Source organism: Bartonella pachyuromydis, assembly GCF_039543065.1.
GTDB lineage: Bacteria > Pseudomonadota > Alphaproteobacteria > Rhizobiales > Rhizobiaceae > Bartonella > Bartonella pachyuromydis.
In genome coordinates this window covers 83,800-199,142 of sequence record NZ_BAABJA010000001.1, presented here as the reverse complement: position 1 = coordinate 199,142, position 115,343 = coordinate 83,800, and the positions used below count along the sequence as shown (strand labels likewise).

General features: G+C 38.9%; 92 protein-coding genes, 1 tRNA gene and 6 pseudogenes (2 of these 99 only partly in view). 54 read left to right on the top strand and 45 right to left on the bottom strand.

What is annotated here, in order from left to right; translation table 11 throughout:
• The 3 genes from ABD917_RS00900 to ABD917_RS00890 all read left to right on the top strand — a co-directional run.
• Positions 1 to 216, top strand: partial view of a site-specific tyrosine recombinase XerD gene (locus ABD917_RS00900; protein WP_345118206.1) — the end only. The gene continues 720 nt to the left of window position 1, outside the view; 216 of the gene's 936 nt are visible here — the last part of the coding sequence; its start codon lies off the left edge, out of view; its stop codon occupies positions 214 to 216.
• A 74-nt stretch (positions 217 to 290) separates the two neighbouring features.
• Positions 291 to 1,247 (top strand): acetyl-CoA carboxylase carboxyltransferase subunit alpha, encoded by a 957-nt coding sequence (locus tag ABD917_RS00895; RefSeq protein ID WP_345118205.1) that lies wholly within the window; start codon positions 291 to 293, stop codon positions 1,245 to 1,247.
• 36 nt (positions 1,248 to 1,283) lie between these two features.
• A complete protein-coding gene (locus tag ABD917_RS00890) occupies positions 1,284 to 2,033 on the top strand; it encodes a L,D-transpeptidase family protein (RefSeq protein ID WP_345118204.1) in 750 nt (249 codons plus the stop codon).
• Between the two features lie 891 nt (positions 2,034 to 2,924).
• Here ABD917_RS00890 and ABD917_RS00885 read toward each other — a convergent pair.
• The 3 genes from ABD917_RS00885 to ABD917_RS00875 all read right to left on the bottom strand — a co-directional run bounded on the left by ABD917_RS00885 (position 2,925) and on the right by ABD917_RS00875 (position 6,513).
• A complete protein-coding gene (locus ABD917_RS00885) occupies positions 2,925 to 3,986 on the bottom strand; it encodes a CobW family GTP-binding protein (RefSeq protein ID WP_345118203.1) in 1,062 nt (353 codons plus the stop codon).
• Between the two features lie 5 nt (positions 3,987 to 3,991).
• Complete coding sequence (locus ABD917_RS00880; protein WP_345118202.1) at positions 3,992 to 5,098, bottom strand: D-alanyl-D-alanine carboxypeptidase family protein; 1,107 nt, start codon at positions 5,096 to 5,098, stop codon at positions 3,992 to 3,994.
• A gap of 614 nt (positions 5,099 to 5,712) precedes the next feature.
• Complete coding sequence (locus ABD917_RS00875; RefSeq protein WP_345118201.1) at positions 5,713 to 6,513, bottom strand: lysophospholipid acyltransferase family protein; 801 nt, start codon at positions 6,511 to 6,513, stop codon at positions 5,713 to 5,715.
• 142 nt (positions 6,514 to 6,655) lie between these two features.
• Between ABD917_RS00875 and thiD the strand changes: the two genes are divergently transcribed.
• Entirely contained in the window at positions 6,656 to 7,519 is an 864-nt protein-coding gene (gene thiD, locus ABD917_RS00870) for a bifunctional hydroxymethylpyrimidine kinase/phosphomethylpyrimidine kinase (protein ID WP_345118200.1), read from the top strand.
• A 781-nt stretch (positions 7,520 to 8,300) separates the two neighbouring features.
• On the opposite strand, the gene ABD917_RS00865 is transcribed toward thiD, so the two are convergent.
• Positions 8,301 to 8,375: transfer RNA gene (locus ABD917_RS00865), tRNA-Gly, on the bottom strand.
• 194 nt (positions 8,376 to 8,569) lie between these two features.
• On the opposite strand from ABD917_RS00865, the pseudogene ABD917_RS00860 reads away from it, so the two are divergent.
• The 7 genes and pseudogenes from ABD917_RS00860 to ABD917_RS00830 all read left to right on the top strand — a co-directional run bounded on the left by ABD917_RS00860 (position 8,570) and on the right by ABD917_RS00830 (position 16,934).
• Positions 8,570 to 9,548, top strand: a pseudogene (locus ABD917_RS00860) (ABC transporter substrate-binding protein).
• Positions 9,549 to 9,612: 64 nt separating this feature from the next.
• Positions 9,613 to 10,509: an ABC transporter permease gene (locus tag ABD917_RS00855; protein ID WP_345118199.1), complete on the top strand. Its 897-nt coding sequence runs from the start codon at positions 9,613 to 9,615 to the stop codon at positions 10,507 to 10,509.
• A complete protein-coding gene (locus ABD917_RS00850) occupies positions 10,502 to 11,296 on the top strand; it encodes an ABC transporter ATP-binding protein (RefSeq protein ID WP_345118198.1) in 795 nt (264 codons plus the stop codon). The genes ABD917_RS00855 and ABD917_RS00850 overlap by 8 nt, the downstream gene beginning before the upstream one ends.
• A gap of 4 nt (positions 11,297 to 11,300) precedes the next feature.
• On the top strand, positions 11,301 to 12,341 hold the full coding sequence (gene holA / locus ABD917_RS00845) for a DNA polymerase III subunit delta (RefSeq protein ID WP_345118197.1): 1,041 nt from the start codon (positions 11,301 to 11,303) through the stop codon (positions 12,339 to 12,341).
• A gap of 1,440 nt (positions 12,342 to 13,781) precedes the next feature.
• Positions 13,782 to 14,714 carry a prephenate/arogenate dehydrogenase family protein gene (locus ABD917_RS00840; protein ID WP_345118196.1) on the top strand — a complete coding sequence of 311 codons (933 nt, stop codon included), beginning with the start codon at positions 13,782 to 13,784 and terminating at the stop codon, positions 14,712 to 14,714.
• Positions 14,715 to 15,570: 856 nt separating this feature from the next.
• Complete coding sequence (locus ABD917_RS00835) at positions 15,571 to 16,425, top strand: YihY/virulence factor BrkB family protein (protein ID WP_345118195.1); 855 nt, start codon at positions 15,571 to 15,573, stop codon at positions 16,423 to 16,425.
• Positions 16,422 to 16,934 carry a YaiI/YqxD family protein gene (locus ABD917_RS00830; protein WP_345118194.1) on the top strand — a complete coding sequence of 171 codons (513 nt, stop codon included), beginning with the start codon at positions 16,422 to 16,424 and terminating at the stop codon, positions 16,932 to 16,934. Before ABD917_RS00835 ends, ABD917_RS00830 begins: the two co-directional genes overlap by 4 nt.
• Position 16,935: 1 nt before the next feature.
• Here ABD917_RS00830 and ABD917_RS00825 read toward each other — a convergent pair whose 3' ends face one another.
• Complete coding sequence (locus tag ABD917_RS00825; RefSeq protein WP_345118193.1) at positions 16,936 to 17,619, bottom strand: TlpA disulfide reductase family protein; 684 nt, start codon at positions 17,617 to 17,619, stop codon at positions 16,936 to 16,938.
• 33 nt (positions 17,620 to 17,652) lie between these two features.
• Here ABD917_RS00825 and argH point away from each other — a divergent pair, with 33 nt between their 5' ends.
• The 5 genes from argH to ABD917_RS00800 all read left to right on the top strand — a co-directional run bounded on the left by argH (position 17,653) and on the right by ABD917_RS00800 (position 24,444).
• Positions 17,653 to 19,053, top strand: coding sequence for an argininosuccinate lyase (gene argH / locus ABD917_RS00820; protein WP_345118192.1), 1,401 nt, complete (start codon positions 17,653 to 17,655; stop codon positions 19,051 to 19,053).
• Positions 19,054 to 19,130: 77 nt separating this feature from the next.
• Entirely contained in the window at positions 19,131 to 19,310 is a 180-nt protein-coding gene (gene lptM, locus ABD917_RS00815) for an LPS translocon maturation chaperone LptM (protein ID WP_345118191.1), read from the top strand.
• 9 nt (positions 19,311 to 19,319) lie between these two features.
• The gene (gene lysA, locus ABD917_RS00810; protein WP_345118190.1) at positions 19,320 to 20,594 is read left to right on the top strand and encodes a diaminopimelate decarboxylase; all 1,275 of its coding nucleotides are present in this window, start codon (positions 19,320 to 19,322) and stop codon (positions 20,592 to 20,594) included.
• A 390-nt stretch (positions 20,595 to 20,984) separates the two neighbouring features.
• Positions 20,985 to 23,420, top strand: a complete 2,436-nt coding sequence (locus ABD917_RS00805) for a TIGR02302 family protein (RefSeq protein WP_345118189.1) — start codon at positions 20,985 to 20,987, stop codon at positions 23,418 to 23,420.
• A 259-nt stretch (positions 23,421 to 23,679) separates the two neighbouring features.
• Entirely contained in the window at positions 23,680 to 24,444 is a 765-nt protein-coding gene (locus tag ABD917_RS00800; protein ID WP_345118188.1) for a methyltransferase domain-containing protein, read from the top strand.
• Between the two features lie 398 nt (positions 24,445 to 24,842).
• Here ABD917_RS00800 and ABD917_RS00795 read toward each other — a convergent pair whose 3' ends face one another.
• The 3 genes from ABD917_RS00795 to tsaD all read right to left on the bottom strand — a co-directional run bounded on the left by ABD917_RS00795 (position 24,843) and on the right by tsaD (position 28,054).
• The gene (locus ABD917_RS00795) at positions 24,843 to 25,526 is read right to left on the bottom strand and encodes a response regulator transcription factor (protein ID WP_345118187.1); all 684 of its coding nucleotides are present in this window, start codon (positions 25,524 to 25,526) and stop codon (positions 24,843 to 24,845) included.
• 531 nt (positions 25,527 to 26,057) lie between these two features.
• Positions 26,058 to 26,492, bottom strand: coding sequence for an EVE domain-containing protein (locus ABD917_RS00790; protein WP_345118186.1), 435 nt, complete (start codon positions 26,490 to 26,492; stop codon positions 26,058 to 26,060).
• 467 nt (positions 26,493 to 26,959) lie between these two features.
• Positions 26,960 to 28,054: a tRNA (adenosine(37)-N6)-threonylcarbamoyltransferase complex transferase subunit TsaD gene (tsaD, locus tag ABD917_RS00785; RefSeq protein WP_345118185.1), complete on the bottom strand. Its 1,095-nt coding sequence runs from the start codon at positions 28,052 to 28,054 to the stop codon at positions 26,960 to 26,962.
• A gap of 382 nt (positions 28,055 to 28,436) precedes the next feature.
• On the opposite strand from tsaD, the gene ABD917_RS00780 reads away from it, so the two are divergent.
• The 4 genes from ABD917_RS00780 to ABD917_RS00765 all read left to right on the top strand — a co-directional run bounded on the left by ABD917_RS00780 (position 28,437) and on the right by ABD917_RS00765 (position 33,240).
• Entirely contained in the window at positions 28,437 to 29,624 is a 1,188-nt protein-coding gene (locus ABD917_RS00780) for a COG4223 family protein (RefSeq protein ID WP_345118184.1), read from the top strand.
• A gap of 11 nt (positions 29,625 to 29,635) precedes the next feature.
• The gene (locus ABD917_RS00775; RefSeq protein WP_345118183.1) at positions 29,636 to 31,198 is read left to right on the top strand and encodes a heme biosynthesis protein HemY; all 1,563 of its coding nucleotides are present in this window, start codon (positions 29,636 to 29,638) and stop codon (positions 31,196 to 31,198) included.
• 92 nt (positions 31,199 to 31,290) lie between these two features.
• Complete coding sequence (locus ABD917_RS00770) at positions 31,291 to 32,043, top strand: glutamine amidotransferase (RefSeq protein WP_345118182.1); 753 nt, start codon at positions 31,291 to 31,293, stop codon at positions 32,041 to 32,043.
• 210 nt (positions 32,044 to 32,253) lie between these two features.
• Positions 32,254 to 33,240 carry a DUF2125 domain-containing protein gene (locus ABD917_RS00765; protein ID WP_345118181.1) on the top strand — a complete coding sequence of 329 codons (987 nt, stop codon included), beginning with the start codon at positions 32,254 to 32,256 and terminating at the stop codon, positions 33,238 to 33,240.
• Between the two features lie 176 nt (positions 33,241 to 33,416).
• On the opposite strand, the gene ABD917_RS00760 is transcribed toward ABD917_RS00765, so the two are convergent.
• Entirely contained in the window at positions 33,417 to 38,126 is a 4,710-nt protein-coding gene (locus ABD917_RS00760; protein ID WP_345118180.1) for an NAD-glutamate dehydrogenase, read from the bottom strand.
• Positions 38,127 to 38,391: 265 nt separating this feature from the next.
• On the opposite strand from ABD917_RS00760, the gene ABD917_RS00755 reads away from it, so the two are divergent.
• The 4 genes from ABD917_RS00755 (at position 38,392) to rpsP (ending at position 41,578) form a co-directional block, all read left to right on the top strand.
• Positions 38,392 to 39,042, top strand: coding sequence for a carbonic anhydrase (locus ABD917_RS00755; protein ID WP_345118179.1), 651 nt, complete (start codon positions 38,392 to 38,394; stop codon positions 39,040 to 39,042).
• Between the two features lie 223 nt (positions 39,043 to 39,265).
• Complete coding sequence (ffh, locus tag ABD917_RS00750) at positions 39,266 to 40,834, top strand: signal recognition particle protein (protein ID WP_345118178.1); 1,569 nt, start codon at positions 39,266 to 39,268, stop codon at positions 40,832 to 40,834.
• 24 nt (positions 40,835 to 40,858) lie between these two features.
• Positions 40,859 to 41,158 carry a chorismate mutase gene (locus ABD917_RS00745; protein ID WP_345118381.1) on the top strand — a complete coding sequence of 100 codons (300 nt, stop codon included), beginning with the start codon at positions 40,859 to 40,861 and terminating at the stop codon, positions 41,156 to 41,158.
• A 45-nt stretch (positions 41,159 to 41,203) separates the two neighbouring features.
• A complete protein-coding gene (gene rpsP / locus ABD917_RS00740; RefSeq protein ID WP_345118177.1) occupies positions 41,204 to 41,578 on the top strand; it encodes a 30S ribosomal protein S16 in 375 nt (124 codons plus the stop codon).
• Between the two features lie 545 nt (positions 41,579 to 42,123).
• On the opposite strand, the gene ABD917_RS00735 is transcribed toward rpsP, so the two are convergent.
• Positions 42,124 to 42,339 carry a DUF1674 domain-containing protein gene (locus ABD917_RS00735; RefSeq protein ID WP_345118176.1) on the bottom strand — a complete coding sequence of 72 codons (216 nt, stop codon included), beginning with the start codon at positions 42,337 to 42,339 and terminating at the stop codon, positions 42,124 to 42,126.
• 83 nt (positions 42,340 to 42,422) lie between these two features.
• Between ABD917_RS00735 and htpX the strand changes: the two genes are divergently transcribed.
• The 5 genes from htpX to ABD917_RS00710 all read left to right on the top strand — a co-directional run bounded on the left by htpX (position 42,423) and on the right by ABD917_RS00710 (position 48,902).
• Positions 42,423 to 43,460, top strand: a complete 1,038-nt coding sequence (gene htpX / locus ABD917_RS00730) for a zinc metalloprotease HtpX (RefSeq protein ID WP_345118175.1) — start codon at positions 42,423 to 42,425, stop codon at positions 43,458 to 43,460.
• Between the two features lie 34 nt (positions 43,461 to 43,494).
• Positions 43,495 to 44,862: an RsmB/NOP family class I SAM-dependent RNA methyltransferase gene (locus ABD917_RS00725; protein WP_345118173.1), complete on the top strand. Its 1,368-nt coding sequence runs from the start codon at positions 43,495 to 43,497 to the stop codon at positions 44,860 to 44,862.
• A 64-nt stretch (positions 44,863 to 44,926) separates the two neighbouring features.
• Complete coding sequence (locus tag ABD917_RS00720; protein ID WP_345118172.1) at positions 44,927 to 46,624, top strand: heparinase II/III family protein; 1,698 nt, start codon at positions 44,927 to 44,929, stop codon at positions 46,622 to 46,624.
• Positions 46,625 to 46,792: 168 nt separating this feature from the next.
• Entirely contained in the window at positions 46,793 to 48,409 is a 1,617-nt protein-coding gene (gene purH, locus ABD917_RS00715; protein WP_345118171.1) for a bifunctional phosphoribosylaminoimidazolecarboxamide formyltransferase/IMP cyclohydrolase, read from the top strand.
• A gap of 340 nt (positions 48,410 to 48,749) precedes the next feature.
• Positions 48,750 to 48,902, top strand: a complete 153-nt coding sequence (locus tag ABD917_RS00710; RefSeq protein WP_345118169.1) for a DUF1127 domain-containing protein — start codon at positions 48,750 to 48,752, stop codon at positions 48,900 to 48,902.
• Positions 48,903 to 49,138: 236 nt separating this feature from the next.
• On the opposite strand, the gene ABD917_RS00705 is transcribed toward ABD917_RS00710, so the two are convergent.
• The gene (locus tag ABD917_RS00705) at positions 49,139 to 49,939 is read right to left on the bottom strand and encodes an SURF1 family protein (RefSeq protein WP_345118167.1); all 801 of its coding nucleotides are present in this window, start codon (positions 49,937 to 49,939) and stop codon (positions 49,139 to 49,141) included.
• A gap of 277 nt (positions 49,940 to 50,216) precedes the next feature.
• On the opposite strand from ABD917_RS00705, the gene rpmB reads away from it, so the two are divergent.
• Entirely contained in the window at positions 50,217 to 50,510 is a 294-nt protein-coding gene (gene rpmB / locus ABD917_RS00700; RefSeq protein WP_345118166.1) for a 50S ribosomal protein L28, read from the top strand.
• A gap of 105 nt (positions 50,511 to 50,615) precedes the next feature.
• Positions 50,616 to 51,303: pseudogene (locus ABD917_RS00695) on the top strand (VUT family protein).
• Positions 51,304 to 51,677: 374 nt separating this feature from the next.
• On the opposite strand, the gene cobT reads toward ABD917_RS00695, so the two are convergent.
• The 3 genes from cobT to ABD917_RS00680 form a co-directional block, all read right to left on the bottom strand.
• Positions 51,678 to 53,576, bottom strand: a complete 1,899-nt coding sequence (gene cobT, locus ABD917_RS00690; protein ID WP_345118165.1) for a cobaltochelatase subunit CobT — start codon at positions 53,574 to 53,576, stop codon at positions 51,678 to 51,680.
• Between the two features lie 14 nt (positions 53,577 to 53,590).
• Positions 53,591 to 54,577 (bottom strand): cobaltochelatase subunit CobS, encoded by a 987-nt coding sequence (gene cobS, locus ABD917_RS00685; RefSeq protein ID WP_345118164.1) that lies wholly within the window; start codon positions 54,575 to 54,577, stop codon positions 53,591 to 53,593.
• Between the two features lie 344 nt (positions 54,578 to 54,921).
• The gene (locus tag ABD917_RS00680) at positions 54,922 to 55,542 is read right to left on the bottom strand and encodes a J domain-containing protein (protein WP_345118163.1); all 621 of its coding nucleotides are present in this window, start codon (positions 55,540 to 55,542) and stop codon (positions 54,922 to 54,924) included.
• A 119-nt stretch (positions 55,543 to 55,661) separates the two neighbouring features.
• Here ABD917_RS00680 and ABD917_RS00675 point away from each other — a divergent pair, with 119 nt between their 5' ends.
• Complete coding sequence (locus ABD917_RS00675; RefSeq protein ID WP_345118162.1) at positions 55,662 to 55,940, top strand: BolA family protein; 279 nt, start codon at positions 55,662 to 55,664, stop codon at positions 55,938 to 55,940.
• 177 nt (positions 55,941 to 56,117) lie between these two features.
• Here ABD917_RS00675 and ABD917_RS00670 read toward each other — a convergent pair whose 3' ends face one another.
• Together ABD917_RS00670 and ABD917_RS00665 are read right to left on the bottom strand one after the other, a co-directional pair.
• Positions 56,118 to 57,086, bottom strand: coding sequence for a tyrosine recombinase XerC (locus ABD917_RS00670; protein WP_345118161.1), 969 nt, complete (start codon positions 57,084 to 57,086; stop codon positions 56,118 to 56,120).
• 3 nt (positions 57,087 to 57,089) lie between these two features.
• A complete protein-coding gene (locus ABD917_RS00665) occupies positions 57,090 to 57,899 on the bottom strand; it encodes a SapC family protein (RefSeq protein ID WP_345118160.1) in 810 nt (269 codons plus the stop codon).
• Positions 57,900 to 58,042: 143 nt separating this feature from the next.
• Between ABD917_RS00665 and rimM the strand changes: the two genes are divergently transcribed.
• From rimM to ABD917_RS00625, 8 genes and pseudogenes are all read left to right on the top strand, one after another.
• A complete protein-coding gene (rimM, locus tag ABD917_RS00660; RefSeq protein ID WP_345118159.1) occupies positions 58,043 to 58,573 on the top strand; it encodes a ribosome maturation factor RimM in 531 nt (176 codons plus the stop codon).
• Between the two features lie 286 nt (positions 58,574 to 58,859).
• A complete protein-coding gene (gene trmD / locus ABD917_RS00655) occupies positions 58,860 to 59,558 on the top strand; it encodes a tRNA (guanosine(37)-N1)-methyltransferase TrmD (protein WP_345118158.1) in 699 nt (232 codons plus the stop codon).
• Between the two features lie 215 nt (positions 59,559 to 59,773).
• Positions 59,774 to 60,202, top strand: coding sequence for a 50S ribosomal protein L19 (rplS, locus tag ABD917_RS00650; protein WP_345118157.1), 429 nt, complete (start codon positions 59,774 to 59,776; stop codon positions 60,200 to 60,202).
• A 495-nt stretch (positions 60,203 to 60,697) separates the two neighbouring features.
• A complete protein-coding gene (gene sdhC, locus ABD917_RS00645; protein ID WP_345118156.1) occupies positions 60,698 to 61,099 on the top strand; it encodes a succinate dehydrogenase, cytochrome b556 subunit in 402 nt (133 codons plus the stop codon).
• Positions 61,100 to 61,117: 18 nt separating this feature from the next.
• Positions 61,118 to 61,504 carry a succinate dehydrogenase, hydrophobic membrane anchor protein gene (gene sdhD / locus ABD917_RS00640; RefSeq protein ID WP_345118155.1) on the top strand — a complete coding sequence of 129 codons (387 nt, stop codon included), beginning with the start codon at positions 61,118 to 61,120 and terminating at the stop codon, positions 61,502 to 61,504.
• A gap of 5 nt (positions 61,505 to 61,509) precedes the next feature.
• Complete coding sequence (sdhA, locus tag ABD917_RS00635) at positions 61,510 to 63,354, top strand: succinate dehydrogenase flavoprotein subunit (protein WP_345118154.1); 1,845 nt, start codon at positions 61,510 to 61,512, stop codon at positions 63,352 to 63,354.
• 14 nt (positions 63,355 to 63,368) lie between these two features.
• On the top strand, positions 63,369 to 64,148 hold the full coding sequence (locus tag ABD917_RS00630; RefSeq protein ID WP_345118153.1) for a succinate dehydrogenase iron-sulfur subunit: 780 nt from the start codon (positions 63,369 to 63,371) through the stop codon (positions 64,146 to 64,148).
• Positions 64,149 to 64,211: 63 nt separating this feature from the next.
• Positions 64,212 to 64,432: pseudogene (locus ABD917_RS00625) on the top strand (succinate dehydrogenase iron-sulfur subunit); the annotation flags it as partial.
• A 1,103-nt stretch (positions 64,433 to 65,535) separates the two neighbouring features.
• Here the strand turns inward: ABD917_RS00625 and virB11 are convergent.
• The 21 genes and pseudogenes from virB11 to ABD917_RS00520 all read right to left on the bottom strand — a co-directional run bounded on the left by virB11 (position 65,536) and on the right by ABD917_RS00520 (position 80,783).
• Positions 65,536 to 66,600: a P-type DNA transfer ATPase VirB11 gene (gene virB11, locus ABD917_RS00620; RefSeq protein ID WP_345118152.1), complete on the bottom strand. Its 1,065-nt coding sequence runs from the start codon at positions 66,598 to 66,600 to the stop codon at positions 65,536 to 65,538.
• Complete coding sequence (gene virB10 / locus ABD917_RS00615) at positions 66,572 to 67,750, bottom strand: type IV secretion system protein VirB10 (protein WP_345118151.1); 1,179 nt, start codon at positions 67,748 to 67,750, stop codon at positions 66,572 to 66,574. The genes virB11 and virB10 overlap by 29 nt, the downstream gene beginning before the upstream one ends.
• Complete coding sequence (gene virB9, locus ABD917_RS00610) at positions 67,750 to 68,556, bottom strand: P-type conjugative transfer protein VirB9 (RefSeq protein WP_345118150.1); 807 nt, start codon at positions 68,554 to 68,556, stop codon at positions 67,750 to 67,752. The genes virB10 and virB9 overlap by 1 nt, the downstream gene beginning before the upstream one ends.
• Positions 68,557 to 68,569: 13 nt before the next feature.
• Positions 68,570 to 69,265: a VirB8 family type IV secretion system protein gene (locus tag ABD917_RS00605; protein WP_345118149.1), complete on the bottom strand. Its 696-nt coding sequence runs from the start codon at positions 69,263 to 69,265 to the stop codon at positions 68,570 to 68,572.
• Entirely contained in the window at positions 69,262 to 69,405 is a 144-nt protein-coding gene (locus ABD917_RS00600) for a membrane lipoprotein lipid attachment site-containing protein (protein ID WP_345118147.1), read from the bottom strand. The genes ABD917_RS00605 and ABD917_RS00600 overlap by 4 nt, the downstream gene beginning before the upstream one ends.
• 215 nt (positions 69,406 to 69,620) lie before the next feature.
• Positions 69,621 to 70,457, bottom strand: coding sequence for a TrbL/VirB6 family protein (locus ABD917_RS00595; RefSeq protein ID WP_345118146.1), 837 nt, complete (start codon positions 70,455 to 70,457; stop codon positions 69,621 to 69,623).
• Positions 70,458 to 70,678: 221 nt separating this feature from the next.
• Positions 70,679 to 71,377, bottom strand: a complete 699-nt coding sequence (locus ABD917_RS00590; protein WP_345118148.1) for a TrbJ/VirB5 family protein — start codon at positions 71,375 to 71,377, stop codon at positions 70,679 to 70,681.
• A 49-nt stretch (positions 71,378 to 71,426) separates the two neighbouring features.
• Positions 71,427 to 71,540: pseudogene (locus ABD917_RS00585) on the bottom strand (TrwG protein); the annotation flags it as partial.
• Positions 71,537 to 71,680, bottom strand: coding sequence for a membrane lipoprotein lipid attachment site-containing protein (locus ABD917_RS00580; protein ID WP_345118147.1), 144 nt, complete (start codon positions 71,678 to 71,680; stop codon positions 71,537 to 71,539). The gene ABD917_RS00580 and the pseudogene ABD917_RS00585, both read right to left, overlap by 4 nt.
• 215 nt (positions 71,681 to 71,895) lie before the next feature.
• Positions 71,896 to 72,732: a TrbL/VirB6 family protein gene (locus ABD917_RS00575; RefSeq protein ID WP_345118146.1), complete on the bottom strand. Its 837-nt coding sequence runs from the start codon at positions 72,730 to 72,732 to the stop codon at positions 71,896 to 71,898.
• A 221-nt stretch (positions 72,733 to 72,953) separates the two neighbouring features.
• Positions 72,954 to 73,781 (bottom strand): TrbJ/VirB5 family protein, encoded by an 828-nt coding sequence (locus ABD917_RS00570; protein WP_345118145.1) that lies wholly within the window; start codon positions 73,779 to 73,781, stop codon positions 72,954 to 72,956.
• A 469-nt stretch (positions 73,782 to 74,250) separates the two neighbouring features.
• Complete coding sequence (locus tag ABD917_RS00565) at positions 74,251 to 74,958, bottom strand: TrbJ/VirB5 family protein (protein ID WP_345118144.1); 708 nt, start codon at positions 74,956 to 74,958, stop codon at positions 74,251 to 74,253.
• Positions 74,955 to 77,426, bottom strand: a complete 2,472-nt coding sequence (locus tag ABD917_RS00560) for a VirB4 family type IV secretion/conjugal transfer ATPase (protein ID WP_345118380.1) — start codon at positions 77,424 to 77,426, stop codon at positions 74,955 to 74,957. The genes ABD917_RS00565 and ABD917_RS00560 overlap by 4 nt, the downstream gene beginning before the upstream one ends.
• Positions 77,427 to 77,735, bottom strand: coding sequence for a VirB3 family type IV secretion system protein (locus tag ABD917_RS00555; RefSeq protein ID WP_345118143.1), 309 nt, complete (start codon positions 77,733 to 77,735; stop codon positions 77,427 to 77,429).
• A gap of 12 nt (positions 77,736 to 77,747) precedes the next feature.
• On the bottom strand, positions 77,748 to 78,059 hold the full coding sequence (locus tag ABD917_RS00550; protein WP_345118142.1) for a conjugal transfer protein: 312 nt from the start codon (positions 78,057 to 78,059) through the stop codon (positions 77,748 to 77,750).
• A gap of 152 nt (positions 78,060 to 78,211) precedes the next feature.
• Positions 78,212 to 78,514 (bottom strand): VirB2 family type IV secretion system major pilin TrwL, encoded by a 303-nt coding sequence (gene trwL / locus ABD917_RS00545; RefSeq protein WP_345118141.1) that lies wholly within the window; start codon positions 78,512 to 78,514, stop codon positions 78,212 to 78,214.
• Between the two features lie 112 nt (positions 78,515 to 78,626).
• Complete coding sequence (trwL, locus tag ABD917_RS00540; RefSeq protein WP_345118140.1) at positions 78,627 to 78,938, bottom strand: VirB2 family type IV secretion system major pilin TrwL; 312 nt, start codon at positions 78,936 to 78,938, stop codon at positions 78,627 to 78,629.
• Between the two features lie 88 nt (positions 78,939 to 79,026).
• Positions 79,027 to 79,338 (bottom strand): VirB2 family type IV secretion system major pilin TrwL, encoded by a 312-nt coding sequence (trwL, locus tag ABD917_RS00535; RefSeq protein WP_345118139.1) that lies wholly within the window; start codon positions 79,336 to 79,338, stop codon positions 79,027 to 79,029.
• Positions 79,339 to 79,458: 120 nt separating this feature from the next.
• The gene (gene trwL, locus ABD917_RS00530) at positions 79,459 to 79,776 is read right to left on the bottom strand and encodes a VirB2 family type IV secretion system major pilin TrwL (protein WP_345118138.1); all 318 of its coding nucleotides are present in this window, start codon (positions 79,774 to 79,776) and stop codon (positions 79,459 to 79,461) included.
• On the bottom strand, positions 79,739 to 80,038 hold the full coding sequence (gene korA, locus ABD917_RS00525) for a KorA family transcriptional regulator (protein WP_345118137.1): 300 nt from the start codon (positions 80,036 to 80,038) through the stop codon (positions 79,739 to 79,741). The genes trwL (ABD917_RS00530) and korA overlap by 38 nt, the downstream gene beginning before the upstream one ends.
• A 124-nt stretch (positions 80,039 to 80,162) precedes the next feature.
• A complete protein-coding gene (locus ABD917_RS00520) occupies positions 80,163 to 80,783 on the bottom strand; it encodes a lysozyme family protein (protein ID WP_345118136.1) in 621 nt (206 codons plus the stop codon).
• A gap of 751 nt (positions 80,784 to 81,534) precedes the next feature.
• Between ABD917_RS00520 and ABD917_RS00515 the strand changes: the two genes are divergently transcribed.
• Positions 81,535 to 81,822: an H-NS histone family protein gene (locus tag ABD917_RS00515; RefSeq protein ID WP_345118135.1), complete on the top strand. Its 288-nt coding sequence runs from the start codon at positions 81,535 to 81,537 to the stop codon at positions 81,820 to 81,822.
• A gap of 1,185 nt (positions 81,823 to 83,007) precedes the next feature.
• Here the strand turns inward: ABD917_RS00515 and ABD917_RS00510 are convergent.
• Complete coding sequence (locus ABD917_RS00510) at positions 83,008 to 84,288, bottom strand: ubiquinone biosynthesis hydroxylase (RefSeq protein ID WP_345118379.1); 1,281 nt, start codon at positions 84,286 to 84,288, stop codon at positions 83,008 to 83,010.
• A gap of 473 nt (positions 84,289 to 84,761) precedes the next feature.
• Between ABD917_RS00510 and ABD917_RS00505 the strand changes: the two genes are divergently transcribed.
• The 9 genes and pseudogenes from ABD917_RS00505 (at position 84,762) to ABD917_RS00465 (ending at position 100,024) form a co-directional block, all read left to right on the top strand.
• The gene (locus tag ABD917_RS00505; protein ID WP_345118134.1) at positions 84,762 to 87,203 is read left to right on the top strand and encodes an FtsK/SpoIIIE family DNA translocase; all 2,442 of its coding nucleotides are present in this window, start codon (positions 84,762 to 84,764) and stop codon (positions 87,201 to 87,203) included.
• Between the two features lie 345 nt (positions 87,204 to 87,548).
• Positions 87,549 to 87,762 (top strand): annotated as a pseudogene (locus ABD917_RS00500) (DNA translocase FtsK); the annotation flags it as partial.
• A 59-nt stretch (positions 87,763 to 87,821) separates the two neighbouring features.
• A pseudogene (locus ABD917_RS00495) lies at positions 87,822 to 88,049 on the top strand (DNA translocase FtsK); the annotation flags it as partial.
• A 106-nt stretch (positions 88,050 to 88,155) separates the two neighbouring features.
• A complete protein-coding gene (locus ABD917_RS00490; RefSeq protein WP_345118132.1) occupies positions 88,156 to 88,779 on the top strand; it encodes a LolA family protein in 624 nt (207 codons plus the stop codon).
• Positions 88,780 to 88,808: 29 nt separating this feature from the next.
• Positions 88,809 to 89,624 (top strand): exodeoxyribonuclease III, encoded by an 816-nt coding sequence (locus tag ABD917_RS00485; RefSeq protein WP_345118131.1) that lies wholly within the window; start codon positions 88,809 to 88,811, stop codon positions 89,622 to 89,624.
• Between the two features lie 61 nt (positions 89,625 to 89,685).
• On the top strand, positions 89,686 to 91,182 hold the full coding sequence (locus ABD917_RS00480) for an efflux transporter outer membrane subunit (RefSeq protein ID WP_345118130.1): 1,497 nt from the start codon (positions 89,686 to 89,688) through the stop codon (positions 91,180 to 91,182).
• Complete coding sequence (locus ABD917_RS00475) at positions 91,179 to 92,402, top strand: efflux RND transporter periplasmic adaptor subunit (RefSeq protein ID WP_345118129.1); 1,224 nt, start codon at positions 91,179 to 91,181, stop codon at positions 92,400 to 92,402. Before ABD917_RS00480 ends, ABD917_RS00475 begins: the two co-directional genes overlap by 4 nt.
• 3 nt (positions 92,403 to 92,405) lie before the next feature.
• Entirely contained in the window at positions 92,406 to 94,391 is a 1,986-nt protein-coding gene (locus tag ABD917_RS00470) for a MacB family efflux pump subunit (RefSeq protein WP_345118128.1), read from the top strand.
• 683 nt (positions 94,392 to 95,074) lie between these two features.
• A complete protein-coding gene (locus ABD917_RS00465; RefSeq protein WP_345118127.1) occupies positions 95,075 to 100,024 on the top strand; it encodes a DEAD/DEAH box helicase in 4,950 nt (1,649 codons plus the stop codon).
• 856 nt (positions 100,025 to 100,880) lie between these two features.
• On the opposite strand, the gene ABD917_RS00460 is transcribed toward ABD917_RS00465, so the two are convergent.
• The 5 genes from ABD917_RS00460 to ABD917_RS00440 all read right to left on the bottom strand — a co-directional run bounded on the left by ABD917_RS00460 (position 100,881) and on the right by ABD917_RS00440 (position 106,685).
• Positions 100,881 to 101,549, bottom strand: a complete 669-nt coding sequence (locus tag ABD917_RS00460) for a YdcF family protein (RefSeq protein ID WP_345118126.1) — start codon at positions 101,547 to 101,549, stop codon at positions 100,881 to 100,883.
• 4 nt (positions 101,550 to 101,553) lie between these two features.
• Positions 101,554 to 102,507, bottom strand: coding sequence for a cell division protein FtsX (locus ABD917_RS00455; protein WP_345118125.1), 954 nt, complete (start codon positions 102,505 to 102,507; stop codon positions 101,554 to 101,556).
• Positions 102,500 to 103,159: a cell division ATP-binding protein FtsE gene (gene ftsE / locus ABD917_RS00450; RefSeq protein WP_273759201.1), complete on the bottom strand. Its 660-nt coding sequence runs from the start codon at positions 103,157 to 103,159 to the stop codon at positions 102,500 to 102,502. Before ftsE ends, ABD917_RS00455 begins: the two co-directional genes overlap by 8 nt.
• A 719-nt stretch (positions 103,160 to 103,878) precedes the next feature.
• Positions 103,879 to 105,837, bottom strand: a complete 1,959-nt coding sequence (gene acs, locus ABD917_RS00445) for an acetate--CoA ligase (protein WP_345118124.1) — start codon at positions 105,835 to 105,837, stop codon at positions 103,879 to 103,881.
• Positions 105,838 to 106,544: 707 nt separating this feature from the next.
• A complete protein-coding gene (locus ABD917_RS00440; RefSeq protein ID WP_345118123.1) occupies positions 106,545 to 106,685 on the bottom strand; it encodes a hypothetical protein in 141 nt (46 codons plus the stop codon).
• A 573-nt stretch (positions 106,686 to 107,258) separates the two neighbouring features.
• Here ABD917_RS00440 and ABD917_RS00435 point away from each other — a divergent pair.
• Positions 107,259 to 107,522: a hypothetical protein gene (locus ABD917_RS00435; RefSeq protein WP_345118122.1), complete on the top strand. Its 264-nt coding sequence runs from the start codon at positions 107,259 to 107,261 to the stop codon at positions 107,520 to 107,522.
• 364 nt (positions 107,523 to 107,886) lie between these two features.
• Here ABD917_RS00435 and ABD917_RS00425 read toward each other — a convergent pair whose 3' ends face one another.
• Positions 107,887 to 108,576 (bottom strand): YggS family pyridoxal phosphate-dependent enzyme, encoded by a 690-nt coding sequence (locus tag ABD917_RS00425; protein WP_345118121.1) that lies wholly within the window; start codon positions 108,574 to 108,576, stop codon positions 107,887 to 107,889.
• Between the two features lie 162 nt (positions 108,577 to 108,738).
• Between ABD917_RS00425 and leuS the strand changes: the two genes are divergently transcribed.
• Positions 108,739 to 111,381, top strand: a complete 2,643-nt coding sequence (leuS, locus tag ABD917_RS00420) for a leucine--tRNA ligase (RefSeq protein ID WP_345118120.1) — start codon at positions 108,739 to 108,741, stop codon at positions 111,379 to 111,381.
• On the top strand, positions 111,368 to 111,958 hold the full coding sequence (gene lptE / locus ABD917_RS00415) for an LPS assembly lipoprotein LptE (protein WP_345118119.1): 591 nt from the start codon (positions 111,368 to 111,370) through the stop codon (positions 111,956 to 111,958). The genes leuS and lptE overlap by 14 nt, the downstream gene beginning before the upstream one ends.
• A gap of 526 nt (positions 111,959 to 112,484) precedes the next feature.
• On the opposite strand, the gene fsa is transcribed toward lptE, so the two are convergent.
• Entirely contained in the window at positions 112,485 to 113,138 is a 654-nt protein-coding gene (gene fsa, locus ABD917_RS00410) for a fructose-6-phosphate aldolase (RefSeq protein WP_345118118.1), read from the bottom strand.
• Positions 113,139 to 113,861: 723 nt separating this feature from the next.
• On the opposite strand from fsa, the gene ABD917_RS00405 reads away from it, so the two are divergent.
• On the top strand, positions 113,862 to 115,343 hold the 5' portion of the coding sequence (locus ABD917_RS00405; RefSeq protein WP_345118117.1) for a primosomal protein N'. Its footprint extends 711 nt past the window's final position; only the first 1,482 of its 2,193 coding nucleotides appear in the window; the start codon lies at positions 113,862 to 113,864; its stop codon lies beyond the right edge, outside the window.

Here is a 115,343-nt window from a genome sequence, read left to right as displayed (position 1 = left end):
AGAGCAGGAATAAAAAGTGACGGCTTTTCTCCCCATGTATTACGCCATGCTTTTGCTAGTCATCTCTTGCAAAATGGTGCTGATTTGCGTGCTGTTCAACATTTGTTAGGTCATTCTGATATTGCGACCACCCAGATTTATACCCATGTATTGGAAGCAGGGCTTTATCGTCTCGTTAATGAACATCATCCTCTTGCCGATGAGAAGAAGGCTTAGTAAAGAAAAAGTAATGTTTTTGAAAAATACTTTATAAAACGGATTATAAGTGACACCAAATAAGTTGAGTACCAATGTATAATTATCTTGATTTTGAAAAACCAGTTGCTGATCTTGATGGGAAAATTCTTGAATTAAAACAGATTTCTCAAGAAGAGGGCAGCCTTGATATGAGTGATGAGATTGCACGCCTTGAAGTGCGTTCTCAAACAGCATTACGCGATATTTATAACAAATTATCGCCATGGCAAAAAACACAAGTGGCTCGCCATCCTGATCGTCCCCATTTTATGGATTATTCTGCGCGTTTGCTAAGTGATGTGACACCTTTGGCAGGAGATCGAAAATTTGCTGAAGATGAAGCTATCCAAGCCGGATTTGCACGCTTTAGGGGAGAAGCTGTTGCTTACATAGGTCAAGAGAAAGGTCATGATACGCAAACACGTTTGCGCTATAATTTTGGTTCCGCTCGTCCGGAAGGTTATCGTAAAGCCGTACGTATTATGGAAATGGCTGACCGTTTTGGTTTGCCACTTCTTACTTTTGTTGATACCGCAGGCGCTTATCCTGGGGTGAGCGCTGAAGAACGCGGTCAAGCAGAAGCAATTGCTCAATCAACAGCAGCAACGTTGCGTCTAAAAGTTCCAGTTGTTTCGGTCGTTATTGGAGAAGGTGGTTCAGGGGGAGCGATAGCAATTGCTGCTGCTAACAAAGTTTATATGTTAGAACATGCGATTTATTCTGTTATTTCTCCAGAAGGAGCAGCTTCTATTTTATGGCGCGATCCAGCTCGTGCAAAAGATGCTGCAATGAATATGCGTATTACTGCTCAAGATTTATATCGGTTTAAAATTATTGATGGCATTGTTCCTGAGCCTTTAGGAGGAGCACATCGAGGTAAAGAGATTGTGATTGATGAAACAGGCGAAGTTATTGCAGAGGCTTTAAAGGATATGGCTGGAAAAGATGGCGAAACTCTTAAACAAGAGCGTTGGGAAAAATATCTTCAGATTGGTCGATCTTTAACATAAGTCGTTTTTATAAGGGATGGATTGGAGTTTTATTCGATGATATGCAACAGATTCATCGCAATGTGTGTGTTGTTTGCAATGGGGATACTGACAGCATGTGAGGGGAGATTGCCAGCTTCTATTCGCTCTAAAGTTGAACAGCCTCTTCCCCAAGAAATTCAAAATAGAATGGTTTTATATGATATTGATCCTTATGCGCCAATTATGATGCGGTTTTTTAAGCAAGAAAATATTGCCGAAATTTGGAAGCAATCCCGTTCAGGGCCTTTTGTGCTGATGGCGCGTTATGGCATTTGCAAGTGGTCTGGTCAACTTGGACCTAAATATAAAGAAGGGGATCTTCAAACACCGGAGGGTTTTTACACCATTAGTGCAAACCAAATGAATCCTTATTCGAAATATTATCTTTCTTTTAATATAGGATTTCCTAACCTCTATGATCAAGCCCATGGACGAACAGGAAGTAATCTTATGGTACATGGTTCTTGTTTTTCCGCTGGTTGTTATTCCATGAGTGATAAGAATATGGCACAGATTTATGCTTTTGCACGTGATGCTTTTAGAGGTGGACAAAGAGAATTTCAGTTGCAGGCTTTTCCTTTCCGTATGACCGATGCTAATATGGATCGCCATAAATCTGATCCTCATTATCAGTTTTGGGTTATGCTGAAGGAAGGGTATGATCTTTTTGAAGAAAATCGTATACCCCCAACAATTGAGGTTTATGAAAAACGTTACGTTTTTAATCGTGGTCTTAATAAAACTTCGAGCGCTCTAACGCCCTGACTATCATTTTCTCGTAAAATGGAGATCTTTCCCATAGAAGTAAAAAGAACTCTTTACTTCTTTTGGGATACTTTATTTTGTGTATTACTCATGCTGTAAAATAGTGTTTTTCAGTACGGTGATATGAGGTGTGTTCACGTATATTAAAAATACCATGTCATGGATGAGTTTTTTTGCATAAACTAAATGAAAAACTATATGGTTTAAGCGGAATATTTGGGCAAGGATTTTCCGCTAACTCTATAAAGTGAATCACATAAGTGATTGACAGGTAGAATTTATTCAAGATAAAGAGGCTGATTTATCATATTTTATTGTTTTGCAACCTAGATGAGAGATTCTCATACTGTAAGCTTCTTTTATTTCAGATTTCTCTCATGTTAAATCACTCACAATGATTTTCTCAACGATCACAAGTGAGATTGGCGTGTGGATAAAACATTTGAAGATAGGAAATAAAATTCTTGTTATGAACGCGTCTCAAATGCAAGGGTTATTATAGTATAGCATTGTGGGCTGAAATAATATGGTGCTACAAGCTTGTACCTTTATGCATGTAAAGATGGTGGTGTACAATGGATTTACTATTATACCATCTATGGATTTTGTTATGAAATGGGTTTAGGTGTCTTGAGGAATGTTCTTTGAAAAAACTGTGTGAATTGGAAACATAATGGTGTTTTTGGGCACTCTCTTTTTCGTGAGGAGCATGTTTCCATAAAAGAGGAATCAATTTGATTATAGATTGGTGAGGAGCAAGAATTTTCAACTTTTATGAGAAAAGAGATCAAATAATATGTTAGCGCTTTTGGTGTAATATAATAAAGCCTTTTTGAAAGGTATTTCTGTTGTTCATTAAAGATTTTTTTTCTTAAAAAATGGGAGTGAAGATTAGAATTTCATGCCTGGGATAATCAGAGGGTTATCCATTATAGCGGTTTTATCTGCGGTATCTATTGCTGGCTTGTTAAAAAAGGCATTGAAAAGTTTTTCTATTGCTTCTTTTTCAACATCATCGACCATGATGACAAACTGTGTTTGTGTTGTTCCCTTTGGCCATGCTGAAAGCCTTATTGGTGGATGAAAAAATGTCTGTATACCGTGTAAAACAAGTGGGCGGTGTGGGTCATCACGCAAGGCGATAATTGCTTTAATACGTAATATTTTTGCGCCATAAGAGTCGTTTAGGAGATCCAAAAAATTGTGAAGAGTAGTATAATCTATAGGTTCTTTACAGTCTAATGAAAAAGCTTGGACAGTTGAGTGATGTGTATGATTATGGGAAGCAAAAGAGCGTCTTTGTTGGGGTTGTGTATTTTCTGCTTTTTCATCCCATAATGTTTTGCTTATTAATGCATTTGAATAGCAATGGTCAGAGTGGACATCGATAATTTGTGCCATAGGGTTTATTGTTTTGAGTGTCTTAAGCAGTGTATTTGAAAGCACTTTAGGATTGGTAAGGTCTGTTTTGGTGAGAATAATTTTGTCAGCAAGTGCTAATTGTTTGTGTATTTCAGGATAGCGTTCGAGTATGGAAAGTGTATTTAAGGTATCAAATGTTGCAAGAACAGTTTCAATCGATAATGTTTGCATTAACAATGGGTGGCTTAAAAGAGCTTGTAAAATAGGCGCTGGATCAGCTATCCCTGTTGTTTCAATGATGATACGATTGAGTTGCTTGAGATTGCCCGTTTGAGCGCGATTCACTAAATCAGTTAATGTATCGATAAGATCACTGCGTAAATTGCAGCATAAGCAGCCATTAGCAAGTTCAATAATTCCTTCTGTCGTTTTTTCAACGAGAAGATGATCAATACTTACTTCACCGAATTCATTGATGATTACAGCACAATCAGCCAAAAGAGGATCGCGTAGCATTTTGTTGAGCAAAGTTGTTTTGCCAGAACCTAAAAAGCCGGTAATAAGCGTGAGGGGAATGCGCTTTATTTTCATGTTTATCATCGACCGTAGTTTGCGGCCTTTTTTATAGAGCTGTTTGTTGGTTTTTTATGCGGAATGTAAAGTTTTTTTAGAGATTTTACTGCGATTGTGGGTTCCTGTGGTGCACTAATGAGTCGTACTTGTAAAGGAAGTATGAAGAGGGGGGGATCCGTAATAAAAGGTGAAGTAAAAATAACCTTTCCTTGATCGTCATAAGAATTTGCATGCATCTTTATGGCTTCAGGAGTGCACATTTGCTGTTTCATATCGTTGACTTGCGTTCTGTTTGTACCATAAGGTTTTAATGTTGCCAGTGTTAATTGGGGTGTTCCTTTATATAAAAAACCTGTTTCGAGTAGTTGTGCGGCATTTTCTTCTCTTTCACTTACATTGTTTGCTCCTAAAATGACAGCAATAATTGTGCGTTTATTGCGGGTGGCAGAGGCGACAAGATTAAAACCAGAGGCACAAATAAAGCCTGTTTTCATACCATCTATGCCATTAAAACGACCAATGAGATTGTTTGAATTGGATTGAACTTTTCGTTTGTTTCCAAAATCAATAGCAGGAATAGAGAAATAATGGGCATATTGAGGAAATTCACGACGAATGTGAATTGCTAAAAGAGCAATATCGCGTGCTGTGGAATAATTTTGTTGGTCTGGCAATCCACTTGCATTGGCAAAATGCGTACCAATCATTCCTAAACGTTGGGCCTCAGCATTCATTTTTTGTACAAAAGCTTCTTGTGAACCGGCAACCGCTTCACTCATAGCGATAGCAAGGTCATTGGTCGAAGTTGTCAAAGTAATGGTTAAGGCTGTATCAAGGGTGAGGACAGAACCGGCTTTATAGCCTGAACGGTGTGGTGGAGCTTTTGCGGCATATTGGCTAAGAGTAATCTGTTTGTTAGCCGAAATTTCCCCTGTACTCATGGCGCGGAAAATGACATAAGCGGTCATTAATTTTGTTAAGGAGGCTGGATACCAGCGCTCAAAAGCTTGATTGTGTGCTAAAATACGACCCGTTGTAACATCAACAGATATAAAGGGCGCAGACAAAGCAAAAGTGCTGGTCAAGCTCAAAATGAAAGACAAAAAAAGATTTGTAAAGAGTCGTTGCATTAAGTTTAAATCCAATATCTTCTTATCAATGATTGAGAACTGTTTTAATTGAGTCCAAAAAGCTTTTAAGTCTATGATAGAGAGGGCAGATGGTTCATACTGTATGCGTTTTTCTGCTGAGATAGAAATATTATCATTCTTTATTTTCCCCTTTGTATTCAACTTTATGGTTTGCAGCTTCCCAGCAATATCTTTTCAATAATGGACATTGCGCAATGCTTGACCTTGTGTTGATCATGTTCTTCATGGCAGAAGAGCATGCTATTGTACTGTTTATTTACGCATTTCCTTTAAAGAGATTTTTCATTTTATCCTCCACCCCATCTTTTAATACGGCTTGTAAATATATAATATATAGTCCACCATTTTTATGTTTATAGATGTACAGACTGTCGTTATATTCTATTTAGTAACTTCCAATATTGCAACGGTTCTTGTATTGAGACAGTTTATGGTAAATGTATTTAATTTTTATTTACAATCTTTTGTTCAGAAATTGCTTTCTCTTAAAATAAGCTGCAAGCAAATTTTTTGATGTTTCCTTATAGGAGAGTAAGATGGAAAATACACCTGTCTTTGGTACTTTGAACTTTATATAAAAAGTGATTATTGTTTTATAAATCAATATCTTGATTATAATCTTTGAGCTTTTGAAGCTTTTTAATAGCACAAGCTGGTAGTGGAGGAGGACTAGGGTCTTCAGCTGCTAATAAAAGCAGTTCATCACAGGCTTTTTCTGTTTTTTGAACGAGTTGGTTTAGAAAATCACGTTTGCTTAAACCAGCCTCTATGGAGGGAAGGATGCGAACGCGAATTGTTCCAGGATAACGGCGAAAATTGCCTCGTGGCCAATATAAACCAGCATTGTGGGCAATGGGAACAACTGGAAGTTCGAGTTCATTGTAGAGAGCAACAATTCCTGATTTGTAATCTGGTTCTTGGCCTGGCTGTCGGCGTGTCCCTTCGGGAAAGATGAGGATTTGGCGCCCTTGTTTTGCTTTTTCTTTGGCTTTTTGTAGGATGGTTTTTAGGGCTTTGATAGGTGTTGTTCGGTTAATGGGGATAATTTGTGTTTTTGCCATGTACCAGCCAAAAAGTGGAATCCATGTCAGTTCACGTTTTAGAATAAGAGCAGGGTCATCCAAGTGAGGGACAAGACCAAAAGTTTCCCATGCAGATTGATGTTTTGGAGCGATGATATAGGCTCCTTTGGGGAGATTTTCTAAACCTTCAATTTCATAGGTTGTACCAGCGATGTATTTTTGCAAAAAAAGAGTAACACGCGCCCATGTTTTTGGAACAATCCAAGCTTTTTTGCGTGGCATTAAAAAATAAACAGGCGCATAAAGAATCATTTGTACAAAAGTTGTTGTATAAAAAGCGAAGGTAAAAAGAAGAGAACGAAGGATGAGCACTATACTTTCCCATTTTATATTTATAAGAAGATTGGATATATAACGTAATTTATACGAGAAAACATCTTTCTTTCTATTTTTTCAAAAGGCTATTTTCGGAAACCTATTTTCCGATCTTTAATAACATAAGGAAAAAAGGTTGATGGAACGACAAGAAAATCAAAATAAGCTTTTTATTCCACGGATTTTATCTATTGCTGGGAGTGATCCTTCGGGTGGCGCTGGAATGCACGCGGATTTAAAAGTTTTTTCAGCCATGAAAACTTACGGTATGAGTGTGGTTACAGCTGTCGTTGCGCAAAATACGCAAGGCGTGCGTGCTTTTCAAGCCTTGGATGCTTCTTTTGTTGCTGATCAAATTGATGCAGTTTTTGAGGATATTCATGTTGATGCTGTTAAAATTGGTATGGTGGCGAATGCTCAGATTGCTGAGGTTATTGCAGAGCGCCTTGCTTATCATAAAGCGCGCTTCATTGTTTTTGATCCCGTTATGGTCGCAAAAAGTGGTGATGTTCTTTTACAGCCTGATACCATTGAAATCATGCGTGATATTCTTGTTCCCATGGCAACTTTGATCACGCCCAATTTACCGGAGGCAGCTCTATTGTTGGGATGTGGGGTGCAATGGTCGTTAGACGCTATGTACCAATATACTCCACAACTTTTGGCACTTGGTTGTAATGCTGTACTGTTGAAGGGGGGACATTTGAGTACCCTAGCCCAAAAAACTATGGACAATCATGATTGTTCTAGTCCAGATCTGTATTGTGATGGTGAGGAGCTTGTTATGCTTGAAGCTGTACGGCTTATGACTACTCATGATCACGGTACGGGTTGTACTATTTCTGCTGCAATTGCAGCTTTATTGCCAACACAACCTTTGCTCTGTGCAGTTAGACAAGCAAAAGACTATTTGCATGGGGCTTTATCTGCGGCAACGGCTTTGCAAGTAGGAAAAGGACGAGGCCCCTTGCACCATTTCTATGAATTATGGAAAGATGTATGAAATAATTGATGTGAACAAATTTTCTGCTCTGCTTTGTGTATGTTTCGTCGTTATATTATCCATAGTTCTATAAAAATGTATAAAAACAAGTGCTCTTTAATACGCGATTTTCACTCTATGGGAAGAGGTATAATTCTTTATAACTTAGTTTTTTAATAATTTTTTCCATTAAAGTGAGAATTTCGTCACATTGGATTTTGATACCTAAAATTGCTAAAAAGAACGAAAAACTACAAAAATCGAAATTTGAGCGTAAAAATGAGGGGAGGTTTTGAAAGGTCTTTGAAAATAATTGAAGATTCTTTAAAAAACTTTGAAAAAAGTAAATTGCTACAAAATCCGCTGATAAGTTAGACTCCTTTAATCAGTCATGATTTCTGATAAAATCAAAGCGCAATATTTGCACTTTGGGCGCAGAACAGCAATAGGATAATGTTTATCCAGTTTCTCAAACATTTCTTTTGTTTTTTAATAATGTCTCAGAAAATCGAAAAGCTATCACACAGTTTATGCTAAAAGAAGAGATATCTTTTTATTCATGCTGCTTCTCAAATAATGCGATTCCGGCAAAGGAACGGATTATTACCAATTGTGATTTTTAAGAGATGAAAAAAGATTCATGAAAGGGGTTTTAAATGACCTTTGAAAGGCCTTTGAAGCCCCTTTGAGAACTCCTTAAAAATCATGTGAAACAAAATAAATTGGTACAAAACCTAGTTCAAAATATACAAAACCTGCTGGCAAGCTACAACTCGTAAGAATTAATCTACCAATACAAAAATGGAGCGGGCGATGGGATTCGAACCCACGACCCCAACCTTGGCAAGGTTGTGCTCTACCCCTGAGCTACACCCGCTCACCGATTCGAAACATTTTCTGCTTCAGATGCTGCCTGTATGGCGTAGGCTTTAGCGAATTGCAACAAAAAAATAACATGTCGGTTTGATTTATTTTGTAAATATTTCAAAAATAAAAATAAAGATTGATTTTGGTAGTACTTTTCAATAAGTTAGCCCCTCTTTCACTGGAGTAAAAGAGGGGCGGAGTAAAATGTTGAAAAGAGTCAATATATTATGGGTTGTTATTGCAACTGTTTTTATCATGAATAGCTTTGTAAAAGCGGCTGATCACATTAAACATATTAAAGTTGCAATTAACACAAATTATGGCACATCCTGCTGCGGATGCTGTTCGCAAGGGCGTTGTGGATGCTTTGGCTGAAAATGGTTATAAGCAGGGTAAAAATTTTGAACTGACTTTTTTATCAGCACAGGGCAATATTTCTACAGCAACACAAATTGCACGTAAATTTGCTGGTGATAAACCCGATGTTATTGTAGCAATAACTACGCCTTCAGCACAAACAATGGTTGCGGCAACAAAAACAATTCCCATCGTTTTTGCTGCAATTTCTGATCCTATTGGAACCAAAATAGTCTCTTCACTTACTAAGCCTAGTGGCAATGTTACCGGATCTTCTGATCGTATAGATGTGGAGGGGAGCATTAAACTTTTGCAAGAAGTAAAGCCAGATTTTAAAAAAATTGGTTTTCTTTATAACGCATCTGAAGCCAATTCTGTTGCAACGTTAAAGGCATTAAAGGATGCAGCAAATAAAGTGGGAATTGAAATCATTCCCTCATCGGCACCTAAACCTTCTGATATTCAAGCAGCAACACGGGCTTTAGCTGGTAAAGTGGATATCATTTTTGTTCCTGCTGATAATACGGTTCTTTCTGTTTTAGAAGGTGCAGTACAAGTTACACAGGAAACAAATACGCCTCTCTTTACTGTTGATGCTAATTCTATTGGGCGTGGTCCTTTTATGACACAGGGAGTCAATTTCTATGATGTAGGAGTTGAGGCTGGAAAATTGGCTGTGCGTATTTTAAAGGGTGAAAAACCTAGGGATATTGATGTTGTACAAGCGGCTAATAATGATATTAGAATTGATATGAAAGCAGCACAAAAAGTTGGTATTGTTATTCCACAGACAGTGATAGAACGCGCAACGAAAATTCTTCAGTAATCTTGCATTGATGTCATATTAATACGATAAAAATACGTTAATTTTTAATGGGGTTAGTCTTTGGATGAGTGTGTTTGCCTTTTCTGGCGCTATGGAATTAGGCCTTATTTATGCTTTTGTTGCTATAGGGGTGTATCTTTCCTTTCGCGTCTTGGATTTTCCGGATTTAACTGTTGATGGTTCGTTTCTTCTTGGATCCTGTGTTTGTGGTGTATTGATACTTTTAGGTTTCAATGCGTGGGTTGCTATGGCATGCGCTTTTTTTGCAGGTATGGTGGCAGGTTTGGTAACAGCTTTGCTCAATTTGCGTTTTGGCATTTTAAACCTTTTGGCTTCTATTTTGACAATGTCAGCACTCTATACGGTTAATCTTCGTATTATGGGGATTATGGGAGGCTCTAATATTAATTTGGCGCTTTCTGACACGGCTTTAACACCTTTTTATAATCTATTTGGTTTACCTGATATCTTGGTGCGTCCTCTTTTCGTTGGTGCTGTATTGCTGCTGGTGGCATTCTTGATCTGGCGCTTTTTGGAAAGTGAAATAGGTCTTGCTATGCGTGCAATGGGAGCTAATCCACGGATGGCTACTGCGCAAGGCGTTCATACCTCAGCGTTGATTTATTTTGGTATGGGACTTTCCAATGCTTGTGTTGCGCTTGGAGGTTCTCTTTATATCCAAACTGCCATTGCTACTGATATTACTGGTGGAGCTGGTACAATCGTCTTTGGTTTAGCGGCGGTTATTATTGGGGCAACTTTCTTTCGTACACGCAATATTTTTTGGATTATTGTAAGCTGTATTATTGGATCTGTCCTTTATCGAGTTGCTGTGCAATTTGCTTTTGAGGCAAACGGTATTGGTATTGATACATCGACAGATCTCCAGTTGATCACTGCGCTACTCGTTGTTGCTGCTCTTGTTATACCGCACTATTGGGGGAGATGTAAATATGATTGAGTTTTCTCATGTCAGTGTTACTTTTAAACCGCAAACCCCATTAGAAAAACAGGCTTTAATTGATATTAATCTCAAAATTGATCGGGGTAGTTTTGTTACGGTTATTGGATCAAATGGGGCTGGTAAATCAACTTTGCTTAGTGTGTTAGCTGGCGCAATTCTGCCCACAACAGGAAAAGTGGTTATCAATGGACAAAATGTTTCTAGGCAATCAGTCAGTGAGAGAGCAGGGAAGATTGCTTGTGTTTTTCAAGATTCATTAATGGGAAGCTGCGGTTCTTTAACAATTGAAGAAAATTTGGCTCTTGCTGCTCTTCGCGGGAGTCGCCGTAGTTTGCGTTCAGCCTTAAATCATGAAAAACGGCAATTTTTTAGAAATGAAATTGCTCAATTAGGCATTGGTCTTGAGGCATATATTCATAATCCTATGGATAGTTTGTCAGGAGGACAACGCCAAGCAGTTTGTCTTGTGATGGCAACTTTAGCCTATGCGGATGTTTTATTGCTTGATGAACATACCTCAGCATTAGATCCTAGAATGGCTGATTTTGTAATGCAACTGACCGAAAAAATCGTTGAAGAGAAAAAATTAACAACTATTATGGTGACACATTCTATGCGTCAGGCGCTTGATCATGGAGATCGTACATTGATGTTGCATGATGGTAAAGTGATTTTGGATGTCTGTCAAGAAGAGCGCAAGGGATTGAATGTAAATGATTTAATTGGCATGTTTCAAAAAGTTCGCGGGGAAGCTCTTGATGATGATGAACTGTTAATGGATTAATATTTTGGCTCAGAAAAAAGCGCATGAAGTTGGTCATTTTTTAACACGTCTTTCACGTGCTTTTCCTATTGTTCTTATTTATGGACCGGATCGCGGTCTTGTTTGTGAAACTGCACAGCGCTTTGCTAAGCTTACACAGGTCGCAATAGATGATCCATTTTCAACGGTTCGTTTAGAGGCTGCTGAGATTGATAAAGATCCTGCTCGTTTGGGAAATGAAGCACGTACTTTATCGCTGTTTGGCGGTGATCGTTTAATATGGATTTCTAATGCTGCTAACCAAAAAGGTTTTCTCACAGCTTTGAAACTCCTCATTGAGGAACCACCGGAAAAAAGTTTTATTCTTATTGAAGCAGGGGATTTGAAAAAAGGAACGGGCTTGCGCAATATCATTGAAACGGCATCAAAGGCAATGGCTTTGCCCTGTTTTGCTGATGATGCTCGTTCTCTTGATGGTCTGATGGATGAGGTTTTAGGTTATTTTAAGAAGACCCTTTCTTTAGATGCACGCAAGTGGTTGCATGAAAGTTTGGGGGGCGATCGTCTTGTTTCTCGCAGTGAATTAGAAAAGCTTTGTCTTTATGCTTCAGAGAGACATATAACTCTTGAAGATGTGAAAGCTGTTGTAAGTAATGTAAGTGCTGTTTCTCTCGATGAAGTGGTTGATGCTCTTTTATTGGGAGATATCAGAAATTTTGAGATGCATTTTAGCCAACATGTAACGCAGCATGGAACAGTTTTTTTTATTTTAAGTACAGCACAAAGGCATTTTCAACAATTGCAGCTGTTGCGTTATCAAGTGGAGGTGGAAAGGAAATCTCCTTCTGTTGTGGTTGCTCAGGCACGACCACCAATTTTTTTTCAGCGGAAAAAAATCGTCGAGCAAGCTTTAAGATATTGGAAATTAGAACATATTTCTTATGCTATGGAAAAAATTCAAACAGCTGTTTTAGAGAGCCGTAAAAACCCACTTTTGAGTGAAGCTATCATTCGTCAAGCCTTGCTGGGGCTTACAATTGTTGCACGGCGCCAAATGGCTGCTTAAAATATTAAGTTGTATTTATGAAAGCTTAAAACTTTTTCTCGTAAGACTTATTTATTTTTGAATGATAGTGGTTTCTCTCATAGGAGATTTGATAGGATTTGTATTTATCAGAAGGATATCTGAAACGGGAAACAACCTTATTTAAGGAGAATATCAAGGCATAAAACTCCAAACTTATTACCATCTATTTCTATTTAATAATAGAAATTATACATTGTTGCAGGCTTTTGCTTTTTACTCTCTCTAATGGGAGCATATTCCTCACAAAGCATAGAATGCTGGGAGATAGAAGGCTGCAAGACAATTATCACAGTGGTTGTTTTTATAAAATTCTTTTAATGCTTTTAAGTCCATTTCACAGCGCTGTTTGTGAATGGTATAAAGGCTAACATCATCTTTATGCTTATGAAGAAGCAACCTCACAGCATCTTATTTGTCTGCTTTTAATGCTACGACAGTTTTTGGCATTTGAGAGTCTTTAGTAAGAGGCATTTTCCTTCTTTTTTCAATGATTTTTATTTACATTGCCAACGTTGCTTGTGATGGGAAAGTGAATGATTTTGATTGATTCACCATAAAATAGGCTTTGAGGTGAAAAAATCTTACAAAATTTAGGTGTCTTATTTAAGTTGTAAGACGAAAATACCACTATAAATCAATTTGTTGTACCTATTATTCATATAATCTATTTGATGAAAATAAGAGATCTATGAGAAGAAAGAGTGTTTGTTTTTATAGGTTTGATGAGAGGTGAATATTGATTTCATTTATGCGTTTGTCTCATAACAAGAATGTTCTGTTATTACTTGCAAAACTTCTTTGTTGGTAGAGTCAATTTTGCTCCGCATTTGTTTGATTTTACGGTATGGAGAAGAGAAAGAATGCTTTTAAAATGGCGATATTTTTTTACATGATTTATTGAGTATATTTTAATAGTTGAGGAATCTGTATTGATTGTTGCGGTTAAAAGAGGTGCTGAAGCTTGGTCCATTGTGCGAAGAAGTGAGATCTTCTTACATTTTTTGGCTATTTTCGGACAAATTGTGGTTTTATGACTGTTTTTACAGAGTTTTTTTAAGGTGAAAGATGCTTTCTATTCGGTTTGAAATAAAAAGATGCTGTTTTATATGGAGTGGTTGTTGTTTTGGCTCAAGAATTTAAAGGAGATTATTTGTGTCACATGATACATGTTTATAAGCAAGAATTGACAAATTTTAGGGCTTGATGGTACAGTTCTCCTTACTATTTTTAAGTATGTTTTCCAGGTAAAAAGTAATTTGTTGGTTGATTGCGCAGGGAATTATTAGGTAGCCGCGTGATCTTGTTATTTGTTTTTTGTCGGGTTGTGGTTTTAAAAATGTTTGGTAGATAACTTTTGAACAAACAGGCAGAAAAATTGTTGCTTTATGACTATTTTCACGAAGTCTTTAAAGGTGAAAGATGTTCCATATTCGGTTCGAAAAAATAGCTCTTATTGGTATTGGTCTGATCGGTTCTTCTTTAGCAAGGGTAATTAAAAAGAAGAATCTTGCAGCTCAGATTTCTATTGCGACACGTCGTCAAGAAACATTGAAAAGAGCGCGTGAATTGGAACTTGGGGATTTTTATACAACTGATAATGCAGAAGCGGTTGAAGACGCAGATCTTGTTATTGTTTCTGTTCCTGTTGGAGCAAGTGCTGAGGTGGCAAAAAATATTGCTGATCATTTAAAACTAGGGGCAATTGTGAGTGATGTTGGTTCTACAAAAGCGTTGGTTATTGCGGAAATGGCACCTTTATTGCCCAAAACGGTTCATTTTATTCCTGGCCATCCGATTGCCGGAACAGAATATTCAGGACCTGATGCTGGTTTTGCTGATTTGTTTATGAATCGCTGGTGTATTTTAACACCTTTTGCTGAAAGTGATGCTACGGCTGTTGCGAAATTGACAGCGTTTTGGGAAGCTTGTGGTGCACGCGTTGAAAAAATGGAGCCTAAACATCATGATCTTGTGTTGGCGATTGTTTCTCATTTGCCGCATTTGATTGCTTATAATACTGTTGGAACAGCAAGTGATTTAGAAAAGGTGACTAATTCAGAAGTGATTGCTTATTCTGCTTCAGGTTTTCGTGATTTTACTCGTTTGGCATCTTCTGATCCTGTTATGTGGCGTGATATTTGTTTACATAATAAGGATGCTATTTTAGAAATGTTGAGCCGTTTTAGTGAAGGACTTACTTCTTTAGAACAGGCAATTCGTTTGGGAGATGGTGAGACATTGTTTAACTTTTTTACACGCACGCGTGCTGTGCGCCGTAGTATTATTGATGCGGGGCAGGAAATTGATGCTCCCGATTTTGGGCGCCATGGTCTTTCTAAAGAAAGTGAATAAAAACAAGAGATTTTTTCATTTGAATGATATCATGTGAGATCTATAGCTATCATTTTCTTGATATCTGCAAGGCATAATTAGCGGTTATTATTTTGTTTGCAAATTCCCGATGTTGCGATGGCTTTTGCATGACAATGGGCGATGAGAAGTCTTTATACTTCTTTACTTGAATGGTTTATCCACATGTTAACTCTTTTTGTGACGCGTAAGGGAAAAGGCGGTAAATTGACTGATTTATGAGCAAGGTTGAAATGAGGAAATCCTATAGTACTAGGCGTTCTCATTCAACATGGAAAACATATGTTATCTTTATAAATCAATGTATTCGTGTAGGAAAGAGACGTTCAAGAACTGTTATGGCGGCAAGATGGTTATTTAGCGCATAGGAATGTACAAAGCAATTACGGAATATAGAACTTCTCCTTTAACGGATAGGAAAGTTTAGTATAATGCAGTATTTTGCTTTTTGTGCTTAATGATTATTTCTGGATTATATCGTGTGGTATATTTATGCTTAGATTGTTTTTCAGCGGTGGTTGGTGTGTTTTGAAATCACAAAAGATTATTGAGAGTGTATTCAAGTTTGCGGAATCAAAGGTTGCTTAATGTAGTTTTATAGAAATGCATCATCTGTTTTATTTGTAATATCAATGTTTTATCTATATTGATATTTAGCATTTTGGGCTTTTAATGTATAAAAATTTTTTGATTTGTTGTTTTCCCTTTTGGTACATAAGTGAGACTTGACCGTATTGATTATCGCCCTTTATATTAAGAGATATTTATTTTTAGATTTTTATGATTTTAATAAAACTTGTAGAGACCAAAAAAGAATATTACCAGAAAGTATTGAGATTTGTTAAGGAATATCTTTGGGTATGGCTATCGTATTCTTATTGATGCAGTAAGCCATTATTGGCGTGATAATGGAAGTGCTTTTGCTAGTCATGTCGCGCTGTCGGGGCTTTTAGCGTTTTTCCCTTTTTTTATTTTTGGAACATCTCTTGCCAGTTTTCTTGGCACTTTTACATATACGCCACAAAAAATTAAAGCGCTGGTGCAATTATTACCAGATGTTATTGCAGAGCCTTTATCTCAAGAAATTATTAGTGTTTCAACCATTCAAAGAGGTGATGTATTAACACTTTCTGTCATTGGGGCGGCTTATTTTGCTTCGAATGGAATAGAGGCGTTGCGTACAGCTTTAAATAAAGCTTATCGCGTCGTTGATCGGCGCAGTTTATTGTTTTGTCGTTTTCAAAGTTTGTTTTTTGTTATTCTTGGAGCATTTGGTCTTGTGGTGATTAGCTTTTTGTTGATTTTGGCACCTTTACTGATCAAAATTATGCAAAATCATTCTTTTTCTATCACTGAACATATTGGTATCATTCGTTTATGGCGTTATATAATTGCAGCAGTTGTTTTATTTCTAAGTCTTTTTATTGTTCATAAATGGCTTCCAGCAGAGCGGCGGAAATTTATAGATATTTTGCCAGGAATCGTGGTGACAATGTCGGTGTGGTTTATGGCTTCTATTGCTTTTGCACAATATTTAACAATGTTTGATTATATTTCTACCTATGCGGGGTTAGCCTCTATTATGGTTGCTATTATTTTTCTTTACATATTAAGTGCAATTTTTATTTTGGGAGGCGAAATAAATGCAGCAATCATGTTTTATCGCAAGAAGTTACAACATTCAAATGAATGAAAGAACCTTTTTTGTGTGAAAAAAGCCAAGAGATTAATGAACAAATCAAACCTACCATCACTTTGTTGATTGATGCAGATGCTTGTCCTGTAAAAGATCAAGTTTATCGTGTTATGAATCGTTATCAGTTCAAAACATTTGTGGTGGCAAATCGCTTTTTGGTTCTTCCAGATGAGGCGCTTATTGAAAGAGTGATTGTGCCTAGTGAACTCGATGGGGCAGATGATTGGATTGTTGACCATGTGCATGAGGCGAGTATCGTTATTACCAATGATATCCCTTTAGCAGCACGGATTGTGCGAGCTGGGGGTATTTGTCTTTCGCCAACAGGGCGTATTTTTGATGTCAATTCTATTGGTCAAGCTTTGGCAATGCGCAATTTGATGGAAGATTTGCGCGGACAGGGTAATATAACAGGTGGTCCCCGTCCTTTTGGACGCAAAGATCGTTCTGCTTTTTTGTCAGCGTTAGAGTTAGCGATACAACGTTTAAAAAGGCGCGGTTACTGAGTTATTGTGTTTCTCTTATGACAGCTTTTATAAGCGCTTTGGCATCGTCATTGGCCCATGGAGCGGCACCATTATAGGAAGCAATGAGATGACCATTTTTATCAATCAGAAGTGTGATGGGTAATCCTAAAGCAAGCCCTTGTTTTCGAAGGCTATTGAAAATATCTATCGTTTCATCGCGATAGTAGACTAAATTATCAGCGTCCACATTCTGTAAAAACTGTTGAATTTTTTGGGGAGAGGCTGTTTTATCGGTATTAATAGCTATCACATCGAAATTTTCTCCGCCCAATTCGCGTTTTAATGCTGCGAGTTCAGGCATTTCTGTGCGACAGGGGGAGCACCAAATCGCCCATAGATTGAGTAGTATTGGTTTGCCAGTAAATTGTGCGAGTGTGTGGGTTTCTCCCTGAAGATCCTTGAAAGAGAGTTGCTTCATATCTAAGGGCGTATCAGCAAATCGCATGTTGGTAAAAAAGCCTTTTGCAGCTTTTTGGAGCGCTATTATTTTTTCTTCTTGTATCTTTTTGCTCTCTTCTGCTGAAATAAAGTTGGCAAAAGAAGACGTTCTCTTGTTATAAACACCTTTTGTGGCGTATAAACTTCCAGCAGCTAATATGATGGTAACAAAAAAAGATGCTATGAAGAACCTCTTTTTTTTGTTGCTAACAGTTTGAGGAATCATGATTTTTATCCTTTTTAGAGGTGTTTTTAGACTATGACAGATGAAAAGCTAAAGAACCAAATGTGGGGTGGTCGGTTTATAGCAGGACCTGCTGCAATTATGGAAGAAATTAATGCCTCTATAGATTTTGATCAAAAACTTTATCGGCAAGATATTGAAGGTTCACTTGCACATGCTGCTATGTTAGCGCAAACAAAGATTATTTCGCAATCAGATTATGAAAAAATTGTCCATGGTTTAGAACTTATTCGTCAAGAAATTGAGGGCGGTACATTTATTTTTTCACGAAAGCTGGAAGATATTCATATGAATATTGAAGCACGGCTCTGCGAATTGATCGGTCCTATTTCGGGGCGTTTGCATACGGCGCGTTCACGCAATGATCAAGTGGCTGTCGATTTTCGTTTGTGGGTGCGTGAGACGACAGAGAAAATAGCGCAAGCTTTAAAGGGATTAATAGAGCAGTTGCTTGTTCGAGCAGAACAACATGTCGATACCGTTATGCCCGGATTTACACATTTACAATCGGCACAGCCTGTTACATTTGGTCATTATATGATGGCTTATGTGGAAATGTTTGGTCGAGATTTATCACGGATGCGTGACGCCATTGAACGCATGAATGAATCGCCTTTAGGTGCTGTGGCTTTGGCTGGTACAAGCTTTCCTATTGATCGTTTTATGACAGCAAAAGCACTAGGCTTTCGAGAACCAACACGCAATTCGATTGATAGTGTTTCGGACCGCGATTTTGCCTTAGAATTTTTAAGTGCTGGTGCTTTTTGTGCAACCCATCTTTCACGTTTAGCGGAAGAAATTATTCTGTGGTCAAGTGAGCAATTTCATTTTATTCGTTTATCGGATGCCTTTTCTACCGGATCATCTATTATGCCGCAAAAAAGAAATCCTGATGCGGCGGAACTTGTGCGCGCCAAAAGTGGACGACTAAATGGTGCATTGATAGGCTTGTTAACGGTGATGAAAGGATTACCCCTTGCCTATTCAAAAGATATGCAAGAAGATAAAGAATATGTGTTTGATGGGGCTTTGAATCTCGAATTATCACTGGCAGCAATGACAGGAATTATAGGGGATTTACAAGTCAATAAAGAAGCAATGAAACAAGCAGCGAATTTGGGTTATGCAACAGCAACAGATTTTGCTGATTGGTTGGTACGTGAATTAGGGTACCCTTTTCGTGATGCACATCATATTACGGGTCGTGCTGTAGCGTTAGCGGAGAAAAAACAATGTGACCTCAATGCTTTGTCATTGAGTGAACTTCAAACAATCTGTGCAGAAATTAATGCAACAGTTTTTGATGTTTTAACAGTTGAAAAATCAGTGAAAAGTCGTAAAAGCTTCGGTGGTACGGCACCTTCAGAAGTACTTTATCAAATTAATTATTGGAAAAAATATCTTGTTACAGCATGAAAGATTGAATTTACAATCCAACAAAATAACCAACCTAACAAAATAAAAAGGAATATCGATAGGAGAGCAAAGGGCATATGAAAATCATTTTAAGGAATTTAACAATTGTCCTTTTGGGGGGTATTGTTGTTGTTGGATGTGGGCGTAAGGGATCATTGGAGATGCCGCCTCTCAATGTGGAGAAGCCTGAGCAAGGAGTATCTGTTGCTAAAGGTGAAGAAGATAAACCTTTTATTCTTGATCCTTTGATAAAGTAGGAGGAAATTGTGCAGTTTTTCCCCTATCATCAAGCAATGCTCCATGCTGAAGGTCTTCCGCTTTCTACTCTTGCGCGGGATGTGGGAACACCGTTCTATTGTTATTCGGCTAACGCATTGCTTACACGCTTTCAGGATTATCAAAAGGCATTTCAAGAGATACCCAGTCTGATCGCTTATGCGGTTAAAGCCAACTCTAATCAAGCCATTTTACGGCTGTTAGCAGCAAATGGTGCGGGCGCTGATGTGGTTTCAGAAGGAGAATTACGGCGTGCGCTTGCTGTTGGTATTCCTGCTCATCATATTGTTTATTCTGGTGTTGGGAAAACAGTCAGAGAGATAGATTTTGCTCTTGCCCAAGATATTTATTGTTTTAATGTTGAATCAGAGCCAGAACTCGAACAATTGTCGCAACGCGCTATAGCGCTTGCAAAGACAGCACGTGTTTCTCTGCGTATTAATCCAGATGTTGATGCAAAGACTCATAAGAAAATTACCACAGGAAAGTCTGAGAATAAATTCGGTATTCCATTGTTGTTTGCAAGAGATGCTTATAAAAAAGCTGCCTCTCTTCCTGGATTGCAGATTTGCGGTGTCGATATGCATATTGGTAGCCAGATCTGTGATTTAAAACCTTTTGAGGAAGCGTTTCTTATTATTACAGATTTTGTGCGCCAATTATGGAGTGATGGCTATACGATAACACATATCGATATTGGCGGCGGGCTTGGTATATCATACGGTAATGAACAGCATGCAATACCCTCTCCTTTTGATTATGCAACATTGGTGAAGAAATATATTGCACCTTTAGGAATCAAGATTATCGTGGAACCGGGGCGTAGCATTGTTGGTGAAGCGGGTGTGTTGGTGACATCTGTTATTTATTTGAAAAAAGGCGAAGGGCGGAATTTTGTTATTGTTGATGCGGCAATGAATGATTTTATGCGTCCAACGCTTTATGATGCTTGGCAAAATGTCCTACCTGTGAAACAAACAGCTGAAGATGCATTACTCATTCGGGCAGATATTGTTGGTTCGGTTTGTGAAACTGGAGATTATTTAGCATTAAATCGTCATGTACCAATTTTGGCATCAGGTGATCTTTTGGCGATTACCGGAGCAGGTGCTTATGGTGCTGTGATGGCGAGCACCTATAATAGTCGGCTTTTGATACCGGAAATTCTTGTCCAAGATACACGTTATGCTGTAATTCGTCCACGGCTTGATTATGCACAATTGATAGGATGTGATCATATTCCAGATTGGATTGAACGTTGTTAAATGTTCTTGGTCTTATTTTTACTCAATTTTGATGAAATAATTCATTCTTTAGAGTTGTTTTTTATGGGATTTATTGTCAATTCCATAAAATATTTTCCTTCAATTCCGTGAGAGAAGGTATATTCATGTATTTGCAAAATACCATATTATCTTTCTATCGATTGTGGTTTTCTTTTGCATCACCTAAGTGTAAAGTTGAACGAATATTCAGGATAGGATTTGCTGGGTAAACCTATGAGGTGAATCACATAAGTGATTGGAAAGTAAAACTGACTTGAGAGAAAACAATCTGGTTACAGGTTAGTAGGGATTTAAAAATCTTCGTTTTTGAAGACGAGGAGGAGATCAAGATCTCGATTCACCGCTGTACAAGGGGAAAAATGCTTGTCTATGGAAAATGAAAACATCAAAAGTTTTGCAATCATGAAGCTTTTGTGTGTGCGCATTTTTATGTGGTTGCTCCTCTTATTTGAGCGGATGTGGGGGCGGTTATTGCCGTTTTTCCTCGTCCTTAGTCTTTTTTGTTCGCTTAGTTGGTTCAGTATTTTTAGCATTCTCAGTTATTGGCCCCATGTGCTTTTACTTGGGCTTATGTCTTTTGGGGCTGTGGGAAGTTTATTTTTCCTTAAAAGTTTTCGCTTTCCTACAAGGAAGGAAGTTAATCAGCGTCTTGAACAAGTAAACGGTCTTAAAAATCAACCCTTAAGCGTTCAAACAGATCATTTATGTGCTGAGAATGATGGCGGTTTTTATGCAATTGTTTGGCGTGAACATCAACGTCGTATGGCGCGACAATTATACAATTTAAAAACAGGGTTTATTCATCTTAATAGTGCGGCTTATGATCCTTTGGCTCTGAGAACTATTTGTATCTTGCTTTGTGTGTGTGCTTTTAGTTTTTCTTTTGGCTCGCTAGGGGGACGTTTGGCAGATGCATTTGATTTTCGTCCTATTATTGATGAAACATCTATGCGGATTGATACTTGGATAACACCACCTGCTTATACCGGTGTTGCGCCTCTTTATTTAATAAAAGATGAGAAAACACAGGTGATAATTCCGCAAGGAAGTGACCTTGTTGTCCGTGTTTTTAATGGGGCTGGCATTACAGTAAAAGCAATCTCCAAAAAAGATGGGCAAGAAGTTTTGTTTACAAAGAAAAATGAAACAGTGGCTTTGAATGAGTCAATCGTTCATTTTGAAGCACACCTAGAACATTCAGTAGATTTATTGGTTTCGTCACGTCATAAGCAACAGAAGTGGTATTTGCAGGTGATTAAAGATCAGTTCCCAACAATTCGTTGGATAGAAAAGCCAGGACGGATTTTGACTGGTTCGTTAGAATTGCAATATGAGCTTGATGATGATTATGGAGTGACAAAGGCTTTTGTTGAAATAGAGCCTTTTGTAAATCAGTACAAAAGCACTCGTTCTCTTTATAAGACGCTTGAAATAAAACTGCTTTTGCCACGTGGTGGAAAAGGCAAAATGCGGACGGTACAAGATGTATCAGCACATCCATGGGCTGGTGCGGAAGTCAAAATTACTTTGCTGGCAGAAGATGGTGCGGGGCAACAAGGCCGGAGTAAAACTTTTGTGATGACACTACCACAGCGCGTGTTTTCAAATTCTGTTGCGCGTGCGGTTGTTGAATTGCGGCGTTTACTGGCTCTTGATACTTCTATGCGGGAGCGTGTGCTCGATATGCTCTCTGCTTTGATGGTGCGTCCAGAAGAAGGGCTGCAAAATTTCACACATTTTCTTGTTCTACAGAGTGCATGGACAAGGCTTTCTATGGCAGAGACAGAGGATGATTTGCGCGGTATCGTCGATTATTTATGGCAAATTGCTTTGGGTATTGAAGGAAATCAGCTCGAATCTGTCCAGAAAAATTTAAAACAAGCACAGGCTGCTTTGCGTGATGCACTTCGTTATGGTGCTCCAGCAGCAGAAATTGAACGGCTTATGGCAGATTTACGTCAAGCTATGGATGCCTATATTCACGCTTTGGCGGAACGTGCGCAAGATATGAGTCGTCTTAACAATAACAATCTTCGTCGTTCCAATCTTTCAGAGGACTCATTAGAAAAAAAGCTGAATCTCATTGAAGAAATGGCAAAAACAGGCTCCTCTTTAGCAGCCGAACAATTGTTGACTGAAGTGGAACAGACGCTTGATCATTTGCAAGTTCAAAAGGGCAATCAAAGTGGTGAGAAGCGACAGAACAAATCTGCAGGGATGAAAGAAAAAATGGATCAGCTTGGAGATTTAATGCGGCGTCAGCAAGAAATTCTCAATGAAACGCACCAATTAGAAAAAAAACAACAAAGTGGGGAAAGTATACCGGAAGAGCAAAGGCAATCTTTAAAAAAACGGCAGGCCGAATTGCAATCTGAATTGTCAATGTTAGAAAAAGAACTTTCTGGGCAAGGATTTGAATCATTTGATGCATTCAAAAAGGCGAAAGAGAAAATGAATTCTGCTGGAGATGCTCTTGATCAGGGAAACAATCAAAGATCTATGCAAAATCAGGCAGATGCTTTAGAAGATTTGCGGCAGGGTGCACAAAATATTGTAAAAAAAATGCGTGAAATGCTTAAAGAGCCTGGAGATAAAAAAAACGCTGCTTCTAGTGCCGAAGATCCATTAGGACGTCCACTTTCTTCAAAAACAGATCAAGAAGGGCAACAAAGTATAACTATACCACAAGAGAGTGACCAAATACGGGCACGACAGATCTTAGACGAAATTCGCAAACGTTTGGGTAAGGAGCATATTTTAGAAGCAGAAAAAAACTATCTTGAAAGACTGCTCCATTTTAATTAATTACCTTGTTTTTCTTTTAATCGATGTAAAAAAGGCGTATTAAAAACCTTTGTAGGAGACGAGGGTTAAAGATAGAGGGCATGATGAAAGCACTTATCTGAAATGGTTATGCAAATATTCTGTGCATTGTTTTGTTATTTGGGTTTTAAATATGCAATATTCAAAGCTTTTGACATTGTGGAGCAAAGGCAGAAATCCATATAATGGAGTATAGGAAAGCCTGTAATGTTTAAAGTTTTTTTTTACACGGTATGTTGAGTTGGATATAATCACACTGAGAGATTTTTATGCTTCGGCACTGGGGATGCGCGTGCAGGCGACATTGTGTGACCAATTAAATTTATGGTGGCCTGATCTTTATGATAAACGGGTGATGGGTTTGGGATATGCACTTCCTTACCTCTCTGCGTTGTGCACACGTGCACAACAATGTTTTGCTTTTATGCCAGCTGCTCAGGGTGCTGCACCTTGGCCTTGTGCTGAGAAAGTTGCAACAGCACTTGTTTTTGAAGAAGATTTGCCGCTGTCTGATGCTTCGGTTGATTGCGTTTTATTGGTACATGCATTGGAATATACAGAAAATTCTTTTGAAACACTTAATGAAATATGGCGTATCTTGGCGCCCAATGGTAGTTTGATTGTTATTGTCCCTAATCGTTCTGGCTTTTGGGCACGCAATACTTCGACACCTTTTGGTTATGGTGAGCCTTATAGTCGACAACAAATTGCTCGTTTGTTTGAAAAGACAAATTTTGTTTCTCAATCAATGCAAGAAATTGTACATTACACGCCTTCTTCAGGCTATGTCTCTCGGTTATTCTCATTTTTTTATGAACCATTTGCGCGTTATCTTTTGCCTTATTTTGGCGGACTTTTAATGTGTCAAGCGCAAAAACGTGTTTATCAAGGTTTGTTTGTACAGCGTCGTCAGTCGCGGCGTGTTTTTATTCCTGCATTATCGCCCCAAGCCTATGAGAGCTCTTCCCATCTTATTTCCAGTTCTATCACACAAAGGCTTCCATGAAAGGTATAGGAAAAATCCGCACAATTCATTGAGCATATTCTCTTTTATTGATGCAAGGTACAAATGAGCATTATCATGCTCTTTTTTAATTTTCTATGTTGCGATTGCTTTTGCATTGAAATTGAAACGGTTTATGAATGGATATTAAGTCTGTTTTCAAACGTTTTTTATCTCTGCGCCAATTCTGTTTATGATGCGTAAGCAAATGACTTTTATGAGATTCATCGTAAAACAAATTTACAGTGAGAGAGCTTATGCTATTTGAACTCATTCAAGCTAAAAATGGTGAATTACCCTTCAAACTAAGATGTTATCGTTAAATTTCAAATATATTCTATTACAGAGAAAAATTGAGAGTATCAAAATCATGTTTGAAGTAGTTAATGCCAAAAAAACTGTTAAAAGTTTAAACGATAGCCGTTTTGATCGGTAATAAGAATTTGCGCGTTAGAAGGGTCTTTTTCGATTTTTTGGCGCAAACGGTAGATATGGGTCTCTAAGGTATGGGTAACAATGTGTTCATTATAGCCCCAAATTTTTTCTAACAGTGTTTCACGGCTTACGATTTGCTCATTGGTAGAATAGAGGTATTTAAGAATAGCGGCTTCTTTTTCTGTAAGACGAATTTCGTTGTTGTGTTGATCAATAAGAAGTTTTTGTCCAAGTTTAAAAATATAAGGACCAATGCGATAAGTTGTATCGTCACTTTGTTGATATTGGCGCAATTGGGCACGGATTCGTGCCAGTAACACTGCAAAGTGAAAAGGTTTCTTTACATAATCATTAGCGCCTGTTTCAAGATCTAGCAGGGCATCGCAGTCTGTATCATGATTTGTAATCATAATAATGGGGGCGCGAAATCCTTGGATACGTAATTTTTTAACGGCTTCATGGCCATTAAGATCAGACAGTTCAAATCCAAAAATGGCTAGATCAATATTTCTTTTTTGGCTTATCGTTATTCCTTCTTCAGCTGTTTTTGCTTGTAATACTTCAAATTCCTTATGCATTTGCAATTGTTCTACCAAAATAGGGCGCAGATCATTATCTTCTTCAACAATTAAGAGGGTATAGTGATTCATTTTTGTTCCTTATAAGATATGTTTATGCACCAATTGATGGAGAGTAGTTTCATGAAAAATGAGATTTCATGCAAGGAAAATTGAAAAAGAAAGCTTCTTAAAAACCAACTTTTATTACCTCTTTGGTCGTTTGCTGACAAGCAGATTATTGTGCGCGAGATATTTTATGCGTTGGTAAAAATCATTTTTCTATGTTCTAAGATGGGATGGTATTTCTGCTTTTATGCATGAAGGAGATGGGTGCAATATCCTTTATCACATATGCGCTATTTGAGTGGATTTTGTGGCAAATCTTATTGTTCTTTGCTACGCTCTATTTTATTTTTGCTCTCTTTGTAAGCGAGATGGTTGGTGTGATGCGAATACTGATGCCGATTATAAACATTTAATACATCTTCCTTATGGTAAAAGTGCTGGGAAATGTATTTATCACAAAAACATTATGCATCTACAGAGGGATATATTGCGCTTACTCGCCATGATGGGGAACATTTTTTTCCGCATATTAATAAGTTGGTAAAGATCATTATGTTAAGAAGAAAATATTTCTTTTTTAAGTTTGCCCATCAAACAAATTTCTTTCCATTCATCTTCTGTTACAGGTTGTACTGATAAGCGACTAGCATTGACTAGTACCATATTTTTCAGTTTAGGGTTTGCTTTAATCTGTTTTAATGAAACAGGGGCTGGCATATCACAAACTGCACGGATATCTACACATTCCCAGCGTGGATCAGAGGTAGTCGAATCAGGGTGTGCTTCTGCACATATTTCTACAATACCTACAATTTCTAGCCCTTTATTGGAATGATAAAAAAAGCCTTTATCGCCATATTTCATGGTGCGCATATTGTTACGGGCTTGATAATTGCGTACACCATCCCATTGCTCACCATCAGCACCTTTTTGCTTTTGCATGTCCCATGACCATTTATGAGGTTCAGATTTAAAAAGCCAATAAGCCATGCGTTCTCCTTTTCATGGATTATGAATATTTTAGACATTACACAACTTTTATATGCACTTAAGTATAGCACGACCAAGTACGATCTTTCATTTAAAATGAAGTAAAGAATGCAGATTATCAATTTGTTTCTCAGTTTTTAGGGAGAATAAAATTATCATATCATTATGGGTTTATATTTTTTACTTCATTTTATAGAATGTGTAAAAATGTTCTGTCTTTTGCTTATTTTTAGGAGAAAAGATATGCGTTTGAAGCAGAGAGTAAGTCTAAAATAAGCCACTAAACATGACAGTTTTAGTTCTTTATGATCTTGATCTCAAAGGGCTAGTCTATGATTGGGTTACTTCAAAAAAGTTGTGTAGAAAAATTGTGTTTTAAAAGCCTCAAGATAACAATGCTCATGATTGAGATGAAGTATGCAATGATATTGATATTGCGTTTTTGGAGAGCATAAACACTTCTTTTGTTAGGCTTTTGTTCCACGGCGTCCCATCCCGATTAAGGGAGCAGATTTTTCATCTAATGGCCAGCGTGAGCGAGGAGCAAGATCAAGGGGGCTTGTTTCTCCTCTGGCAAACTTTTGTGCACCAGCAAAAGCAATCATTGCAGCGTTATCGGTACATAAGGAAAGAGGAGGAGCGATAAATTCAAAACCATGCTGATGTGCAAGTTCTTGCAATGTTAATCGAATGGCTTGGTTTGCGGCAACACCACCTGCAACAACTAAAGCAGGAGGACGCTGCCCTTGATTATGAGAGAGAGGATATTGCTGGATAAAGTGTTGTAGAGCCAAATGAACGCGGTCATGCACTGTATCGGTAACTGCTGCTTGAAAGCTTGCGGCAATATCAGCAACGTCGCTTTCTGTAAGAGGAGCCATGGCTGTTGCTGCTTGGCGAACAGCGGTTTTAAGACCTGAAAAAGAGAAATCTAGTCGTTTTTCACCTTTTAAAGGTCGTGGAAGAGGGATACGGTTTTTGTCCCCCAATAAAGCAGCTTTTTCAAGTGCTGGGCCACCAGGATAAGGAAGGCCTAAGAGTTTTGCTGTTTTATCAAAAGCTTCTCCCAAGGCATCATCAATGGTGGTTCCTAAACGCTGATAGTTGCCTACCCCGTGAACAAGAATTGTTTGTGTATGACCACCTGAAACTAATAGCAATAAATAAGGAAACTGAACATTATGCGTTAGCATAGCTGTTAAGGCATGACCTTCTAAATGATTGACGGCAATAAAAGGCTTTCCCGTGGCAAGAGAGAGTGCTTTTGCACTCATAACACCTACCAATAGTCCTCCTATGAGACCTGGACCACTAGTGGCGGCAATGGCATCAATATCTGTCAATTTTGTGTTTGCCTGTGTGAGTGCTTTTAGAATTAAACTATCGAGAATTTCAACATGGGCACGGGCGGCAATTTCAGGAACAACACCGCCATAGGGTGCATGATGATCAATTTGACTCCAAACAATATTGGAAAGAATTCTACCGTTTCCTTCATTGTTGTATTCAACAACAGCGGCAGCAGTTTCATCACAACTTGTTTCTATTCCTAACAGGCGCATTTTAAACAAAACCTTCTGTTAAAGATTCTTTTCTTTTGTGGGTACCATGGACAGAAAAAGATGCAAAGAACTTCTCGTAAAATTATTTTCTCTCTAAAAATGTGTTTAAAGGTACTCTCTTTAAATGTAATGGCTTTATTAATTAAAATGAAGCTATTTTTTCAGTATAAAATGATGATATGTTCAAAAATATTGTTCATTAAACTCTATCATTTTAACTGTTTTTCATAAAAATACAGTGTTGAAAATTTCGGTGAAGTGATACTCTTTATAAAAATGTTTTAAAATAAATGATGCTCTTTGGAAAATTCTTGATTTTTTAAAGCTTTTTTCATTTTGTTATTTTATCATGAGAGAAGAGTGTGCACAAAAAGTGACTAAAATGGTAGATTCTTCAAAACCAAAAGCTAAATCACATTATACTGGTACACGCCGTAAAAAGCCAGTGATTGAACATGAGACTGTGGATCATAATTCAGAACAAAGAACACAAAATCTAGCAGAATTGGATGCCATAGACGTACAAAGTGAAAAAAGTGAGCAGAAGCAATGTATGTCTTATAAGACATGGCTTTATCTACTTATTTCAGGAATCTTGGGTGGTATCATTGCGTTGGCTGTTTTAATCGGGCTTCAATGGACAGGTGTGCTGTCTTCTTCTTTAGTGGGAAAAAATGCTGGGGGAGAAAAAGTTTTACAAATTGCTGAAAGCGCAAAAAGTCAAGGTCAGGAAACACGCAAGCAATTAGAGCATGTGCTCCAAGAAATGGATACATTGAAAGCAGAATTTGCTGCTTTTTCATCACAACATATAAAAACAATTCAAAGTGATGGAGCTTTACAAGAAGAAAACAAAAAAGCGTTTATTGCTTTAGAGCAAAAAGTAAATGATTTGGAAAAATTTGTGCAAGCTTTTGTGGAGGTTTCAAAAGAAACAGAAGCGGCTTTGTCCGTTGGACAAAGCAATGCAAGTGCTCTTGCTACCTTAAAGCAACGGTTAGAAATTATGCAGGAAGAGATTGCTGCTACAAAAAGTGAGAAAAAAGAAATCAATACTGCGCTCTTTACCGCCATCAGTTCTTTGAAAAATGCCATTGAGCGTGGTGGGTCTTATAATGATGAATTAAAGCTACTACAACAATTAGCGCCTTCGATTGATGGGCTGGATTTGTTGCAAAAGACAGCGGCTGTAGGTCTTCCAAGTTCGGCTCAACTTTCAAGTGATTTTGCTCGTATTGCAGATAGCATCGTTGCTACACAAAAGAGTGTTGCATCAGATGCCGGTTTTTTTGAACGGATTGTAGCATGGATAAAGGGTCTTATTGTTTTGCGTCCGGTTGGAAATGTTGAAGGTATGACAGTGGGAGCAATTGCGGCGCGAATGGAAGTTGCCATTCAAAGGAGTGATTACGAAAAGGCTTTGAGCGAATGGCAAACATTGCCTCAAAATGCTAAAGATGTTTCGCGGGATTTTGTGCATCAGCTTGAAACACATATTGCTGTTCATCAGTTGCTTCAGAAGTTGTTGATATCTGTGCAACAAGAATCTTTTGAGGCAACAAAGATGTGAATAGGCTCCATATGATACGTGTTTTTGTTTATAGTTTTGTTGTATGTGCGCTCGGTCTCCTGTTTGGGTGGGCTGCTAATCACAGTGGTGTTGTCGTCCTCACATTTTTGCATTTTCGCTTCTCTGCTTCATTACTTACAGTATTAAGTGTGCTTATTTTGTTTTTGGGAATTTTAGCGCTTTTATGGTGGTTTTTTTCTGTCCTTTTTGCTGTACCTCATGCTCTTTCTCATTACTTTTATAAACGTCATAAAAAGCGCGGTTATGAAGCTCTTTCACAAGGAATTCTGGCAGTTTTTTCAGGCGATAGTGTGTTGGCGCAACAAATGGAAGTACGTGTTAACAAATATCTTGCAGGCAAAGATGAGCCGTTGGTAAAACTCTTACAAGCGCAAACCTTATCTTTGCAAAATAATTCTGCTTCTGCTATTCCCCTGTATGAGGAAATGAGTAAAGAAACACCAACAAAACTGGCAGGGCTTTATGGGTTGTTTCGTGAAGCTATAAAAAATAAAGCTTATGAAGCAGCACAGCAATATGCTCAAGAAGCGCTGGCTTTATCACCAGCACTTTTATGGGCGCATCAAACTGTGCTTGATCAGCTTAGCACGAGTGGGCAATGGGATAAAGCACTTGCTGTTTTTGAACGCGCGCAAAAAGCTTTACCGCGCTCAATTCGTTTAACTACCGAACGTCAACATATACAGGCTTTGTTACTTTGTGGGCTGGCGCTTCATCTGTTTGATACACATCCAGTACAAGCACGTACAGCTATTTTGAAAGCACATAAATTGGAGCCTGATTTTGTTCCCATAACCGTGATTGCTGCTGATATTCTTTATAAGCTTAATGAAACGCGTAAAGCTGATAAAATGATTATTACAGCTTGGCAAAAAGAGCCCCATCCTGATTTGAGTACGCTTTATCTTGAAAGAGAAGAGGGAGCCGTTGGGAGATTAAAAAAGGCTAAGACACTTGCTTCTTATCATAAAGATACATTTGAAGCAGCTTTTCTTATTGCTAAAGCTGCTTTGGATGCTGGTGAAACAGTGTTGGCAAGACAACAAGCACAAAAAGCGCTCCAATATCATCAGCGGGAAAGTGTTTATTTATTGTTGGCAGATATTGAAGAAGCACAGGGAAATAATCAAGGAGCAGTACGTCAATGGCTTTCCTTAGCACTTCGTGCTGAGCGTGATCCGGTGTGGATGTGTGATGGTACCATTTTCGCCTCTTGGTCAGTGGTTTCTCCTATAACTGGGCGTTTGGGCTGTTTTGAATGGAAAGCACCGCCCCGTATGCCACCCCTTACATTAGAGGCTGTCAATATTATGCCTAAAAAACAAGATAAAGAAGATATTGTGGGAGAAAGTGCTGGTGTTGAACAAAAAGTGCTTGAAGAATTATCTTCTTTAGAGAATTCTATATTGAATAATGTACAGGTAGAGAAACAAGCTCTAAAAGAGCAGGATGTTAAAGTGTTCAACCAAACCCATTTAAATGTTGATGATCCAGGGGTTAAAACAGAAGAAGAGGGGACCTCTTTATCAAGAAAGAAATTTCATTTGTTTTAAGTGGAGTTATTGTGAGTATTGTTCGCTTAAATTATTCTCTTGTGTTTAAGAAATGAAACTTCACTTGGTTTACAGAAGTAATTGGTTAAAAAATGTTTTTAGGTCAAAGGTGCGTTGGTAAGAAGGAAGGAAAGAGTAAACCAAGGATCGCAGTCGTTATTCATCGTCGATCTACATATACGGGGCGTTTGGGAAAGTTTTTGCAGCAAAGTGGTTTTGTTCTTGATATTTATCGCCCTATTTTGGGGCAGAAGCTCCCCGATACATTGAAGCATTATGCTGGTGTTGTCATTTTAGGGGGACCAATGAGTGTGAATGACAGGGATGCTTATATTGGTGAGGAAATTGATTGGATTTCTTTATCGCTAAAAGAGGATAAACCTTTTTTGGGTATTTGTCTTGGAGCACAAATGTTAGCGCGAAATGTGGGTGGATCTGTTCGTACAAGAAGTGATGGGATCGTTGAAGTGGGCTGGTATCCATTGGAAGCAACTTCACAGGGAAAAGCCGTGATGAATTGGCCAGAAATGGTTTATCATTTTCATGATGAAGGTATTTATGATTTACCTAAAGACGTAGAGCTTTTGGCAACAGGAAGTACCTATCCTACGCAAGCTTTCCGTTATGGAAAAAATGCATGGGGCCTACAATTTCATGCTGAATTTACACGTGCGATGATGCGGCGTTTGGTCGTGCGTTCAGCACATAAATTAACCGAAAAAGGGGCTCAACCCGCTTCTGCACATTTGCAGGGTCGGTTAATTTATGACCAAGCTTTGAGCAAATGGTTTGAGAATGCATTGCAAACAATCTTTGTACATCCGTCACATATGCATGAGAGCTAAGAAGTTTTTGTCATCATGAGATAAGGAAGTTATCATTTTGTCTATGTTCTCTCCATTGAAATCAATACGGAAAAATTCTTCTTTAAGCTATTTGTTTTGTGGGCTATGTTGTTTTGTTTTGATACTCGTTTATAGTTCATTCTGGTTTTTTTTTCACGTAAAATAGAAGACCATGTTGCTGATCTTTTCCAAAGAGCATCTGCTCGTAATATGACGGTTGTGTGCGAGCGTCTCAGCAAAAATGGTTATCCGTTGCGTATCGGTGTTGCTTGTGATCAATTTCAGTTTACTTGGCCTTTACATAAGCTTTCTTTATCAACGGGGAATTTGACGATTGGGGCACCCATTTATGCACCTCATTGGATAGAGTTTAACGTTCGTTCTCCTGCATCACTCATTTTGGCTGAAAAAACGCTTATCGTGTCAAAGTGGCGCAATTTGGTCATTGAAACAGAACCTTATTGGAAAGCGAACAAGACATTTAAACTGATAGCTGAAGGGCTTGAGATTTCCACCCTTGCTATCTCTTTTGTGGATCAGAAATTTCCAGAAAAATTAGAATCACAGATAGAAAATAAAGAAACAATACAAAAAAATCTTGAAAATCAAAAATCTTTAAAAGATGCTCAGGGTATGATTGTACCTTCGTTAGATCAAGTGGATGTACCTCAAAAAATAACGGCAGAATTTTTGCGACTTGATTTGAAACACGAGAAAAATCATTTATTGGGGCATCTTACTTTTGATGATTTTGATCCTTCCATGTTTTTTGCTTCTTATTTTGTGGATGTTCCCAAAATTGATGGCGATTTAAAATGGATTTTCAATGATATACCTTATTTGTTTGAAAATGGAGGAGGCAGTTGGAAACAGCGCCTGTATGGGAAAAGTGGACTTTTAAAACGTGGTGAATTGATTTTTCATACAGGTGGTATATTACGCATCAGTGGGCCTTTCTCTTTTGATGATGAAGGGTATTTAACAGCAAAATTTGATCTTATCTTGGTGAAGCATATGGAGCTTCTTACTACTATGCAGCGATTGTTTCCTGAGCAAGCAAATAATCTACAAGCTTTGTTTTTTGTTTTGGATGCGATGCCTAAAAATGCAGATGGCCATCCCACTATTCCTTTGCGGATTAGTCATGGATGGGCAAAATTAGGTTTTTTAAAACTTGGCCGTCTTGCACCACTTTAAGTTCGAAAGCGGTGCTGCAAAGTTGTGCAGTCAACCCCTGCTTTGGAGATCAAAGTGCGATTTTTTATTTTAGGTGCTATGTCTAAAAATGCAGACAAAACTCCTATTATTCCTTTGTAGGTTAGTCATGGGTGGACAGAATGAATTTTTTCATGCTTGTCAATTTTGCATTACCTTTAAGTTTGAAAGCCTGTATTTTTAAGTTGTGCAATCAACCCTGCCGCGAAAGTAAAACGAGAAATGTTGAGATCATTTTCAATAAGGGTACTAATACGGTTTGTTACATTGTGAATGTGATCTTGTTCTATTTGACTCCAAGTGGCAAAAGGATTATTTTTTGTTCCATAATTTTTCAGAATTTTCATAACAATTTTCCGTAAGCTTTCGGCAATATTTTCTTTAGCTTGGTTTAAGGCCATACTATCATAATAATCAAGTACAGGAATTGTTCGACTTGCTTCATTAATACGGTTAATACGAATAATCTGCGCAAGTGAGAAATAGACCTCTGCGGTTTTTATAAGGTCACTATTGCTTTGTTTTGCTATCAAAGAAATGTCACAAATGATTGGAGCAGCTTCCAAAAGAGCCAATTGTTTTGCTAAAGCTTTTGGTGCTCCTTCTTCATGATAATGTATCACCTTTTCTTTAATTTTTTGATTGATATCTTTATTATTGGCATGTGTAAGCAGGTTTTCAATAACAATACGCGCTTGCTTTATTATTTTTACCAGTTCTTCTAATGGAGTCGAGAGATCCATATTCCGCAACCCCCAATTTGTTGTCTCAAAGAGCATTGAAGTAATGGCTGCGTAGAATTTATTTTGGACAACACCAGGTATTTTATTATCAAGCTTATCAATTTGATCAGATAATTGCGGTATTTCAAAACCATCGCACAATGTGATGAAAACGCGAATAATATTTTCAACCTTTTGTTCTGTTGCATCTTGTAGTCGACTTACAAAAGTAGGTCCTCCACGATTTACAATATCATTGGCAAGTAGTGTTGCAATAATATTACGACGTAATTGATGGTTAATAATTTCTTTTGCAAAGTTTTCCTGAATTTGAGTTGGGAAATAGTGCAACAAAATTGCATCAAAATAACGATCATCAATAATGGGGCTGTGAGCGATTTCTTCTTTTAGGGTTAATTTAGCATATGCCAAAAGAACAGCAAGTTCTGGACGGATAAGTCCCTGACTTTGTGTTATTCTTTGCCGTAAAACTTGTTCATCAGGGAGGATTTCTACTCTACGATCAAGAAGCTTTTTTTGTTCTAAATCATGCATAAAGCGGATTTGATGAGGTAAATCCATAATACTTTGGTTTTCAGCTAAAGAAAGAGCAAGAGGTTGCAAATAATTGTTGCGCAAGACTAATTGCTCAACTTGTGGAGTCATTTTTTTCAAGAGTTCATTGCGTGCCTCGCGGGTAAGTGTTTGTGCACGAAGGGCTGATGCCAGAACAATTTTGATATTGACTTCGACATCTGAACAATTAACACCTGCGGAGTTATCAATGGCATCCGTATTGCATCGCCCGCCATTTAAGACATATTCAATGCGACCACGTTGTGTAACGCCAAGATTAGCTCCCTCCCCAATAACTTTGGCACGAACTTGTTCACCGGTAATGCGGAGTCCATCATTGGCACGATCTCCTACCTGTGCATCGGTTTCTGTCGTCGCACGGATATAAGTGCCAATGCCACCAAACCACAAAAGATCAACGGGTGCTTTAAGAAGCGCAGAAATGATTTCAAAAGGCGTTCCTGTTTGTTTTTCAAAACCAATAGCCTGTGCTGCTTCAGGTGAAAGTGTAATGGTTTTCAAGGTGCGAGAGAAAATGCCACCGCCCTTTGATAATTTTGTTTGGTCGTAGTCTTGCCAACTGGAACGAGGAAGTTGGAAGAGGCGCATACGTTCTGCATAGCTTTCAGCGATGTTTGGATTTGGGTCAATAAAGATATCGCGGTGATCAAAAGCGGCAATAAGCCTTGTTTGTTTAGAAAGTAGCATGCCATTGCCAAAAACATCACCAGACATGTCACCAACCCCAATACAGGTGAAAGGTGTCGTTTGAATATCGTGATTAAAGGATTCTCGAAAATGTCTTTTGACTGCTTCCCATGCACCTTTGGCGGTAATTCCAATTTCTTTGTGGTCGTAGCCTGCTGAACCTCCAGAGGCAAAAGCATCATCGAGCCAGAAGTGGTTTTCTTCGCTGAGTGCGTTTGCTGTATCAGAAAAGGTTGCTGTACCTTTGTCTGCTGCAACAACAAAATAAGGGTCATGTCCATCATGGCAGATGATGTCATGAGGAGGAGCTATTTTATCGTTTACCAGATTGTCGGTGATGGAAAGCAAAGCCGTGATAAAGTCAATATAAGCTTGTCGTGCGGCTTCAATGATGAGAGCACGATCATTAGTTTGGGGAAGACGGTGAGGGTAAAAGCCTCCCTTGGCACCAACGGGAACAATAACGGCATTTTTAACCTGTTGGGCTTTAACTAAGCTAAGCACTTCAGTGCGGTAATCGAGTGCACGGTCTGACCAACGAATTCCACCTCGAGCAATAGGACCAAAGCGTAAATGAACACCTTCAACTTCTGGCCCATAAACAAAAATTTCTCGATAAGGACGTGGTTCAGGCAATCCTTCAATTTGGCGTGGATCTAACTTGGTGGCTAAAATACGCCGCGGATTTCCATTGGCAAGAGGCGTAAAGGCATTGGTTCGTAAACTCGCATCAATAAGATTACGATAACGGCGTAAAATAAGATCATCATCTAAACCCGATACGTTCTGTAATTTTTCTTCAATACGCCTTTGGATAATCTGTTGTTTCTCTCTTCTTTCCTTTTCTGTATGGCTTTGATGAAATTTCAAATGGAAGAGTGCATAAAGATCTTTGGTAATATCAGGATAGGCGTTTAAAGTTTGCGCAACACGGTCTTGTGAATAAGGAATGCCAGCTTGTTGGAGGTAGCGTCCATAATGGCGTAAAATAACAATTTCGTGCCAATCAAGCTCAGCTGTTTGGGTTAAGGCATTAAAGGCATCATTATCAGAATCTTGCGCCCAAATGGCTTCAAATGTTTCGGCGTGCTTTTGACCGTTTTTGTTGAAATCAATACGAAGTTGGAAAGCACTTTCTAGTTGCATATCATGAAGATACACAGAATGTCCATTGCCATCTGGTAGCTCAAGGGTTTGTTCAGCGATAACTCGAAAACCCATATTTTCAAGAAGTGGTACGCGCTTGGAAAGAGCTAGAGCTTTGTGGCGGTGAAAGAGCCGGAGAGAAATATTTCGTTCTTCTTTGCTGTTTGTATGATAAAAAGTAACAAAAAGCGGTTTTTTATCGCGAAGACTTAAAATATGTCCGGCATCTTTAATGGCGTCTTCAGCAGAAAAGAGATCACGATAGCTATTGGGAAATTGGCAGGCTAAACGCGTTTGTTGTTCTGTTGTTTGGCGGGTAAGGGCTATCGTTTGAACAGATTCTTCCCAGCTGTGTGCGATAGAACGCACATGTTGTTCAAGGGCTGTCCGTTCAATAAGAGGAGCACTTTCACGGACTTTGCGGTGGATGACATAATAGACACGCGTAAGTGTGCTTTCCAAAAACAACGGATAGGATTCAAAAAAATCACCTTTGTAGAGCTCAACAAAATATTCGCCAATTTTTTCACGAATATTGCTGCTATATTGGTCACGCGGTACATAGACAAGTATGGAGACAAAGCGTCCAAAAGGATCAGTGTGGGCAAGCACTCGCAAACGTGGCCGCTCATCTAGTTGCATGATAAGTTTGGCATTTTCTGTCAGTGTATCAATGTTGGAGCGAAACATTTCATCTCTTGGATAGGTTTCTAAAACACTGATAAGTGCTTTCCCAGAATAGTCCGTACGATTATGTCCAAGGCGTTGAATAATCGTTTTGGCTTTTTCTTTTAAGAAGGGGATTTGCAAAACAGAGCGTGTATAAGCAGACGAGGTAAACAACCCCACAATGCGCAATTCTCCACACAATTTATGGTCTTTATCAAAGAGTTTAAGACCAATATAATCAAGCCAAACAAAACGATGAATCTTTGAGCGACTATTGGCTTTTGTGACAATAAAAAGATTGTCACTTTCCATAAAGGAGAGAATTTCTTGAGGAGGCTCTTCTACACGTGCATCGCCAATAATACGAATAGAAGCATCGGTGAGAATACCCAGTTCAACACCTCTGGCTGTGAAGGATTTTGTGGGTTCTTGGTCTTTGATAAAGTTATAAGTGCGCATGCCAAGAAAAATAAAATTATCGTCCATCAACCAATTGAGAAATTCAATGGCTTTTTCACCTTCTTGTTTGTGGTGTGATGGAAGACTTGTTTGATAGGCATGAATATGCTTTCTTACTTCTTCAAGCATAGGTTGCCAATCTTGCACAGCTGCATTAACTTGTTCAAGAACTAAGGTTAGTTCATCTCTAAGTTTTTGTATGTGTTGTTCATTTAAAGACTCAATGTGGATTTGCATCAAGCTGATGCGTTGCCCAGAGGCACAATCAAGGACAGGGTGTGCAATCAAGTAAATGTGGTTTTTATGTTGATTAAAGACATTTAAAATAGAATCAAGAAGGAAAGGTTTATTATCGTTGACAAGCGTAATAACCGTGATAGGTTTATTGTCGCGGGTTAGATTTTGTTCAAAGCAGATAGTGCTTTTTCTGGGCTTATGGAGATTAAAAGCCTCAATGGCGGTGGCAGTGGCTTTTTGGAGTTCTTCGTTTTGGTAACAAATAATATCTTCTTTATCGGTATGAGCAAAAAGGATTTGTTCTATTTTGTTTTGATTACTTTTTGTCTCTGATGCTTGTTGTTTTAACACAGTGAATTTCCCTTTTTTGCTCTCAGTGTCCTTTATTTTTTTATAAGAACAGACTTGTATACTACTCTTTTTAGTGTAGCATCTTCTTGTTGCAGGGAATAGTTATTTATTGGAGAGAATAAACTTGTTTTGTCACTTTAATTAATAATCTGTTATTTAAAAATATCTTGCGTTGATAAAACGGCTTTTTTAGTATTTTTGTATGTTATTGCGTCTTAAGAGTTTGTTCTTAAAAATATACAAAATGAATGAAAGTAAAGAGAGAATGACGTGTTTGCCTGAGAGACTTTTAAATGGTTATCAATCCTTTATAAAGAATCATTTTTCACAAAAAACAGCGCGTTATCAGCAATTAGCAACTGAAGGACAGAAACCTGAAGTTTTGGTTATTGCTTGTTGTGATTCGCGGGCAATACCAGAAACGATTTTTGATGCTAAGCCAGGCGAAATTTTCACATTGCGCAATGTAGCAAATTTGGTTCCTCCATTTTCTCCGGATAATCAGTATCATGCAACATCAGCAGCGATTGAATATGCTGTGCAATTGCTTGAGGTAAAGCATATCGTTGTTTTTGGTCATGCCCATTGCGGGGGAGTGTGCACTGCTCTTAAAGGAAAGTGTAAATCTTTATCGTCAAATGATTTTATTGGTCAATGGATAAGCCTTTTAGCAACAGCAGCACAAACAGTTCTGGATAATAAATCACTGACTCCCTCAGAAAAACAGATCGCATTAGAACAGTTATCTATATACCATTCCTTGAAAAATTTAGAGACTTTTCCTTGGATAAAGGTACGCAAAGATCGGGGACTTTTGACATTGCATGGAGTTTGGTTTGATATTTCAAGTGGTGAATTATGGAGTGTAGAACAGGAAACAGGTTGTTTTGTGCGTGTCGAAGTTCAGAAAGATTAGGTGTAAGCTTTGCTGTCTTTTAAAACTATTGTATGATAAATCTTGACAAAGCTAAGGTTTTATTGTTTGAAAGAATAAGCTTTCAGTGACAGAATTAGCTTGGAGCCACCGACTGAGACCCCAATATGAGGGTATAAAGAGATCTCAGAGGTCAACATTCGACGGCGCGATGCGTTCTCGGATGCCGCTTTGGTTGGTTTGTTATGCAGCAATGAGGTAGAGAATGTTTGAATCCTTACAGGAACGGCTTGGCTCCATACTGTCTCATTTGACAGGGCGTGGTGCTTTGTCTGATCAGGATGTTGCGGCGGCTTTGCGCGAAATTCGGCGCGCTTTATTGGAAGCCGATGTAGCACTTGATGTTGCGCGTTCTTTTACCGATCGGGTTCGTGAAAAAGCTGTTGGGGCTGCAATTGTTAAATCAATTAAACCTGGACAGATGGTTGTTAAAATTGTTCATGACGAATTGGTGAATGTCCTTGGAAATGAAGGCGTTCTCAGTGACTTAAATGCACCGGCACCTGTTGTGATTATGATGATTGGTTTGCAAGGTTCCGGAAAAACGACAACAACAGCAAAGCTTGCAAAACGTTTAACCGACAAAAATAATAAAAAAGTTCTTATAGCGTCGTTAGATACACGCCGTCCTGCCGCACAGGAACAACTCCGCCAATTGGGAGAACAGGCGAATTTGCCAAGTTTGCCTATTATTGCAGGACAGTCTCCCGTCGATATTACAACGCGTGCGGTACAAGCAGCCAAATTGGGCGGTTATGATGTGCTGATTCTTGATACAGCTGGTCGTAATCATATTGATGAAGCTTTGATGCTTGAATTAGCTGAAATTAAAGCTTGTTCTCTTCCCCATGAAATTATGCTGGTGGCAGATAGTTTAACCGGTCAAGATGCTGTTCATCTTGCGCGATCTTTTGATGAGCGGGTGGGAATTACAGGAATTATCTTAACACGTATGGATAGTGATGGCCGTGGTGGTGCAGCACTTTCTATGCGTGCTGTGACAGGTAAGCCGATTAAAGCAATTGGAATTGGCGAAAAAATAGATGCTTTAGAAGAGTTTCATCCTCGCCGTATTGCCGATCGTATTCTTGGAATGGGCGATATTGTTTCTTTGGTTGAAAAAGCTGCGGAGACAATGGATCATGAAAAAGCAGCCGCTTTTGCAAAAAAAATGCAAGCTGGAAAATTTGACCTTAATGATTTGGCAGAACAATTGCAGAAAATGAAAAAGCTTGGGGGAATGGGAGGCATTATGGGAATGTTGCCCGGTTTGGGTAAGGTCAAAGATCAGATTGCTGCTGCGGGACTTGATGACCGTTTGTTTAATCGTCAATTGGCTATTATTTCATCAATGACCCCCTTAGAGCGCGCTAATCCGGAGCTGTTAAAACATAGTCGTAAACAACGAATTGCTAAAGGTTCTGGAACAAGCGCTGCTGATATTAATAAGCTTTTGAAAATGCATCGTCAAATGGCTGATATGGTCAAAGCTATAGGGGGTAAAGATAAAGGCGGTTTGATGGGAAAAATGTTGAGCGGGCTTGGTTCTAAGATGGGGCTTGGTGGAATGGGAGCTTTGAGTAGCGATTCCGCAACTCTACCTGATTTATCAGAATTTGATACAAAGCAACTTTCAACACTGCAAAAACAGATTGAAAGTGGTAATGGAGGAAAGGTCTTGCCTGGTCTTCCAGGGCATGGGCTTACATTTCCTAGTCTTTCTAATGGCATTGCCGAGAGGGGAAAATTTCCTCAGCATCCCAAGAAAAAGTAAGATGCAAAGAGGAAAGGAAGTATGATGCAGGAAAAAATATTGGATGAATTAGCGTGTTTACGAGCATCCATTGATAATTTTGATGCAGCTTTGATTCACATTTTGGCAGAGCGGTTTCGTTGTACCAGTACTGTGGGGCATTTAAAAGCTCAGTATGATTTGCCTGCGGTCGACCCTCTGCGTGAGCAACGTCAAATAGCACGATTGCGGAAATTGGCTATAGAGAGTCATCTTGATCCTGATTTTGCTGAAAGATTTTTAAAGTTTGTCATTAAAGAGGTTGTGCATCATCACGAGGTGATCGCCAAAGAGAAAAAACAATGAAAATAAATTGAAACGAAAGCCAGAGCTGACAATAGGAGATAAAATATGGCATTAAAAATTCGTTTGTCCCGTGGAGGTTCAAAAAAACGTCCTTACTATCATATCGTTATTGCGGATGTACGTAGTCCGCGCGATGGACGTTTTATTGAACGTGTTGGTGCGTGGGATCCAATGTTGCCGAAAGATGGACCGCGTGTGAAACTTGAGGAAGAACGTATCCAATATTGGCTTGGTCAAGGCGCGCAGCCAACAGATCGCGTATTACGGTTTTTGGATGCAGCTGGCTTGAAAAAACGGTCAACCCGTAATAATCCCAAAAAAGGTGAACCGGGGAAAAAGGCACAAGAACGCATAGCTGCTGCAAAGCAAGCTGCTGAAGAAGCTGCAGCGGCTGAAGCAGAGTCTACTTCAGAAGCATAAGAAGTACAGCTCTTTTAAAATAAGCAACTTTGCCTTTAAAAGATTTTATAGAAAAGTGAGAGTTATCCGTTTTTGAGTGGCAAAAACGGATTTTCTTTAAAGGGGGTATTTGTTTTTTTACGAATATAATCTTTTAAAAGTTCTGGTATGGTTTTCATTTTTTGTCTCACATTATGTGATAAGTTTTTTCTGCTACGCTACTTTTTTCCAATAATTTATCTTTATCCCATGATGTCATAAAACGGTGTTGTTTGAGGTATCTTGATAGAAGGCATAAGACTTTATACATTCGGTATTTCTAGAGTGTGTCGTGCATATTCAAAGCAGGTTTTGGTCGTAGAGCCAAGTGGATTAATGATTAGCAAGTGAAATTTACTAGATAAAAAACGAGATTGTCTGCAAATCTGTATGGGTTAAGAATCTTTGTCAGTTGAGGTGTAGAAAGGAAATCAAAACTATCAAGAATTTTGATAAAGGGACAGTGAACATTATCGGCTTTTGTTTGGCAAAAGCCGCCTTTCTTTTCAGAAATGAAGATAGATTTTTTAAAAATCAATGGCGCGGCCTTTAATTTCCCAATCTCCATATCGTGAAGGGTCTTTACCACCACGTCCACCATTTTCTAAAGGTTTTTTTTCATTTTTTTCATGTTGACGTCTTTCTTCAGCTTCTTTTAGGGCCCGCTGTGCTGCGGGAGAGAGGGATTGTTGTTCGTTAATGGTTGTATTTTTTGTCTTTATTTTGTCATCTTTTTTATCCATTTTATACCTATTCCATTGAAGAAGCAGAAAGAAAACACCATCATATAATATTAATTGTATTTTATCATGGAGTTTTTTGAGTCATGAATATAATGCGTACAGCAATGCTTTTGGCCTTTATGACCGCTCTTTTTATGGGAGTTGGTTATCTTGTTGGAGGGGGTAGTGGCATGATCGTTGCCCTTTTGATAGCAAGTGGCTTAAACTTTTTTTCTTATTGGAATTCGGATAAAATCGTTTTGCGCATGTATGGGGCGCGTGAAGTTGATCAGCATTCGTCTCCCGTTTATTATAAGATTGTAAGCGATTTAGCCAGAAGAGCTTCTCTTCCTCAGCCAAAAGTTTATATCATTGATAATGCGCAGCCAAATGCTTTTGCTACGGGACGTAATCCTCAAAATGCGGCTGTCGCAGCAAGTACTGGATTGTTGAACAAATTGAGTACAGAAGAGATTGCTGGAGTGATGGCTCATGAGCTTGCCCATATTGAGCATCGTGATACTTTAACGATGACTTTGACGGCAACAATTGCTGGAGCAATCTCGATGCTTGGTAATTTCGCTTTTTTTATGGGGGGGCAGCGTCATTCTTCGGAGGGGTCTCATGGTGCTGGGGCAATTGGGGGGCTTATTGCGATGTTTGTGGCGCCTTTTGCGGCAATGCTGGTACAAATGGCGATTAGTCGTACACGTGAATATGCTGCTGATAGGCGAGGAGCTGAAATATGCGGTAATCCTTTGTGGTTGGCTTCAGCATTGCGTAAAATTGCAGGCGGTGGGCAGACGGTATACAATGAGGAAGCAGAACATAACCCAGCAACAGCACATATGTTTATTATCAATCCTTTGAGTGGTGAAGGGGCCGATAGTCTTTTTTCTACTCATCCAGCAACGGCAAATCGTATTGCTGCTCTTTATCGGCAAGCCGAAGAGATGAAGGGAGAAATAACGAAAAGTAGAGGATGGAGTGAAGAAGCCAATTGGTATGAAAAAGGCAGAGGCTTTAAAGACTCTGATTCTGATGCACGGACCAATGTCTTCGGCAATCAGGAAAAAAGTCTTTCTCGGCGCGTTACAAAACGCCCTTCTTGGCTTCATTATAAAGATTCAAAAAAGCCTTAATTATTTGGTCTCTTAAAGGAATAAAGGTGTTATTTTGAAACACGAAAATGCGGGGTGTGTGTCCGAGAAAAATGTTCCAGGATTAGCTGTCCGGCGGGTGTCTGTTCGTCTTTTAGGGGCGGTGATTGATAAAAAGACCTCTCTTTCGGGTTTGACAGATAATGAACATGGGCATCCACAATATTTAGGGCTTTCACAGCGAGATCGTTCATTGTGTCGCGCTATTTTGGCAGCAGCTTTGCGTCATCGAGGGCAAATTATGGCCGTTTTATCGCGCTTTTTAGCGCGTCCTTTGCCCTCACAAGCACTTGCACTACAGCATCTTTTGCATGTTAGTGTGGTGCAAATCCTCTATCTTGATATTCCTGATCATGCTGCTATTGATTTAGCAGTGCGTGTGGCAAAACTGGATCCTCGTATGCATCGGTTTTCAGGAATGGTCAATGCTCTTTTGCGCAATGTTGCACGTGAAGCTGTGTTTTTACGTCACCAACCTCCTAGCATTGAAGGTGTGCCAGCGTGGTTTTCCCAGCTTTTAGTATCGGCTTATGGAAAAGAAAAAGCTGAAAAGATTTTGGCAATTCAAAGTACTCCGCCTCCTTTCGATTTGACGGTGAAATCTGATAGTATGGGATGGGCTAAACGGCTTGGAGGTGTTGTTTTGCCCAATGGTTCTGTTCGGTTGAGCCATTTGGATGGTTCTATTGCTGATTTAGAAAGTTATAAGGAGGGGGCTTGGTGGGTTCAGGATTTTGCTGCGGCATTGCCTGCTTGTTTATTCAGGGATATTCAGGGTAAACAGGTTGCTGATCTTTGTGCAAGTCCGGGGGGAAAAACAGCCCAATTGGCTTTGCAAGGCGCCGAGGTAACAGCAATTGAACTTTCTACTAACCGCATAAAGCGTTTAAAGGAAAATATGCAGCGCCTTCATTTTTCAGTTTCTACTTGGCAGGGAGATGTGAGAGATTTTCACCCCGAACAGCTTTTTGATGCTGTGCTTCTTGATGCTCCTTGTTCTTCTACGGGAACAATACGTCGTCATCCGGATATTTTATGGACAAAATCAATGGATGATATCGTTAAAGTGGCGGCGTTACAATATGATTTGCTTGTCGCAGCAATTGCTTTGGTAAAAAAAGGGGGGCTTATTGTTTTCTCTAATTGTTCTTTGGCAAAAGAAGAAGGTGAAGATCTCATCAAAAAAATTGTATCAACACGTAGTGACGTTGTTTTAGAGCCTATCCTTGTAGAGGAAATGGGCGTTATGGCACATTTGCTCTCTGTTAAGGGCATGTTGCGGACAACGCCGGCAGATTTTTGTCATAAAAATTTGGGGTGTGATAACAACAGCTTTTTAGGAATGGATGGTTTTTTTGCCGCACGCTTGCGAAAAGTGGCTTAATTAACGGTTCATTTACTAAAATGGCTGAAATTGTACGCGATTCGGTACAAATGGAGATGGGATTGTGGCAATTGCGTTAAAAGGTCCTCAGGTAAAGGCATCGGACGTTGTCTATGAAGCACAGCAGTTTATACGGCGTTTATGGATTGGACCACTGTTTCGTTGGCGTTTTTCTGGATTTCGTCCCCATCAGATTTTAGCGCATCCCGTTGATTTGCATTTAGCTGATCCGGTGATGGCACACGAATTTTATCATGGTCGTTTTGCTTTTGCGGGTCATGTTGTTCATTCTGGTGCTGTGTCCCCTTTTTCGTTAGTTCCCCCAACACCAGAATGGGAGGCGGCTCTTCATGATTTTCATTGGTTGCGCCATATGGCAGCAGCTGAAAGCGATTTGGCAGTAGCACATGCGCGCGCGCTTTTAGAAGATTGGCTTGAGCAATGGGGAAAAAAAGTAAAAGGGTGTGCCTGGAGCGCGCCAGTGGTGGCACGGCGTTTAATTTCGTGGATTTGTCATTCGAAAATGCTCTTACAGGGGGCAAGTGAGCGATTTGAAAAACGCTTTCTGCGTACTCTTGGTTTTCAATTTCGCTATTTGCGTGTCATCATTTCCAGTATGGAAAATAATGATCAACGTTTACAGGCAGCAGTTGCTTTAACATTTTCCTCTTTAGCGTTGCCGGTTTCGGCGGCCATGAAAAAAAAGGTGCAAGTCCTCCTTATTGAGGAGCTTTCACAACAGATCTTGATTGATGGTGGACATATTTCCCGTAGCCCTATCATTTTGCTTCATTTGTTAGCAGATTTATTGTCGCTACGTCATCTTTTTATGCGCAGCAATGAAACAGCACCACGTATTTTGATTGATTCTGTGGAGCGTATGTTGCCGGCTTTACGGTTTTTTATCCATGAAGATCAAACATTAGCGCATTTTAATGGGGTGGGTCCTCTTGTATCGGAACGATTATCGGCACTTTTAGAACTTGATGAGACAGCAGGGCATCCTTTTAGTTATGCGCGTTATTCAGGGTTTCAGCGTTTACAAGCCAATAAAACAACAGTGCTTGCTGATACAGGAAAGTTTCCACCACGTTCTGCTGCTCAGTACGCTGCTTCGGGGTGTTTGTCTTTTGAAATGTCCTCACAGGGGAGTCGCTTTATTATTAATACGGGCGTTAATCCTTATGGGCGCAAGGAATATCGACATTTAGGGCGTGTTACTGCAGCACATTCAACAGCGACCGTTAATGATTGTTGCGTGGGTATTTTTCATGAAAAAAGAACGGGTGCTTCATTTTTGCTTGAGGGACCAACGGATGTTAAAGTGAGTCGTATAGAGGATTCAGAAAAGACCGGTTTTATTGCTAGCCATGATGGTTATGTGCGACCTTTTAATCTTGTTCATGAGCGTGGTCTTATCTTAGCGACAAATGGCGATATGATCGAAGGTTTTGATCGCTTTTTTACGCCTAATAAGCAGCTTTTAAAAAAGCATAAGGTTGTTCAAAATGACCAGAATAATGTTGCTGTCCGATTTCATCTTCACCCAAAAGTGGAAGTCAATTATGATGGTAAGCGTGTGCGTTTAGCCGTGCAAAACGGACAAGTGTGGTACTTTATATCACCTGATGCAGATATTTGCCTTGAAGATTCGATTGATTTTGCTGAAGTAACAGGACCGCAACGTACACAACAGATTGTTTTGTATTTTCGCCCCGCAATTCAAGAAAAAGTTCGTTGGCGTTTTCTTCGCTGTTCATGATAACAATGCTTTCTTTTTAAAATGACTGATAAGCAGAGAGTTATTCTTTCTGTGTTAAATTAAGAGAGAAGCTTTATCCTTTCGGTGTATTTTAATAAAGGTTTGTGTTATGAACCTATAAGCTTATTTTACTTGAATTTTGACCGTTTCACTTTTAGGATTCCTGTTATGGGTGTTGTTGCAAAAAATTTTCCCATACCTGATCTTCATCAGGTTCGTCGTGTTCTTCTTTCTGTATCTGATAAAACCGGCGTGATTGCTTTTGCCCAAGCACTTCGCGCTTATGGTGTTGAATTAATTTCAACAGGAGGAACTGCCAAAGCCTTAATGGCTGCTGGTTTACCAGTAAAAGATGTTGCTGAAGTTACAGGATTTCCAGAAATCATGGATGGCCGTGTCAAAACACTCCATCCTTTGATTCACGGTGCTCTCTTAGGAGTAAGAGAAGATCCTAGCCATAAGAATGCTATGGAGCAGCATGGCATCTATGGAATTGATCTTTTAGTGGTAAATCTTTATCCTTTTGAAGAGACTGTTCAATCAGGCGCTAATAGACAAATAATTCTTGAAAATATTGATATTGGTGGACCAGCAATGATTCGCGCTGCGGCAAAGAATCATGCTTATACTGGTGTTATCACAACGGTGCGCGATTATGATACCGTTCTTGCTGAATTAGAGAAGCATAATGGGTGCTTAAGTTTGGCTCTGCGACGGCAGCTAGCAATGCGCGCCTATGCGCATACGGCTGCTTATGATGCAGCGATAGCAGCTTGGTTTGCAGAGGATTTAAAAATTGAAACACCATCTTGGCAGAGCTTTTCTGGCCATCTTGAAACGGTTATGCGTTATGGAGAAAATCCGCATCAACAAGCAGCATTTTACCGCAATAGTGAAAAACGTTTTGGTGTTGCAACCGCTGAACTTTTACAAGGCAAAGCACTCTCTTATAACAATATGAATGACACAGATGCGGCATTTGAACTGGTGGCAGAATTTGATCCCCAAAGGACTGCTGCTGTTGCACTTATTAAACATGCCAACCCTTGTGGTGTTGCTGAAGGGCAGAGCTTGAAAGAAGCTTATTTGAAAGCTCTAGAGTGTGATAGTGTTTCGGCGTTTGGTGGAATTGTGGCATTAAATCAAACTCTTGATGAAGAATGTGCAGCAGAAATTATTAAAATTTTCACGGAAGTGATTATTGCCCCTGATGCAACGATGGCAGCGCGTGAAATTATTGCAAGCAAAAAAAATCTTCGTTTGCTCATAACAGGTGGTGTTCCTGATCCACGGTGTGGAGGGCTTGTTGCCAAAACGCTTGCGGGTGGGATTTTAGTGCAATCGCGTGATAATATGGTGGTGGATGATCTTAAACTGCAAGTGGTGACAAAGCGTGCGCCAACCCAAGATGAAATGCGTGATCTTCAATTTGCTTTTCGGGTAGCTAAACATGTTAAATCAAATGCTATTGTTTATGCAAAAGATAGTGCAACTGTTGGAATTGGCGCGGGACAAATGAGTCGTATTGATTCGGCTCAAATTGCTGCGCGTAAAGCTGAAGAAAGTGCAAAGAGAGCAGGTTTAACACAATCTCCCACGAAAGGGGCTGTGGTTGCATCGGATGCCTTTTTTCCTTTTGCAGACGGTTTATTGGCAGCTGCTAGCGCAGGGGTTGCGGCAGTTATTCAACCAGGGGGGTCCATGCGTGATGAAGAGGTGATTGCCGCTGCTGATGCGCATGGTTTAGCAATGGTTTTTACAGGTGTACGACATTTCCGCCATTAATGGTTTTTGTAACTTTTTTGAATAAGATCAGCATTTCAAATAGCTTATTGTGTTGGCGTATGTGGTTATGAGCAGCTGCTAGCGCAGGGGTTGCGGCAGTTATTCAACCAAGGGGGTCCATGCGTGATGAAGAGGTGATTGTGGCTTCTGATGCGCATTAGTGAGGATAAGTGTGCGGCATTTTCGTCATTAATGATTGCTGATAGAGTATCTTTTTTAAAAAAGATAGTCTTAGCATGTTTTAGATGCATATCTGTTATGAAGTTATAACACAACTCTTTTTTGTAATTTGCTCTATTCTTATGTCTTGAAAAGGTAGCATTAGGTTGGAGTAAAAGATATGAGTATTCTGCGTTCCTACAGTAATTGGCGCCGTTATCGGCGGACAGTAAAGGCATTGAGTCGTCTTTCAACATATGAACTTAATGATCTTGGTATTTATCGTGGCAATATTGATCTAATTGCACGGAGCTATTCTTATAAGTCTCTATAAATTTATTTATAATGGTATTTGAGCAGAGTTTTCGTTGTAAGGAGAGCGGTGGTTGCTTGTTCTTCTCTTCTTTCTGCCGTCATCAAGAGAGCATGTATAAGGGAAGTGTTTATATGTTTGCTGCATGTTCTTTCGAGAGGTAATTTTTGCTCTTAAAGTTCTCGCCACAACAGAGGGAGGTATGCTCTGTTGTGGAACTTGTGCTTCTTAACGAAAGGCTGTTTAACAGCTATGTCTTATGGAGTATTTTTATGGCTTTTTTGCCGTAGCAGAAAAAGAGAGCCACCTAAAACACCAGCGGCTAAGGTAAACCATGTAATAGCGTAGACAAGATGATTGTTGCTAAATTGCACAACTGTGAGACCAGCAATGGGGAGTGCTCCTTGCATGGCTGTTTTTTCCCCAGCATCAATGAAATAAGGTGCAACAGTAGACAAACCAAGTTTCTCTGCCATAGCGGGAAGTTCGCGCGTATACCACAAATTCTTGTCAGGATTATTTTTTCGTGGAAAAAAACCATTTCTTTCACTCATACGTAATAAACCTATAATTGTGGTTTGTTTTGTCTGTGTGACAGAATTCTGATGAGGAGGGGCATTCGTTTGTGATTGTTCTGAGTTTTGAAAGTCATGGCGGGCATCCATGGGAATAAAACCACGATTGATAAAGGTCAGGCTATTATCCGCTGTTTGTAAAGGAGTCAAAACCCAATAGCCTGTAGTATCTTGAGCAATAGCAATGACAAAAATATTTTTATCTGTCAAAAATTGCCCTGTAATAACGACAGGCTGATACTCATCTTTCTCAAAAGTGATATGGGACCATTGATTTTGTGATGGTGCTTTTATGGGAGGTAAATGGACACGTTGATTGGCACTGGCAATAAGATTCGTTTTCCAGTTTAATCGTTGTATTTGCCATACGCCTAATGCACTAAAGAGAAGAAAAAAACATACACATAACATGCCGAACAAAAATGAAGAAAAACGGATATGTTTTTGTTGAAGCTCTGTCATGGAAGAGTCTGTTTTGTTCATGATGAATGCTTCCTCTTAGAATAATGGCTATTCTTTTAGCATGGTGCGTGTTAAAAAAAAATGCTATATACGTCTTTAATACGGAAAAAGATGGTAGAATGAGTTGAGAAGAGAGGAAAAAAGGCTTTATAAAAGACTTGACCTTTTGGTATCGACACCCTATTAAAGCACAACTTCCCAATAATTCATTGAAGGGGGTGGTGTGCGCTTTTTGCGTCCATTCTATTTTGTGGATATTGGGATTTTAAGAGTTTCTCAGAGTTTAAAGGTGAAGTTTATGTCTCGTTCTTGCGAATTGACAGGAAAAACAGTTCTTTATGGCAATAATGTTAGCCACGCGAACAACAAGACTCGTCGTCGTTTTTTACCAAATCTTTGCAATGTGACATTGATTTCGGAAGTGTTACAGCAAAATTACCGTTTGCGTATTTCGGCAAGTGCTTTGCGTTCTGTGGAGCATCGTGGTGGCTTGGATGGATTTTTGCTTAAAGCTGATGATAAAGAGTTGTCACAACGGGCGCGTTTGTTGAAACGCCAAATCGTTAAGAAAAAAGCTGAACAAGCAGCGTAATGAGCTTTGTTTATGACACAGCTTGGTTATTTTTTCGTTCTATAGGGGTATTTTTTTAGTTTTTGATCGTTGTATTTGATTGGTTTCATACCTCGGGTTAAAAAAATGTTTTTAGCACGCGATTTTTTATTAGCACGGCAAGAGAGAAGGTATATTGCCTTTTCGATTTTTGCTATGTGTGTTGCTGTGACAGCTTCTAATATTTTAGTACAGTATCCTGTTTATTGGTTTGGTCTAAATGAACTGCTGACTTATGGTGCTTTTACATATCCTTTTGCCTTTTTGATTAATGATTTGACCAATCGTTTTTATGGTCCGGCTGCTGCGCGGCGTGTGGTTTATGCTGGTTTTTTCGCTGGTGTTTTTGTTTCTTGGATTTTGGCTACTCCGCGACTTGCAATTGCCTCAAGTTTAGCATTTTTATTTGGGCAACTTCTTGATATTGTTGTTTTTACGCCTTTGCGGCGTAAAGCATGGTGGAAAGCACCTTTAGCAGCAGCATTGGTGGGTTCGGCTTTGGACACAGTGGTGTTTTTTGCTCTTGCTTTTTCTAGCTTTTTTGCCTTTATCGATCAGATGACAGGTTATGCTGATAGTTCAATTGTGGAGAGCACTCTTTGGGGAAGTGTTGGCATTCCCGTTTGGTTTTCACTTGCTTGTGGAGATTTTTTTATAAAAATTATTATGAGTTTGTTTATGTTAATTCCTTATGGAACAATTCTTAGTACTGTGAAAATTCCTTTTTATCACAGCCATATAAAAAGATGAGTCATCTTTTGTTGGTAGCAAATAATGGTCTTTATCTTCTTCTTGTGTTAAAAGTCAAAAGACTGCCTTCTCTGTTCTCTTAAAAGTGGCATTTTAGAACCATTTTTAGGATAAATATTTTTCAGCATAACTTAACAGATTGTTTTAGCTTAGGAAATAGTAGTCTCTAAGAATTTAGAGGTATATGCATCCTAGATAATACAGTTTCTTCAAAGGTGATTATCTATTTGTATAACATATTGATTTATAATAATTTATTTATCCTGAATGTGAGTTATGAATATCGTAAGATTCTCTTATTTCAAATCTATTTATGGTGAAGCAATAAAAACTGTTTTTTGTCTGTCACAATTAGAATTGGTGTGTAACAACTTTTTATAAAGAGAACGAGGCTTGTTTTTAGCGTTTCTTAAGAGAATGAGGTTTTTTCTCACTAAAGAGGGCTTCTAGTTGTTTTGTTATGGCATTGGCAAGCTCATCGGCATTCATAATTGTTACAGCATGTTGATAATAGCGTGTGACATCATGACCAATGCCAATAGCAATGAGCTCTATAGGAGAATGCGTTTGGATTTCTTGAATCACCGCGCGTAAATGCTTTTCCAAATAATTGCTGGAGTTAACCGATAGTGTCGAATCATCAACAGGAGCTCCATCAGAAATAACCATGAGAATGCGACGTTGTTCATACCGTGATAAAAGGCGCTGATGTGCCCAAATCAATGCTTCACCATCGATGTTTTCTTTCAGTAAGCCTTCTTGCATCATGAGACCTAAATTGCGTCGTGCACGACGCCATGGGGTGTCAGCACTTTTATAGATAATGTGGCATAAATCATTAAGGCGACCAGGATGATTGGGTTTGTTTTGGCTCAGCCACTGTTCGCGTGATTGTCCTCCTTTCCAAGTTTTGGTGGTAAAACCTAAAATTTCAACTTTTACATCACAACGTTCAAGAGTTTGTGCCAAAATGTCCGCACAACTTGCTGCAACTGTAATTGGTCGTCCTCGCATTGAACCAGAATTGTCAATGAGCAGTGAAACAACGGTATCGCGAAATTGGGTATTGCTCTCCATTTTGAAAGAAAGTGGTTGCATAGGATCAATGATAAGGCGTGAAAGTCGTGCTGTATCAAGATATCCTTCCTCAAGGTCAAAGGTCCAATTACGATTTTGTTGTGCCATAAGGCGGCGTTGTAGGCGATTTGCTAAGCGCCCAACAATATTTTGCAGATGATTGATTTGCTTATCAAGATAACGGCGCAACTGATCCAATTCGCTTTCAGAACAAAAATCCGTCGCTTCCAATATTTCATCAAAACGACGGGTGAAAACTTTATAATCAGCAAGCCGTTCCATTTGCTCTGAAACCGTGAAAAGACGTGTAGAATGACTCGATTCTTTTTGCCTAGAACTTCTGTCCTGTTCTTCTGCATCTTTATGATTGTCATTGGACTTAGTTGCTTTAGTTCTTCCTTTGTCTTGCACATCATTTTCGTGGTCAGTAGCTGCTTGTTCTTCACTTTTAGTGTATTTTGGTTTTTTGCTTTCTTTTTCTGCTTTATTTTGAGGTTCACAGGCGTTTGTTGATTTTTTATTGTCTACGCTGCTCGATGTTTCTTCGAATTGCCCTGCCATTTTTAATGCCACAAGCATTTGACGAACAATTCGCGCAAATGCATATTGATCGTGAATATGATGGATTAATTCATTGAGTTGTGTCGCAGCTTTTTGTTCGATTTCTTGACGCCATAACTCTAATACAGCTCCTGCTTCTTTGGGGGGAGGGCGTTTTGTGATTTTTTCGCGCAATAAAAGCGCAATTGCTTCTTGAATGGGGGCTTCACTTTGGCTACTAATTCTCTGATAATGGGCTCTTTGATATTTATCGGCAAGCATTCCATCAAGATTTTGCGCAATTCCTTCCATACTTAAAGTACCGATTGCTTCAACACGTGTTTGCTCGAGAGCATCAAAGATGGCTCGTGCTTCTGTTTCTAAGGGAGAAAATTGTCTGTGAATGTGCTTATCATGCCATGCTGTGCGTAGAGCCATGGAATCGCCTAGTCCACGGCTGATTGTTATATCTTTATTTGTTGCATGTTGTGGTAGTTCCGGTAAACGGGCGTATTTCTCACTTAAAGATGGGCGGTCATGACTAAAGGAAACTTCAAGGTTAGGCGTACCTGCAATGGCACGAATACAAGTGGAAAGTGCTGTTTTGAAAGCTTCAGCATCAAGAGTGCTGTGGGAAGAGTCATTTATTAGGTTTTTGTGGTCACCAGTATTGGTAGCCATGATTGACACATTCCTTAAGGCAAAACACCATGAATAAGAGATTCAGGAAGCTCTTCTCCAAAGGCACGTTGATAAAATTCTGCAACCATAGCACGTTCAAGCTCATCACATTTATTGAGAAAAGTAAGACGAAAGGCAAAACCAGCATTTTGAAAAATGGTTGTATTTTCTGCCCATGTAATGACGGTGCGCGGGCTCATAACGGTAGAAAGATCTCCGTTGATAAAGGACTTACGTACCATATCAGCAACATGAACCATTTGTGAAATTGTCTTTTTCCCCTCTGTTGTTTGAAAAGATTTTACCTTGGAACAAACAATATCAACTTCTTTATCATGGGGTAAATAATTGAGTATCGTTACAATAGACCAACGATCCATTTGCGCTTGATTGATTTGTTGTGTGCCATGATAGAGCCCTGTTGTATCACCAAGACCAATGGTATTGGCAGTAGCAAAAAGGCGGAATGCTGGATGAGGCGTGATGACACGGCTTTGATCAAGTAAGCTGAGCCGTCCTGAAGCTTCAAGGACGCGTTGGATGACAAACATAACATCAGGACGCCCCGCATCATATTCATCAAAAACAAGGGCAATATTGTTTTGATAGGCCCACGGCAAAATGCCTTCTTTAAATTCAGTGATTTGTAAGCCATCTTTTAAAACAATGGCATCTTTTCCCACTAAATCAATACGGCTTACATGACTGTCGAGATTAATGCGGATACAAGGCCAATTAAGACGTGCCGCAACTTGTTCAATATGTGTTGATTTCCCTGTACCGTGATAACCAGAAATCATGACACGCCGGTTAAATGCAAAACCTGCTAAAATTGCTAAAGTGGTTTGCTGGTCAAAAAGATAATCGGGATCAACATCAGGAACATGGGAGTTTTTCGTGCTAAAGGCTGGAACTTTCATATCCGTATCAATGTGAAATAGATCATGAGCACAGAGTGTAGTATCGGGCACATTTTCAACTATAAGCTTTGTTTTTGTCATTGTTTTTCTGGAAGGAAAAGAACGCTATTTTCGTTTGTTAAAAAATGATACAGGACTTAAAGCACTTATGCAATGCCCTATGGTAAAAGTCGTGGATAGAAAAGAAACTCTTCGTGTTTTATAATATTTTGCCAAAGCAAAGATCATTGGCATGAGAGTAAATTTGATAAGTGCGATTTTCTTTAGAATAAAGCAGATTTTTTGAGCAAATTATAGATGCACGCAACATATCGCGAAAGCGATTGTTCTCAAAGAATATTTGTCATCATTAGGGATAGGATGGTGTTTTTTGGGTCTGCTTATCATAGTGAGGGCCAAGAAAAGTTCTTTGAATCTACGTTTCCTTAGCATAACCCAGATTTTTTGAGCAAATTATAGGCGTGCAGAACATCGCGAAAGCGTTCTTCTGAAGAACGGTTGCCACCATTAGAATCAGGGTGGTGTTTTTTTACCAGCTCTTTATATTTTGCTTTAATATCTTCAGCTGTAGCGTTTGCTGCTAACCCTAATGTATCAAAAGCTTTGGCTTCTAAAGGCTTTAACCTTCGTGAAGGATTATTGGTTGAATGACGCCCAGTAAACAGCGTGAATGGATCACGCATACGATTTTGATAGGCTGCTGTACCAGAGCGAATTTGCGCATAATTAGCAGCTGTTTTTTTCGATGTTCCATTACTAAAATCAGTAGGCCACGTTGGGCGATGTCCCGTGAGAGCATCTTTTTGGAACTTGGCAATATCTTTATCACTAAGACCAGAAAAATAATTAAAATTTTTATTATAGGCACGCACATGCTCAATGCAAAAATGAAGATACTGCCCTTCGTGATTTCGGCCCGCTGGTGCCTTATGGGATGCCGATTTTTCACATCCTTCCCATTGGCACTGTTGTGTTTCTGATTCAGCTTTTTGTTTTTTATTTGAGCTGATTCGAATTGAGTCGAATAATTTAGATGTTATTGTCATATCTTTGATTTATGCAAAATCGATTGATTTGACAAGAATTGACTCTTGAAAAAATTATTTTCACATTCGTTTGCTAATGAAAAAATGTTTTGTATCATTCATTTGTAAAGGAATAAAAAATGGCTACAGCAGTTCAAACAACGATTACGATGAAACTTCAGGATGCTTTTCATCCACAAAAACTTGAGGTGATTAATGAGAGTCATCTGCATGCAGGGCATCCTCATGATGAGCATGCTTTTGATGGTAAAGGAGAAACGCATTTTCGGGTAAAAATTCTCTCTTCTTCTTTTGCTGGTATGACGCGTGTGGAAATCCATCGAGCGATTTATCAAGTGTTACAAAAAGAGCTTGCAACTTGTGTTCATGCTTTAGCGCTTGAAGTTGCATCTGTTTAATGCTTCCTTTTTGTCCAAGAGTTTTGCGATATAGAGTATCGTTTTTTCAACTATGAAGAGTGCGGAGATATATCGGACGATTTTGTCTTAAGTTTTATGGACAGAATGCATAAATTGTATTCGTGCTTTGGTGTTTGAGATTGTATCGGTTGCATTTTCTCTTTTGGTATAAATATTTCAAGAGCGTGGATGCGCTTTTTGATAAATTTCCAATAAGTGGTCTGTATCAACATGGGTATAGGCTTGTGTGGTAGAAAGACAGGCATGGCCAAGAAGTTCTTGAATCGTACGTAAATCTCCCCCCCTTGATAAAAGATGCGTGGCAAAGGAATGGCGCAATGTATGAGGGGTGGCCGTTTCTGGTAAACCAAGCTGTGCTCGTAAGTTTCGCATAGCGCGTTGAATGATGGCCGCTTGCAGAGGACCACCCCTTGCACCTCGGAACATTGGTTTGTTATCCACTAAAGGGTATGGGCAGCATTTAAGATAATTTTGTACGGCTTCATGAACAACTTTAATGAGAGGAACAAGACGCGTTTTCCCTCCTTTGCCGGTCACAAATAAGCTTGTTTTTTGGGGATCAGAAAATTGTTCAGGAGTAAGGCTTAAAGCTTCGGATATTCGCATTCCACAGCCATAGAGGAGCACAAAAACAGCAGTATTACGAGCAGTAATCCATGGTTCATTTTCTTGTTGATTTTCTTGTTTTACTAAATGCAATGCTGATTTTATCGCTAAAGGTTTGGGTAAGGATTTTGGGTGCTTGGGCGTACGGACAAGCTTCGCAGCAGGAATGTTGATAATTTCCTCACGGGATAAGTAGTTAAAAAAAGAACGTAAACCCGCCATTCCTCGGCTTAAAGAACGCGCACTTATCTTGCCCGCGCGTCGGTAAGCTAAATAAGATCGCAAATCAATGACACGTAAATTGGCAAGATCATTGAAGGTTGGTTTATGTCCTAAATGTTGACAGAGAAAAGACAAAAATTGTCGTGTATCACGTTCATAGGCTCCTACTGTTTTTACAGCCATGCGACGCGTCTCAAGTAGATAGTCTAGCCAATTCTTTCTTGCGGTCAAAACAGCATGATCTGCTGGAATGAGAGGAATATTTTCGTCTTTTCTCGTGTCATCTTTTAGGGGCATTTCTTAATTAAGTGTCTCTTTCTTGATAGGTTCTTTGCTCTCCTCATTTTGTGACTGTTCTTCACTATTGGCAAGCTGTTTTTCCCCTTTGAGAGAGAGTATTTTTAAAAGATTATTTGTTGACATAAGATGTGCAAAGATCAATCCTAAAAAGCCATTCTTATGGAGTTTGGCAAGTTGGCTTGCGGAGAGTTTATTTAGTTTTTCTTCATCAACAATCCAAAAATGCTCTAGTTGCGCTGAAAGACCTTTGTCGTTCTTCACATTGATGGATTTTTGACTGAGAAGATCCATCTCCACGAGAGCATCAATAAATTCAGCAGTTTTTTCCATAGCGATTTTAAAGCTTTCAAGGAAACGAATGCGTTCTTCCATAAAAGGAGAAATAGAACCATCAGAATTAAAAAGTTCCGTGCCGGCAACTTCATTAAACATACCTGATTTTTGATCAAAGCAAACGGAAAGCTCTTTTTCATTGCTCAGTTGAGCAAGAACAAAAGGATAACGGCGGACAAAAGCTGGAACATAAGTATTTGTTTTCCAACTTTTATTAGAATCTATATAGTCATTTTCATCATTAGAAAGGCCAACAAGAGCAGCGGATGTATAATGCCGTTTCTTTTGTTCATCTTCTGCAGACATGAATAAAATGGGATAGTCTAATGCTGCTTGAAAATATTCACTACTTGCTAAAGGGACCCAGTGGGTGTCTTTGGCAAAAGACATATCACTTGGAGGAGCAAATTTAAGGTTTTTATGAGAAATTTTGTTGATTGGGGTGATATCTTTGTAAAATAGCATAACATTTGCCATAAGACTTCTCCTTATATTGATTTGTTTATTAATTTGCTGTTGTTACCAAGAAAGGTCTTTGAGGAAGATTGTCTCATATGGCAACAAGATTGAACAGAAAATTACACGTGAAAGATTCGTTATGTGAGAGATAATGTTTTTACATGGATTATAATAAAAAAAAGCTTAAAAATAAAGTCTGTCTTGCCATTATTGGTCCCGCCCATGGTATAAAAGGAGACGTTTTGGTTAAAATCTTAAGTGCTCAACCACAGCATTTAAAGACTTATGGTACTCTTTATGATGATATGGGGCGCTGTTATGAAATTGTAACGCTGCGCATGCAAAAAAATAATGCAATTGTGCATTTTAAAGGAATTGAAGATCGCAATACTGCCGAAGTTTTAAAAGGGTTTCGCCTTTATGTTCGCCGAGATCAATTGCTGGATGATTTGATGGAGGATGAATTTTATCAAGTCGATTTAATTGGGCTTCGTGTTCAAGATGGTGTTGGTCAAGTGTTGGGCGAGGTGAGTGGTTTTTTTAATTTTGGTGCTGGTGATTTGCTTGAAATGCGTTTGAATACGGGTAAAACTGTGTTTATTCCCTTCAGTAAGGCCGCCGTACTAGAAATTTGCCTTGCGGCTGGTTTTTTGGTTATTGATCCAGTGGCTGCTGGTTTAAGTGATATGTGAGAAAAAATAAATCACCTTGAACTCAAAAATGAATATGAAGACACCAAAGAAAAAATGAAGGCATGTAAAAATATGCTCTCATCATCGGTGTGAATATTTTACCCTAAAATGTTCGCTAGATTTTTGGTTGTTTCTTAGCAGGACACGTCAAAAGCAGGAGGTGTGGGTATTGGGACATAGAGTAAATGGGTATTTTTGCTTTGAATAAACACCACGGCTTTGATGGAAGATAGTTGTTGGTTTTGTACGTCTTAGCATGACAAGCTAGAGATGAAAGAATAAAAAAATGAAGTTTCAAGCGCGCATTTTAACACTTTATCCTGAAATGTTTCCCGGATTTTTGGGTTATTCCTTAGCAGGACAAGCGTTAGCACGAGGTATATGGTCACTGGAGACAGTGCAGATTAGAGATTTTGCTTTGGATAAACACCATAGTGTTGACGATACACCAGCTGGTGGTGGAGCCGGTATGGTAATGCGGGCAGATGTGTTAGCGGCTGCATTGGATAGTTGTCCAAATGATTCGCCAAGGTTGTTAATGAGTCCTCGTGGGCGCCCTTTTGACCAAACTTATGCCCGCTCTTTGGCGTGTGAGGAGGGCGTGACATTGGTTTGTGGACGTTTTGAAGGTGTCGATGAACGGGTTATAGAAGCGCGGAAATTGGAAGAAGTGTCTATTGGAGATTATATTCTTTCAGGGGGTGAAACAGCGGCACTGGTTCTTTTGGATGCTATTATACGTCTTCTCCCTGGTGTGATGGGTAATGAGGCTTCTGCAAAATGTGAAAGTTTTGAGAATGGTTTGCTGGAACATCCTCAGTACACGCGCCCTGCTCTTTTTGAAGGACGCACTATTCCGCCAGTGTTAACATCAGGACATCACAAAGCTATTGCTGATTGGCGCCAACAACAAGCTGAGCTATTAACACGTCAACGCCGTCCTGATCTTTATGCGCGTTATAAGAAAAATAGTCAGAAAACTTGATTCATATTGTAAGGTGGTGTATTGCATGGCTCTCTTTTAAGAGAATTTTTTATATAAGGTTTTTCTGTAGTTCCAAAATTAAAATAAAGGAATGGTGTATTCGCTCCTGTGTCATGCATAGCCTAAAGAATGCCTTTGTCTTTTTATGAGAAAGCTTTTTTCGGCGAGAGTTGAGCGCTCTGACTGTTCGATAAAGAACATGAAGGATAAAAGAAATGAATATTATTGCACAGCTCGAAGCTGAACAATGTGCAAAAATTGAAGCAAAACGCCAACTACCAGCTTTTCAACCTGGGGATACAGTCCGTGTTATGGTGCGCGTGACTGAAGGAACACGTACGCGTGTTCAAGCTTATGAAGGAATTTGTATTGCACGTTCAGGTGGCGGGTTGAATGAAACCTTTACAGTGCGCAAGATTTCTTATGGTGAAGGCGTTGAGCGGGTCTTTCCAGTTTATTCTCCCCTCATTGAGGGTGTTGAACTGGTGCGCCGAGGTAAAGTGCGTCGTGCAAAACTTTATTATCTTCGTGGTTTAAGAGGTAAAGCTGCACGTATTGCTGAAAAGAGAGATTACCGCAAAAAAGGTGAAAAGATTGCTGATATGGCAAAAGCAGCTGCTGTGAGCGAAGAGGCAGAAACGTAAACCGCTGAACAATGACTGCTTTTAGCTAGAATTTATGCAAAAGTGGTTTTGTATTGCGCGTTTATATGTTGCGTGAGTTGTGTGTTTGGTTAAAGAAGTGGCTTTGAGGGTGCATAAAAGTATTAAGCCTCTCAAAGCTCCTGTGTTTTATTTCTCTTCAATGAGGATTGAAGTTCAAGTCTTCTTAGAGAGATTGTTGATATTTAAAATGGGCATTAGTATACTTAAAAGAATGCCTGTTTTATTTTGAGAAATGATGTTAGCCCTTTGACGTGAGGATAAAATTGTATTAAATTAAAGCCCGTTTTACGGCTACATGTTTGTAAAACAATCGGTTTTTTTATGCGTGACCTTTAATCCGTTATTTGAGACAACCGACCTGTAATGTTGGCATCTTGAAATGCCCAAAAAATGAAATGATAATGTATTCGGTCATTTTGTGCGAATCTTATCGCGTGTGATGCAATAGCAGTAAAAACCAGGTCAGGATATTTTATGGCAGAGACAATTAGGATAAAAGAGCGCCCTCGTTCTCCTCATATAAGCATTTATCGTTGGACCATCACGATGGCTATGTCAATTGCACATCGTATTACCGGTATGGCTCTTTATTTTGGAATAGTCTTTCTTGCTCTTTGGTTGATGGCCGTTGCTTGTGGAGCTGAGGCATTTAAAATAGTTCATGGGATCTATAGTTCTTTACCTGGGCTTTGCATCCTGTTTCTTTATACCCTTGCTGGGATTCATCACATGGTTGGTGGTATTCGTCATATTGTTTGGGATCTGAAACCTTGCCTTTTAGATAAGAAAAAGGCAACGGTAACTGCTTGGGCAACAGTGTTTATTTCTCTTATTGTTACTCTTGTGATTTGGATTGTTGGGTTTTGCATTGTGTAGCAGGGGGTGGAGAGAGCTATGAAAAAAGATTTTCGAACGGAACTTGCTAAAGCACGCGGACGTGGAAGTGCACATGATGGAACGGAGCATTTTTGGTTACAGCGTTTGACGGGTTTTATAAATCTACCGCTTTTGATCTTTTTTATTGTTCTTATTCTCTCACTGGTTGGAGAGGACTATAACATTGTGCGAGCACGGCTTGCGCATCCTGTCGTGGTTATTTTAATGGGTTTGCTTACTGTTTCATTTCTTTATCATATGAAGCTTGGAATGCAGGAGGTTATTGAAGATTATATTCCACGTGAAGGTTTTCGGCTATTCTTTTTAGCATTAAATATTTTGTTTTGTTTTGTTTTGGGTGGGGTCATCATTTTTGCTCTTTTGAAAATTGCATTAGGGGGTTAAATAATATGGCGAATACAGGATCATCTCTGGGTGCTAGAGCAGGTAATGCCCCTTATTGCACTGTAGATCATCAATTCGATGTCGTAGTTGTTGGTGCAGGTGGGGCTGGTTTGCGGGCAACTCTTGGGATGGCAGAACAGGGATTAAAAACGGCTTGTATCACAAAAGTTTTTCCCACACGGTCGCATACGGTTGCTGCGCAAGGTGGTATTGCGGCCTCGCTTTCCAATATGGGGCCCGATAATTGGCAGTGGCATTTATACGATACCGTGAAAGGGTCTGATTGGTTGGGTGATACTGATGCAATGGAATATTTGGTGCGTAATGCCCCCGCTGCTGTCTATGAATTAGAACATTATGGGGTTCCTTTTTCACGGACGCAAGAAGGTAAAATTTATCAACGTCCTTTTGGCGGTCATACAACACAGTTTGGTGAAGGTCCACCTGTGCAGAGGACTTGTGCCGCGGCTGATCGCACGGGGCATGCCATTTTGCATACGCTTTATGGACAAAGCTTAAAACATAATGCACAGTTCTTTATTGAATATTTTGCACTTGATCTCATCATGACCGATGGTGTGTGTACAGGGGTTGTGGCGTGGAACCTTGATGATGGTACAATACACCGTTTTTCTGCTAAAATGGTTGTTCTTGCAACCGGTGGCTATGGACGTGCTTATTTTTCGGCAACATCGGCGCATACCTGTACGGGTGATGGTGGAGGGATGATCGCTCGTGCGGGATTACCACTTCAAGATATGGAATTTGTACAATTCCATCCTACAGGGATTTATGGTTCTGGGTGCTTAATTACAGAAGGAGCGCGCGGTGAGGGAGGCTATTTGATCAATTCTGAAGGTGAACGTTTTATGGAACGTTATGCACCTTCCTTTAAAGATTTGGCTTCACGGGATTTGGTTTCACGCTGTATAACCCTTGAAATTCGTGAAGGGCGCGGCGTTGGTCCAAGAAAGGATCATATTCATTTGGTTCTCAATCATATTGATCCTGCTATCTTGCATGAACGTTTACCAGGAATTTCTGAATCAGCACGGATTTTTGCAGGGGTTGATGTGACAAAAGAACCAATCCCTATCTTACCAACAGTGCATTATAATATGGGTGGTATTCCTACCAATTACTATGGAGAAGTTCTCAATCCAACAGCCGATGCACCTGATCGTGTTCAACCAGGTTTGATGGCGGTGGGAGAGGCTGGATGTGCATCTGTTCATGGCGCTAATCGTTTGGGATCAAATTCATTGATTGACCTTGTCGTGTTTGGTCGTGCCGCTGCAATTCGTGCTGGTGAAGTGATTGATCGAGATGCGGAAATTCCACCTCTTAATGAGGATGCTGCTGATGAAATTATCGCACGTTTTGATCGATTACGCTTTGCTCAAGGAACAACGCCAACAGCTGTATTGCGTGAAAAAATGCAGCGTATTATGCAAGAAGATGCTGCTGTCTTCCGTACAGAAGATTCTTTGCAACAAGGATGTCGACGAATCAGTCAAATTTGGGGTGAATTGGCAGATCTCAAAGTCACTGATCGCTCATTGATATGGAATTCTGATTTGGTTGAAACATTAGAGCTTGAGAATCTGATGGCCAATGCAATTACCACTGTTTATTCTGCAGAAGCGCGTTTAGAAAGTCGGGGCGCTCATGCACGTGAAGATTATCCAGAGCGGGATGATAAAAATTGGCGTAAACATACGCTTTCTCATCTATCCAAAGATGGGAGGGTGACTTTATCCTATCGACCTGTCCATGTTGATCCATTAACATCTGAAGCAGATGGTGGTATCGACTTAAAGCGCATTGCACCTAAAAAACGTGTTTACTGAGGGGAGAATGAATTATGGTACAAATTAAGCTTCCCAAAAATTCTCAAGTCAAACCAGGGAAGGTGTGGCCTAAACCTGAAGGTGCTACGCAACTAACAGAATTTCATGTTTATCGTTGGTCGCCTGATGATGAAGAAAATCCACATCTGGATACCTATTATGTGGATCGCTCTGCTTGTGGTCCTATGATTCTGGATGGACTTCTGTTTATTAAGAATCATATTGATCCAACTTTAACACTTCGCCGATCATGCCGTGAAGGTATTTGTGGTTCGTGCGCTATGAATATTGATGGGACTAATACGCTGGCTTGTACCAAAGGTATGGATGATGTAAAACACCCCATTAAAGTGTATCCTTTGCCTTCCATGCCGGTGGTTAAAGATTTGGTTCCTGATTTGAAGCGCTTTTACGCACAACATCGTGTGATTGAGCCTTGGTTGCAGACCGTTTCGCCTGAACCTGCTAAAGAATGGTTACAAAGTCACTCTGACCGGCAGAAAATTGATGGTCTTTATGAATGTATTTTATGTGCTTGTTGTCAAACATCATGTCCGAGTTATTGGTGGAACGGTGATCGTTATTTGGGGCCTGCTATTTTGCTCCAAGCGTATCGCTGGATTGCTGATTCGCGAGATGAGATGTGTGGTGAGCGTCTTGATAATTTAGAAGATCCCTTCCGCCTTTATCGGTGTCATACGATTATGAATTGTGCGCAAACTTGTCCAAAGGGGCTTAATCCCGCAAAGGCAATTGCTGAGATTAAAAAGCTCATGGTTGAACGTCGTCTGTAAAGGTTCATTAGTTCATGAGAGTAAAGCAGGGAGGTTTTTCCCTCTTTTTGTGCTTTTTGCTTCCAAATACATGGTCTTTATGCATGTATTTTGTGTGTCTGTTGTCAGACATTATGTCTAAGTTATTGGTGGAACGGTGATCGCACTTTGGGGGCTGCTATTTTGCTCCAAGCGTATCGCTTTATTGGCTTACTCGCGAGATGAGATGTGTGGTGAGCGTCTTGATAATTTGAGAGGCTCCCTTCCGCCTTTATCGGTATCATATGATTATGAATTGTGCACAAAATGTGAAAGGCAAAAAATATGTATGCTTTTTAGGTGCTTTGGGATGAGGCATGTAGTTTAATCTATAAAGGCTTGTTGGATTTATATGTGTATTAAAAATAATTTTATTTTTTTAAAAAGAAATACTTCTTTTTTTGAACAAAAGAGATGCCTTATTGCGAAATACATCTTGAATGTTCATTAAGCTATAAAGGATTTGCTGTTGCTTGAATAGTTGCAATTTTATAGCAATTATACCTAATCGTGATAAAGTTTTATGCTGTTCGTTTTGCATTCTCGTATATTTCTCCCTAAAGAATAGGAATTATTGCTGTTTTTATAAAAATGAAAAAATTTGTTTGCGCAACAAAAATGCGTTTTTATTTTCTGATATAAAAAATGTTCTTAAATTTTATTGTTCTTTATTTCACAGCCTTTGCATAAGAAGGATAAGCTGTGTATGTTTTTAAGCAAAGGCTTCATACATAATCATTTCTGTGCTTAGGAAGTGATTTATAATATTGCAAAATTGTGCTAAAGCAAAAGCCATAAAAGTAGGATGAATTGGCATAAAAAAAACAATGAGAGTGCTCCCAAAATATTTTCAGAAGAAAATTTAGTTTATCATAAAAATAGAATATGGCGCGAAGAAAACTTCAATAATAATTTCCTCTCGCCATAGGGTAATAAGAGACAATATGTTCTCTCTGAGCAAATTGGTCTGTGATTTGTTGCTGCTTTATCATTTATAATGCTACTGAGTTGTCTGTGTTGGTAGACTTTAATAAAGACGTTGTTTGATTAACAGACAGCTATGTTCTTGATAAGAAATTAAAATATAGAATTTTGGAACGATAGGCTATTGTCTTTGCAACAATTATTATTCGTTGTTTTCTTATGAGAATATTTCGTAGGAGCTATCGTTGATAGATAAATTATGCGTCATTCCTCTGTTTTTCATAAGGGGCTTTTCAAAAAATAAATAAAACAATCAAAAGCAATAAAATTTTGTACAATAAGAATCCTATTTATGACTTCTCTCTTTTCTTTCGTTATGAGAGCATAAAAAAAACCGCAACAATTTGTCGCGGTTTTTTTATCTATATACTACTGAAAAATTTCCCTAAACGATTTTCGATTTAGAAAAAATTGGATCATAAAAGACTTCAGAAAGTTTTCTGTCTTTGAAGAACAACACTACATTTACTGTCGTATAAAGCACCATCTTTATCATTTCTATATCTAGTTGACGCCCAATTTCTGACCTTTTGATTAATGTGGCACACCGCTCAAACGTTTGCAACGCATTGTTAGCGTGTGTTGTTGTAATTGATCCTGGATGCCCAGTATTCAACGAGTTGAGATATTCCCACGCTTCGTTGCCACGTAGCTCCGCAAGAAAAATACGATCAGGTGATTGCCGTAAACACGCATCTAAGCATTCTTCAGCAGAAACACGACCTGCACCGCTACCATAAAGCATATGGATGTGATTGGGATGATTGGGTAGAAAAAGTTCATGAACGTCCTCAATGGTAATAATGCGTTCTTCTACAGGTACTTTTTCAATGAGTGAGCGAGCAAATGTTGTTTTCCCTGATCCCGTTTTTCCGGCAATGATGATATTGCGTTTATGGAGTACGCATTGTTCTAAAAATTCAAGAATTTTTCTCTCACGTTTGAGACTAAGGAGTTGCACTTCAAATGGCTCTAACCGCGTGAAATCTTGCTTTGATAATAAACTATTTGCTTCTTTTTCTGAAGGCTTGTTAAAGCTTACATCGCTAAAACTATCAAATGTACCTTCCTTGTCGAGTTCCCCTAGCGTCTTAACCGTGAGGGAGTGTTTACGAATCACAAAGGATAGTGTACCATCAATGACAGCTGGTGTTTGTACAATTGTACCACGTTGTCCACCAGGTAAGCGCACATAATTAATGCTTTTGGGAGCCATACCATTATAAACGATAACAGCTCTAATAAGCGTTTGCAAAAAAGCAGTTGTTAATTCTGGTACGTTATATACTTGCCAACCCTCAAAGCTTTTTGTCCATACTTCACAGGGACGGCAGATCGACAATTCAGTAATTTTCGGATCTTCTAAGAAACAATCAAGCGGTTGCAGAAGCTGTGCAACTGCTTGATCTTTCTCTATTTTATTAACGTGTAACGAGGTTGTAGACATCACTGAAATCCAAATCTCGAGCAACAAAAATATTTACTCGCTCACCTTGATTTTTATAAAGTGTTGGTGGAATATTAATGGAATTTTGAAGAACATCATTCACAATTGATTGGGCATTCTGCACACCTTGGGGTACTGCTTGTTCTTTATTCTCCTTATTTTCTTTACCTTTTCGCCAAACTTTGTCTTTTACCCATTCTCCTAAATCACTGATTACGCTTACCATGATTGCGCCACCAAATCGCTGCCAAAAATGTGTATCGACCCAACCACCGATACCAGATTCTCCAAGGGGTCCAGTGCCAGGTGAGTCAAGATTTACGATAACACCAGAAGGTGTTTCAATACGCGACCATTGTACAAAAACACGTGTTTGACCTTGTTGTATACCGCTTTGATAAAAACCAACGACTTTAGAACCACGATCGAGCAAAACAACCCGACCACTTGTGGAATAAACATCACGTGTTAAATGACAGGTTGTCATGCCTGGTTGTGTGGTAATAATTTTTGTCTCTAATGTGCAATCTATCTGCGTTCCCTGCGTAATCAAGAGATCACGGTTGTGGAGTTGTGTTGCATATGATTGCCCCAACCGCACGGGCTGTAAGTTGTCGAATAACGCGCCACTATTTTGATCATTGCTAGATGCTTTATTTTTTGAATTGTCTGCAGAGCCTTCACTACTGCCACCATTGTTTAAACCAGAACTGAACATACGTTTGCGTGCCACTTCTTCAGAATCTTGTAGCAAATGTGGTGGTATCGTTGTTTGGAGAAGTTTTGTTAAGGCTGCAGGAATCTCCGTTGTTGAGTCTTCCGTTTGTGTTGTTTTTTCATTTTCCTCTACAACCTTCGGTTCTTCTATAACACGAGGAGTATAACTTGGTATAACTTGTTGTACTGTCTGTTGAGGTTTTTCTTCTTCAACTTCTATGCTACCGCGCATTTTTAAAGCTTTCCAAGTCAAAGCAATTGGTACCGCTATTATAACAATAAGTCCTACCATTAATAATGCACGTGCCCCAGGAATTGTTGGACGGCGTTCTAAACCTAATTCAGAGCTCCCATAAGCACCCTCAATGTGCGTTTGTTCAGTATAACCTAGTTCCGTATTTTTGTTGATTTCATCCCCTTTCTTATCACCAAACATTATCTTCCTCCTTTATTAACGCGATGAACTTTCGAAGATACTGTTCCAGTTGTGTTTGGTACACCATTGGGATCATAGGCTTCATTGAAAACAGCTAGAGCACGTTTACCAAGTCGTATGATCCACTTAGGATTAACCTTATGAACAGCAATAATATCATTAGAACTGCCTACAACAGTACGCGGTATTAAACTCTCATTGCCTTCAGCATCCACTACGTAAATTGATGGCATGTCCATGTTGGCAGCAAATTTGAAATAGGTAATACGTCCATTGTCCCAAGCGTTTATCGGAGCGATATCTTGATTACCGCTCATGGTATAGCTGAGGTTATAACCTCTCACACCTTGGTGAAAACCACGTTCAATAGTAAGGCGCTGAGTGTTCTCATCTAATTTTTGGGTATTTGTATCGGGATATTGGAAAGCTAATTCGTAGGTTGCTCCAGCACGGTCATTTCGAAACTGTAGTCTAAATTTATAGCTACGTTTGTCGGTTACAACGATGAGATTCGTATTTGCAAGTTCTGCTTTGGGCTTAATAAAGATATGTCGTCCCTTATGGGCGAAGGCATAGGCATCTGAATCACCAAAGGCATGGGTGATATACTGTTCGCCTTCTTCAAGGATAATATGTGTTGCTACACCAAGAACAGTTTCAATTTGAACAACATCAGCTACATTATACATGACATAACGAATGCGGTGATCATATTGTGAATTAGATGGGGTTTTGAGTGCTTTTACAGGTACTGTATAAAGAGAGGAAAATGAAGATAGTAGGGCAACAAACACAAATTTTTTCATAATAATCAATTCCTTAATTATTCAACAGTATTTCCGGATCAACACGGTAACTTGTTACTTGAAAACCAAGCGGGTTAAGCAATCGATCAGATGATTTCATTGGTGCACCAACATAGGTGTAACCGATTGTTGCGATCTGATGTTGTTTTTGTCCAGCTGCGCCGTTGCTGTCATGTTGCTGCGTGGTGAAACGCACTGTCGCTTGACCACGTCCATTTGGCTGAATCGACCGTACTTTAACCGTGATGCGTGCCTTGTTAGAAAGAACTTTGTCACGAGCGTCTTCACCTTCATAAATTTTATAAAATTCCTGCTGAACAGAACCTGCACTTAAGAGTGCTGTTGTGTCATAGTTAAGTTGAATGGTATCGTAGTCATACGTTTCGCGATTAAGAACATATTGATTGAGCCAATATCTGTCTACAACTTCACCATAGGTCGTTTCATGATCACGCATTACAGAAACCACATCAACCGCGCCAGTTGTGTTATCAACGCGCAGCACCAAAGGCGTTGGAGCTGGTTGGGAGAAGCCAACAACTCCACATATCATGCCAAATAATCCAAAAAGGCCAATGGCACCTGCAACACGCCATGCTGTTTTACGCGATTTTATAAATTCGTTGATGAGTTCACGTTCTAAGCCTCTGCTTTCTTCATAATAACTATTTAGTTGTTGGGCTTTTACTGGTTTAACTTGTTTTTTCATATGGTTCCTCGCTGAATTTCGGCAGGAATTGTTTTATTAATAGGGATACGGTTCCAATTATTTGGTTGCTTTGGTTTTGGAGCTAATCCGCAAGCGGATAAAATACTTGCAATCAAAATTGCAAAAATGATTTTTTTCATTTTAATACTCCTATTTTAAGCTGTCATGTATGCTTCTATCATTTTTTTATTGATATTTCAATTTTGATTATAAAATATATTTTCTATAATTGTGTTTATTATTTCTTTATTATTTATGGAAATGTTTAGTTACAGTGCAGATATTTTTTACTAGGTAGTTGGTTTGTTTTTTTGATTGTGCGGTTATTACGAAAAATATTGTTTTTTGCTGTATCTCATTTCCAGAGATGCCCAAATGTAACACCTTTTGCCAGAGCATGGGCAATGCTTGACAATTTGAGCAACAGTACGATGGAGAGAATAGATAAGATAAGGGCACCACCAAGCGCATAACTTACGTTCTGATTTCCATCAAATTTCAAATCTGTCACGTAACTTGCAAAGATACTCATGAGTATACTAGATACGACAGCTAGGAATATAATAAGGATCGTGTAGCTTAAGATTTGGGTTATCCATTGCTCAAAAAAACGATAGGTTGGTTGCCAAAGTAAAGAAATGATGAAGAGTGGCCCGAGTCCTACGAGAAGTACAAGTACGATTTTTGCTAGTAGGATGAATGCACCACCGATTGCCGTTAAGAAGCTTGTTGCAAGCATGATAAGAATGCCGAAAAGTCCATAAAGGAGTCCATCAGCGTCTAAGAAAGCAGCTTCTTCGAAAGCTGTGCTTGCACATTTGAACCCTTTTTCAGCTACTTTGTCGATCAAATTTGCTAGTTGATGGTTGTTTTGTGAATTGCTTAAAAGAGCATTTGCCAAATCATTAGGTGCTTCTATTATAAAATCTTTGATTTCTAATTGATAAAGTCCTGCAGTTAGAGCAATAGAAGTAATAATGCTTATCCGTATGCAACGGCTTAAGAGCTGAGAAACAGGCATATCTATTGCTCCACGCATGACAAGATATCCATATAGGATGAAAGCGATACTGAGGCCGACTGATACGATGGGTGTGATTATAACAATTGCGTTTGATGAAATATCCGTGACATAGGTGTTTGTTGCTTGATCAATTTCCTTGAACAGTTGTGAGAACATTTGGAAGCTCATGGTCTTTTTCTTTCATGAATTTTCACGTTTCCATTGTCTTGGAATACTGGTGTATGTTGCAGTCTTTTACATTTATGTGATTTGCCAAAACATTTTTGGGCTATTTAGTTAATACTTTTTAGAGGCTCTTTCAGTTTGTTCGGACTGGGCTTGAACATTATGCGGTCACTTTTCCACGATCAAAGAAAATTTATGCTATCAGCAGCGTGGTTATACAAACCTCACAGTCCAACTTTTACGTATTTTACAGTCGGCATTCGTGTGTTTTGATGATTTAAAATGCGTATATTGCGTTTATATTTTTGCTGGCGGATCAGTTCTTGCTCCGCATTGCGTAAATGCACAACCATTTGCAATTTCGTAGCTTCATTTTGGACCATGGCAAGTATACTTTTAATTTGCGTTTGTAATTCGGCTACGCTTTTCAGATCTTTTGTATCTCTGATTGCCATTAAATGTTGTGCTATGAGCATAAAACGCGCTTCTGTCTCCTCAAAAACTCGTAAACTTACGACTTTATCTATAACAGCTGCGTATTGGCTGCGTAGATCAATAAGTGTACGTATTTCATGGACAGTAGGTTTTTGAGAATATTCTTCTTCTTGTTTTTTTATATTCTTAATTAATTGAGGAAATTTATCGGAGATCTCCGTTTCTTTATCTTTATCATAGATGTGTTGTGGCTCCGCAAGTAGAAGATCGCTATTACTGTCTATCGTGGCATTTCTTATTCGAAGGCCTGTTATAGACTTATATATTTTTTCAATTTCATTAAGTTGTTCCTGTACGTAATTAATTTGGTCACCCATAACACTTATCAGCTGATCTTGTAATCGCCCATCACTCTCTTGTGCTCTTAAGAGAGAATTTGATATCCCAAGGAATACACTTATTAGCGTTGCAACAATCAGTTTCTTCATATTTTTCTCCTTTGAATCCTATACATTATAGGAATACTAAAAACTGTATTGCTGTTTTACGCGATTTTATAAATTCGTTGATGAGTTCACGTTCTAAGCCTCTGCTTTCTTCATAATAACTATTTAGTTGTTGGGCTTTTACTGGTTTAACTTGTTTTTTCATATGGTTCCTCGCTGAATTTCGGCAGGAATTGTTTTATTAATAGGGATACGGTTCCAATTATTTGGTTGCTTTGGTTTTGGAGCTAATCCGCAAGCGGATAAAATACTTGCAATCAAAATTGCAAAAATGATTTTTTTCATTTTAATACTCCTATTTTAAGCTGTCATGTATGCTTCTATCATTTTTTTATTGATATTTCAATTTTGATTATAAAATATATTTTCTATAATTGTGTTTATTATTTCTTTATTATTTATGGAAATGTTTAGTTACAGTGCAGATATTTTTTACTAGGTAGTTGGTTTGTTTTTTTGATTGTGCGGTTATTACGAAAAATATTGTTTTTTGCTGTATCTCATTTCCAGAGATGCCCAAATGTAACACCTTTTGCCAGAGCATGGGCAATGCTTGACAATTTGAGCAACAGTACGATGGAGAGAATAGATAAGATAAGGGCACCACCAAGCGCATAACTTACGTTCTGATTTCCATCAAATTTCAAATCTGTCACGTAACTTGCAAAGATACTCATGAGTATACTAGATACGACAGCTAGGAATATAATAAGGATCGTGTAGCTTAAGATTTGGGTTATCCATTGCTCAAAAAAACGATAGGTTGGTTGCCAAAGTAAAGAAATGATGAAGAGTGGCCCGAGTCCTACGAGAAGTACAAGTACGATTTTTGCTAGTAGGATGAATGCACCACCGATTGCCGTTAAGAAGCTTGTTGCAAGCATGATAAGAATGCCGAAAAGTCCATAAAGGAGTCCATCAGCGTCTAAGAAAGCAGCTTCTTCGAAAGCTGTGCTTGCACATTTGAACCCTTTTTCAGCTACTTTGTCGATCAAATTTGCTAGTTGATGGTTGTTTTGTGAATTGCTTAAAAGAGCATTTGCCAAATCATTAGGTGCTTCTATTATAAAATCTTTGATTTCTAATTGATAAAGTCCTGCAGTTAGAGCAATAGAAGTAATAATGCTTATCCGTATGCAACGGCTTAAGAGCTGAGAAACAGGCATATCTATTGCTCCACGCATGACAAGATATCCATATAGGATGAAAGCGATACTGAGGCCGACTGATACGATGGGTGTGATTATAACAATTGCGTTTGATGAAATATCCGTGACATAGGTGTTTGTTGCTTGATCAATTTCCTTGAACAGTTGTGAGAACATTTGGAAGCTCATGGTCTTTTTCTTTCATGAATTTTCACGTTTCCATTGTCTTGGAATACTGGTGTATGTTGCAGTCTTTTACATTTATGTGATTTGCCAAAACATTTTTGGGCTATTTAGTTAATACTTTTTAGAGGCTCTTTCAGTTTGTTCGGACTGGGCTTGAACATTATGCGGTCACTTTTCCACGATCAAAGAAAATTTATGCTATCAGCAGCGTGGTTATACAAACCTCACAGTCCAACTTTTACGTATTTTACAGTCGGCATTCGTGTGTTTTGATGATTTAAAATGCGTATATTGCGTTTATATTTTTGCTGGCGGATCAGTTCTTGCTCCGTATTGCGTAAATGCACAACCATTTGCAATTTCGTAGCTTCATTGTAGATTACGGCAACTGTACCTTCGACATATCCTTGTAATTCGGCAATCCATTTTAAATCGTCCATGTTTTTCATGGAATCTAAAAGATTTTCGATGTACTTAAAACGCGCTTCTGTCTCCTCAAAAACTTGTAAACTTATGGCTTTATCCACAATCGCTGCATATTCTCTACGTTTTTCGATAAATGTACGTGCCTCAGAGTTTGTTAAAAAGCTAAGATCTTGCTCTATTACAATGTCTTCTGCTTTAGGAACATTTAAATTTTCAAGATTTCTTGAAAAATTTGTTTTATCTTTATAGATGAGGTGTGGACTATGAAAATAAGGAGTAGTTATATTTACTCTTGGCACAATATCATGTCGACGGGAGCCTATTATAGATTCGTATATCTTTATATAGTAAGTTAGTTGTTTCTCTAGTATTTCAAGCTTTTTTTTGGCTGAAGAAACAAGACCTTTTTGTCTATTGATTGATTCATATTGAGGCTCTTCTTGTAATCCTCTTTTTTGTCGTGTTTCATACGCTTTCGAGACTTTACTTGTCTCTGTTTCGCTAAGAGAACCGGCCATACGCTTTGTCCAAGGAGTTTCGTGACTAGAAAACGAATTCGCTTTCAGAGTTGTACTCTGCATTCCCAAAATGGTCGCTATCACTACTGAAATAATAGTTTTTTTCATGTTATTTTTTCTCTTGATCGTTTTATATATCCTATTATATTTTTATCATAATTTCAATTTTGGTTGATAAATAATTATAAAATCATTTTTATTTACTATTTTTCATTGGCATATTAACTTGTAGTTTTACTATTATCTTTATACATTGTTGATTTTTTTTATCTGGCTAACTGGAGAGGATTTTTCCTATTATTAAAAGTGTTTAAATGTAATAATCTCTGCCAATAAACGTATTTATAATAGAGCGTTAGAAATAGGATAATGAAAGTACTTAAAAGGGTGTCGTTGCTTATTTAAGTACATCATTTACATTTTTGATAGAGCGTAATATTATCGTTAACCATTTGTCGATTATTCACATAATCTACAAAAATACTTTTCATAAGATCGAGTATGTTTACTCAAAGAAGCACTGTTAAATACAAACAAATAAAAAAGATGACAATATAGGCAAGTTATCGTAAAGCTGTCATCGTATAAAACGTATTATTGGCATTTCTTTATTTTCACTGTTGAGAACTCTCATATTACGTGTTTTCTTTTGTTGACTAATAAGTGCTTGTTCTGCACTATGCGAGTGGCTAACCATTTGTAGTTTTGCTGTTTCATTCTGTATCATGGCTAGCATCCCAGCTATGTGTGCTTGGAGATCAGCAATGCTTTTTAGGTCTGCTGTTTTACTGATTTTTTCTACAAGTTCTGAGATTTGCTGAAAACGCTTTTCTGCATCTTGAAAAGTCTTTAAACTTACAGCCTTATCAGCAACTGTTGCATATTGAATACGTTTAGTGATGGCATTGCGGGATTCTCGGATAGAAGTAGAAGCACTTTCCTTCTGAAGTATATTTCTAACTGATGCAGATATATCTGAATCGTTATTCTCATCATAGATCAGATTTGGATTTTTAAGAAAAAAACTACTGTAGCTTGTTTCTGCTGCTCTCAATTGTGGATTCTCTTTTATAGATTGATGTGTTTTCTTCGCTTGTTCAAGCTGCTTTTTTAATAACTCTATAATTTCTAGATAATGCTGCGGTGCAGTAGGCTTCTTCTCCTTCTTGGCAGGTGTTGAGGGGAATAGCCCTTTTGCTGGAGCCCACCCCCAACTCCAAGCCATTGCTGAGTTTGGAGTCCCTAAAATAGTTGTCATTGCTATTGCAATAATTACCTTCTTCATGTTTCCCTCCTGTCATTTTTGACATGTTGTAAAAAAATTGGTAACCATACTTTTGGATCATCGCCTACTTCAGCAATGATACTTTCGACCAATTCTGCATTATCAGGCGTGCCTGATAATACCAAGAGCTCTTCGCTAAAGTCATGTTCAACGGTTTTCCCGTTGATTGTCACGTGGAATTTGCCGAGATTTAATTCTGCAAGTGCGGATTGATCTCCCTGTTTGATAAGAAATTGGCGGCTAAACTCACCTATTCCTTTGATCAGTTCAAATTCAGCATCGGTTAGTTTAAAACCTTGTGTGTAATCCTCATAACTTGCTTTGGGATTTGCTAGAAAAATGTAAGTTGCACATTGCTGAATAAGAGTCTTGGCTATATTGCTTTCCAAAGCATCACTAGGTTCTTGTGTAGCGTAAACAAAAATACCATTTTGTTTACGGATAGTCTTTTGTTTATTCTTTGCTAAATCCTCAAAATATGGATCTTGTAAAGGTTTCCAAAACTCATCAAAAATATACATAAACCGCTGACCGCTAATCATTCCTTCTGTGCGGTAAAGCAAATACATCATGACTGGAGTACGGGTTTCTGGGTTATCTAAGAATTCGGTAATATCAAAACCGTAAATTTGATGGGTTGAGAGATCTAGTGCATCATTTGGATTATCAAATAACCACCCATAATCACCACCTTCACACCATTTTATTAAGCGAGCGTGAACAGACGGATGCGTATTATAATCATCTAAATGTGGATTGGGTAAGAACTGCACTAAAAAGGATAAACGACGCAGCGATTTGTCAATGTTATTACTCATAACAGACATTACAGCTTGGTTAATTTCTTCCTCATCACGGTGTGTGATCTCACCACTAGCTTCTGCTAATTTTTTAACAAACTGTTTTAGGAAAATGAGGTTATCTTGTGTGGGGGGGAGCTGGAAGGGATTAAAACCACTTCGACGACCAGGTTTGAATGTTAGATAGCGACCACCCATAGCCCGAATAATAATTTCCATACCGCGATCTTTGTCAAAAACAACAGTCGTTGGTTTAAATTTCTGCGCTTGTGCTAATAAAAAACCAAGAAGTACAGTTTTACCCGAACCAGATTGTCCTATAAGTGCTGTATTACCAAGTAAGCGCTTATCTGTCGAATCCTCTTCAAGTTTAGAGGCATGAAAATTGAAATAAAGCGGCGTCTTACTGATGGTCTTAAGAATCGTAACTGCTGGCCCCCATGGATTTTCCGTTGGCTTACCTGACATAAAATTATGAAAGGACGAGAATGATAAAAAGTTTAGTGATGTAATAGGTGCTGGACGTGGTCGCCATTTCCAATTTGCTGGTAGCTGTGCCCAATAACCAGCCTCTATGGCCAAATCTACCGGTTTTGGTAATACCGCTGCATCCAGCAATGCAGCACTCGCTTTTGCCATATAGTCACGAACTTGTTGAGCTGTATCACCATAGATAGTCAACGTACAATGATGCTCACCCATGACAAAATGTCCACTAACAAGCTGGTTGAGTGCTTCGTCAATTTGTTCAATTTGACTTGTTGCTACATCGCGAGCATCGATAAGATTACGCTGATGGCGTTGCAAATAATCCTTAGCTGCATGCCGTGAGAGTACTGAAAAACTCTGTGTTAATACGAATTCAAAATCACTTTCCAGCAAAACGTTTAGTTGGCCTGGTTTCGTTGTTGTATCGTATTCCTTAACTTCCAACATTCCAAATCGACGCATTCCACTGCTTGTCCGCAGTTCACCAAGAGCACCCCATTTCGAGAAAAAAGGCCGATTGATAGACATATAGTCAGCAAAACGATCATAACAGATGGGCATAGGTCTGTATTCACCATTAACAAGCATTCCGAGAAATTCAAGCGCAGAGGAATAAGCATGTCCGTTTTTTTCATAAACGCCAAGAAGTTCTGCACCATAACGTTTTAATGATTGACCTAGAGTGTTGTTGATATCATTGAGCGCTTTGATACATGATTCCTGTCGCATCTTTTTTTGATCAAGTGTCTCACGCTCATGCTGGGAAAAGAATGACATAATTTTGTCAGCAATCGGCTGGAAAACCACAGTCAAATACAGGTCATTAACCATCAGATTATAACCAGTAAAGCTTTGCCGATATTTTTCATCAAGCTGATAACAAAAAACTTGATCAAATGTTGAATCAGGATATTCATAAACACGGCGGCGTATGATATGTGTCCAAAATGATAAATTGGCTGATGCAATACCACGTAAAGTATTGTTTAGTTCTTTGGTCCACTGAAAAATATCTTCTTGTGAAGCACTTTGATGCGAACGTCCATCAATTTTCCAGACCGACAAATATTCTGCATTTTTGGTAGAGATAATTGTATCTGTAATATGATGCGAATAGGGTATAAATAGGCTTACGGGTGTTTCTGATGCAAGGCGTTTGGCGCTTTCAACAGCCATTATTTATCTCCTTTTGCGATAATCAGAGGGGCTATAACTTGAAGCACCCCAAAAACTTTTATTACGATTACGGAGTTTTGTATCAATCCACAACCACCAGATACGAAATGCTTTGTCATCGTTTTTGGTAATTTGTACCATAACGAACCATAAAGGTGGAGCAATTATCCACAAAAAGATATTTATTGTCATAGCAACAACAGCTACACTGATAGCCATAACAATGAGTGGCATCATTGGTACGCCCCAAAGAGTTGGAACGCGTGTTGCTCCTTTAAATAAGGGAAATGCTTCATGTTGTTGTGGTTTCATATGCAACTCTAGTTACTGGATGTGAAATAATATGTGGCTAATATAGAAAGCTGCTCCGGCAATGATGACACTGAATGCCCATCGTATAAATGTGGCTCTTGCTATGATGCGAAATATATAAATAAGCAATAAAAATAAAAGAATACCAGCACAAACAACGGGAATAACCATACTAAGCCCATACTGCATACCCATGAGAATATCTAGGCTTTTAGTTTTTGTTTGAGCATATGCTGGGTGGACCATTAAGGACATCATCGAAGCTATGACAATAGCACTGATCTTATTGCCAGTTTTCGCTTGAAGAATATTTGCCTGTTTCATAATCTTTTATCCCCATTATGATTGAGCTTACTCGCGAGAATATTTTTTTTTGCAGCATGAACGACATTATTACAGATATATCTATACCCTATTTATAGAGTCCCTTAAAAACACTTTGTGCTATACTCAGTTCATGATATACTTCAATTAGTTTAAAACAACATTTTAACAAGTTCAGCCGCTGAACCAGCGATAACAATGCCAATTGCCCACCGTACAAAAGTATCCTTCTCAATGTAGCGTCCTGCATAACCAATTGCTAAACATAAAAGTATAACAGCAGCAGCAACAGGGATAAGATTTTTAATAAGATCTTCCTGTAGTTTTTCTAAAGCACTTTTCGCATGCTTTAATTCTGCATACGCAGGATGAGTTATAAAAAATACGGTTACAGTTACAAAAATTGCAATGATCCTGTCATTATTTTTAAATTGAAGATTATTTAGTTGTTTCATGTTCTATTCTCATTAAAAATCTAACAATGTCTATCCTTTCGCAGTATAAGAAAAATCCGCTACTGAAAAAGATTTTTTTGAATAAAAGTATTTCATGCTAGTTATTCCATAATCAGCCAAACAACATTCCAACAAGTTGAGTTGCAGAGCCAGCAATGACAACACCAATTGCCCAACGTATAAAAGTATCTTTTTCAATGTAGCGTCCTGCATAACCAATTGCCAAACATAAAAGTATAACTGCAGCAGCAATAGGGATAAGATTTTTAATAAGATCGTTTTGCAAAGCTTCTAAAGCAGTTTTAGCCTTGCTCAAAGTGTTCTGGGCGCATGCAGAATGAGCTATAAAAAACGCGATTGTAGCAGTAGAAATCGTGTTAATTCTATTATTTTTTTTCGACTGAAAAATATTTAATCGTTTCATATTGTTTAGCCTAATTAGATTATAGTTGCTGTGAAATCACTAGTAGCAAATTTATTTTTGCAACCAAATAAACATTTCATTGGGTTTATTATTTGCCAGTAAACAACAAAGTGGCGAGCTCAGTTGCTGAACCAGCGATGACTACACCAACTGCCCAGCGCACAAAAGTATCCTTGCCGATGTAGCGGCCGGCATAGCCAATTGCTAAACAAAGAAGTATAACTGCAGCAGCAATGGGAATAATATTACTAGTAAGATCTGTTTTCAGATCACCTAACGCTTTTGCAGCCTTATCTAATTTAGCATATGCAGGACGATTCATAGAAAATGCTATTATAGCAACAGAAATTGCAAACATTCTACTATCATTTTCTAATTGGAAATTATTTAACTTTTTCATTTTCTGCTCTTATTAGGATTTTCTCATGAGTACTATTTTTACTTTTTAATACTAAATGATATTATTATTGGCTTATCTACAACTAAAAAATAAAACTTACTTTGCAGTATATTTTCTTTACTATGGGTTTTGAAACAACATTGCAACAAATTCAGCGGCTGAACCAGCAATGACAACACCAATCGCCCAACGTACAAAGGTATCTTTTTCTATATAACGTCCTGCATAACCAATTGCTAAACACAAAAGTATTATGGTAGCGGCAAGAGGAACAATAACTTTTAATTGATCTCTGAGTGCTTCTAAAGCCGTTTTGGCTTTGTCCAAAGTTTTTGCTTGAGCACATATAGGATGTGCCATAAAAAATACAGTTATAGCTGAGACAGCTATAGTGACTTTATCACGAAATGCTGTTTGAAAAATATTTGCTTGTTTCATTTTTTTCGTCCTCATTAAGTTTAAAACTGCCACAAATAACCCCTCTTTCATGAAGAAATTTAAAGAGATATTTTGGATCAGCCCAAGTTCTCAACTTTCCTCTTTGTGTAAGAAGTGTATATACATTTGCCTTTCCGGTTACTGGATCATCTGCAACAAATGTAAAGTACCACTCTCTTTCTGAACGCATCACGATTGTAATTTCACGTGCTGCTTTCTCATTAAATGCTTTATCAACACTGTTTTGCTCTATCATTTTCATTATTCTGCCCTCGATTAGAAAGATTTTACACAATCTTACTAATTAGAGCTTTAATATTTTCTTATCTACCTTTCATTACTGTATTTTATCAAAATTGTAGTTCTAATCGATAAATGTGAGACCATTATTCCTTTTGTCTTTCCAATAAGGAATCTTCTATTGTAAAGGCGTCACGTGTACTACTTTCTTTATGCGCAAAAGCATCCTCTTCTAAAGAGATAGGAAGAGATTCTATATTAATTATTGGTTCCGCCTTTCTTGCATGAAGCTGTACAGGCTCTTGTGATTTTTCGTCTATAAGCACAGAAGTTTCCATCTCAACATATGCGGCATTTTTTTGCACATAAAGATCAATAAAACCACTCTTGAAATTGGCTCTGTCGTAAAAATCAAGCACGATTTGTTCAACACTGTATTTCTGCACTGTTTGTTTGCAGTAATATTTCAAAGAAGCACTTAAAACGTTAGAATTCTTATAACAATCAAAAACTTCAGAGAGAGAAAAAAGCGACCTTTTCTGATTTTGGACATCAATTTGTCCTAAATTTACGTCGAAATTATGTTCACATTGTTTAATTGTTTCCATTATTTTTTTAGGAACAGATGGACGGTATGATAACTTGTCACTTACGCTTATTGCATAGACATCATTCCATGATTTTTGCATAACGATAGCTAAAGGCACCGTAATATTTAGAGTTGATGCATATGCAGTAGCAAGCATTATGAAATTTGGAACAATCATAAGCAATACACCCAGTTATGAGAAAATTTATCGATACAAACATCAAGCTTGTATGTTTTTTCTGATCGCTGTTGCACTGTATTTTTACAAATATACGAAGTGAACTTCCTTAGTTGAGGACATCCTGTATAGATATAAATCTTTCTCCTTTTAAGGAGACTTTTTGTATATACGAATACCCAATCAATTAAAGTCATTTGCAGAACAAAACGAAACAGATAAAACCAATTAATGCGATAGTCATCATGCTTGTAAAAAGAGAAATTACTCTGAAGTGATAACCATTTTTGCAAGGCAGTTGGGGTAGATCGTTCTATATAATTTTCCGATTTTTTAAATACTTTTGGAGAGTATTGACCCGAATCAGAAAGCCACGGTGTATGGAAATATTTCTTATTGAAAGAATGAACTGTACTATCATTATGGGGAGAGGGCTTGTTCTTTGTTACATATTGCCATAGTTTATAAAATGGCGATTTATATTCACTTTTGACCGCTGGTTCGAAAGAGTCAGAGAGAGGCAACGGGCTTCGTACACTCCGATTATCCATTTCAGCGATCAAACTGAAAAAGGATACGGTTTTGGTAATTGTTACACAATTAAATAGCTCTTTGTTGTTCAAAGCCCATCTCCGTCAAGGTGACATATTTATCGTAATTTTAATTTCGATAATAAATAGACAAAAATTGTCTATAATTGTGTTTAAAATATGGCAAAGCACAATTCTTTTTTGCAAGGGGAGTAATTAAGGTGGATGATCTCAAAAATATGAATTTTGATGAACTACAGGAAATGCGTGCTCAAATCGATGTGGAATTGAAAAGGCGGCAAGCAAAAGAAAAACAAAATGCACGACGAAAAATTCTTGAAATTGCCAGTGCACATGGAATTGATATTGCTGATCTTGTGGGTAAAGAACGCCATTATAGAAATCCCAATAATCAATGGGAGTTATGGAATGGACGTGGGCGTAGGCCTAAGTGGATTAAAGAATGGTTGGAAAGTGGTTATACGCTTGAAGAATTAGAAGTGACATAAGACTTAAGCAATATTTGAAGGGCATGAGAAGCAAGAGAAAGAAACTCAAGCAATGTGTTTTGGGGGATGATTTGATGTATAAAATGCTGAGCTAGCATATTAAAGCGCAAAGCAATAAAGTAAAATTATAGAAAGCATGCAAGCGTTTGTTCGAGGGGGAAAGCCGTGTTGCACATAAGTTAGCACCACACATATTATTAAAATTCTCAATGTTGCTATAGTCATTGGTAGCCAAAGTATTCATGAGAGGCATTTTTTTCTTTACTTATTTTTGTCTAAATGCCAACTTTCTTGTGCTGTGCAAAAAAGTGATCTTCATTGATTTAATGTGAGAGGGGTTATGATAAAAATCTTATAGTATGCGGTGTTATGATTCTAAGCTGAAAATATGATTTAGCATGATAAATCAATGTATTATTGTAATAATGCTGGTGGTATCATTCTATTTTGCCAACTCAAATTACCTTTATTTGTACAGTGGGACGATTTATGAGAGGTGTTTTCATCTCTTTCTTGGGCGTTTATCTATACATTGATTTTTCTTGTGATTTGTAAGCGAATGGCTTTTATTGATTTATCATAAAGAAGGTTGGTAATTTGCTGTGTTCAAGATTCTCATTCAATTTCAATATGCATAATGATAAATTATCATTATAATTCAATATGTTGTATAATTACTATTCTGATGCTTTTAAAATACTGATCTGTAGGATTGTCATGTGAGGCTGTTATGGATTTGTTTGTTTTATGGTGTACCTGTAGAGAGAGGTATTTGCTTTATCTTTTTATTATTGGTGTAGTTGAGATAAGAAAGTATTTTAGAGGGTAAGTTGTTTGTGATTGGTGTTGATTTTAGTATTTTGATAGGATTCTGTTGTGTATGTAAAATGCATTTATTATCAAAATTTATTATATAGATTATTGAATAGAGAGTGCATTTAAAATAAAAGAGAGGATAATTTTCTCACTTTTTTCTTTACTTTAACGGTGTGGAAAAGGGAAGATTGTATACATAATTTCTCAAAGATCCTTATGATAGGATAAATGAGTTCATTATCTCTTTTAAGAGATTCTTTTAACAGCTTAGTATGGAAAAATAAACGAAGGGTTTCTCTTTAATGATCAGGAGAGATTTTAATTTATAGCTTGCAAACAGTGAAATAGTTTGGCTTTTGTTTATTTTTTTTAAAGTGGGAGTCCTTGTAGCAAACGTGGAGCATGAGGAGTAAGGCCAGCAGCTTCTTGAATAAAGTATTGTTTTATCCTTGGTGTTTGATTGACAATTCCAAGACCGGCATCGCGTAGTATTCGCAAAAACAGATTATCATTAGAAAAAAGTTTGTTAAGCCAGTCATTGCTTAAAGCCATACGTGTGGTTTCAAAACGTCTCCAGCTTTGGTAGCGCTCTAAAGCAGTGAGGGAGCCAATATCAAGTCCCAAGCGTGCTGTTTCAATAATAACTTCAGCAAGTGCAGCGCTATCGCGTAATCCTAAATTGAGTCCTTGTCCTGCTAGGGGATGAATTGTGTGGGCAGCATCACCAACCAGAGCAAAACGTGTTTTAATGCATTGGCGTGTTAAGGAAAGATTTAAGGGAAAAGCTTGACGCTTACCATTCCAAGAGAGCTTGCCAAGTTGATGACCAATGCGTTTTTCGAGTTCTGTTTCAAAAATAAGGGCATCAGCTTTGAGGTAATATTGCGCGGTTTTATGATCTTCATTCCATACAATGGCTGATCTGTTACCTTTGAGGGGGAGAAGTGCGAAAGGTCCAGCAGGCAAGAAATGTTGAATTGCTTGTCCGTGATGGGGCTTTTCATGTTCAATGGTGCAGATGATTGCTGTTTGTTTATAGGAATGAGAAAAGTTTTTAAGACCTGCTTTTTTGCGTAATTGTGAATGTGCCCCGTCGGCTGCAATAAGCAATTTTGTTTGCAAAATTTCTTCATTGTCTAAGGTGACAGTTGTATGCTGCTCTTGTTGGTGAAAATCAATAACACGCGTGTTTGTAATAACAGGGATATCTAAATCTTTTACACGCTTTTTTAAAGCACTGATGAGTTCTCTATGTTCTACCATAGCAGCAAAGGGTTCATTGGGGGCAATATTTCCTTCAAAGGTTAAAAGAGTTGGCTTCACAGGATCATTTGTGCATGCATCGCTGATGATCATGGAATGAATGGGTTGGGCATAAGACTCTATAAGTTCCCAACATTGCAATTGTTTTAACATACGAATAGAAGCAGCAGCAAGAGCAATGGTTCGTATATTGGAAGCGGCAATATCTTGTGGAGAAGCAGCATCAACGATAATTATTTTCAATGAAAGGGCTGCTTGTTTGAGCGCTATTGCTAGCGTTAATCCGACAATCGCTCCTCCCGCAATGAGAAGATCACATTGTTTTATCGCTTTCTTGGATTTTGTCTTTTTATCGGGTTTTATATTTTTATTGGGATCAGAATACACAACATTTCGTTCCATTATTGGCAGGTTATTCGTTCTTAAAAAGGGATAGCTTTCTTTAACATTCCCTCTTATACAATATTTTGAGTGATATGTTAATTTCTTCTTTTCTCTAAAATGATGTGTTTTTTCTTAGCGTTTATCTGGTGGATAAATAAGCGGGTTGTTTGTGGTATTGGCTTCTTGTTGATCAGTTGTGTTGTTAGCTGCAAATTTTACGGGGCAAATTTTGTCTCAAAGATTTTATTCGATTTTATACTTCTATACTTGGTTTGGGAAAACGAAAGGGAGAGCGGGATAATATGGTATTTTTAAGTTGCATAAATGTGCTTTAGACGACCTTCTTAAAAAAAATCTGTTACGGTATAACAGGTAAGAAAAGAGTTATAATTATGATGGTTAAAACTGTATTAGTATTTTGCGGTCATAATTTTATAACTCTTTAAATGTAAAGGTTTTGTATTTGGAATTGAGAGATGTATCAAAGTTCTTCTCCTTATGATTCATTAGAAGCGCAAAAATCTTACAGTTCGCGGCTCATTGAAATGTTTTTGCGCCAAATTGGTGTTTTTATTGGGCTTGGACTATTGGGTTTCATTGCTTTTTGTGTGCTAGCTTTGGCAACGTGGAATGCTGCAGATCCCTCATTAACGCATGCAAGTACAAATAAAATTACAAACTTTATGGGATGGCCAGGGGCAATTTTTTCAGATTTTGTCATGCAGTTTTTTGGTTTGGCAAGTCTTGGAATTTTATTGCCACCATTATTTTGGTCGTTTCTTTTGTTAGCGCAAAAAAATATCTATAATTTGATTTTTCGCCTTTTTTTGTGGGTGCTATCAACAATTTGTTTTTTAATATCTTTTGCCCTTATAACACCTGTTGCTTCTTTTACATATTGGCCATTGCCTATGGGTTTGGGTGGGGTTTTGGGAGATAAAGTTTTAAGTGTTGTTTATTCCATTTTTCCTACTTTTCTTTCTCCAGTTCAGAATGCACTCTTGGGTCTCGTTGTTGTTGTTTTAGGTTTTTTCATGGCTACTTTTGCCGGTAATGTAATATGGCGGCGTCAGAGAAGTAAAAATAAAAGAAAAGTGAAAAATATCCATAAAAACGAAAATATTGATCCTCTTTTCAATGTGCTAGAAGATACAGAACAAGGTGCAGAGAAGGTGCAGCACGGTTTTTTTGTGACAACTGTAGGGGCTATTTTACATATTTTCTATTTTTTACAAGCGCGTTTTTTTCGCCTTTTTTCCTACAAAAGTCGCTCTAATAGTGAAGAAAAATCATTGAATCGAATTGAACCAATTTTTGACGATGAAAAAACAAAATATCAAGAAAATCAGACGAAAGCTTCTATTTCTCCTGTTAAAAGCCGTGCTATAAAATCTTTAACGACTTCTCCAAATGGTGGTTTTCTTCTTCCACATTTAGATTATCTTTCGGTTCCACCACCGTCTGTTCGAGATGCAAAACTTTCTCCAGCTGTCTTAAAGGCTAATTCTCAGGAACTTGAGGGAGTGTTGTTAGATTTTGGTGTTAAGGGAAAAATTATTGATGCGCGTCCTGGTCCGGTGGTCACCTTGTATGAGTTTGAACCGGCAGCCGGTATTAAGTCTTCCCGTATTATTGGTTTAGCAGATGATATTGCACGTTCTATGCGTGCGATTTCAGCGCGTGTTGCTGTGGTACCAGGACGCAATGTTATTGGCATAGAATTGCCTAATGCGAAGCGTGAAATGGTTTATTTACGAGAAATGTTGCAAGCACAAGAATTTGTTGAGAGCAAAGCAAAACTAGGACTTGCTTTGGGTAAGACAATTGGGGGTGAGACGGTTATCGCAGATTTAGCAAAAATGCCGCATCTTTTGGTAGCAGGTACAACAGGATCGGGAAAGTCTGTTGCTATTAATACTATGATTTTATCGCTTCTTTATCGCATGACACCTGAACAATGTCGCCTCATCATGGTAGATCCGAAAATGCTTGAACTTTCGGTTTATGATGGCATTCCTCATTTGTTAACACCCGTGGTGACAGATCCTAAAAAAGCAGTAATTGCACTCAAATGGGCTGTTCGTGAAATGGAAGAACGCTACAGCAAAATGTCTAAATTGAGTGTGCGTAATATTGATGGGTTTAATGCACGTCTTAAGGAGGCAAAAAGTCAAGGAGAGACAATGGCGCGTACAATTCAAGTGGGATTTGATCATGAGACTGGTGAACCCCTTTATGAGACGGAAACACTTGATTTTGCTCCTATGCCTTATATCGTTGTCATTATTGATGAAATGGCTGATTTGATGATGGTTGCCGGCAAAGACATCGAAGGAGCGGTTCAACGTTTGGCACAAATGGCACGTGCTGCTGGTATCCATGTGATTATGGCAACACAGCGTCCTTCAGTAGATGTGATTACGGGAACCATTAAAGCGAATTTTCCAACACGCATTTCTTTTTCTGTCAGTTCAAAAATCGACAGTCGAACAATTCTTGGTGAACAGGGGGCGGAGCAATTGTTGGGACAAGGAGATATGTTGTTTATGATGGGTGGAGGGCGTATCCAGCGTGTGCATGGACCTTTTGTGGCTGATGATGAAGTGGAACAGGTGGTCATGCATCTTAAAGCGCAAGCTTTGCCTGATTATTTAGAGACTATTACCCAAGAAGTTGCAGAGAATGATACAGATGCATCCTTAACTTCTCCTTGTGCAGATGATCCTTATAGCCAGGCTGTTGCAGTTGTTCTTCGTGATCGTAAAGCTTCAACTTCTTATATTCAACGCCGTTTGGGCATTGGCTATAACCGTGCTGCTTCATTGATTGAGCGGATGGAAGAAGAAGGTATTATTAGTGCTGCAAATCATGCGGGAAAACGAGAAATTTTGGTGCCTGCTGAAGAAGAACGCTTTTGAGATAAAAGCTTATGATCAGCTTGTTAAACAATATCTTTTTCTTGTAGTGAGGAGATTTATTTATCATTCTCCCTCATTATAAAGTAAATATTTTTTGCTTATAAATATTTATAAAAGTTTTTTATTACTAAAAAGAGCATTTATGTTAGCGGAAATCATATTTTTTGCCATTTTATTTACCGTTGAACATTAGCTATAATCTATAGTACTTTTTAAACATATGGAAGGAGAAGATATTATTAATTATAGAAAATCATGTGGGGAGACAGGGAGTTTTAATGGCTTTAAAAATTCGGGGGCCGTTTGATTGTTTGGGGGGGTAGAGAGGAGATTGCCAAGAAGAATGTGGATGCATCGTTAGCTTCTCCTTCAGCAGATAATCTCTATAGTCAAGCCGTTGCTCTTGTTCTTCGTGATCGTAAAGCTTCAACTTCTTATATTCAACGCCGTCTAGGAATTGGTTATAATCGTGCTCTGCTTCATTGATTGGATGGAGGTAGAAGGTGTTATTAGCGTGGCAAATCATATTGGTAAACGAGAAGTTTTAATGGCTTCAAAAATTCAAGGACCGTTTGATTGTTTGAGGGGGGGAGAGAGGAGATTGCCAAGAAGAATGTGGATGCGTCGTTAACTTCTCCTTCAGAAGATAATTTCTATAGTCAAACCGTTGCTATTGTTCTTCGTGATCGCAAAGTTTCCACTTCTTATATTCAACGCCGTTTAGGCATTGGCTATAACCATGCTGCTTCATTGATTGAGCGTATGGAGGCAGAAGGTGTTATTAGCGCGGCAAATTATATGAGAAAACGGGAAATTTTGGTTTCTGCTGAAGAAGAACACTTTTGAAATAAAATCTTTTGATAGTCTTTTAAAACAATATCTTTTTCTTTTGGAGAAGGGTATTTATTTCTTAAATGATAAAACGAAGATATATTGCTTAGGAGCATTTTTTATGAAAACGTTTTTTTTGCTACAAAGAAGAGTCTTTTTGTTTATAAGAATTATTATCTTTTTGTGCTTAACTTTTCCTGCTTTTTCGCAATCATACAATAAAGTGGCATCCAATAAAGTAACAAGAGCGCAGAATGTTGTGAATTATTTTGCGGCAATTAAAACAATGACAGGTGATTTTGTTCAGTTTAGTCCAAAGGGAAAAATGTCTCAGGGAACGTTTTATTTAGAGCGTCCAGGAAAAATTCGTTTTATTTATAAAAAAATACCTTTACAGATTATTGCAGATGGTCAATTCATAGGAATTAATAATCGTGCATTGAATACTTGGAACTTTTCACAGCTTGCTCAAACGCCTATGAAGTTTCTGTTAGATGATAAAATTAATATATCATCGGGGCGTTTGGTGGCGTTCCGTGAAGATCCAGGAGCCGTTACAATTGTTTTGCGTGATAAAAGCATGAGGGCTGGACAAATAAGAATGGTTTTTGATTCTAAAAGTGCTGCTTTGCGGCAATGGACAATTGTTGATCAACAAAATTTGGAGACCACTGTTCAAGTCATGAATGTGCGCACTGGTGTGAGATTTGTTGATGGGATGTTCACACTTCCCTCCAATAAATAGCGCATTGTATTTCAGCGGAATTGAAACAGATGATCTTTCGTATTGCAACTTGGAATATTAATTCCATACGTTTGCGTCTTGCACAGGTTTTGCAGTATTTGCAATTCTTTTCTGCCGATATTTTGTGTTTACAGGAGACAAAATGTCCAGACTCTTTATTTCCAGTGGAGGCTTTTAGAGCGGCCGGATATAAGCATATCCTATTGAGTGGACAAAAATCTTACAACGGTGTGGCAATTGTTTCGCGTTTGCCTTTTAAAAAAGTTGAAAAGCGTTTCTTTTGTCAAAAACAAGATTGTCGTTATATTTCGGTGATTGTTGAAGTCTATGGCAAGAGCGTGCGAATTCATAATTTTTACGTTCCTGCTGGGGGAGATGTGCCTGATGCTGAAATAAATGAAAAATTCCGTCATAAACTTAATTTTTTAGAAGAAATGTCCGCTATTCGCGCGGATCAAGGAGATGGTCTTTCATCTCTTTTGCTGGGTGATTTGAATATTGCTCCTTTGCCAGAGGATGTGTGGTCTCATCAACAGTTGTTGAAGGTTGTAAGCCATACACCCATTGAAACTGAACGTTTGCAAACTTTATGTCATCACGGTGGATGGGTTGATCTGATGCGTATGCATATTCCTGTTCCCGCTAAGCTTTACACATGGTGGAGTTATCGTGCACGCGATTGGGTACTGGCTGATCGAGGGCGACGGCTTGACCATATTTGGTCTTCTCCAGATTTAGTACCTTTTGTTGCAGGTCTTTCAATTTTTCGTGAAGCACGAGGCTGGAATCAACCTTCAGATCATGTTCCAGTACAAACTGTATTTGATTTTTCACGTCGATTTTGAAATAACAAGAAAATAAAATATTAATTATTACTATTGATTCTGAAGAAATATGGGAGACTAGATGTATATCAAAAATCTCAAAGGGGCTGTTTCTAACAGATTACTTTACAGTGTTTTGTTGTGTTTTTTTATATTATCAGGATGTATGGTTGGCCCTAATTACCGTAAAACATCTTTTCGTGTTCCCGAAAATTGGAGTCAACAGTCTGCTCAGATCTCAGGGCGTATGGTGGCGCTTGCTGGGTGGTGGCGGCGTTTGAATGATCCTGTTTTGAATGCATTAATCAATGAGGCAATTTCGGGAAATAATAATGTTGCTATTGCCAAAGCACGCATTCGCGAGGCACGTGCTAGTTTAGAGCAAACTGTCGGATCTCTTTTGCCAAGTGTGGCAAGTTCATTTTCAGCAACGCGTAGTAAATCTGGCCAACCTGATATTTTTCTGAGTCAACATTTAAATCAATATCATAATAGTTTTGATGCTAGCTGGGAGCTTGATTTTTTTGGTGGACATAAGCGGGCGGTTGAAGCTGCACGTTATAGTTTTGAAGCGACTGTGGAAGATATGCGTGATACCATGGTAGTGCTTTTGGGGGATGTGGCAACGAATTATGTTCAAGTACGTGGTTGGCAACAAAAGTTGTTAATTGTGCGGCAAATTGCTTCGTCACAGCGTAAAACATACGAATTAATACGAAGCAAATTAATGGCTGGTGATGCTTCAGAACTTGATGTTTCAAATGCAGAGGCACAAGTAGCTAATACAGAAGCAGATATATCGCAGATGGAAGCGAGTTTGGCTATGAGTATTCATCGCCTTTCCGTTTTAACCGGTCGTGTGCCTACAGCTTTGCGAGATCTTTTGCAAAAAAATGCGAAACATGCAACAATTCCACAACCAAAATGGCCAATACCAGCAGGAATTCCAGCGGATATTTTGTTAACACGTCCAGACTTACGACGGGCTGAGCGTCAATATGCACAAGCAACAGCTAGGATTGGTCAACGGCAAGCAGATCTCTACCCATCATTTACTTTAACTGGTAGTATTTCGACAGCAGCAGAGACAATTCATAAACTGTGGAATGCTTCAACGATTGGTTGGTCTTTTGGACCAGGACTTCGTTTGCCTTTGTTTAATGGAGGGCAGATCATGGCTTCTGTGGCGGTTGCACGTGCACAGCGTGATCAGGCTTTTGTTACGTATCGGGCTGCTGTATTGGCAGCTTTAGAAGATGTGGAAAATGCGTTGGTAAGATTAACAAAAGAACATCAGCGTCTGGAAAAGCTTATTATTGCAAATAAGGCTTCTTGGCATTCTTTACAACTTTCACGCAGCCTGTTTGAAAATGGAAATACGAGCTTCCTTGAATTGTTAAATGCTAATCGCTCTTATTATTCTGCGCAAATGGCACTTAAGGATAGCCGTATTACTTTGGTTACTCAATATATTGCGCTGATGAAGGCGTTGGGTGGGGGCTGGGACGGTGTTGTTGATGCCTCACATCCAGAGGTTGTTGATGATGCACCACGTTCGCGCACAAAGGTAGGGAAATGAAAAAAAATTTCATTAAAAATTTTATTATAAAACGTAAAAAACTGTCTTTCTTTTTAACTATTTTATTCCTTATCATCGTATTCTGGCTGCGTTCTGTTTTTTTTGGAACATCAACACCGGTTTATATGACAGCAGTGGTGAAGCGTGGTGATATCGAGGAAAGTGTTTTGGCTTCTGGTCTTGTACGTCCTTATCGCTTGGTGGCTGTTGGTGCGCGTGCAACGGGGCGTGTGGTGTCTATGCATGTTGTCCCTGGAAGTGTTGTTAAAGAAGGCGATCTTTTGGCGGAAATTGATCCTACAGATCAGGAAAATGATCTGAAAAGAAAAAAGGCAGCATTATCTCACTATTATGCGAATTTAGTGGAACAAGAAGCTTACCTTTCCCTTGCACAGAAAAATTTAGAGCGTCAAAAAGAAATGATCAAGTCACGCGCGACTTCTCGGGCAAATCTCGACGATGCTACAACACAAGTGAAAATACGCGAGGCGCAAATCGCTCAGCTTCGTCAGCAAATTGTACAAGCACAAATCGATGTAGACAGTGCAGAGGTCAATTTGGGCTATACACGAGTGACTGCTCCTTCAGCTGGAACAGTGTTAGCAACCGTTGTGGAGGAAGGGCAAAATGTTAATGCAGTTCAATCGGCACCAACGATTGTTATTTTAGGTGATTTGTCAAAAATGACAATTAAAGCACAAATTTCAGAAGCCGATATTCTTAAAGTTCAGGCTGGACAGCCTCTGTATTTTACGGTTTTGGGTAATTCACAACGTCGTTATGAGGGAATTCTAGAAAGAGTAGATCCGGCTCCTGAAGAAATTCGTGCTGATGTGAGTATTAATCCTGGTATGGTGGGAGGATCAAGTGCTCTCATATCATCAGCTATCTATTATAATGGGGTTGTACATGTGGATAATGCTGACAATTTTTTGCGGACTTATATGACGGCACAAGTTCATATTATCTTAGGGCGAGCTCAAAATGTTTTGTTGGTTCCAAGTGATGCTTTGCGTGATGAAACAAAAGAACGTACAGCATGGGTTTCTGTTTTGGAAGAGAAAGATAGAGTGGTGGCAAAACAAGTAACCATCGGGCTGAATAATAAAGTGATGGCAGAGATTGTTTCAGGACTTAAGGAGGGGGATGTGGTTATCACAGGTTCGCGTGATGGAGTGATGCCCAATATTCCTCATGAACATAATGAAGATGAGAGCTAAAGCATGAAAGAAGAGCAAGCAGAAGCTGTCCTCATTTTGGAAAATGTTGTGCGCAAATTTCCTGCTGGTGAGACATTTGTCACTGTTTTGAAAAATATTAATCTTACCATTAAGCGTGGTGAAATGGTGGCGATTGTGGGCGCTTCCGGTTCAGGAAAATCCACCTTGATGAATATTTTGGGCTGTCTTGATCGACCAAGTTCTGGTCGTTATTGGATTTCCGGCAAAGAAACAGCCATTCTTTCTGCTGATGAATTGTCTGCTTTGCGGCGCAATCATTTTGGATTTATTTTCCAGCGCTATCATTTGCTGAATGAATTAACGGCGCTTGGCAATGTTGAAATTCCAGCTATTTATGCAGGATGTGCACCAAGTTTAAGAAAAAAACGTGCGGGCGAGCTTTTAACACGCTTAGGCATGGAAGATCGAATAAATCATCGTCCAAATCAACTTTCAGGTGGTCAGCAACAACGTGTTTCTATTGCCCGTGCCCTGATGAATAATGCAGAGGTTATTCTTGCTGATGAGCCAACCGGTGCACTCGATAAACAGAGTGGTCAAGAAGTGTTGCGTATTTTGGACGAGCTTCATCAAGAAGGTCGCACCATTATCATCGTAACCCATGATATGCAGATAGCGGAAAGAGCAGAGCGTATTATCGAAATTAGTGATGGAGAAATTGTTGCTGACCATGTGTCAAAGAGAGCAAAAACAAAAATAAATACCCAACATCTTCAGGAAAAACAAAACTTAAAAGAGCAAAAACCCCTAGGTTTTTTTCGTTCTTTTGCTGAACGATTTCGTGAGGCATTTGTTATGGCGCTGTTGGCAATGAATGCTCACCGAATGCGAACTTTTTTAACAATGCTTGGAGTAATTATCGGTATTGGCGCGATTATTGCTATGGTGGCTTTGGGAAATGGTACGCGGGAAAAAATTATGGACAATTTTAAAAGTTTGGGATCCAATACATTAACAATTTTGCCGGGAAAAAGCCTTTCTGATCCACAAGCAGATAAAATAACAAGTTTGGTGGAAGCGGATGCGGAAGCTTTCTCTGGATTACCTTATATTGCTGGTGTAACACCTCAACTTTCAGCAAGCTCTATTGTACGTTCTGGTGCCGTTAAAGCCAATGCTGTCATTGCTGGTGTGGGAGAACAATATTTTGAGACACAAGGACTTAAAGCTATTCAAGGGAGATTGTTTGATCAGAAAAGTGTGCATGAGAGAGCCGTTGATCTCGTGATCGAAAAAGAAGCAATTGCTGTGCTTTTTCCTCATAGCCATGAGAGTCCCATTGGAAAAGTCATTCATTTGGCTAATGTTCCTGTGCGTATTATTGGGGTGGTTGATCCGCAACATATGGGAGGAGGCATTTCAAGTACGTTGCAGGTTTATTTACCCTATACGACAGTGCAAACGCGTTTTCTTGGAACAACACAGGTTCGCGCAATTACGGTTAAAATTGCCGATAATGTCGATTCACATCTAGCAGAAAAGATGGTGAAACGTTTTCTTACTATGCGCCATGGTGGAGAGGATTTCTTCATTAGAAATTCAGAGTTCTTTCGTGAGCGTATCATGGAAAGTACGCATATCTTAACACTCTTAGTCTCTTCTATTGCCGCTATCTCATTGATTGTGGGTGGTATTGGAGTGATGAATATTATGCTGGTTACTGTTTCAGAGCGGATTAATGAAATTGGAGTGCGTATGGCAGTGGGCGCGCGCCAAAGTGATATTTTGCAGCAATTTCTCATTGAAGCAGTTTTGGTTTGTGTCATTGGAGGTGGTTTGGGAATCCTCTTTGGGCTTTCTGTCGGTGGTTTGTTCTTGCTCTTTAAAGCACCTATCCACTTGGTTTACACACTTGATTCAATCCTCATATCTCTTACTTTTTCAACTCTTATTGGGATATGTTTTGGTTTTTCACCTGCGCGGCAAGCTTCACGTCTTGACCCTGTTGTTGCTCTCTCACGGGATTAAGTTTTAGCAATTATTGCAGACATAGTCGTGGCGCGTTCATATGGAAAAAATATTCAAGGGTATAAATAAAAGGCGTTAGGGAGGATGAGTATTTGTGTTAAGAAAATGATCAGTATGAGAAGAATATTTTGCTTTCGCGTTTGATCAAGTAGCTCTTAATTGAGGTATGGTTGTTGCTACGCTGTTCGTTTGGATGAAATACTCATGGGAGAAGCATTTGAGTAAAAGGGGTATGGGTGGGCAAAATATTTTTTTGAGTCTTTTCGAGCGGTTCTGTGGCGGATGATATACTGGTAGAAAAGAGCAAAAAATGGCTTGTAGAATGGTGTGCAGATTGGTTTTCTGTTTTTGCTTTGCACAATATTTATTCAGTATGGTTAGATGCATTTTAAAAAGCATAGAGTTATTCAAGAAATCACTAATTTTATACTGTAAATTATTTTTGTTAAAAATATATAGCCAATGGGCATATAAATTTTATATGTTAATGCATAAAATGAGTAGGATTTTGATCTTGAAGAGAAAATTCCACTCTTTTACTGATAAGTAAAATTTTCTCAATTTATTCTGTGGCGATTGATGTTCCATTCTTAATAATAAGTAGATGTAGTCTAAAGTTTTGGTAGACATTGACGGATCTATTTAGATTCGATAATTGAAAGTGTTCTTAATGGGGGGGAAACATGACGACGCTACAGTTGCTTTTGCAAGAATATCGTGATGAAGCGCGTACCAAACGAGATAAGGGGACCTATTTTGAGCGTTTTGCTCTTGCTTATCTGACACATGATCCTCTCCAATTTGATCAGTATGAGAAGGTTCAAACCTTTAAAGATTGGGCTCATGAAAATGGTTGGGACGGTCGTGATACCGGTATTGATCTTGTGGCAAAGCTTCGTCATGAAGATGGTTTTGCGGCAATCCAATGTAAATTTTATGACGCAGCCTATCGGATCAAAAAAGTAGATATTGATAGTTTTATTTCAGCATCAGGGAAAAAACCTTTCAAGCGGCGTGTGATTATAGACAGTACTATAACGGCTTGGACTGACAATGCGCTAACAATGATACGGGGGCAGGATATTCCTGTTACACGAATTGGTCTTTCCAATATGCAAGAGAGCCCGATCCGTTGGGAGATTTTTGCAGCCAAAGGCAAAATTGTGCTGGAGGATAAAAAAACACTGCGTACACATCAGCTGGAAGCATTACGTTTTGTGCGGGCTGGACTTGCTGAGGCTGATCGTGGCAAGCTCATTATGGCTTGTGGTACCGGTAAGACATTTACCAGTCTTAAGATTGCTGAGGTTTTGGCCGGTGAAGGAAAGTTTGTTTTGTTTCTTGTGCCCTCTTTGGCGTTGATGTCACAGACGGTTCGGGAGTGGACAACGGATGCTGAAATCGGCTTGCGTTCCTTTGCGGTCTGTTCCGATACACAAGTGGGAAAGCGTCGTAAAAATACGCATGATATTGCTGAAATTGATGTGTTTGATCTTGCTTTTCCGGCGACAACCGATGCCGCGAAACTTGCAGAACAGGCAAAGAAGAGTGTTGCAGATAAAATGACCGTGGTGTTTGCTACCTATCAATCTCTTCAGGTGATTGCGGATGCCCAGAAAAACTATGGTTTTCCAACCTTTGATCTTATTATTTGCGATGAGGCACACCGTACAACAGGGGCAACGCTGGTGGGCGAGGATGAATCCAATTTTGTTAAGGTGCATTCCAATGATATTATTCGCGCTAAAAAACGTCTTTATATGACAGCAACACCACGCATTTTTGGTGATAACGCAAAAAGTCGCGCACATGAGGTGAATGCCGTTCTTGCTTCGATGGATGATGAAAAGCTGTTTGGCAAAATACTTTTTTATCGGGGTTTTTCATGGGCCGTGCAAAATAACCTTTTAACGGACTATAAGGTTATTGTTTTAGCAATGGATGAAAAACTGGTGAGCTCCGCTGTTCAAAAGCGTCTTAGTGATGACAATTCTGAGCTTGTTTTGGATGATGCCACGAAAATTATCGGCTGTTATAAGGCGCTGACAAAACAGGATATGAAGGCTGATGTTGGTACGGATTTCTATCCCATGCATCGTGCTTTGGCATTTTGTAAAACTATTCAAAGTTCTAAAATAGTTCGTGATGAATTTTCAGCGGTTGTTAAGGAGTATCTTGAGTATACGAAAGGGAACATCAAAAACGAGCCATTTCTAAAATGTGAAGTGGAACATGTTGATGGCACTTTTAATGCCAAGGACCGTGGTGCTCTTCTCGATTGGTTGAAGGCTGAGAGCGGGGATGATGTTTGTCGTATTTTGACCAATGCCCGTTGTTTATCTGAGGGGGTGGATGTTCCAGCTCTTGATGCCATCATGTTTTTAAATCCACGCAAGAGTCAGATTGATGTTGTGCAAGCGGTGGGGCGGGTGATGCGTCGCTCTGAGGGTAAAAAGATGGGCTATATCATTTTGCCCATTGGCATTCCCCCTGATACCACAGCAGAACAGGCTTTGAATAACAATGATAAATATCAGGTTGTTTGGCAAATTTTAAATGCTTTGCGTGCGCATGATGATCGTTTTGATGCGACGATTAATAAGGCATCGCTGGGGCAAGATGTCAGCAGTAAGATTGAGATTATTGGGGTTACTCAGAGTACAGAGTTAAAAGCGGTTACGGCTATTGTAGATCATCTTCCTATACGAGCACAGCCCGCACGATCGGGCATTGGAATACCAGTGCGTGATTCTCTTTTTATAGATGAGATCCAAGGGCAATTTTCTTTCTCTGTAGATGAACTTTCGCGTGCGATCATGGCAAAGATTGTCAAAAAATGCGGTACGCGTGATTATTGGGAAGATTGGGCGAGCAATATTGCGGAAATTGCTAAGAATCATATCACGCGCTTAACAGCTATTCTCGCTGTACCAGATACTAAGGCCCGTCAAGCCTTTGACAGGTTTTTAGCAGAATTGCATGATGGCTTAAACGATACCATCACAGAGACTGATGCGGTTGAGATGTTGGCTCAACATATCATTACGCGTCCTGTTTTTCAGGTGTTGTTTGAAGGTTATCAATTTACGCGTGAGAACCCTGTTTCGCGTGCTATGCAATGTATGCTTGATGTGCTTGATGCAGCAAATCTTGATAAGGAATCCAAAGATCTTGAGAAATTTTACGCAAGTGTGAAATTACGCGCCAGTGGCATTACCGATCCAAAAGCCAAACAGAGGTTAATTGTAGAGCTTTACGATAAGTTTTTCCGTTATGCTTTTCCACGCACAGTGGAAAAATTGGGCATTGTTTATACTCCCGTTGAGATGGTGGATTTTATTATTCATTCTGTCAATGATATTTTACAGGATGAATTTGGCCAAACACTTGGCTCACCTGGTGTGCACATCATGGATCCCTTCACCGGAACGGGGACTTTTATCACGCGGCTTTTACAATCAGGGCTGATCACACCAGAGGAGATGAAACATAAATTTTGTCATGAAATCCATGCCAATGAAATTGTGCTTTTAGCTTATTACATCGCAGCTATTAATATTGAAACGACCTATCATGGTTTGATGGGGGGCGATTATATCCCGTTTGAGGGAATTTGTCTCACCGATACATTTCAGCTTTATGAGCACAAAAAAGATCTGATGAGCAATTTGCTGGTGGATAACAGCACCCGTCGGTCGCGCCAGAAGGAGCTCGATATTCGTGTTATTATTGGCAATCCCCCTTATTCTTTTGGACAAAAAAGTGAAAACGATAATGCCAAAAATATTGGCTATCCTAAATTGGATCATCGTATCCGTGAAACTTATGCGGCTCAATCTAGTGCGAGCAATTTTAATAGACTTTATGACAGTTACATTCGTGCTATTCGTTGGGCAAGTGATCGCATAAAAGATTGCGGTGTTATTGGTTTTGTAACTGGCTCTGGTTATGTTGAAAAGTTAGCAATGGATGGTCTCAGAAAAAATTTGAGGGAAGAGTTTTCGAGTCTTTATGTTCTCAATCTGCGGGGTGATATTCGTAAAAATATGTTGAGTAAAGGATGTGCTCAAGAAGGGCAAAATGTTTTTGGAAGTGGAAGTATGACAGGAATTGCTGTGACATTGTTTATCAAAAATCCAGATGCTATAGAATCTTGTAAAATTTACTATCATGATATTGGAGATAATCTCACAACAAAAGAGAAGTTACATAAAATTCAGCGATTTGGCAGTGTTGGCGGTATCGCACGCGAACAAGGCTGGCAAATCATTACGCCCGATGAACACGGTGATTGGCTAGATCAGCGCAACAGTGATTTTGAAAAATTTTTAGCCTTGGGTGAAAAGAAAGGCGGAAATAAAAGATTTTTTGAAAATTTTTCTTGTGGTTTAAAAACTAGTCGTGATGCTTGGGCCTATAATGCAAGTCATGAAGATTTAGCTAACAATATGAACAATATGATTGCGTTTTATGACAGTGAAGTCGAGCGTTTTAATATTACGCATCTGCATTCTGATCGCAATGCACGTGCAAATTCTGTGAATGATTTTATCAACGCAGATTCTAGAAAGATCAGTTGGAATTATTCTCTCAAACAAGATTTAGTCAAAGGAAAGTCTTTTAACTTTGAGAGAGATTGTTTAACGCTAAGTCTTTATCGTCCTTTTACAAAGCAGTGGCTCTATTATAATCGTGCTCTTAATGACAGCATTTACCAAATACCGCGTATATTCCCTATAGGAAAAGCCGTTGAAAATAGGATTATACAAGTCACAGGAACAGGAGCAAGGAGTGGTTTTTCTGTTCTTATGACGAAGAATGTGTCTGATTTTAATATGATGGATGGCGGTAGTCAATGTTTTCCACGGTATGTTTATGAAGATGCTGAGTCTGTAGAAGATGAAAAGGAAGATCAGGGCCATTTGTTTGCAAATTTTGCAAAGGAAAGAAAAAAAGCTGGTTTAGAGCGGCGTGATGCACTCACGGATGAAGGATTAGCCTATTTTAAAGCAGCTTATCCTAGTGAAATGATTACAAAGGATGATTTGTTTTATTATATTTATGGAATCTTGCATTCTGAGGATTATCGTGCGCGTTATACACATAATCTGTCTAAACAATTACCACGGATTCCAACAGTCAAAAAGGTGGAGGATTTTTGGACTTTTGTGACAGCAGGGCGAAAGCTTGGTGATTTGCATATGAATTATGAAGAGGTTGAGCCCTATCCTGTTACCTATAAGCAGGGTGATCCAAGTACTTGGATGATTGATGATGCGGTGCGTTTTTACCGTGTTAAAGCGATGAAATTTGCTGGTAAGCGCGGTGCTATTGACAAAAGTAGTGTGGTTTATAATACAAATATTACCATGCAGAATATTCCTCTTGAAGCTTATGATTATGTGGTGAGTGGCAAGCCTGCTCTTGAATGGGTGATGGAGCGGCAGATAGTCAAAACCGATAAAGCAAGCGGCATTGTTAATGATGCCAATCGCTATGCTGTTGAGACTGTGGGCAATCCTGCTTATCCACTAGAATTGTTTCAGCGGGTTATCACGGTGAGTTTAGAAACCATGAAAATTGTGCGCAGCCTGCCAAAATTGGAAGTGCGAGAAACTGAAAATATTCAGTGATCTATTGTGCCGTAAAACAGTGTCAAGGCAGTGATAAAATACCATTGTTGAGGGCGGTGATGGAGGGCCGCTAAAACTTTATATGAGGTATTTTTTAGCCTTGTGGTTAGCATCATGAAACGCTGTTCTTTGAGGTGTAGTGCTATTTTATGCACGAGGTTTTTGTGAGAATGTGTGGTGAATTCTCAGATTAATACGTAGGGATTCTCGTCGTAAGCATTTTTAGAGTGAAGCAATCAAAATTATTTCTTCGCATGTCAAAAGTGGGGTTAGTGTTTTCTTGTTTAGGAAAGGCAAAAATGCCTTTTATGCTCTATTATAGGCATTATAATTTGAGAATGTGGCTTGCACTTTTATGGAACGTAAGTTGGGTTTTATAGCAGTATAAGGGTTATGATTTTCTCAGGGACATGCGTCGAGTGTGCCGTGCAATGAGCTTGGGGATGTCTTGAGAGATCTCCTTCTAATATAAGATTATGAATTATATAATACAAGTGTATGTTGTTTGGGGCATTCTGCTGTGTATGAGGGTATCGTTTGCTTACTAAGTCTGATGGCGTGAATTGTGTGAGTGGTTAGCGGATGAAATCTATGAGATAAGAAGCCGGATTGTTTATAAACAAGAGGGTGTTTTTCAGGGTGTGGAGGAAGCCAATTTAAGCTATCTTAGAATGAATTAAAACTCTTCCTTTGCCTATTACAAGCGATATTGCGTTTGGATATTGGAGATAAAAAAGTACTTTGTTATGAATGTTTTCTCAAGTGCCTGTTATGACATTTTTGTTGGTAAAGATGATTTGGTAAAGAGCGATGGTGCTGCTTATGGCAAGATTTTCAAAAAAACAAAGTGAAAAGCTTAAAATGCCGTTCTTATATAAACTTGAATTGTTTTGATATATTGAAAGGCAAGAATACGGATTTGATTGATCTGTTGTATGATGCTTTCATCACCGCTCTTTTTAACAGGATAAGCAATGAAATGAATGTCAGGCATGAGATATTTAAGTTCACGCATTGAGCGCCACATGTGATAATCATGGGTGACGATATAAAGGGTTTTATAGTGGTGTTTTTTGATCCAAGCAGCGCTTTCTTCCGCATTGCCTTTGGTATTTATGGCTTTGTGGCCGATATCAACACAACAGGTAAAGAGTTGAGGAGTAATGCGTGTGCTATGCATGAAACTCTTCAGATTGGTGGTTGTGTTTACACCACTGATCAAAAGCCGTGAACCTAGCCCCTTTTGTAAGAGATTAAGCCCTGTCTCTATACGTTTTTCTCCCCCTGTAAGAACAATGATGGCATCTGCTTTTAGCAAAGGATTGGGTGGTTGAAGGCGTTCGGTTTTTTCCGAAAAAATAACAAAACCAATACAGAAAAGTAGAACAATGATTAAAAGCAATAAAGCTGTTGGTGGAAAATAGCGAAACAAGCGGCGCCATAGATTGCCTATGCTATGCTTTTTTACAGACAGTTCTGGGGTGTCTTGCATCAGTGAGTTTGGATTATAGAAATCGTGAATCATAATATTAAAAGAGGCCGTTTTCGCATTGATCAATTTTTCTAAGTTGTGCGAGAATAGTCATGCGATTTGTCAACATGGTAAGAAAAGAAACAAAAAGAATAAGACCTATGATTTTTCCATAAGGAAGAGAACTTATGGAAAGGTGTCCGAATAAGGCCGTGATTTGGCTAGCTTCCACTTTTCCTAAATTATAGTTTGTCCAAAAGGCAAAGACTGTAAACAATAATGCGCTTGTGATACCACCATATAATGCACCACGCAGCGCAGTTTTAAAAAAATGCCAATCAAATTGCCGTGCAATGAAAAGCGTTTCCGTGCCAAGAAAATATAACACATTGATAATATGTGCATTCTCTGCCAATGCATTGCGTGTGGCAAAGATAACTGTGAGTATCAGTGAGCCTAAAACCAATATTAAAATTGCAAAACCAATAAAAATAGTGGTGTGTGCCATGGTGGCAAAACGATTGACCCAAACACGGTGATCATCAAACTGACCACCTGGAATTTGTGTTTTGATTGCTTGACTGATGCCACGAAAATCAATTTCCTCATTCTCTTTCAAGGTTACGATGATAAGGCGGGGAAGGGGTAATTCATTGATATTTAAATTTGTTCCAAGCCATGGTTCAAGCAGTTTTTCAGTGGCTGTTTGGTCAATAATGTTAGCATCTTCTACACTAGGAAATGTTTTAACCAATTTAACCGCATTTTGCAGGTTTTTTTCGATATCAACATTTTCAATAGGGCGTATTTGAATGGTTGCTTCATAACTAATTTGGTTACTCCAACTATACGCTGCATGCTGGATTAAATCGACGCCGATCAAGGTGAGGCTTGAGAGAAATGTCATAATAGCAATCACTGCAACTAATGCTCGTCCAGAAATATTGCTGCTGGGAATAATAGAGGTGGTGTTTTTTTGATTGCTTCTGAAAATAGGGAAAGATTTATTCATGAATCGTCATCCGTCCATTATGGAGAAGCATACGCCGTGCTGCGACTTGTTCCATGAGGGCAATGTCATGGGTGGCAATAACAACAGCTGTGCCAAAACGGTTTAATTCAATAAACAAACGTAACAGACGTTTTGCTAAAGGTGGATCAACATTTCCTGTCGGTTCATCAGCAAGCAAAATTTCAGGTTGATCAATGAGCGCGCGCGCAATTGCTACCCTTTGTTTTTCTCCGCCAGAAAGAACCGGTGGTAAAACATGAATATGATCGCCAAGACCTACCCAACAGAGAAGATCTTCTACTTCACTGCGATATGTTGCTTCTTCTTGTCCTTTAATGCGTAAGGGTAGAGAAACATTTTCATAAGTGGTCATGTGATCAAGAAGGCGAAAGTCTTGAAAAACAACACCAATACGCCTGCGTAGTGCAGGAAGTTCTTGCCGTTTGAGTAATGCTGTATCGTTGCCAAATAAATCAATGTGACCACGCGTTGGTTTAAGCGCCAAAAACATCAGACGCATCAATGATGTTTTCCCTGCTCCAGAGGCGCCAGTGAGAAATTGAAATGAGCCAGCCGGAATATGAAAACTAATATCACGAAGAACTTCTGGGCCCATGCCATAGCGTAAACCAACATTTTCAAAATGAATCACTTTTCGCTACCACCTCTACTATTATATTGTATTACTCTCAGGGCTGTTACTCCTATTGTTTTAGGCTGTTGGTTTGAGATTATACTCCACACCCTCCAATATTTTTCATGCCTTCTTGAGAAATATTGCTGAATATCATTAATTACTATATCTCCTTAATTTTATCTTTATTTATAATTTTAGCAAGAATTCCAAGGTGTTTCTAGCAGAAACATATCAACCGTCATTTTTGTTTTTTGCGATTTAGCATTGATCTTGCTCTGTTGGCGGTTGATAAGGTGTCTTTCATCGCTTGTTCTAGATCGTGCTAAAATTTGCTATGGACAATTTTGAGCTTCATTTGTTATTAATAAAAATGTCTGTTTTCAAAGATATGAAAAATCGCTTCGTTGTTTTTTAACAAAAACACCTTGAGTTATAAGGGTAATTTATTCTTCTTTAATTTTAAGAAAAGCTTTACAGAGAGTATATTGATTGTACACTTTTTACCATGAATATAAACTGTTCTATTTGCCTTTCATAGGGGATGTGTGTGGGGAAAGTTTAAGAAAAGTGTAAAGAGATTTTTTATGAACTCTCTATAAATCAAAAGAGTATTCGTAATATTTTTCCTTGACAAATAGAAGAGTGGCATTGGTTTGGATTTTTACTGGGGGCTTTAGCAGAAAGGCTAAATCCATTTTAGCAAGAAGGCTAAAGCCCACAGGTGGTATTATGCGTTATGCGATCGTTTCTTTATTTTGGCGATTGGCAATAAGATCATCAACAACTTGTGGTTCGGCAAGGGTCGAAGTATCTCCTAGATTGTCAAAATCATTTTCAGCAATTTTGCGTAAAATACGTCTCATAATTTTTCCTGATCGCGTTTTTGGCAATTGAGAGGCAAATTGTATTTTATCCAATATGGCAATGGAGCCTATTTCCTTTCTGACATGCTTTATAAGCTCGTTGTGCAACTCTTCACTTAGGGATGTTCCTTCCATGAGGGTAACAAAACTATAAATTCCTTGCCCCTTAATTGCATGAGGATAACCAACAACAGCGGCTTCTGAAACTGCAGGATGAGAAACAAGTGCTGATTCAATTTCTGCTGTTCCTAGTCTGTGTCCAGAGACATTGAGAATGTCATCAACCCGTCCTGTAATCCAGTAATAGCCATCGCTATCGCGCCTACAACCATCGCCTGTAAAATATGTTCCTTTATAGGTGGAAAAATAGGTTTCAATAAAGCGTTCATGGTCATTATAGAGGGTGCGCATTTGTCCTGGCCATGACTCAATAATACAAAGATACCCTTCTGCTTCACCTTCCAAAATATTTCCTTGCTCGTCGATGATTTGGGGTTGTACTCCAAAAAAAGGACGTGTGACGGAGCCTGCTTTAAGCGGCGTTGCGCCAAGAAGGGGGGTGATCATATGTCCTCCTGTTTCTGTTTGCCACCATGTATCAAGAATAGGACAGTGATTGTTTCCAACTGTATGGTAAAACCATTCCCATGCCTCTGGATTAATCGGTTCGCCTACGGTGCCTAACAGACGCAAGGATGTTCTTTTCGAGCGTTCAACAAATGAATTGCCTGCCCCCATTAAAGCGCGAATAGCCGTTGGTGCGGTGTAGAATGTATTGACTTGGTGTTTATCAACAATTTCCCAGAATCTACCGTTATCAGGAAAAGTTGGTGTGCCTTCAAACATTAAAGTGGTGGCGCCGTTGCATAAGGGACCATAAACTAAGTAAGAATGCCCTGTAATCCAACCAATATCAGAAGTGCACCAGTAAATTTCACCAAGATGATAATCAAAAACATATTTATGGGTCATCGCGGCATAAACAAGATAGCCTGCTGTTGTATGCAAGACACCTTTCGGTTTGCCCGTAGAGCCAGAAGTATAAAGAATAAAAAGGGGATCTTCAGCATTCATTTTTTCTACAGGGCAGTCTGTTTTTGCATGGGGTATTTCCTCATGGTACCAAAAATCTCGTCCTTCTATCCAATTAATGGCGTCGCAGGTACGTCGTATGACCATGACTTGGTTTACATGCACGTTTTGCTGTGCGGCAATCTCAATGGCATGGTCCACATTGTCTTTTAAGTGAATCCGCTTTCCACCACGCAAGCCGTGGTCAGCAGTAATGATGAAGGTTGATTCACAGTCAACAATGCGTTCTGCTATGGCTTCAGGAGAAAAGCCTGCGAAAATCACTGAATGGACAGCGCCAATGCGGGCACAAGCAAGCATGGCATAGGCTGCTTCAGGAATCATGGTTAGGTAAATGGTGACTTTGTCACCTTTTTTGACGCCGTGGTTCTTTAAAATATTGGCAAAACGGCAAACATGTTCATGAAGTTCATTATAGGTTATTTTTTTATCGTGATAAGGATTATCTCCTTCCCAAATCAGGGCAATTTTATCACCATGGGTTTTTAGGTGGCGATCGATGCAATTATAGGCAACATTTGTTATTCCATCTTCGTACCATTGAATCGAGACATCACCATGAAAAGACGTATTTTTTACTTTTGTAAAAGGCTTAAACCATTCAATACATTGACCATGTTTTGCCCAGAAACTTTCTGGATCATTGATGCTTTCCTGATACCATTGTTGATAGGTTTCTTCGTTGATGAGAGCAGTTTTTTTAATATCTTCTGATATTGGATAGATTTTTTCAGACATATGTTCCCTCTTTTTATTTACTATAGAGAAAAATCAGCCCACTATATTTTTTAGGCAAAACTTCCCCGTAAGCTTTTCATTTTGAGAGTAGATTAAATGACAAAAATTAAAATAGTCAATTTTAAAAATTTAATGTGATGATATTGCAGAGAATATTTTATGCTGCTTTGAGGTGCTTCAATGTGGAAAAGTGTATTATATTATAGAACTTTTTATAGATGTATAAAGAAATTAATTTTTTAAAACGGCTTAAAAAAGAGAGATGAAGGCGATTTATCGCTTTGAATGTTTTTTATTTTTATTCTCTTGTTTTGAAAAGAAATATTGTTACGATATTAATATAAACCGAAATATCTGCGCAAAAAATTAGTAATAAATAACATAATAACTGACGTTAATGCCATTAGAATAGACAATCTCCAAGCTACGCCATTGAATATTCTAAAAGAAATGGCAATTATCTAAAAGAAATGGCAATTATAGGAGTCATTATAATGAGCATGAAAAATAGTCTTACAATTTCAGAATAAATATCCATTATAACAAAATCCTTTATATGATACATAATAAGTATCTCTGAAAATTATTTTATCCATAGATATAGATAATTAACTTTAGTGTATTTACAAAGTCATGAACTTCAGAGATATCTTTGCGCTATTCTCTATAAATTAGAACCAACACTCCCAAGCTTTTTGTCCAAAACCCTAAACAGCACCTCCTGCGTATCCCAATGCAAAAGATCCTACTTCACCTGTAAATGCACCCACTTGTCCCCCAGTAATCCAACCTTGTAATGCCCCTACCGATCCTGACGTCACTCCTACTTCCAAGCCATGTGCATTCATGTTAGTTAGTACTACAAGCACTTCCATAAACAGGTGTTGAATCATTTATAGTATAAGTTAAACCTGAGCCAAAATTTCTCATGTTACTCCTCCTTAATTATCTCTATTAAGATAAAATAGTATCATAATGATACACCTCAAATTGCTCTCATGCATTTTAGAGAGGTGTCAAACATAATTTTTAAATTTATCAATAAAAAGAATACTTATATTATTTATACATAGAATTCTTCTTCTTAAGAAGATAAGAATATTATTTATAATAATTTAAATTATAAGCAATAACTGACTGTTTTTGTTAATTTTATTTTAAAATTGGAAAAATTTTACATCTGAAAATTTGCTGTTTTTATCTTGATTTACGAGAATAATAAAGAAATATATTTATATCGTTTTTGAATTCAGTTGCGTTGCTAGTGTTTTGCGGTTGCTTGGTGAATTTCTGTTTTTAGCTGATTGCTGTATGCATCTTACTTTGTTCGGTGTGCAGAAAGCCTCTATGCTCTCTTTATGATTGCGCTCATGCTGGTTTGCATGGCTCTTAGTGCTTTCTTGGGCATTTGAGAGTATTTATTGAATCAAGCGGCTTGCATTGAAATATGGGCGCGGATTAATGCTTTAATCTTCTCTTCGTTTGCTTTACGCTATTGTCACGTGAGGCAATTGTTCATATCTCTTGCAGAAGTTGAGAGAATTGGTGGTTTTAACGAGAATTACCGTGCTATCCGTGCTGAATATTTTGTTTGTTATTATTTCTCTTATGGCTCTCTTTTCGTGTGCATTTCACCTTTCTTATTTCGCTTTAGTTGGGTTGTGGTTGTTTTGGTGGAGTGGTGATGAGAGAGGGTATTTTGCAAAATTTTGTAAAATAGAGCTAATGTGGGATATCAGAGCAAAATTGTAGAATTGTTGTGAGTCCATTCTATGTATTGCAGATATGTTGAAAACAGACCATGGGAGAAGTTTTGAAAAACCAGCTTTTTTGCTCATTTTGCTCACAGGGAGAAAGAGGGATTAGGGTTTCTCTCGACAGGAGGTATGGCCATCAGAGCAATGCTATCAAGTTCATAGTGATTTTTATATTGGGTAATAAAAGGGATTACTTCTTGCGGGGTAATGCCAGTTTTTTGTGGCTCTAAGCCAATATTGACTTGAACATATGATCTTCAATGGAAATGAATTTATATGAGAGGAAATTGCTTTATATAGGGCGCTCTCCAAATAAAGCAGAACCAATACGAAGGATATTCGAGCCAAATTGCAAAGCTGTTTTAAAGTCATTAGACATGCCCATGGAAAGCTTTGGGAGTTCTGCTTGTTTTGCTAGTTTTGCTAAGAGGGCAAAATAGGGACCAGGATTTTCCTCGACAGGAGGGATGGCCATCAGACCAATGATATCAAGTCCATAGTGATTTTTACACTGGGAAACAAAAGGGACTACTTCTTGGGGGGCAATGCCAGTTTTTTGCGGCTCTAAGCCAATATTAACTTGGACATAACAGGGGAGATGTCTTTGTTGTTTTTGCATTTCTTCTGCCAAGCTTTTGGCTATTTTTTCACGATCAACGGTTTGAATGACATCAAAAATTTTGACAGCTTGTGCTGTTTTGTTCGATTGTAAGGGGCCGATAAGGTGAAGTTCAATATTTTCAAACTGTTGACGCAAGATGAACCATTTTTCAGCGGCTTCTTGCACGCGGTTTTCTGCAAAGAGCCTTTGACCTGCTTGTAAAAGAGGGCGTATATTTTCTATAGGAACAGTTTTTGAAACAGCAAGAAGTTGGACCTCTTGTGGGGAGCGATGATATTCTTGACATGTTTCAGTAATGTCCTTGTGTAGATTTTTCCATGCTTCAAGAGAAGGATCTGGGGGGGGGGTGTGTGTGCTCATCTTTTTATACTTTCTATTTTTGTTGAGTGATTGCATTATTATTTGTAAGAGCTTTAAAAAATACTTCGTGAAATATTGACTGAAAATATTGACGAAGGGGTTAATCCATGGTCAAGCATAAAACAAGTTTTTTAGTTCAATTTTATAAAGAGTATCATAGAAATGACGATTGAACGTTATAATTTAGGTGAACGCTATAATCCACGTGCCCGCGAACAAAGGTGGCAAGAAATTTGGGATGAAAAGAAAATTTTTCAGACTGTGGGGGAAGATCCTCGTGAGAAATATTATGTTTTAGAAATGTTTCCTTACCCTTCTGGGCGCATTCATATGGGGCATGTGCGCAATTATGCCATGGGAGATGTTGTGGCGCGTTATAAACGTGCAAAGGGATTTAATGTGCTTCATCCTATGGGGTGGGATGCTTTTGGTATGCCGGCTGAAAATGCTGCTATGCAAAATAAAGTGCATCCTAAAACTTGGACCTATCAGAATATTGCCGTGATGCGTGGGCAATTAAAGCAGTTAGGGCTCTCACTAGATTGGACGCGCGAATTTGCAACTTGTGATGTGGATTATTACCACCGCCAACAAATGTTGTTTCTTGATTTTTATCAAAAAGGCTTGGTGGCGCGAAAAGTGGCTAAGGTCAATTGGGATCCTGTTGACCAGACTGTCTTGGCAAATGAACAGGTTGTTGATGGACGGGGTTGGCGTTCAGGCGCGTTGGTTGAACAACGAGAACTGACGCAGTGGTTTTTCAAAATTAGTGATTTTAGTGAAGAGTTACTGGCAGGGCTTGAAGAGCTGGAACAGTGGCCTGAAAAAGTTCGCACTATGCAAAAAAATTGGATTGGTAAGTCACAAGGCTTGTTGATTCGTTGGGCTTTGAAGCCAACAGAGGAAGCCGATGAGGGTTGTCCGTCCTTTAACGAAGTGGTCTGTTATTCAACACGACCCGATACGCTGTTTGGTGCTTCTTTTTTGGCATTGTCTTTCGATCATCCCATTGCCCAAGCTCTTGCGCAAAAGGATAAAGCATTGAGCGCTTTTATTGACAATTGTCGGTGTGGTGGAACAACAACTGCGGCGCTTGAAACTGCTGAAAAACAAGGATTTCGCACATCGCTTTTGGCTGTTCATCCCTTTGATGAAACGGTGCATATTCCTGTTTATATCGCCAATTTTGTGTTGATGGATTATGGAACGGGAGCTGTTTTTGGCTGTCCTGCCCATGATCAGAGAGATTTGGATTTTGCGCGTAAATATGATCTTCCGGTGTGTCCTGTGGTGTTGCCTTCAGGGGTTGAAAGAGAAGATTTTTCCATTACTGATACGGCTTATATTGGTGATGGGGTGATGATCAATTCCAGCTTTTTAGATGGTTTAACACCACAAGAAGCTTTTGACGAAGCAGCCAAAAGGCTTGAGGGACAAATGCTTTATGGGCAGCCTCAGGGGGAAAAAACAGTGCAATTTCGGTTGCGTGATTGGGGGATTTCACGTCAACGCTATTGGGGATGTCCGATTCCCATGATCCATTGTACATCTTGCGGGGTGGTTCCAGTGCCACGTGCCGATTTGCCCGTTGTGTTACCTGATGATGTCACCTTTGAACAGCTAGGTAATCCTCTTGTGCGCCATGAAAAGTGGCAAGCCGTTGCTTGCCCTGTGTGCGGAAAGCCTGCCAAACGTGAAACCGATACCATGGACACATTTGTGGATTCTTCTTGGTATTATGCGCGTTTTACTGCTCCTTTTGCACAGGAGCCCGTAGACCCACAAGCGATAAGAGAATGGTTGCCTGTGCAACAATATATTGGTGGAATTGAACATGCTATTCTCCATCTTCTCTACGCACGTTTTTTTATGCGTGCCATGAAATTAATGGGCTATGTGAGTGTGGATGAGCCTTTTAAAGGGCTTTTTACGCAAGGTATGGTGGTGCATGAAACCTATCGCGATGAGAAGGGTTGGGTTTCACCAGAAGAGATTTCGATTGTTGAAAAGGATGGAAAGCGGCGCGCTTATAAACTAACCGATCAGAGTGAAGTGACAATTGGTTTGATTGAAAAAATGTCTAAATCTAAAAAGAATGTCGTTGATCCTGATGATATTATCGCATCTTATGGAGCCGATACTGTACGCTGGTTTGTGTTGTCTGATTCTCCTCCTGAGCGGGATGTCATCTGGACAGAATCGGGGGTTGAAGGCGCACATCGTTTTGTACAACGCGTTTGGCGCCATGTGGCTTTAAGTGCTCCAGTATTAAGGAATGTAGCGCCTTGTGCTGGGCAGCAGGGTGCGGCTTTGCAACTTTCAAAAGCTGCGCATCGAACACTCCATGCAGTGGAAGATGATTTGGAAAAATTTGCCTTTAATCGTGCCATCGCACGTCTTTATGAACTCTTGAATATTATGGCGCCCTTATTAAATAATGTGACAAGTGTTGAGGATAAAATGAAGGCTGCTTTGCGCCAAGGGGTGGATTTTTTCCTTGCTATGATTGCACCTATCATGCCGCATTTAGCAGAAGAATGCCATGCTGCTTTGGGAGAGAAAACTTTGATGTCTGAGCTTGCTTGGCCCGCTTATGATCCCACATTAATCATCGAGGACTGCTATAGTTTGCCGGTACAAATTAATGGTAAAAAACGTGGTGAGGTGAAGGTGGAAGCAACCGCTACGCCAGCGATGATTGAAGAGGCGGTTTTGGCTCTTGATTTTGTAAAGGCGCATTTGGGTGAAAAATCGGTGAAAAAAATGATTATTGTTCCACAAAGGATTGTCAATGTCGTTCTCTAAAAGTTTTATTTTTATAAGCTTAGTGGGTTTGTTAACTCTTTTATATGGGTGCAAAGTTGAACCACTTTATCATCCGCTGTCGCAGATTTCGACAAAAATAGGTTCTGTAGATTCTATTTTTAATGATTCGCTTCCAAAACAAAAATCTTTGAGTCTTTCCGAAAAACTCGCATCTGTTGTTGTTTCCGAACCATCAGATCGTTTTGGACAGATGGTACGCAATCATCTGTTGTTTCTTCTTTATGGAAATGGGCGTAAACCTTCTACGCCTGTTTATCAGTTGGCATTGAAAACATCTATGTTTACAAGGAAATCTGTACAGATAGAAGTTGATCGCGATAGAAAAAGAGAAGGGCGGCCCTCTATTGGAACTGTGGTGGGGAAAGTTTCCTACGTCTTGCAGGATATGAAAAATGTTCTTATTGCTGAAAGTACGGTAAGCATGAGTGCTTCTTTTGAACGGTTGCGCCAAGAATATGCAACGGTGCAAGCAGAGGAAAATGCTAGAAAGCGTGTGGCTGAAGAATTAGCTGAAGAGATTATGCTGCTGCTTTCAAAAGATCTTTCAATTCATTAAGTGGTATTTTGTCCATTTTTCCAGTTTTTAGGAAAGATCTGTAATCCTTTACGGTAGAGGATTTTTTGCCAATACCTTTAAAATGGCTGCTGGGATATTGATGATTACAACAGCGTTCTAAGTGCATGGGGACACTATGCGCATCTTTGAGGGGCCATGCCAAGAATATACAACGATGCAAGCAGAAGAAAATACGTGGCAGGCGTGTGGTTAAGCAGCAAGTTGATACCATTCTGCTCTTTGCCAGCGTCCAATGTTGTTAGCGCTCTTGGCATTTGCGACAGTTCAGAAGAAGCAGCATTTTACTTATTTTTTGATGTGTTTTTCTCTCCACATTAATCTCGCTTGTAACGTGCATATGATTAGTTTTTATGGATTTGATATCAATAGATAATGAGAGAACTTCATGACATTTTGGGTCTTTTCTGCAACATGAAAAACAAGAAGTGATGACTTATAAATCAATGTATTGTATGAAATTTGCGAAACAGATTTTACGATTATTTTAAAGAGGTTTTGCAAAAGATTAAGCGATATTTTGTCCGGTTTTTTTCCAGTCTTCAAGGAAGATTTGTAATCCTTTATCGGTTAGGGGGTGTTTCACCAGTGCTTTTAAGATAGCTGGTGGAACCGTTGCAACATCAGCACCACTTAGAGCTGCTTCTTTAACATGATTAACGGTACGGATTGAAGCAGCTAAAATTTGCGTTTTAAAGTTATAGTTGTCATAAATTGTGCGAATTTCATGAAGCAGATCACTACCATTACTTGCGCAATCATCGATTCTACCAACAAATGGTGAAATGAATGTTGCACCTGCTTTGGCAGCAAGTAAAGCTTGATTGGCTGAAAAGCAAAGGGTAAGATTGGTTTTTAATCCTTGTTTTGTCAGAGCACTACAGGCTTTTAATCCATCAAATGTTAAGGGAAGCTTGATACAAATATTCTCAGCAATTTTTGCTAAAACAGCTGCTTCTTTCATGATGTCTGCAAATTCTGTTGCAGCAACTTCAGCAGAAACAGGTCCATTGACGAGGTTACAGATTTCTTTTGTCACGTCAAAAATGTTGCATCCTGATTTTAAGATGAGTGAGGGATTGGTGGTGACACCATCAACAAGGTTCAAATTTTGTAATTCTCGGATTTCTTCAATATTGGCGCTATCCACAAAAAATTTCATATCCCATCTCCTTGGTTGTTTGCTCTTGTATTCAAAGCTGCTGATATTTTTCCCTGTTTTTGTTATGCGCTATTGTTTATGGCAAAAGCAAGAGGGAGGATTGCATTCTTATAAGATAAGCCCCGATATAAAGCGGGAACAGGGCAAAAATGGGTTGTTGAAAAGAGAGGTAATGAGGGAATTTATGTTAGCTCTCCAAGGTATTATTCCTTAAATGCTTATAGTCATAAAAAGCCAATCTTTTAAGGAGGGGGCTGTTGGTTTTGGGGTCTTCAATAGTAAGAGTGCATGGAAATGTAACTTGTGACACAGATGTTTTTGATAAGGGCGAAAGAATAAATCAGGTTAATGATTTTCTACACTGCAAAGATAAACAGCAAAAATAGGAAAGTTAGCAATACTGATTGTATAAAAGAATTCGTATAGTCTTGTTATAGAAAATGACGAAATCTGTTACAGAGGAAAAAATGGTTTTTCTTTTGATGTTTATTCTGCATGCTTATTATTATTGAATTTTATCTGCTATGGGGGAGAAGATGTGACATTTGAGGGGGGATGCGCTTTTTTATGGTTTTGCATGAATATTGTAGTGGTCTAGAGATTGGTTGAGGGAGAATTTGTTGGGGAGGGGGCATGATAAGTTAGGCAACAGTAAGCGAGACATTGTTTGGATAAAAGGTTCGTATTTTGAAACAAAAGATAAAGTGAGATGTGACAGAGGATATGAGAAAGATTGTTTCCGTTTTGGTGCCTCTTCCTGTTGCGTATGCCTATAGTTATGAGGTTCCACCTTCTCTGGAGTGTGATGTTGGTTCTTTTGTTCGTGTTGCGGTGATGGGGCGCCAAGTTTGTGGTGTTGTGGTGGAGGTGGGAGAACAGACTAGAGAAGATGGACAAGGTTTTGCATCTGTGGCGGGTAAAAAATTACGCTCTCTGCTTCATGTTTTTGATTGTCCGCCGTTGAGCGGGGAAATGATCGCATTTTTGCGTTTTGTGAGCCGATATACGATGACTCCTTTGGGGCTTGTTGCACGATTGGTTTTGGGGGTACCGGCTGCTTTAGAACCAGAAGAACTACAGCCCGGTTTGCGGTATTGTGGGGGAGATGTGGAGCGTTTAACACCAGCACGCCTGCGGGTTTTGGAGTTGGCGCGCGGTGGTGAGGTTTGGACGCGTTCTGGTCTTGCCCATGCAGCAGGAACTTCTGTTTCTGTTGTTGAAGGGTTAAAATCGCTTGGGGTTTTTGAAGAGGTTGTGGTATCGCCACCGGCTCTTGTGGCGCCACCCAATCCAGATTTTTGCTCCCCTCAGCTGGAGGGAGCACAGAATGAAGCAGCGCGTCTTTTGCGGGAAGGTGTTTCGTCTTCTCAATTTCAAGTTTTTTTGCTTGATGGTGTGACGGGATCAGGAAAAACAGAGGTTTATTTTGAAGCGGTTGCTCAAGCACTCATACAGGGCAAGCAGGTTCTCATTTTATTGCCGGAAATTGCTCTAACACAACAATTCTTAGATCGCTTTCATGCCCGCTTTGGAGCAGGAGTGGCTGAATGGCATTCCGATTTGTCGCCCCGTCGTCGTGAACGTGTGTGGCGGCAGGTGACTGAAGGGCGAATACGGGTTGTGGCGGGAGCACGTTCGGCACTTTTTCTTCCCTTTCATGATCTTGGCTTGATTGTGGTGGATGAAGAACATGATGGTGCCTATAAACAAGAAGAGCGCATTTTTTATCATGCGCGTGATATGGCGGTGGCACGGGGCTCTTTCGAGCATTTTCCTGTTATTTTATCCTCCGCGACACCGTCTATTGAAAGTCAGGTCAATGTTTTGTGGGGGCGTTACCAAAAAGTGTATTTGCCATCGCGCTTTCAAGCGGCGGCTCTTCCACAATTGCGAGTGGTTGATATGCGTCAAGGAGGTGTGCAAAGGGGGCGTTTTATTTCTTTTGCTCTTGAGGAGGCTTTAAAACAAACATTTGAAAAAGGTGAACAGGCGCTGCTGTTTCTCAATCGTCGTGGTTATGCACCTTTAACCTTGTGTCGTGTTTGTGGACATCGGTTTCATTGTCGCGATTGTTCAAGTTGGTTGGTTGAGCATCGCGCCCAAAGGCTGCTTAAGTGCCATCATTGTGGGTTTCATCACCCCCTTCCAGAAGCTTGTCCTGAATGTGGGACCCTAGACCATCTCGTAGCTTGTGGACCTGGTGTG

Excerpts from the sequence above, each read along its gene's own strand:
- ABD917_RS00895 (WP_345118205.1), top strand. The coding sequence starts at position 291 with ATGTATAATTATCTTGATTTTGAAAAACCAGTTGCTGATCTTGATGGG.
- ABD917_RS00890 (WP_345118204.1), top strand. The coding sequence starts at position 1,284 with ATGATATGCAACAGATTCATCGCAATGTGTGTGTTGTTTGCAATGGGG.
- ABD917_RS00885 (WP_345118203.1), bottom strand. The coding sequence starts at position 3,986 with ATGAAAATAAAGCGCATTCCCCTCACGCTTATTACCGGCTTTTTAGGT.
- ABD917_RS00880 (WP_345118202.1), bottom strand. The coding sequence starts at position 5,098 with ATGCAACGACTCTTTACAAATCTTTTTTTGTCTTTCATTTTGAGCTTG.
- thiD (WP_345118200.1), top strand. The coding sequence starts at position 6,656 with ATGGAACGACAAGAAAATCAAAATAAGCTTTTTATTCCACGGATTTTA.
- ABD917_RS00855 (WP_345118199.1), top strand. The coding sequence starts at position 9,613 with ATGAGTGTGTTTGCCTTTTCTGGCGCTATGGAATTAGGCCTTATTTAT.
- ABD917_RS00850 (WP_345118198.1), top strand. The coding sequence starts at position 10,502 with ATGATTGAGTTTTCTCATGTCAGTGTTACTTTTAAACCGCAAACCCCA.
- ABD917_RS00840 (WP_345118196.1), top strand. The coding sequence starts at position 13,782 with ATGTTCCATATTCGGTTCGAAAAAATAGCTCTTATTGGTATTGGTCTG.
- ABD917_RS00830 (WP_345118194.1), top strand. The coding sequence starts at position 16,422 with ATGAAAGAACCTTTTTTGTGTGAAAAAAGCCAAGAGATTAATGAACAA.
- ABD917_RS00825 (WP_345118193.1), bottom strand. The coding sequence starts at position 17,619 with ATGATTCCTCAAACTGTTAGCAACAAAAAAAAGAGGTTCTTCATAGCA.
- argH (WP_345118192.1), top strand. The coding sequence starts at position 17,653 with ATGACAGATGAAAAGCTAAAGAACCAAATGTGGGGTGGTCGGTTTATA.
- lptM (WP_345118191.1), top strand. The coding sequence starts at position 19,131 with ATGAAAATCATTTTAAGGAATTTAACAATTGTCCTTTTGGGGGGTATT.
- ABD917_RS00805 (WP_345118189.1), top strand. The coding sequence starts at position 20,985 with ATGGAAAATGAAAACATCAAAAGTTTTGCAATCATGAAGCTTTTGTGT.
- ABD917_RS00795 (WP_345118187.1), bottom strand. The coding sequence starts at position 25,526 with ATGAATCACTATACCCTCTTAATTGTTGAAGAAGATAATGATCTGCGC.
- ABD917_RS00790 (WP_345118186.1), bottom strand. The coding sequence starts at position 26,492 with ATGGCTTATTGGCTTTTTAAATCTGAACCTCATAAATGGTCATGGGAC.
- tsaD (WP_345118185.1), bottom strand. The coding sequence starts at position 28,054 with ATGCGCCTGTTAGGAATAGAAACAAGTTGTGATGAAACTGCTGCCGCT.
- ABD917_RS00780 (WP_345118184.1), top strand. The coding sequence starts at position 28,437 with ATGGTAGATTCTTCAAAACCAAAAGCTAAATCACATTATACTGGTACA.
- ABD917_RS00775 (WP_345118183.1), top strand. The coding sequence starts at position 29,636 with ATGATACGTGTTTTTGTTTATAGTTTTGTTGTATGTGCGCTCGGTCTC.
- ABD917_RS00770 (WP_345118182.1), top strand. The coding sequence starts at position 31,291 with ATGTTTTTAGGTCAAAGGTGCGTTGGTAAGAAGGAAGGAAAGAGTAAA.
- ABD917_RS00765 (WP_345118181.1), top strand. The coding sequence starts at position 32,254 with ATGACGGTTGTGTGCGAGCGTCTCAGCAAAAATGGTTATCCGTTGCGT.
- ABD917_RS00755 (WP_345118179.1), top strand. The coding sequence starts at position 38,392 with ATGACGTGTTTGCCTGAGAGACTTTTAAATGGTTATCAATCCTTTATA.
- ffh (WP_345118178.1), top strand. The coding sequence starts at position 39,266 with ATGTTTGAATCCTTACAGGAACGGCTTGGCTCCATACTGTCTCATTTG.
- ABD917_RS00745 (WP_345118381.1), top strand. The coding sequence starts at position 40,859 with ATGCAGGAAAAAATATTGGATGAATTAGCGTGTTTACGAGCATCCATT.
- rpsP (WP_345118177.1), top strand. The coding sequence starts at position 41,204 with ATGGCATTAAAAATTCGTTTGTCCCGTGGAGGTTCAAAAAAACGTCCT.
- ABD917_RS00735 (WP_345118176.1), bottom strand. The coding sequence starts at position 42,339 with ATGGATAAAAAAGATGACAAAATAAAGACAAAAAATACAACCATTAAC.
- htpX (WP_345118175.1), top strand. The coding sequence starts at position 42,423 with ATGAATATAATGCGTACAGCAATGCTTTTGGCCTTTATGACCGCTCTT.
- purH (WP_345118171.1), top strand. The coding sequence starts at position 46,793 with ATGGGTGTTGTTGCAAAAAATTTTCCCATACCTGATCTTCATCAGGTT.
- ABD917_RS00710 (WP_345118169.1), top strand. The coding sequence starts at position 48,750 with ATGAGTATTCTGCGTTCCTACAGTAATTGGCGCCGTTATCGGCGGACA.
- ABD917_RS00705 (WP_345118167.1), bottom strand. The coding sequence starts at position 49,939 with ATGAACAAAACAGACTCTTCCATGACAGAGCTTCAACAAAAACATATC.
- rpmB (WP_345118166.1), top strand. The coding sequence starts at position 50,217 with ATGTCTCGTTCTTGCGAATTGACAGGAAAAACAGTTCTTTATGGCAAT.
- cobT (WP_345118165.1), bottom strand. The coding sequence starts at position 53,576 with ATGGCTACCAATACTGGTGACCACAAAAACCTAATAAATGACTCTTCC.
- cobS (WP_345118164.1), bottom strand. The coding sequence starts at position 54,577 with ATGACAAAAACAAAGCTTATAGTTGAAAATGTGCCCGATACTACACTC.
- ABD917_RS00680 (WP_345118163.1), bottom strand. The coding sequence starts at position 55,542 with ATGACAATAACATCTAAATTATTCGACTCAATTCGAATCAGCTCAAAT.
- ABD917_RS00675 (WP_345118162.1), top strand. The coding sequence starts at position 55,662 with ATGGCTACAGCAGTTCAAACAACGATTACGATGAAACTTCAGGATGCT.
- ABD917_RS00670 (WP_345118161.1), bottom strand. The coding sequence starts at position 57,086 with ATGCCCCTAAAAGATGACACGAGAAAAGACGAAAATATTCCTCTCATT.
- ABD917_RS00665 (WP_345118160.1), bottom strand. The coding sequence starts at position 57,899 with ATGGCAAATGTTATGCTATTTTACAAAGATATCACCCCAATCAACAAA.
- rimM (WP_345118159.1), top strand. The coding sequence starts at position 58,043 with ATGGATTATAATAAAAAAAAGCTTAAAAATAAAGTCTGTCTTGCCATT.
- trmD (WP_345118158.1), top strand. The coding sequence starts at position 58,860 with ATGAAGTTTCAAGCGCGCATTTTAACACTTTATCCTGAAATGTTTCCC.
- rplS (WP_345118157.1), top strand. The coding sequence starts at position 59,774 with ATGAATATTATTGCACAGCTCGAAGCTGAACAATGTGCAAAAATTGAA.
- sdhC (WP_345118156.1), top strand. The coding sequence starts at position 60,698 with ATGGCAGAGACAATTAGGATAAAAGAGCGCCCTCGTTCTCCTCATATA.
- sdhD (WP_345118155.1), top strand. The coding sequence starts at position 61,118 with ATGAAAAAAGATTTTCGAACGGAACTTGCTAAAGCACGCGGACGTGGA.
- sdhA (WP_345118154.1), top strand. The coding sequence starts at position 61,510 with ATGGCGAATACAGGATCATCTCTGGGTGCTAGAGCAGGTAATGCCCCT.
- ABD917_RS00630 (WP_345118153.1), top strand. The coding sequence starts at position 63,369 with ATGGTACAAATTAAGCTTCCCAAAAATTCTCAAGTCAAACCAGGGAAG.
- virB10 (WP_345118151.1), bottom strand. The coding sequence starts at position 67,750 with ATGTTTGGTGATAAGAAAGGGGATGAAATCAACAAAAATACGGAACTA.
- virB9 (WP_345118150.1), bottom strand. The coding sequence starts at position 68,556 with ATGAAAAAATTTGTGTTTGTTGCCCTACTATCTTCATTTTCCTCTCTT.
- ABD917_RS00605 (WP_345118149.1), bottom strand. The coding sequence starts at position 69,265 with ATGAAAAAACAAGTTAAACCAGTAAAAGCCCAACAACTAAATAGTTAT.
- ABD917_RS00600 (WP_345118147.1), bottom strand. The coding sequence starts at position 69,405 with ATGAAAAAAATCATTTTTGCAATTTTGATTGCAAGTATTTTATCCGCT.
- ABD917_RS00595 (WP_345118146.1), bottom strand. The coding sequence starts at position 70,457 with ATGAGCTTCCAAATGTTCTCACAACTGTTCAAGGAAATTGATCAAGCA.
- ABD917_RS00590 (WP_345118148.1), bottom strand. The coding sequence starts at position 71,377 with ATGAAGAAACTGATTGTTGCAACGCTAATAAGTGTATTCCTTGGGATA.
- ABD917_RS00580 (WP_345118147.1), bottom strand. The coding sequence starts at position 71,680 with ATGAAAAAAATCATTTTTGCAATTTTGATTGCAAGTATTTTATCCGCT.
- ABD917_RS00575 (WP_345118146.1), bottom strand. The coding sequence starts at position 72,732 with ATGAGCTTCCAAATGTTCTCACAACTGTTCAAGGAAATTGATCAAGCA.
- ABD917_RS00570 (WP_345118145.1), bottom strand. The coding sequence starts at position 73,781 with ATGAAAAAAACTATTATTTCAGTAGTGATAGCGACCATTTTGGGAATG.
- ABD917_RS00565 (WP_345118144.1), bottom strand. The coding sequence starts at position 74,958 with ATGAAGAAGGTAATTATTGCAATAGCAATGACAACTATTTTAGGGACT.
- ABD917_RS00555 (WP_345118143.1), bottom strand. The coding sequence starts at position 77,735 with ATGAAACCACAACAACATGAAGCATTTCCCTTATTTAAAGGAGCAACA.
- ABD917_RS00550 (WP_345118142.1), bottom strand. The coding sequence starts at position 78,059 with ATGAAACAGGCAAATATTCTTCAAGCGAAAACTGGCAATAAGATCAGT.
- trwL (WP_345118141.1), bottom strand. The coding sequence starts at position 78,514 with ATGAAACAACTAAATAATCTTCAATTTAAAAATAATGACAGGATCATT.
- trwL (WP_345118140.1), bottom strand. The coding sequence starts at position 78,938 with ATGAAACGATTAAATATTTTTCAGTCGAAAAAAAATAATAGAATTAAC.
- trwL (WP_345118139.1), bottom strand. The coding sequence starts at position 79,338 with ATGAAAAAGTTAAATAATTTCCAATTAGAAAATGATAGTAGAATGTTT.
- trwL (WP_345118138.1), bottom strand. The coding sequence starts at position 79,776 with ATGAAACAAGCAAATATTTTTCAAACAGCATTTCGTGATAAAGTCACT.
- korA (WP_345118137.1), bottom strand. The coding sequence starts at position 80,038 with ATGAAAATGATAGAGCAAAACAGTGTTGATAAAGCATTTAATGAGAAA.
- ABD917_RS00520 (WP_345118136.1), bottom strand. The coding sequence starts at position 80,783 with ATGATTGTTCCAAATTTCATAATGCTTGCTACTGCATATGCATCAACT.
- ABD917_RS00505 (WP_345118134.1), top strand. The coding sequence starts at position 84,762 with ATGTATCAAAGTTCTTCTCCTTATGATTCATTAGAAGCGCAAAAATCT.
- ABD917_RS00490 (WP_345118132.1), top strand. The coding sequence starts at position 88,156 with ATGAAAACGTTTTTTTTGCTACAAAGAAGAGTCTTTTTGTTTATAAGA.
- ABD917_RS00485 (WP_345118131.1), top strand. The coding sequence starts at position 88,809 with ATGATCTTTCGTATTGCAACTTGGAATATTAATTCCATACGTTTGCGT.
- ABD917_RS00480 (WP_345118130.1), top strand. The coding sequence starts at position 89,686 with ATGTATATCAAAAATCTCAAAGGGGCTGTTTCTAACAGATTACTTTAC.
- ABD917_RS00475 (WP_345118129.1), top strand. The coding sequence starts at position 91,179 with ATGAAAAAAAATTTCATTAAAAATTTTATTATAAAACGTAAAAAACTG.
- ABD917_RS00470 (WP_345118128.1), top strand. The coding sequence starts at position 92,406 with ATGAAAGAAGAGCAAGCAGAAGCTGTCCTCATTTTGGAAAATGTTGTG.
- ABD917_RS00465 (WP_345118127.1), top strand. The coding sequence starts at position 95,075 with ATGACGACGCTACAGTTGCTTTTGCAAGAATATCGTGATGAAGCGCGT.
- ABD917_RS00460 (WP_345118126.1), bottom strand. The coding sequence starts at position 101,549 with ATGATTCACGATTTCTATAATCCAAACTCACTGATGCAAGACACCCCA.
- ABD917_RS00455 (WP_345118125.1), bottom strand. The coding sequence starts at position 102,507 with ATGAATAAATCTTTCCCTATTTTCAGAAGCAATCAAAAAAACACCACC.
- acs (WP_345118124.1), bottom strand. The coding sequence starts at position 105,837 with ATGTCTGAAAAAATCTATCCAATATCAGAAGATATTAAAAAAACTGCT.
- ABD917_RS00440 (WP_345118123.1), bottom strand. The coding sequence starts at position 106,685 with ATGAATGCACATGGCTTGGAAGTAGGAGTGACGTCAGGATCGGTAGGG.
- ABD917_RS00425 (WP_345118121.1), bottom strand. The coding sequence starts at position 108,576 with ATGAGCACACACACCCCCCCCCCAGATCCTTCTCTTGAAGCATGGAAA.
- leuS (WP_345118120.1), top strand. The coding sequence starts at position 108,739 with ATGACGATTGAACGTTATAATTTAGGTGAACGCTATAATCCACGTGCC.
- lptE (WP_345118119.1), top strand. The coding sequence starts at position 111,368 with ATGTCGTTCTCTAAAAGTTTTATTTTTATAAGCTTAGTGGGTTTGTTA.
- fsa (WP_345118118.1), bottom strand. The coding sequence starts at position 113,138 with ATGAAATTTTTTGTGGATAGCGCCAATATTGAAGAAATCCGAGAATTA.